The following is an 87530-nucleotide window of genomic DNA, read 5'->3' as shown; positions in this document are numbered from 1 at the left end:
GCCCGATGCACCGCATGCCCGAGCCCCAACGGGTCACCCTGCCGCACATAATGCATGTCCGCCAGATCAGTCGACTCGTTCACCTTCTGCAGCTTCGCGGTATCACCCTTCCGCTCCAGCGTCGCCTCCAACTCCGCGACCCGATCGAAGTGATTCTCCAACGCGTTCTTGTTCCGACCCGTGATCATCAACACATCAGTCAGACCAGCCGCAACCGCCTCCTCGACCACATACTGGATCGCCGGCTTGTCCACCACCGGCAGCATCTCCTTCGGCATCGCCTTCGTCGCCGGCAGGAACCGAGTCCCCAACCCCGCCGCAGGAATGACCGCCTTCGTGATCCGCCCCGTCATCGTCGTCTCCTCGTCATCGTCATCGTCATCGTCATCGTCGCTTCGTCGTCGCCGGGGATCTGCGCATCGTGCGCACCCGGCCGCCGGCTCACGCCGGCCGGAACCCGCTGGTCTCGGGCGGCGGCGCGTGCCGGATCATGAGGTGCCGTGTGACCGAATAGTCGAGCAGCGGCTCGATCGACATGTCCTTGCCGAAGCCCGAGCCCTTCACGCCGCCGTGCGGCGCCTCCGAGGCGATCGGCAGGTGGTCGTTCACCCAGGTGACGCCGACGTCGAGCGACTGGCTCACGCGCAGCGCGCGTCCGACGTCGCTCGTCCACACCGAGGAGGCGAGCCCGTAGGCGCTGTCGTTCGCGAGCGCGATGCCCTCGGCCTCGCCGTCGAAGGGCAGCACGACGAGCACCGGCCCGAAGACCTCGCCCTGCACGATCTCCGACGACTGGGCCGCGCCGACGAGCAGGGTCGGAGCGTAGTACGAGCCGATGCCGTCGAGCGACCGACCGCCGACGAGCGCCTCGGCCCCCTCGGCGACGGCCCGCGAGACGAAGCCCTCGACGCGTTCGCGGTGCGCCCGCGAGACGAGCGGGCCGATATGGGTCGCCGGGTCCATCGGGTCGCCCGCGACCACACCGGCGACCGCCTGCCGCAGCGCCGCGACCCCGTCGTCGTAGACCGAGCGCTCGAGATAGACGCGCGTGGCCGCGGTGCAGTCCTGCCCCGAGTTGTAGGTCGCTCCCATCGTCACGGCCTGGGCCATCGCGCCCAGGTCGGCGTCGGCGAAGACGATGACGGGCGCCTTGCCGCCCAGCTCGAGGTGCACGCGCTTCACGCCGTCGACCGCGCCGCGCATGACGGCCTTTCCCGTCTGGGTCGAGCCGGTGACGCTCACCATGTCGACTTCGCGGTGGGTGACGAGCGCCTGCCCGACCTCGGCGTCGCCCGTGACGACGTTGAAGATGCCGGCCGGAAGTCCCGCCTCGACGGCGAGCTCCGCGAAGCGCAGTGTCGTGCGCGGCGTGGCCGGCGCCGGCTTCACGATCACCGCGTTGCCGGCGGCGAGCGCGGGGCCGGCCTTCCAGATCGCCATGATGAGCGGGAAGTTCCACGGCGTGATGCCGGCGACGACGCCCACGGGGCGCCGCGTGAGGATCGAGGTGTAGCCGTTCGAGAACGACCCCGCGCCGGTGCCGTCGAGCGATCGCGCCGCACCCGCGAAGAAGCGGAGGTTGTCGATGCCGAAGGGCAGCTCGCCGTCGAAGGCGGTCGTCCAGGGCTTGCCCGAATCCTCGACCTCGAGCTTCGCGAGGTGTTCGGCGTCGGCCTCGATCGCGTCGGCGAGGCGCAGCAGCGCGAGCGAGCGCTCCCCCGGCGTCTTCGCCGCCCACGCGGGCTGCGCGGCGCGGGCCGCGGCCGCGGCCTCGTCGACGTCGGCGACGCCAGAGGCGGTGAACGCCGCGACCTGCTCTTCGGTGGCCGGGTTCGTGATGACGGCGTCGCCGCCGGTGCCGGGGCGGTACTCCCCGATGAAGGTGCCGGTCGTCATGAGGTGCTCCTTTCGAGAGCGGTCGAGCGGGCCGGAGGCCCGGTGGTCAGGAGTTGAACCCGAGGCCGAAGCGGTCGAGCGTGCGCAGCCACAGGTTGCGCCGCCCCTCGTGCGCGTCGGCCGCGAGGATCGAGCGCCGGGTGAACTGGACGATCGGGTTGCGCAGCGGCTCGGGCGGGATGGGGAACGGCCGCCGCCGCACGATGTCGTACCGAAGCCTCGAGGTCGGCTCCCCCGCCAGCAGGTCGAGCGCGACATCCGCCGAGAATCGCGATGCGCCCACGCCGAGGCCGGTGTGCCCGACCGCGTAGGCGACCCTGCCGCCGCGGGCCGTGCCGTATGCCGCCGTGAACCGGGTGGTCGAGTCGATCGGGCCGGCCCAGCGGTGCGTGAAGCGCAGCCCGCCCAGCTGCGGGAACGTCTCGAAGAAGTGCCGTGCGAGCAGTTCGTGCGAGGCCTCGCGCTGTTCGAGCCGCGCGTCGACCTTGCCGCCGAAGTAGTAGACCGCGTCCCAGCCGCCGAACAGGATCCGCCCGTCAGCGGTGGGGCGGTAGTAGTGGAACTGGTTGCCCGCATCGGTGAGTCCCTGCCCCTCGGCCCAGCCGACTGCGGCGCGCTGCGCCTCGTCGAGCGGCTCGGTCATGAGCACGTGGTCGTAGAGCGGCATGATGTAGTTGCCGAGTCGCCGGAGCGGCGACGGATAGGCGGCGGTCGCGACGACCGCGTTCCGCGCATCGACGTGACCGAGGGCGGTGCGCACGCGCACCCCCTCGCCCTGCCGGTCGATGCCGGTGGCCGCGGATGCCTCGAAGATGCGCACCCCGCGGCGTTCGAGCTCGGCGGCCATGCCCCAGGCGAGCCGCGCGGGGTCGATGAGCACCGTGCCCGTGCGGTCGCGCAGGCCGCCGAGATAGCTCGGCGAGTGCACGTCGGCCTGCACCTCGTCGCGATCCTGCAGCTCGAGCTCGACGCCGTGCCGCGCCCCCAGCTCGTGCGCCTCGCGAAGCCCGTCGAGCTGCCACGGCTCGATCGCGAGCGTCGTCTTGCCGGCTCGGCTCAGCGCGCAGTCGATGCCCGCCCGCTCGATCGTGGTCACGAGCTCGTCGAGGTTGCGTTCGCCCTCTTCGTGCAGGGCGCCGACCTGCTCGGGCCAGATCGCCGTGCCGTGCGTGAGCCCGTGCGTGAGCGAACTCGACACGAACCCGCCGTTGCGACCGGTCGCGCCGTGCGCGACGCGCTCGGCCTCGAGCACGACGACGGATGCCCCGGGGTCGCGTTCGAGCGCCCGCCAGGCCGTCCACAGGCCGGTGAATCCGGCGCCGATGACGACGAGGTCGGCGTCGGCCGGGGCGGTGAGCGCAGGCCTGGCAGCGGCAGCACCGTCGCCGGCGCGATCGGTCCAGTAGGGTCGCGGCGCCGCGTCGGCGAGGGCCGCCTGCACCTGCGCCTGCGCCTCGACCGCGCTCACACCCGTTCCCGCGAGCCGACGCGCTCGATCACGTCGGCCGCGGCCGATAGCCCGTCGCGCGACCGGATGTCGGCGCCGGCGGCCGCGACGCGCTCGCGCAGTGCGACGTCGTCGAGCAGGGAGCGCACGGCTCCCGCGAGCTCCTCGGGCGTGAAGCGGTACGGGTCGAGCCGGAGGCCGTAGCCCTGCTCGTGCACGCGCTGGGCGTTGTCGTACTGGTCCCAGAAGAGCGGCAGCAGCACCATCGGCTTGCCGAAATGCAGTGCCTCGGTCGTCGTGTTGTTGCCGCCGTGGGTGATGACGAGGTCGACGAGCGGAAGGATCGTGGTCTGCGGCAGGAACTCGGCGCCCCACATGTTGTCGGCGAGCTCGAACTCCCCGTGCAGCGGCCCCTTCGACACGATCACGTTGACCGGCTGGTCGGCGAGCGCGGCGATGACCCGTTGCATGAGCTCGACGTCGGCCGAGCCGAGCGAGCCGAGGCTGAAGTAGACGAGCGGGCGGCTGCCGTCGGTGAACGAGGCGGGCAGGTCGGCGGGCGCCTGCTCGGTCTGGCGCACCGAGGAGTCGAGGCGGTGCCAGGTCTCGTCGAGCGGCCGCTCGCCGTGGTAGTCGAGCACCTCGGGGTAGACGTAGAGGTTCTCGTCGCCGTGGTGGATGAACTCGAGCTCGGGCAGCGCGGGCGCCCCCTGCTCCTGCACCCAGGCGTCGAACTCTTGCCAGAGCTGCCGATGGGTGCGCTCGTACTCGGCGCGGAACGCCGGCCACGCCGCCCGGTCTTCGGCCGCGAGGCCCGAGAACACCGGAGCGATCTCGTCGCCCGGCACCTCGAGCGGGTTGCACGACACGATCCGCACGAACGGCACGCCGGCGGTGACGAGGGCGGGGAACGCGATCACGTTGTCCTCGATGATGACGTCGGGGCGCACGCGGTCGATGATGGCGTGCAGCTGCGGCTCGCAGTACTTCGCGCCGTCGACGAGCGCCTGCCAGATCGGGAGGGTGACCGTCTCGAGCTGCTCGGCGGTCGTCTTGCGGAACTCGGGCGAGACCTCCCTGATGTAGTCCTTCCAGAACTGCCCGGCGTCCTGCTCGGCGGCGTCGTCGGCGTCGTCGGCGGGCGGCGCGAGGTCGACCAGGTCCTCCTCGAAGCCGAGTGCGGCGAGCTTGCCCTCCCACGAGCGCTCGGCGGCGAAGACGACGCGGTGGCCGCGCTCGAGCAGCGCGTGCCCGATGCCGATGCAGTTGTTCGTCGGCCCGTAGGCGCTCTCGGGCATGAACAGGATCGTCAGTCGTCCGTCAGTCATCATCGACCTCTCATACGAGTTTCTTGTATCGGAGTTTAGAGAATTCTGGCGCGTGTTTGCCAGACTTTTCAAGAGCTTTCGCCCTAATATTGAGCACCAGCACAGACAATTCGATTCGCACGAAGGAGTGCTCGATGGCCCGACCGAAGCGCCAGGAGGAGCGACGCAGCCAGCTCGTCGCCGCCGCGCAGCGCGCGATCGCCGCGCACGGCCCCGAAGGGGCTCGCCTGAACCGCGTCGCCGAGGAGGCCGGCCTCACCTCGAGCGCGGTGCTCTACTACTACCCCGACATCGACGAGCTCATGTTCGAGGCGAACCGCGCCGGCATGGAGCGCTTCTACGAGGAGCGCGTGCGCATGCTCGAGAGCCTTCCCGACGACCCGGTGGCCCGGCTCATCGCCCTCGTCGCCTCGGGGCTGCCGAGCGGCCCCGACGACGCCGAGGTGCGCCTGCTCTGCGAGCTCGGCGGCTCGGCCGGCCGCGACGGGCTGATGGCCTCGCTGCTCACGACGCTCTACGACCGACAGGTCGGCATGTACCAGGTCGTGCTCGAGCAGGGCGCCGCGCGCGGCCTGTTCGCACTCGCGCAGCCCTCGCTCGTCATCGCGCGCAACCTCGTCGCCCTCGAGGACGCGTACGGCTACCGGATCGTGGCGAAGCATCCCACCATCGATCACGACGGCGCCCGCGAACTGCTGCTCGCGTACGCGAGGCTCGCGACCGGTCACACGCTCGCCGACTGATCGGCGGGCACCGCCGGCATCGCGCTCGTCGGGATCGACGTGCCGACCGAGCCGGGCTCGGCCGGATCCCGCGAGACGAGCGAGGCCTCGCCGAAGCGGAGCTCGACACCCGCGCCGCGCGCGAACTCGGTCGTGCCCGGCACCGTCGCGAGCATCGGGGCCGGCAGCCCCGCCACCTCGATCGAGACCGTCGACGCACCGCCGAGGAAGTACGTGTCGACGACCTCGCCCCGGAGCACACCGGCCGACGACGCGCCCGCGACCGGCGCCAGCACCACGTGCTCGGGCCGCACGACGAGCGTCGCGTCCTCGCCTGCGGCGAGCGAGTGCGGCACGGGCACCTCACCGAGGCCCTCGACGGCGATGCCCGCCGCCGTCGCCCGGCCGTCGAGGAGGTTCGCCGTGCCGATGAACGACGCCACGAATCGGCTCGCCGGGGCGCGGTAGAGCTCCTGCGGTGTCGCGAGCTGCTCGAGGCGGCCGTCGCGCAGCACCGCGATGCGATCGGCCATCGACATGGCCTCCTCCTGGTCGTGGGTGACGACCACGAAGGTCATGCCGACCTCGTGCTGCAGGCGCTTGAGCTCGAGCTGCATCGAGGCGCGCACCTGCCGGTCGAGCGCCGAGAGCGGCTCGTCGAGCAGCAGCAGCTTCGGACGCTTCACGATGGCGCGGGCGAGCGCGACGCGCTGCCGCTGCCCGCCCGAGAGCTGGCCGGGGCGGCGCTTGGCGAGCGGCGCGAGGCGCACCGCCTCCATCACCTCGCCGACGCGGCGACGGATCTCGGCGGCGCCGACGCCTTCGGCCTCGAGACCGTACGCGACGTTGCGCTCGACGCTCAGGTGCGGGAAGAGCGCGTAGCTCTGGAACATCATGTTCACGGGCCGCCGGTGCGGCGGCATGCCCAGGAGGTCGGTGCCCTCGAGCTCGATACGGCCTGCGGCCGGCCGTTCGAAGCCCGCGATCGAGCGCAGCAGGGTGGTCTTGCCGCAGCCCGAGGGGCCGAGCAGCGCGAAGAACTCGTTGTGGGCGATGTCGAGCGAGACGCCGTGCAGGGCGACCGTGTCGCCGTAGACGGCGCGCACGCCGTCGACCCGGAGCAGAGGGGCAGTGGTCATTTCGAGGATCCAGTCAGTCGGGTCAGACGCTGCGCCGCGATCACGGTCACGACGCTCACGAAGAGGAGCAGGGTGGCGAGGGCGTTGACCTCGGGCGTCACCCCGAAGCGCACCATCGAGTAGATGACGATCGGCAACGTGGGCTGGGTCGGCGCCGTCGTGAAGAAGGCGATCACGAACTCGTCGAGCGAGAGCGTGAACGCGAGCAGCGCGCCGGCCACGATGCCCGGGGCGAGCTGCGGCAACGTCACCTTGAGGAAGGTGCGCACGGGACCGGCGCCGAGGTCGCGCGACGCCTCTTCGAGGCTCGGATCGATGCTCGCCATCCTGGCGAGCACGATCGCGGTGACGAAGGCCGTCGCGAACACTGCGTGCGCGAGGATCACCGAGTGCAGTCCGAGTGTGATGCCGAGCAGCGCGAACAGCGTGAGCAGGCCGATGCCGAGCAGCAGGTCGGGCAGGATCGCCGGGGCGATCGCGAACGCCCGCACGAAGCCGCCGCGCGTGTAGTGCTGGATCCCGTAGGCGAGCAGCGTGCCGAGCACCGTCGCGATCGCGGTCGCCCCGGTCGCGACGACGAGCGTGTTGCCGAGTCCCTGCATGAGGGCGCCGTCGGCGAACACCTCGGGGTACCAGCGCAGCGAGAAGCCGCGCCACACGAACAGGTTCTCGGAGTCGTTGAAGCTCATGATCACGACGACGAGGATCGGCAGGTAGAGGAACACGTAGCCGAGCCAGAGGGGCACGAGGATGCCGCGGAATCGACGCCGCGGTCGCGTGATCGGGTCAGCCACGGCGGCCCCCTTCGGTGACGCGGCGCGAGACCGCCGACTGCAGGACGATCACGAGCACGAGGATGATCGTGAGCAGGAGCGCGAGCGTCGCGCCGAAGGGCCAGTCGCGCGCCTCGAAGAACTGGTCGCGCACGAGGTTGCCGACCATGATCGTCTTGCCGCCGCCGATGAGCTCGGGGATGACGAAGTTCGACATGGCCGGCACGAAGACGAAGACGCAACCGGTGAGCGCCCCCGGCAGCGAGAGCGGCAGGGTGACGGTGCGGAAGGCCCGCCACGGGTTCGCGCCGAGGTTCGTCGCCGCCTCGCGCAGCGAGGGGTCGAGCTGCTGCAGCGACGCGTAGAGCGGCAGCACCATGAGCGGCAGGTACATGTACAGCAGCCCGATCGCGATCGCCTGCGGCGTGTACAGCATGCTGATCGGGTCGTCGATGATGCCGAGGCCCTGCAGCGCCTGGTTCACCAGTCCCGCGTTGTTCAGCAGCAGGATCCAGGCGTAGGTGCGCACGAGGAAGTTCGTCCAGAACGGCAGCACGACGGCGATGAGGGCGACCGTGCGCCACTTGGGCGAGAGGCCGGCGATGGCATAGGCCATCGGGTAGCCGAGCGCGAGCGCGAGCAGGGTGACGACGAGCGCCATGCCGATCGACTGGGCGATGACGCCGAGGTAGAGCGGTTCGGTGAGCTTCACCCAGTTGTCGAGGGTGAACTCGAAGACGAGCCCGCCGAAGCGGCCGCGCTTGAAGAAGGTGTAGAACGCGAGCAGGCCGACCGGGATCGCCATGAAGACGATCAGGAAGATCATTCCCGGCGCCAGGAACGGGACGGGGGCGAGCCCCCGACGCGCGCGGCTCGCGCGCACGCCGGGGGTCGCCTCGTGGGAGGTGGTGGTCACGGGGATCAGTTGGTCGCCAGGACCTCGGAGTTGAGGTCGACGTACTTCAGCGAGTCCTCGCCGAGGTCGACGATGACCTCCTGCTCGAAGAGCTCGTCGACGGTGATGCCGAGGGTCGGGTACGACTCGAGGAGGGCGGGGTCGAGCGCCTCCATGGCGGCCTGGTTGGGCACCTTGTAGAGGATGTTCTCGGCGACCCAGGTCTGCACCTCGGGGTCGAGGATGTAGTTGAGGAAGGCCATCGCGGCCTCCTTGTTCTGCGACGACTCGAGCACCGTCATGGTGTCGACCCACAGGTCGGCACCTTCGTCGGGCACGACGAACTCGATGGTCGGGTCTTCGGCGATGCCGTAGTTGCACCAGCCGTCCCAGGCTTCGACCATCGCGGCCTCGCCCGAGACGAGCTTCGAGTAGAACGTCGTGTCGTCGTAGGCGAGCAGCGTCGGCTTGGTCTCGATCAGCTGGGCCTGAGCCTCGGCGAGCTCGGCGTCGTCGGTGGTGTTGACCGAGTAGCCCAGCGCCTTCAGCGCGGGCATCGCGAGCCAGCGGTCGGTCGAGAGCATCGTCGTCTTGCCGACGAGTTCGGGCTTCGGGGCCAGCAGGTCGTTCCACGACGTCGGCGCGAAGCCCGTGAGATCGGGACGGTAGCAGAGGCCCGTGGTGCCCCACGCGTAGGGCTCGGAGTAGACGTTGCCCTCGTCGTAGGCGAGCTCGAGCGCCTCGGGGTAGAGGTTCTTCTCGTTCGGGATGAGCGCCTTGTCGAGTTCGGCGAGCAGGCCCTGCTCACCGAGGGCCTGGGCGTACTGGCCCGACACGAAGGCGACGTCGATGCCCGAGTCGGCGCTCGCGGTGAGCTTCGCGACGATGTCCTCGTTGGTGGTGTGGTTGACGATCGTGGTCTTCACGCCCGTCGCCTCCTCGAACTGGGCGGCGAGGTCTTCGGGGTAGTAGTCGGCCCAGATCGAGACCGTCAGCGTCTGCTCGCTGAGGTCGGCCTCGGGGTCGAGCGCTTCGCCGCCGCCGGCATCGGCCGACGAACAGGCGGTGAGGGCGAGCAGGCCGGCGGCCGCCCCGGCGAGGGCGAGACGGCGGAACGGGTACGACATCGTGACTCCTGAACTTCGACGGGCAGGTTGAGCGATTCTTGCAGCACGCGTCAAGAAACCGCAATGACTTCAGCTCAATGAATATCCGGGGGTTGCGGAATAGTTACAATCCGAATTCAATGAATTCGATGCTCAGTGGCGAACTCCTTCCGATCGGCGGCCGAACGCTCGCCGTCGACGCCGACGGGCTCGTGCGACTCGACGGTCGCCGGGTCGCGGCCGGCGACGGCGTCGCGCGCGCGCTCGCTGCGACGGTGGATGCCACGGTGTCGCCCGAGACCGCAGCAGAGCGCGCGATCACGGTCGACCAGACGAACGTCTCGGTCATCGTCGACGAGCGGATCATCGTCAAGCTCGTCGCGAACTGGGGGGCGGCCGAGCGCTCGGCCCGGCTGCTCGAACGACTCGACCTGGCCGGGGTCGGCGGGGTCGAGCGCCTCCGCGGCACCGTCCGCTGGCGCCACCCGGTGCACGGCACCGGCGTGCTCGCCGTCGTCACCGACTACCTGCCCGGCGCCGAGGACGGCTGGACCTGGGCGGTCGACGACGCCGTCGCCGTGACGATCGGCCAGCGCGACGACCCCGAGTGGCCGACGACGCTCGGCCGCCGCGTCGCCGAGATCCACGAGGCGCTCGCCGCCGAGGCATCCCCCGCGCCCGACGGTGCCCCCGACGCGCGCGTGCGCCGCGCCGCGGCGACGCTCGCGGGCGCCGTCGACGAGACGGGGGGCGCAGCCGGCGATCGTCTTCGCAACCGGCTGCCCTCGCTCGAAGCCGCCGTCGCGTCGCTCGCCGCGAGCGCGCCCGGCCTCGTCTTCCCGATCCACGGCGACCTCCACCTCGGGCAGGTGCTCCGCTCCCCCGGCGAGCACGGCGAGACCGATGATCGCTACACCGTGATCGACTTCGACGGCGACCCGCAGCACGACGAGACCGAGCGGGGCCGCCCCGACAGCGCGGCCCGCGATCTCGCCCACCTGCTCGTCTCCGTCGACCTCGTCGCGGCGGTCGCGCAGAAGCGGCTCGGCCGTGCCGACCCGGCGTCGTTCGCGTGGGCCGATCGAGCACGAGCGGCGCTCCTCGCGGGCTACCTCGACGCGCTCCGGCGTCCCGAGCTGTTCGACGCGACCCTGCTCGCGGGGTTCGAGGCCGAGCAGCTCGCCGCCGAGCTGCGCTACGCGGCCCGCTTCCTGCCGCGCTGGCAGTACGCCCCCGACGCCGCGCTCACCCACCGCCACCCCTCGACGAACGACCGCCAGGAGCTGCCATGGACACCGCCGCCTTCCGATCCGACCTCGAACTGATCCCCGAGACGCTCGAGCGCCTCGCCGGCACGCTGGATGCCGGCCTGCCGGGACTCGAGGAGGTCGCGGCCGTCGGCGCCGGGCTCGGTGAGCACCCGTCGGTGGTGGTGCTCGGCATGGGTTCGAGCCGCTACGCCGCCGACGTCGTCGCACGTCGGTTCCGTGCGGCCGGCGCGAATGCGACGGTCGAGCTGGCGAGCGTCGACGAGCTGCCGCCGCCGACCCCGGGGCGGGCCGTCGTCGCGGTGTCGGCGACGGGCGGCAGCGTCGAGGTGCTGCGTGCCATCGAGCGCTACCGCGGCGCGGCACCGCTGATCGCGGTCACCAATCGCCCCGACTCGGCGCTGGCCGCCCGGGCCGACGCGGTCGTCGGGCTCGGCGCCGGGGTCGAGGCCTCGGGGGTCGCGTGCCGCACGTTCCGGGCGACGTTCCCCGTGCTCGACGGGGTGCTCGGCGCGCTGACGGGTCTCGACCCCGCGGGCCGGTTCGACGCCGAGGTCGTGCGACGGGCGGCCACGGCGAACGCGGGGCTGCTCGAGTCATCCGCCGACTGGCTCGAGGCCGCGACCGAGCTCGTCGCCGGGCCCGACGGGGCATGGACCCTGGCTCCAGCCGAACGCCTCTCGAGCGCCCAGCAATCGGCGCTCATGCTGCGCGAGGTGCCGCGGCGCGGCGCCTTCGCCTCGGAGACGGGCGACTGGTCGCACGTCGACGTGTACCTCACGAAGACGCAGGACTACCGTGCGCTCGTCTTCGCCGGCTCGCACTGGGACGGGCAGGCGCTCGAGTGGATGCGCGAGCGCGGCTCGCGATGGGCGTCCGTCGGCGGCGAACTGCCCGGGTCGGAGTTCGCGATCCGCCACGCGCACGACGACGACGCCCGCGTCGCGGTGCTCACCGAACTCTTGGTCGGCGAACTCGTCGCGGAGCGCCTGCTGCACTGAGGCGGAAGCGAACGGGCCGCGTCGACGGCACCGCCCCACGAACTCAACATCGGCAACATCGGCACCACCGGCACCACCGGCACCACCGGCACCACCGCAACATCGGCAACACCACGTCAGGCAACACTCCACCGATACGGACAGTGAGGTTCTCCATGATGGTCTTCCGACGCGGCACCACGCCGCAGACCGCCCGACTCGGGCGGATCCTCCGAGCGCACGGCGAGGCCGAGCGCACCGGGGTCCCCGTCGACGAGGTGCTCGAGCGCGCAGCATCCGCCTCGGCCGACGCCGCCGAACGCTCGTCGCTCAGCCGCCGCGACGCGCTGCGGGTCGCCGGCGTCGCCGGCGCGGGTGCCGCGCTCGCGATGGCCGGGCCGGCGCCCGCCTTCGCCGCCGCCCCGACCGCCAAGCCGCCCGCCCCGAGCGTCGCGATCGTCGGTGCCGGCCTCGCCGGAACGCGTGCCGCCCATTGGCTCTGGCGGACCAAGGGCATCGCGAGCACGATCTACGAGGGCAGCGCCCGCCCGGGCGGCCGCTGCTACAGCCTGCGCGGCCACTTCGACGAGGGCATCGTCGTCGAGCACGGCGGTGCCCTCATCAACACCGACCACAACGCGATCCGCAACCTCGCCTCGAATCTCGGTCTGTCCATCGACGTCGTCGACGGCGGCAGCTACAACGGCTGGGAGGACAAGTACTGGATCGACGGCGCCGACTACTCCTACGACGACGCCAACGCCGACTGGGGTCAGGTCTACAGCGCCATGAAGGCCGATCTCGCCGCGGCCCCGTACTGCCAGACCTTCGACGCCCACACCGCCGCCGGGGTCGCCCTCGACAACATGAGCGTCGACGACTGGCTCGCCCAGAAAGTGCCCGGCGGCCTCTCGAGCCGATTCGCGAAGCTCATGCGCTCGAACGTCATGGCGGAGTACGGACTGGAGTCGCACGAGCAGTCGGCGCTGAACCTCGTGTACCTGCTCGGCTGGAACGGGCAGAACAGCCTCTCGCCCGTCAACGGCGCCGACGAGAAGTACGTGGTGCGCGGCGGAAACGACCAGATCGTCACCCGCATGATCGCCGAACTGCCGGCGAACGCGGTGCGCTACGGGCACGAGCTCATCGCCGTGAAGCGCAACGTCGACGGCACGGTGCGGCTGAGCTTCGCGGTCGGCAACTCGACGGTCGACAAGACGGTCGACCGGGTGATCCTCGCGCTGCCCTTCACCACCCTCAAAGACTGCGATCTCAGCCAGTCGGGCTTCTCGCCACTCACCCGGCGCGCGATCGACGAGCTGGGGCTCGGCGCGAATGCGAAGGTGCACGTGCAGCTCGACCACCGCCCCTGGGTCGAGAACGGCTACGGCGGCTCGACGTACACGAACCCGTCGGGCTTCCAGTGCGGCTGGGACGACACCGCCTCGCACCCGCTGCCGACCGGCATCTTCAACTTCTTCCCGTCGGGCGACCAGGTGAAGGCCTGGTCGGGGCCGGCCTTCGGCGTGCCGAGCACGCAGCAGGTCGCGGGACTGCTCGCGCAGCTCGAACCGATCCACCCCGGCGTGACCGCCGCGTACTCGGGCAAGGCGTACCGCGACTTCTGGTGGGCGAACCGCTGGTCGAAGGGTGCGTACACCTGCCAGCGACCCGGCCAGTACACCGAGCTGTTCGGCGTCGGACAGACGCCGGAGGGTAACGTGCACTTCGCGGGCGAGCACACGAGCGTCGAGTACTACGGGTTCTTGAACGGCGCCGTCACCTCGGGCGAGCGCGCGGCGAAGGCGGTCGCGCTGTCGTGAGGTTGCGGGGTGCGCGGCCGAGCGGCCGCGCACCCCGTTGGATCGCGCTGTGCGCGCCTGACGGGTGACAGCGGACGGCCCACGCCCGGCCGCACGCAGGCGCCTTCGCGAGCGAGGTGGACTGAGAATCGAACGAGGTTGGTTAGGCTAAGCTAACTCCCGCTCGAATTCGACGCCGACCCCCACCCCGAAAGCCCAGCACCATGCCCTCGACCTCACTCGCCGTCGGGCTGTCCCTGCTCGGCGGGCGCCCCGACGCGCCTGCCCTCATCGCGCAGGGTCGGACCGTCGACTACGCCGAGCTCGGCGAGCGGGTCGCCCAGCGTCGGCACGAGCTCGGCACCACGCGCAGGCTCGTGATGATCGAGGCCGCGAACGCGCTCGAGCCGATCGTCACCTACCTCGCCGCAGTCGAGAGCGGCCATCCCGTGCTCTTCATCGCCGGCGAGACCGGCGACGAAGCGGCACAGCGCAATCTCGCCTCGCTCGTCGAGCGCTTCGACCCCGACGTGATCGCGGCCGCGAGCGGCGACGCGCGACCCGGCACCGAGGCGAGCAGATGGAACCTCATCGAACGCCGAACGGGCAGCCGCCACGAGTTCCACCCCGATCTCGCCCTGCTCGCGAGCACCTCGGGCTCGACGGGATCACCGAAGCTCGTGCGCCTCTCCGCCGAGAACCTCCGGTCGAACGCCGCCGCGATCGGCGAGTACCTGCGCCTCTCCCCCACCGACCGTGCCGCCACGACGCTGCCGCTGCAGTACTGCTACGGGCTCTCCGTCGTGAACAGCCACCTGCTCGCCGGCGCCAGCCTGCTGCTGACCGATCGCTCGGTGACCGACGAGACCTTCTGGCGCGAGGCGAGCGACCACCGCATCACCTCGTTCGCGGGCGTGCCGTACACCTTCGAACTGCTCGAAGCGGGCGGCTTCGCCGAACGCGAGCTGCCGAGCCTGCGCTACCTCACCCAGGCCGGCGGGCGCCTCGCGCCCGACGCGGTGCGCCGGTTCGCCGAGCTCGGTGAGCGCCGCGGCTTCGAGCTGTTCGTCATGTACGGCCAGACCGAGGCGACGGCACGCATGGCGTACCTGCCGCCCGCGCTCGCGGCGAGCGCCGCCGGGGCGATCGGCCTGCCGATCCCCGGCGGTCGGCTGCGCATCGACGCGCTCGGCGACGTCGAATCGGATGCTCCGAGCGGCCCCCCGCAGCCCGGTGACGCGTCGTTCGGCGACGGCGTCGGCGAACTCGTGTACGAGGGCCCGAACGTGATGCTCGGCTACGCCGAACGGCCGGCCGACTTCGCGCTCGGTCGCACGGTGCACGAACTCCGTACGGGCGACCTCGCACGACGACGCGACGACGGGCTGTTCGAGGTCGTCGGGCGGGCGAACCGCTTCGCGAAGGTGTTCGGTCTGCGCCTCGACCTCGACCGCGTCGAACGGCTCCTCGCCGAGGAGGGGATCGCCGCGCGCCTCGCGAGCGACGACGAGCGGCTGCTCGTCTTCGCGACCGCCGAACGACTCGTCGCCGCCGCTCGCGAGCGCGTCGCTGCGCTCACGGGGCTCCCGCCCCACGCGGTCGTGGGCTACGCGGTCGCCGAGTTCCCGCGCACGGCGAGCGGCAAGCCCGACACCGCGGCCCTGCTGCGCTTCGCCGCCGACCACGAACGCGTGCTCGGCCCCGCGGCCGCCACAGGCGGCACGAATCCGACGACGGCGGCCTCCGATGACCTCCCCGAACGCGTGCGCGAACTCCTCGCGACCCTGCTCGGCGTGCCGAACGCCTCGCCCGACGACTCCTTCGCCGGGCTCGGCGGCGACTCGCTCAGCTACATCGAGGTGTCGCTGCGACTCGAACAACTGCTCGGTGCGCTGCCCCGCGAGTGGCCGACGCTCAGTGCGCGAGAGCTCGGCGAACTCGGTGCGCGGCGAGCCGGGGGCGACGAGGGCGGCGGGGTCGAGGGCAGCACGACGACCGTGGCATGCGAACCGCGCTCCGCGCCCCGGAACCGCACCGTCGGGCGTCGCCGCCCCTGGGCGGTGCGCCTCGAAACGCCCGCGGTGCTGCGCGCCGCGGCCATCGTGCTGATCGTCGGCACCCACGCCGACCTGTTCATGCTCAAGGGCGGCGCGCACGTGCTGCTCGCGGTCGCCGGCTACAACCTCGCCAGGTTCCAGCTCGCCGCGGTGCCGGGGTCGACCAGAGTGCGTCGACTCGCGCGCAGCGCGGTGCAGATCGCGGTGCCCGCGGTGCTCTGGATCGGCGCCGTCGCACTCGTCACCGGGCAGTACCGGCCGACGACGGCGCTGCTCGTGAACAACCTCGTGCCGAGCGACGGCCGCTGGAACGAGCAGTGGCAGTTCTGGTTCCTCGAAGCGGCGATCTGGACCATCGTCGGGCTGGCCCTGCTCTTCGCGGTGCGAGCCGTCGACCGGCTCGAACGCCGAGCCCCCTTCGGCTTCGCGCTCGGCGCACTCGCGGTCGCGCTCGCGGCGCGGTTCGCGATCGCCGGCCCGCAGGCCGAGTTCGTCGAGCGGTACAGCGCGGCCGTGGTGGTCTGGCTCATCGCCCTCGGCTGGCTCGTCGCACGCGCCGACACGACCGCGCGCAGGCTGCTCGTCTCGGCGATCGCCGTCGCGACCTCATTCGGCTTCTTCGGCGAGCCCGGCCGCGAGGCGATCGTCGCGGGCGGGATCCTCGCCCTCATCTGGGTTCGCGCGGTGCCGTTGCCGCGGGTGATCGTGCCGATCGTCGCGACGCTCGCGAGCGCCTCGATGTTCATCTATCTCACCCACTGGCAGGTCTATCCGCCGTTCGAGCAGAGCGCGCCGTGGCTCGGAACGCTCCTCTCGCTCATGGTCGGCGTGCTCGCGTGGCGCGTCTACCTCGTCGTGAGCGTTCGCGCATCGCGGATCGCGGGTCGCGCGCGGACGGCCCTCGCAGCGCGCTCGACGGCGCGCCGATCAGGAGCGCGCCGAGCCGGCTCACGCCGACCGTGCCACACCGCCGACGGCGGGGCCGCCGTTCAGGCGACCGGTGCGGTCGCCGCAGTCGGGGGCTGATCGCCCTCGGGGTAGAGCACCACGCCGCCGTCGACGGCGACTCGCACCGGGCAGCCGGGCTCGAACCGGCCCGCCTCGTGCAGCGGCACGCGGTGCGTCACCTCGACCGGGAACTCTGCGGCGCCGAGCCGCAGGCGCAGCTCGGCCGAGGCGCCCGTGCGGCGCACCGCGACGACGGTCGCATTGCCCTCGCCCCCGCTCGGATCGAGTCGCAGCTGCTCGGGCCGAAGCATCGCGCAGACACGTTCGGCACCGCCGCTGCGATCGTGGCGCACCGCGAGGCATCCGAATGCGCAGTCGGCGAGGTCGGTGCCCGCCGAACGCGCCGGCACCACCACGACGTCGCCGAGGAACTCGGCGACACCCGCATCGATCGGCGCGTCGAAGACGGCAGCCGGATCGCCCGCCTGTACGAGCCGACCGCCTGCGAGCACCCCGACCTGCTGGCCGAACGAGAGCGCCTCGTCCTGATCGTGGGTGACGAGCACCGCAGTCACCCCGCTGCGCTCGAGCACGTCGATGACGGCGCTGCGCGTCTGCGACCGCAGCCCCGTGTCGAGCGCGCTGAACGGCTCGTCGAGCAGGATCACGCCGGGGCGCAGCGCGAGCGCCCGCGCCAGCGCGACGCGCTGCTGCTGCCCGCCCGAGAGCTCGTGCGGCATGCGGTCGGCGAGGGCGGGGTCGAGCGAGGCGAGCTCCATGAGTTCGCGCACCCGTGCCGCTCGCCCGGCGCCCCGCGGCAGTGCGAAAGCGATGTTGCGCGCCACCGAGAGATGGGGGAAGAGCGCGCCGTCCTGGGCGACGTAGCCGATGCCGCGACGGTGCGCGGGCATCACCGACGACGGGCTCGCGAGTTCGCGTCCGTCGAGCGAGATCGTGCCGGCATCGGGGCGCTCGAAGCCCGCGATGAGCCGCAGCAGCGTGCTCTTGCCGCTGCCCGAGGAACCGACGAGCGCGAGCCGGGTGCCGTCGGGCACCTCGAGCGAGACCTCGTGCAGCACCTCGGTGCTGCCGAACGACTTCGTGACGCGGTCGAGACGCAGGGTCATCAGAGGCTCCGTCGGGTGGCGTGGGCGAACATGAGGGCGACCGCAGGCACCGAGAGCAGTACGAGCAGTACCGCGTACGGTGCGGCAGCCGGGTAGTCGAGCGAGGATGCCGCGGACCAGAAGCCGGTCGCGACGGTGCGCGTGCCCGTCGGGGCCAGCAGGAGCGTCGCGGTGAGCTCGTTCGCGGCACCGAGCGCGACGAGGGCGCCGCCCGCGGCGACTGCCGGAACCAGCAGCGGGGCGGTGACCCGCAGGCGGGCCGTCCAGGGCGCGAGGCCGAGCGAGCGCGCCGCCTCCTCGAGCGATTCGGGTACCTGCGCGAGCCCCGCCCGCAACGGCACGAGCGCCCGAGGCAGGAAGATCACGACGTAGGCGACGATCACGGTGAACGCGGTCTGGTACAGCCCGGGCGCGAAGGCGAGCGTCGTGGCGACGAGGGCGAGGGCGACGATGATCGCCGGCAGGCTGCTCGCGAGATAGGCGGCCCCCTCGAGGAGACGCGAGAGCCGCCCCGGGTAGCGCACCGAGAGCCACGCGAAGGGCAGCGCGACGAGGATCGCGCCGACGGCGCCGCCGATCGCGAGGCCGAGGGTCTGCAGGGTCGCCGGCACGAGCGCGGCGAACTCGAATGCGTCGGCCGCGAAGAGCCAGCGCACGACGCTCGCAAGCGGCACGACGGTCGCCGCGACGACGACGGCCGTGGACGCGGCGACCGCGAGCGGGGCGAGCCTGCCGAGCGGGAGTCGCGCGGGCGGGTGGGACGAACCGCTGCCGACCCGCGCGTATCGGGCGCGGCCGCTGCCGCGCGCGAGCGACTCGAGCGCGAGCAGGGCGAGGCAGAGCACCGCGAGCACGAGCCCGAGCGCCGCGGCGTTCGGGCCGGCGAAGGTCGCCTGGTACGCGACGACGATGGCGGTCGTGAAGGTGTCGAATCGCAGAAAGGCGAAGGCGCCGTACTCGGCGAGCAGGTGCAGCGCGACGACGAGGGCACCGCCGAGCACCGCGAGCCGCAACTGCGGCAGCACGACCCGGGCGAACACACCCCACGAGCCCATGCCGAGCGCTCTCGCCGACTCTTCGAGCGCCGGGTCGAGGCCGCGGATCGCCGCGAGCGCGGGCAGGTAGACGAGCGGGAAGTAGGCGAGCACGGCGACGAGCACGCCGCCCCAGAGTCCGCTGATCGAGGGGATCGCGCTCGCCCAGCCGTAGCTCGCGACGAACGCCGGAATGGTGAGCGGTGCGACGAAGCCGACGGCGAAGAGGCGCCGCGCCGGCAGGGCCGTGCGCTCGACGAGCCAGGCCGAACCGACGCCGAGCACGACGCTCGCCGGCACGCCGATGACGACGAGCAGCACGGTGTTGACGAGCAGCTCGCCGACCTTCGGGCGGAACACGAGCGCCGAGAGCTCGGCCCAGCCCATCGCGAATGCGGCCTGCACGACGTAGGCGATCGGCACGAGCGCGCCCGCGGCGAGCACCGCGACGATCACGACCAGGCCGACGGGCGCCCGACGCCGATGCGTCGCGACCGTCGGCGGCGCGGTCTCGGTCGTGGTCAGAGCAGACCGGCTTCCGTCATGAGTTCGATGACCTTCGGGCCGTTGAGCGACGACGGGTCGATCACCGGCGCGTCGAGGGTCTCGAGCGGAGGCAGCTCGGCCTTGGCGGGCACGCCCGAGGCGACCGGGTACTCGAAGCTGTAGCCCTCGCCGAGGATCTGCTGGCCCTGCTCGCCCGCGATGAACGCGAGGAACTGTTGGGCCTCATCGGGGTGCTGCGCGTTCTTCAGCACGCCGCCGCCCGAGATGCTGACGAACGCACCGGGATCCTGCTTGCCGAAGTAGTGCAGCTTCGTGTTGCCGCTGTCTTCGGCCGCGGCATCCTGATCGCGGTACCAGTAGTAGTGGTAGATGATGCCGACCGGCACCTCGCCGGCGTTGACCGCCTTCATGGTGACGATGTTGTTGCGGTACTCGACCGCGTTTTCGGCCATGCCCTCGAGCCAGGCGCGCGCGCCGTCTTCACCCTGCGTCTCGAGCACCGCCGAGACGATCGCCTGGAAGTCGGCCTTCGCCGGCGCTGCGCCCCAGCGGTCCTTCCACTCGGGCTGCTGCAGGTCGAGGAGCGAGGCCGGAAGCTCGGACTCGTCGATGAGCTCGGGGTTGTAGACGAGCACGGTCGAGCGAGCGGCGATGCCCGTCCACGCGCCCGATGCCGGACGGTACTGCTCGGGCACGAGGGCGAGGGTCGCCTCGTCGACGGGGGCGAAGAGGCCGGCCTCCTCGACGAGCGACATCGCGGGCGAGTTCTCGGTGAGGAAGACGTCCGCCTTCGACGCGGCCCCCTCCTGCACGAGCTGGTTGCCGAGTTCGCTGTCGTCGCCGTTGCGCAGCACGACCTCGATGCCGGTCTCGTCCGTGAAGGCGTCGGCCCACTCCTGGGTCAGCTCCTCGTGCTGGGCGTTGTAGACGACGAGGGCATCGCCGTCGGCGGCGGGCTCGCCCTCACCGGTGCCGCTCGTCTCGCCGGCAGCGCAACCGGTGAGCAGGAGGGTGACGGCGATCGCGGGCACGACGGCACGGCGAAGAATCTGACGCATTGGGGGTGGACCTTTCGGGCCGAAGCAGGCAGGTAAGGCTATCCTAAAGCACTGCCCGGCTCGCCCTCGAACAGGTCGTTCGTGCGGCCGGATGTCTCACGCTCACGTCGACCCGGACGCTCGGGTGAGCGCCGACTCACTGCGGGTACGGCGTCTCGCCCCGTTCGAGGCCGCCGACGAGCTTCGCGAGTCGGTTCGCCCGGCTCGTCGCGCTCGGTGCCGTGATGATGCGGTGGAGCACGGCGTAGCGGTTCGTGGCGTTCAGGCGGTCGAAGAGCTCGGTTGCCGCGGGTGACGCGGCGAGCGCGGCCGCGAGATCGTCGGGCACCTGTGCTGCGGCCGCACCGGCGTAGGCGCGCTCCCAGCGTCCGTCGGCCTTGGCGCGGTCGATCTCGGCCTGCCCCCGCGCGCGCATGCGGCCCTCGCCGACGAGCTGCTCGACGAGCCCGATGTTGCGCTGCGACCACAGCGAGGCGCGCCGCCGCGGCGTGAACCGCTGCAGAAAGCAGGCGTCGTCGTGGCTGCGCTTCTGCCCGTCGATCCACCCGCTGCAGAGCGCCTCGTCGAGGGCCTCGGCGTAGTTCAGCGTCGTCGGCTCGGTGGTGCCCTTCTTCGCGAGCAGCAGCCAGACCCCGTCGGAGGCGTCTTCGTTCGCATCGAGCCAGGCGCGCCAGGCGGCGCGGTCGGCCACGACGAAGGGGGTGATCTCTGCGCTCACTGCGGTCTCCCTGCTCGGTGGAGGCGCTCGGCATCAGCCTCCACCGAGGACCCTACCGGCGCCCGCCGACGCTGCTGGCGCAGACCGTCCGCCCGGTTCGCAGCTACTGCGCGCCCTCCCCGCGGGTGGTTCGGTAGCGCTCCACCGCGTGCAGGCCCGAGGAGATCGCCGCGAAGAGCACGGCCGCGATCGGCCAGATGATCCACGAGCGACCCCAGTCGCCGCCGATGAAGCTCCAGGCGAGGAAGGCGACGACGACGAGCGGCCAGTAGAACGCCGAGATCACCCCGACGATGCTGCGGCGGCCGTCGGCACCGACGCCGGCCTCGGTGCCCTCGGCCTGGGTGAGCGTCTCGGCGACCGACGTCGCCCAGTTGCTCGGGAGGAAGATGAGCAGGCCGGTGGCGACGATGCCGAGCATCGCGGCGACCGCGACCCCGATCCAGCTGTTCGTGACCTCGCTCGGGGCCAGCAGGCTCATGGCGAGCACCGGGGTCACCGCGAGGATCCAGAGGCCGATCGAGATCTGCAGGGCGGTCGTGCGCCTGGGCGACGCCTCGGCCGCGAGGTTCCTCGCCCACCGATCGACGCCGGGCGATCTCGTGAACGCCCCCGTGGTGAGCCGCACGAACGGCTCGAGCTGCTGACCTCGCTGTACCGTCATCATGACGGCGACCGCCACGATCACGAGCAGACAGGCGAGGCCGATCATCACGCCCACCTGAGGGTCGAGGGCGATCGCGCCGCCGCCGGTGAGCGTCGCGAGTGCGATGAGCGGCGCGGGCGAGACGACGAACATCGCCACCGCGAGCGCGAGGCGCGGCTCGCCCGTGCGGCGCGCCTCGGCGTAGCGCTCTGCCTCCTCCTGCGTGACCGGCGCGGGCCGGGCGACTGCGGGGCGCACGGCGGCCGCCGCGGGCACCGTCGCCGGAGGCGCGATCTCGGCGCTGATGCCGAGCTGCGGCGCGAGCTCGTCGAGGTTGCCGAACTCGGTGATGACCCGGCCGACGGCCTCGTTCTCGGACAGGCCCTGGGCGAGGTACCCGTGGTAGGCGTCCTCCATCATCGTGTGCAGCTCGGCCTTCGCCTCGAGCAGCTTCGCGGTCGGCGCGTAGGCGCCGAACATCGTCTCGAGGTAGGCGGTGATGACGTTCATGCTTCGACTCCTTCGATGAATCGGTCGACGACCGACTTCGTGTCGCGCCACTCGGCGACCTTCAGCTCGAGGTGGGCGAGACCCTCGTCGGTGATGCGGTAGTAGGTGCGCGGTTTGCCCGACTCGGATGCCCCGGCGTACGAGGTGACGAGCCCCGCCCCTTCGAGGCGCTTGACCGCGGAGTACAGCGTGGTCTGCTTGATCGTGTACTCGGCGCCGGTCACGGAGTGGATCTGCTGTGCGAGCTCGTACGCGTACGACGGCCGCTGCCGCAACAGCGACAGGACCATGAGGTCGACGTACCCGCGGATCGCGTCGGCACTGATCATCACGACCTCCATTCGGCTCTTCGGGTGATGCACCCCCGAACGTACTATGTGTGACGTAGTACGTCAAGCGTGAACGGAACAGGTTGCGCTCAGCGCTCCTCCGCGATCGCAGCCGTGCCGCGCGGGAGGTCGCGCCGGCGGAGCCAGGGCTGCAGCCACGAAGCGGCGTTCGCGGCGAGCGCCACGACGCCCATGACGAAGATCACCGGCGCCGGCCCCCACTGCTCGGCGAGCACCCCGGCCAGCACACCCGCGATCGGCATGCCCGCGAAGTTCACGAGCTGCGCGCTCGTGCTCTGCCGCGCGAGCATGTGCTCGGGCACGTACGACTGCACCCAGGTGCGACGCAGCACGTTCGCGGCGACGATGCCCGCAACGGCGACGGCGTTCGCCGAGACCACGATCCAGAGCACCGGGCCGGGCTGCGCGAAGGCGAGCAGGGGCAGCATGAGCCCCGCGACGGTCAGCGTGATGCTGACACCCCGGGCGTCGCCGAGCAGGCGCCCGAGCGCGGGCGCGGCCAGCGCACCGACGATGCCGCCGACCGAGGAGACGGCGAAGACGATGCCGATCACGGCGGAGTCGAGCTGCAGTTCGCGACTCAGCCACAGCACGAGGACGGCCTGCTGACCGATGAGTCCGAAGTTCGCGACCGCCCCCTGGAGGGCGAAGAACCGCAGCCGCCGGTCGCCGAACACGAGCCGGAGCCCCGATCGCACCGACGCCCGGAGCGGCTCGCGACGCGGCGTCGACGCCGCGAGGTGCGGCCGCATCAGCACGAGGCAGACGAGCGAGATCGCGAGTCCGAGCGCCTCGCCGAGCATGCCCTTCACCGGGCCCACGAGCTGGCCGACGAGGCCGCCGAGCCCGGGCCCCACCGTGTTGGCGGCATTCTCGGTGCCGAACAGCAGGCTGTTGGCGACCGGCCGATCGTGCTCGGGCACGATGCGCACGAGCAGTTTCGTGTACGCGGACCTGAACGCGATCGTGCCCGTGCCGACGACGAGCGCGACCACGACCAGTTGCCAGAGGTTCAGCACGCCGATGATCGCGGCGAGGGGCACCGAGGCGTACGCCAGCATCGAGACCGTGTTCGCGCCGATCATCACGCCGCGCGGCGACCGGCCGTCGACCCATGCGCCGATGGGCAGCCCCACGACGAGCCACGGCAGCCAGGTGGCCGCGGCGATGACACCCATCCACGTCGCCGAGGCGTCGAGGAGGTCGACGGCGACGAGCGGCAGCAGCACGCTGGTCATCCCGGCGCCGGTGACCGACGCCGCCTCCCCCGCCCAGAGCAGCAGGAAGTCTCGGTTGCGCCGAAGGCCCCCGCCGCCCGCGCCCCGTGCAGGGGCCGCCGGGGCCCGCAGCACCACCTCCGCGACCTCCGAACCCGAAGCCCCCTCGGGGCGCCGGGCCTGCTCGACGCTCACGGCCGGTTCGGGAACGCGCGCGCCCACATGAGCACCGCCTCCCGCCCGTCGTGGTCGCGCCCGGAGTACGAGCGGACCAGGGCCACGATCGCCTCGTCGAGCTCGGCGAGCTCTGCGGGGCTGAGCCAGAGGCGCGACTGGTGCGCGAACGCGACCTCGGACCACTCGGGCCGCGCGTCGCGCTCGTCGAGCCACTGCCGGGCCCGGTCGTGCTGCTCCTGGAGCATCTGCGCCTCGAGCGAGTCGGCGATCGTGCGCGCCGCCGGGTCGGCGAGGCGCGACGACGACCAGCGGATGCCGCGCTGCGCACGCTGCCACCAGTGCTCGCGGGCGTCGCGGGCGAGTTCGGGCGCCTCGACGACGAGCCCCGCCCTGGCCAGGATGCCGAGGTGGTGGCTCACGCTGCCGATCGCGACGCCCGCCCGCTCGGCGAGCATCGAGACGGTCGCCGGCCCGTCGACGGCGAGCAGGTCGTACAGGCGGTTGCGCAGCGGATGCGTGAACGCCTTCAGCACATCGGCGTCGACGATGTCGCGGATGCCATCGGGGTCGGGGGTCGTCTCCATGCGCACCACGATAGATGCACAAGGCTTTTTGTACAAGTCTTCTTGTGCATAGTCGGGGCGGAGGCGTCGCGATGTCAACGGGGCTGACGCCCGACCGCCGGGATGCGAAGCTGACGGAGCACCGCAATGCGACGGAAGGAATGCACTCGTGACCGCCACCGCTTCCCGCTCATCGATCCACGATGCCGCCGGTCCGCGCGACGCCGCCAGGCAGGTCGTCGTCCTCGTCAGTTCGGTGCTCGCGATCGTCGCGGCGTTCATCGGCTCCGGTGTCGTCGTCGGCACGCCGATCCAGGACGCGGCCGGCGGTGCGCTCGACGCCGATTCGACGCTGATCGCCCCCGGCACCGGCGCGTTCCGCATCTGGAGCGTGATCTACGCCGGGATGCTCGCCTACGCGATCTGGCAGGCGCTTCCCGCCCAGCGCCACGACGAGCGCCAGCGCCGGCTCGGGTGGTGGGTGACCGCATCGCTGGTGCTCAACGCCGTCTGGATCTCGAGCGTGCAGCTCGACCTCCTCGTCCTCAGCCTGCCGATCATCGTCGTCCTCCTCGCCGTGCTCTGCCGACTCTTCGTCGTGCTGCGCAGCGCGCCCCCGAAGAACCGGGTCGAGGCGGTCGTCGCCGACGGATCGATCGGTTTGTACCTCGGATGGGTCGTCATCGCGACCGCGGCCAACGCCACCGCGGTGCTCGTCGCCGTCGGCTTCGACGGTTTCGGCCTCGACCCCGAGATCTGGGCGGTGCTCGTGCTGGCCGTCGCGGCCGCAGCCGGAGTCGCACTCGCGCTCTGGGGCGGCGGGCGCATCGCCCCCGCCCTGTCGCTGTGCTGGGGCCTCGGCTGGGTCGCCGTCGCCCGACTCGCCGACGAGCCGCATTCGGTGACGACCGGCATCGCAGCACTGATCGCAACGGCCGTCGTGATCGCCGCGACGGCAGTTGCGCGGGTGCGATCCGAGCGCCGCGCTCGCGCCGCCCAGGGCGATGAACGACCCGAGGGCGCCTCGTGACCCCAGCCGAGAAACACGAAAACCCCCGGCGAACCGGGGGTTTCTCTCTGCTGGGGTACCTGGACTCGAACCAAGAACAACTGAACCAGAATCAGCCGTGTTGCCAATTACACCATACCCCAATGGCGTGAAACCGGAGCCCCGCGCCGAGAGTCAACTGTAGCCGATTATCGGGAGACTCCCAAACTGAGCTGAACTCGGCGGGTCGCGGCGGCCGCACGGGTCTCGATGCACGAGCTTCGCTCGCTCCTCGACCGACGGTCGGGCGAACCCGGCACCGACGACGGATGCCCCGGGGCGAACCCCGGGGCATCCGTCACGTGCAGCGATGCTGCGGCAGACCGTGGAGGTCAGCCGATGAGCGCCGCGAGCCGGTCGACGCGCGCGAGCGAGTCGACCTTGCCGAGGATCTGCATCGACTCGAACAGCGGCGGCGAGACGCGGCGGCCCGACACTGCGGTGCGCACGGGGCCGAAGGCCACGCGGGGCTTGAGGCCCAGTCCGTCGATGAGCGCGGCGCGCAGCGCCTCCTCGATCTCGGCGGTGCCCCACGCCTCGGCGGGCAGCGCGTCGAGGGCGTTGCGGGCTGCGGCGAGCACCGCGGCCGTGTCGGCCGGCAGCGCGCCGACGGCGGCCTCGTCGTACTCGAGCGAGTCGGCGTCGGTGAAGAGGAAGCCGAGCATGCCGGGCGCCTCGCCGAGCAGGTTGATGCGCTCCTGCACGAGGGGGGCGGCCTCGGCGAGGATCGCCTCCTCACCGGGCGCGATCGGCGTCGAGACGGCACCCGCGGACTGCAGGTACGGCACGGTGCGCGCGGCGAAGTCGGCGACGTCGAGCTGGCGGATGTGGTCGCCGTTGATCGCCTCGGCCTTCTTCAGGTCGAAGCGGGCCGGGTTCGGGTTGACGTTCTCGACGTCGAACGCGGCGACGAGCTCGTCGCGGCTGAACACATCGCGGTCGGCCGAGAAGCCCCAGCCGAGGAGCGCGAGGTAGTTGAGCAACCCCTCGGGGATGAAGCCGCGGTCGCGGTGGTGGAACAGGTTCGACTCGGGGTCGCGCTTCGAGAGCTTCTTGTTGCCCTCGCCCATGACGTAGGGCAGGTGGCCGAAGCGCGGCACGAAGGTGGTCACGCCGATGTCGATGAGCGCGTGGTACAGCGCGATCTGGCGCGGCGTCGACGAGAGCAGGTCTTCACCGCGCAGCACGTGCGTGATGCCCATGAGGGCGTCGTCGACAGGGTTCACGAGCGTGTAGAGCGGGGCGCCGTTCGGGCGCACCACGACGAAGTCGATCGTGTTGCCCACGGGGAAGCTGATCTCGCCGCGCACGAGGTCGTCGAAGCCGAGGTCGACCTCCGGCACGCGCAGGCGCAGTGCGGGCTCGCGACCCTCGGCGCGGAACGCGGCCTTCTGCTCGTCGGTGAGATCGCGGTCGAAGTTGTCGTAGCCGAGCTGCTTCGGCCGGCCCGCGGCCTCGTTGCGGGCATCGATCTCTTCAGCGGTCGAGTAGCTCTCGTACACGTGGCCCGAGGCCTTCAGCTTCTCGATGACCTCGGCGTAGATGCCGGCGCGCTGCGACTGCCGGTACGGCTCGTGGGGGCCGCCGACGCCGACGCCCTCGTCCCAGTCGAGGCCGAGCCAGGTGAGCGCGTCGAGCAGTTGCTCGTAGCTCTCTTCGCTGTCGCGGGCGGCGTCGGTGTCTTCGATGCGGAACACGAAGGTGCCGCCGGTGTGACGCGCGTAGGCCCAGTTGAACAGGGCGGTGCGCACGAGGCCGACGTGCGGCGTGCCGGTCGGTGAGGGGCAGAAGCGCACACGGACATCGCTGCCGGTGGCCTGGGTGAAGGGGTGAGCTGACTCGGACATCGCCTCAATGCTACCGAGCGGCGCGCGCGGCGCGCTCGCCGGTGAGGCCATCGAGCGCGGCGAGGGTGGCCGCGACGGCGGGCACCCGCCCGGCGCCCTGGGCGGTCACGAGATGCAGGGAGCGCACGTCGGCGCGCGCGGTCGGCCGGGCCACGACGTCGGGATGCCTCGGGGACGCCGCGAGCGCGAGCGCCGGCAGCAGCGCCACCCCGAGGCCCTGCGCGACCATGCCCTCGACGGCGACGAAGTTGTCGGTCTCGAATGCGATGCGCGGCGTGAACCCCGCGGCATCCGCGAGTTCGAGCAGGTGCCCGCGGCAGCGCGGGCAGCCGGCGATCCAGGCCTCGTCGCCGAGGGCGGCCAGTTCGATGCGGTCGGATGCCGCGGCCGGATGCCCCGCCGGGAGCACGAGCTGCATCGGCTCCTCGCCGTAGCCGCGCACGTCGAGTCCGCGAGCGCTCGCGCGGTGCGGGTCGTCGCGGTCGCCCGGATAGCTGAAGGTGATCGCGACATCGGCGCGGTCGGCGCGCACGGCCGCGACCGCCTCGGGCGGCTCGGCCTCGACGTAGGTGACGGTGACGCCCGGATGCTCCGCCGCGAGCGCGGCGATGAGCCGGGGCACGAGGGTCGCCGACGCCGAGGGGAAGGCGACGAGGCGCACCCGCCCCGCGCGGAGCCCGCGGAGCTCGGCGAGTTCGCCGGCGGCCGCCTCGAGGGCGGTCGCTACGGCGTTGGCATGACGGGCGAGCACACGCCCCGATTCGGTGAGCCGGATGCCGCGGCCGACGCGTTCGACGAGGGCGATGCCCGTGCGCTCCTCGAAGCGGCGCAGCTGCTGGCTCACCGCGGGCTGGCTGTAGCCGAGCGAGGTCGCGGCCGCGGTGAGCGATCCGTGCTCGGCGATGCGGCGAACGACCCGCACCGTCTGCAGGTCGAGTGCGGCCGCGAGGGCTTCGATCGAGGCATCCGACATGGCAGCATCATAAGCGTTGGTTATGCATGTCATCGAACACTGGTACTTGTCGAATGAGTCGAACGGGTCGACGCTGGAGGCATGCACCCGCTTCGAGACCGATTCGCCGCCGGCCGCGGCTACCTCGCCGCCTGCACCCTCGGCCTGCCCGCCGACGTCACCCGCGACGCCGTGCGCCGCGACCTCGAGCGCTGGTCGCTCGGCGCGGCGAGCGCCGCCGACTACTCGGCCGCCCTCGAGCGCGCCCGCGGGCACGCCGCGAGCCTGCTCGGCACCTCCCCCGCACGCATCGCGACCGGCTCGCAGGTCTCGGTGTTCGCGGGGCTCGCGGCCGCCGCGGCCCCGGCCGGCGCAGAGATCCTGTGCGTCGACGGCGACTTCTCATCGGTCGTCGCACCCTTTCTCGCGCGCGGCGACCTCGAGGTGCGCCACGTGCCGCTCGACGCCCTCGCCGACGCCGTCACCCCGTCGACCTGGCTCGTCTCGTACTCGCTCGTGCAGTCGGCGACCGGCGAGGTCGCCGACGAGGCATCCATCACCGCCGCAGCCCGCGACGCCGGCGCGCTGACGCTCGTCGACACCACCCAGGCGACCGGCTGGATGCCGACCGACCACGTCACGGGCGACCTCGTCGTCTGCCACGCCTACAAGTGGCTCGGCGCACCGCGCGGGGCCGCCTTCGCCGCGTTCTCCGACCGGGCGGTCGAGTCGTTCACCCCGCACACGGCCGGCTGGTACTCGGGCGACGACCCCTGGGCGTCGTGCTACGGACCCGAACTGCACCTCGCCGACGGCGCCCGCCGCTTCGAGGTCTCCCCCGCGTGGCACGCCTGGGCCGGTGCCGAAGCCGCACTCGGCTTCGCCGCCTCGCTCGACCTGGCGGCTGTCCAGCGGTACGACGTGGGGATGGCGAACGCGTTCCGCGAGCGGATCGGCCTCGCCGCCTCGAACTCGGCGATCGTCACGTGGCCCGACGAGACGGGCTGCGACCTCGCGGCGCTGACGGCCGCCGGGCTCGTGGCGTCGGGTCGGGCAGGTCGGGCACGCGTCGCGTTCCATCTCTGGAACGACGACGAGGATGTCTCGCGCGCCGCCGATGCCGTGACCGGCAGCGCGGCGCACCTGAACCTGCGGCACTGAGCGGCGGCGCAGCCGGCGGTGCCGTGGCTCAGCCGTCGGCGCGCGGCCCGTCGATCGTGCCGTCGGCCTCGAGCCGCTCGCGGGTGGTGATCGTCTCGAACGCCGACCCGGTGCCTCCGGCGAGGCGGCGTCGGATCGACGCGGCGATGCGCTCGGCCTGCACCTTCGCACGGTCGGCGACCTCGCCGGTGAACCCGTCGTCGACGGTCTGCCGCCAGAGCACCAGCCAGCGGTCGAAGTGCGTCTCGGTGAGCGGGTGCTTCGCGTCGAGCGCGACATGCAGGGCGAGCGCGTCGCGCCGGTAGGTGCCGGCGTCGAAGAGCACCGACTCCCAGAAGTCGCACATGATCGGCAAGTGGTGGGCGAGGTCCATCTTCGCGACGTCGGTGAAGATCGGCCCGATGAACGGGTCGGCGAACGCCCGCAGGTAGAACGCCTCGATGAGCGCGGTGAGGTCGTCGCGATCGCGGAGGTCGTGGTGCCCGTCACCCGGCGCGGGCTCGATCGTCAGGGGGTCGGCGGCGCCGCCGGCGGCATCCGGGCCCTGCCCTGCGAGCTGCTCGCCCATGTCGACCCGCTACCCCGCGGAACGCACCGGGTTGGAGAGCACCCCGAGGCCCGAGATCGTGACCTCGACCGTGTCGCCGTCGACGATCGGGCCGACGCCCGCCGGCGTGCCGGTGAGGATGACGTCGCCCGGCAGCAGCGTGAAGACGCTCGAGGCGTGGGCGACGATCGCGGGCACCGAATGCACGAGGTCGGCGAGACGCCCCTCCTGCTTGCGCACGCCGTTGACGCTCGTCTCGATGGTGCCGTTCACGAAGTCGACGTCGGTCGAGATCACCGGCCCGAGCGGGCAGAACGAGTCGAAGCCCTTCGCGCGGGTCCACTGGCCGTCGCGCTGCTGCAGGTCGCGGGCGGTCACGTCGTTGGCGATCGTATAGCCGAAGATCACCTTGTCGGCATCGGCTTCGCTCACGTTCTTCGCGATGCGGCCGATCACGACGGCGAGCTCGCCCTCGTGCTCGACCCGCTCGCTCTGGGGCGGCAGCACGATCGCGTCGTCGGGGCCGATCACCGAGGTGTTCGGCTTCAGGAAGAGCAGCGGCTCTGCCGGGGCCTCGCCGCCCATCTCGGCGGCGTGGTCGTGGTAGTTCTTGCCGACCGCGACGACCTTCGACCGCGGAATCACCGGCGCGAGGAGCTTCGCCTCGGCGAGCGGCACCCGCTCGCCGGTCGGCTCGTAGCCCGCGAACATCGGGTCGGCCTTCAGCACGACGAGCTCGTGCTCCTCCTCGTCGATGATGCCGAACGAGATGGTCTCACCATGGCTGAACCGCGCGATCTTCATGACCGCAAGCCTATCGGCGGGTGGCGTGGGCGGGCCCGCGAAGCCGCCCGGCCTCCCGGCCGCTCACCCGGCCGCCCACGCCATCGAGTCGCCGAAAAGCGCTGTCGGTGGACCCAGGATGCACGGTTTTCGGCGACTCGATGGATGTGGACGCGGGCGTGCGGGGCGCGGCGCAGCGCGTGCGCGGCGCGTCAGCGCGGCGCGTCGGGGATGAGCCGCTTGCCGAGGCTCACCGCATCGTCGATCACGTACCCGAGCCGCTCGTAGAACGCGATCACCTCGGTGTTCGAGGTGCGCACCTGCAGGTTGAGCTTGGGGCATCCCCGCTCGACGAGCAGGCGCTCGGCCTCGGCCATGAGCCGGCGGCCGAGTCCGGTGCCGCGCGCGGGATCTGCGACGGCGAGGTAGTTCACCCAGCCGCGATGCCCGTCGTACCCGACCATCGCCGTGCCGACGAGCTCGCGCCCGCCATCTGCCGACACCGTCTCGGCCACCAGGAACAGCTCGGGCTGCACCGTCAGCTTGCGCTCGATGTCGAGATGCGGGTCGTTCCACGGCTTCACGAGGCCCGCGGCGCGCCACAGGGCGACGACGCCATCGGTGTCGGCGACGACGAACGGCCGGATCGAGGTCGATCCGGCCGTCGCGTCGTCGTGGTGGGATTCGCTCACGCGTCGAGGCGGAGCAGCCAGCCGTGCCGGTCCTCCACGCGCCCGTACTGGATGCCCGTGAGCTCCTCGCGGAGCGAGAGGGCCAGCTCGGCGGCCGCATCGCCCTCGTGCACGATCTCGAAGTCCTCGGCGAGGAGGCGCCCGATGGGCGTGACCACCGCGGCGGTGCCGCAGGCGAAGGCGCCCACGATGTCGCCGGATGCCGCGCCCTCGCGCCACTCGTCGATCGTCACCTTGCGGCTCTCGACCGTGTGGCCGCGGTCCTTCGCGAGCTGCAGCACCGAGTCGCGCGTGATGCCCTCGAGGATCGAGTCGGACTCGGGGGTCACGAGCGTGCCGTCCTTGTAGACGAGCACGACGTTCATGCCGCCGAGCTCCTCGAGGTACTTGCCCTCGTCGAGGAAGAGCACCTGCTGGCAGCCGTGCTCGGCCGCCTCGGCCTGGGGCAGCAGGCTCGACGCGTAATTGCCGCCGGTCTTCGCCGCGCCGGTGCCGCCCTTTCCGGCCCGCGCGTAGTTCGTCGACAGCCAGATCGACACCGGCTGCACGCCGCCGTGGAAGTAGGCGCCGGCGGGGCTCGCGATCACGTAGAACGCGACCTTCTTCGCCGGGCGCACCCCGAGGAACGCCTCCTTCGCGAACATGAACGGCCGCAGGTACAGGCTCGTCTCGGGGGCCGAGGGCACCCAGTCGCCGTCGACCGCGATGAGCTTCTTCAGCGACTCGATGAAGATGTCGCTCGGCAGCTCGGGCAGCGCGAGGCGCTTGGCCGAACGCTGCATGCGCGCCGCGTTCTGCTCGGGGCGGAAGGTCCAGATCGAGCCGTCGGCGTGCCGGTAGGCCTTCATGCCCTCGAAGATCTCCTGCGCGTAGTGCAGCACGGCGGCCGCCGGGTCGAGCTGGATCGGGCCGTAGGGCGTGACGCGGGGACGGTGCCAGCCGCCCTTCTCCGACCAGCACACGTCGACCATGTGGTCGGTGAAGTGGTTGCCGAAGCCCGGGTCGGCGAGGACCGCCTCGCGTTCTTCGGGCGACTTGGCGTTCTCGTTGCGGACCGTCTGCCAGATGAGTCCGGCTGCGGAGGGGGCCTGGAGCGGGAGGTTGATCGTCATGAGGTGTCCTTCGATGCGAGTGCGCGTGATCAGTCGAGTGCGCCGATACGGGCGGCGATCGCGTCGCCGACCTCGGAGGTCGTGCGCGTCGCCCCGCCGCGTTCGGCGATGTCGGCGGCGACCGCCCGCGAGACCTTCGCCGAGGCCTCCGCGAGACCGAGGTGGTCGAGCAGGAGGGCGACGGAGAGGATGGCCGCGGTCGGGTCGGCGATGCCCTTCCCGGCGATGTCGGGTGCGGAACCGTGGACCGGCTCGAACATGCTGGGGAATCGGCCGTCGGGGTTGATGTTGCCCGAGGCTGCGAGGCCGATGCCGCCGCTGATCGCGCCGGCCAGATCGGTGAGGATGTCGCCGAAGAGGTTGTCTGTGACGATGACGTCGAATCTAGCAGGATCGGTGACGAGGAAGATCGTCGCGGCGTCGACGTGCAGGTAGTCGACGGTCACGTCGGAGTACTCGGATGCCACGGCGTCGACCGTGCGCTTCCACAACGAGCCGGCGAAGACGAGCACGTTGGTCTTGTGCACGAGGGTGAGCTTCTTGCGCGGGCGCGCGTTCGCGGCGGCGAAGGCGTAGCGCACGACCCGCTCGACGCCGTAGGCGGTGTTCACCGAGACCTCGTTGGCGACCTCGGCCGGGGTGCCGACGCGGATCGCACCGCCGTTGCCGACGTACGGACCCTCGGTGCCCTCGCGCACGACGATGAAGTCGACCTCGCCGGGGTTCGCGAGCGGGCTCACGACGCCGGGGTGGAGCACCGACGGGCGCAGGTTCACGTAGTGGTCGAGCTCGAAGCGGAGCTTCAGCAGGAGCCCGCGCTCGATGTTCGCACCCGCGAGGCGCGGGTCGCCCGGCACTCCCCCGACGGCGCCGAGGAGGATCGCGTCGTGCTCCTTGATCGCGTCGAGGTCGCCGTCGGTGAGCACGTCGCCCGTCTCGAGGTAGCGGGCCGCACCGAGCGAGAACGGCGTCTGCTCGAAGACGGTGTCGCCCCCGGCCGTGACCGCGCCCAGCACCTTCAGCGCCTCGCCGACGACCTCGGGGCCGATCCCGTCACCGGGAATGACCGCGAGCTTGACCGTTCCACCCATGAATACTCCTTCGTGCGACAAGCCCCTCAAGCGTACTGCCGTCGCCCGGCGTGCCCCGATTCATGACAGGACGTCACCCGGCGCTCAGTCGTGGTGCGAGGGGTTGCGCAGGGTGAGGGCCGCGATGGTCGCCGCCGCGACCATCAGGCCGACGCCGATGAGCGAGGTCACCAGCACGCCGCCGTCGAACGCGATCGCGGCCGCGCGCATGAGTTCCTCGGCCTGTGCCGCGGGCAGTTCGGATGCCACGACCGCCGCGCCGGCGAGGGTCTCGCGCGAGGCATCCATCTGCGCTGCGGTGAGCGAATCGGGCAATCGGATGGCGCTCGCGTAGTGCGCCGCGATGATGCTGCCGAGGCCCGCGGTGCCGAGCACCGCGCCGAGCTCGTACGCCGTCTCGGAGACCGCTGAGGCCGCGCCCGCCTTCGACGGCGGTGCGCTCGAGAGGATGAGCTCGTTCGAGACCGTCTCGGCCATGCCGATGCCGATACCGAGCATCGTGAAGGCGAGCACGACCGCGCCGAGCGACCCCTCCGAGGCGCCGAAGGCGACGACGAGGTAGCCGCCCGCCGAGAGCGTCAGCGCCGCGGGCACGAGCAGCCGCGGGGCCACCCGCCGGGAGATCGGCACCACGGCGAGGCCGGCGATGATCATCGCGACGAGCCCGGGCAGGAGCGCGAGCCCGGCCTCGACCGGCGAGAGGCCCGCGATGATCTGCAGGTGCTGCGACACGAAGAACAGGAAGCCCACCAGCGAGACGACGCTCAACAGGTTCACGAGCACGGCGCCGCCGAACGGTCCGACGGTGAACAGGCGCACGTCGAGCATCGGCGCCTCGCTCGCGAGCTGCCGGCGCACGAACAGCCACCCGGCCACGAGGCCCGCGACGATGAAGAGCGGCCCGAGTGCGTCGAAGCCCTCGGTGGCGAGGTGCTTGATGCCGAAGACGATCGGCGCCATCGTCGCGAGCGAGAGCAGGATGCTCCAGACGTCGATGCGGCCGGGGTTCGGGTCGCGGCTCTCGGTGATGAGCAGGGGTACGAGCACGAGCATCGGCACGAGCACCGGCACTGCGAGCAGGAACACCGAGCCCCAGGCGAAATGCTCGAGCAGGAGGCCGCCGACGAGCGGGCCGAGGGCGCTGCCCGCGGCGAACGCCGAGGCCCAGATCGCGATCGCAAGACGACGCTGCTCGCGATCGGTGAAGATCGAGCGCAGGAGCGACAGCGTCGAGGGCATGAGCATCGCGCCGAAGAAGCCGAGCGCGGCGCGCGCGGCGATGAGGAGCTCGGCGGTCGGGGCGAACGCCGCACCGACCGAGACGACGGCGAAGCCGATCGACCCGATCATGAGCATGCGGCGACGGCCCCAGCGGTCGCCGGCGCTGCCCATCGCGACGAGCAGGGCGGCGAGCACGAGCGGGTAGGCGTCGATGATCCAGAGCTGCTGGGCCGCGGTGGGTGCGAGGTCGCGCGAGATCTCGGGCAGCGCGAAGCTCAGCACCGTGTTGTCGATCGACACGAGGAGCGCGGGCAGCATGAGCACGGCGAGCGCGAACCAGGCGCGGCGCGGGGCGCGGCCCGTGGCGGCGGGGGTCGCCGGGCGGGTGCGCTTCGCGGCGACGCGACGCGACGCGTCGGTCGTGGGGGTGGGCGACGAATCGGTCGTCGGGGTCGTGGTGGCCGTGTGATCGGTCATGTTCTCACTCAGTTTCTATACCGTCCGGCTGGTATAGTAACAGATACCAGCCGAGTTTCGTCAGTGCGGTCGACCTGCACGCGACCGCCGCACCTCTGGGAGAATCACGCCATGCCCCGCCCACCCGCCGCCCGCGAAGCCGTGCTCGACGCCTTCGAGCGGCTCATCATCGCCGACGGCGAGCGCACCGCCACGCTCGACGCGACCGCTCGCGCCGCAGGCGTCTCGAAGGGCGGGCTGCTCTACCACTTCGGCTCGAAGCAGGCGCTCGTCGCGGGCCTCGTCGAGCGGCTGCTGCGGCTCGTCGACGACGACCTCGTGCGCATCGACGAGGCACCCGACGGGGCGATCGCGTACTTCCTTCGCTCATCGCTCGACATCCAGACCCCGCTCGACCACACCTTCGTGGCGATCCTCCGGCTGGCGCAGGGCGGCGACCGCGAGGCGGGTCGGGCGCTCGACGAGGCCGAGACCCGCTGGCTCGCCGCACTCACCGGACACGTCGGCGACCCGACGCTCGCCCTCGCCGTCACCCTCATGGGCGACGGGCTCTACCACCGCGCGGCGCTGCGCGCCGAAGCCGTCGACGGCGACCTCGCCGACTCGACCGCGGCTGCCGTCGGCGTCGGCGTCTCGTCTGAGCAGTTGACCGCGCTCGTCGCCCTGCTCGAGCGCCTCGCCGCGCGCTGAGCGGGCACGGCTCCCGCTCCCGCTCCCGCTCCCGGGGCTGGCTCCCGCTCCCGCTCCCGCTCCCGCTCCCGGGGTCACTTTCAGCCAGTTCTCTCGGGCATGCCCCAACGAGATGGCGGAAAATGACCCCCGGAACGGTTTGCAGCACGCGCGCAGAACGACGGATGCCCCGGCGCGCACCCGCGAAGGGCGTCGCGCCGGGGCATCCGACTGAACGAGAACCGCTAATCGGTGATGTCGATCTCGACGAAGACCTTCGCGTCGATCGCCTGGCGAACCCGCTCGAGCACCTCGGCGGGCACCGGCGAGTCGACCGTGAGCACGCTGAGCGCCGTGCCGCCGGCCTCGCGTCGGGCGATCTGCATGCCGGCGATGTTGATGCCGGCCTCGCCGAACTCCTGGCCGTAGACCGCGACGATGCCGGGGCGGTCGGTGTAGCTCATGACGATGTGGTGCTTCGCGATCGGCACCTCGAGGTCGTAGCCGTCGATGCCGACGAGCTTCTCGGTCTGCTTCGGACCGGTCAGGGTGCCCGACACCGACACCTGGGTGCCGTCGGCGAGGGCACCGCGGAGGGTGATGACGTTGCGGTACTCGGGGCTGTCGGCCTCGGTGATGAGCCGCACCTGCACGCCGCGCTGCTCGGCCAGGAGCGGCGCGTTGACGTACGACACCGACTCGGAGACGACATTCGTGAACACGCCCTTCAACGCGGCGAGCTTCAGCACGCTGACGTCGTAGTCGACGAGCTCGCCGCGCACCTCGACGTCGAGGCTCGTGAGGCCGCCGTGCTCGCCGTGCGCGAGGCCCGAGAACAGCTGGCCGAGCTTCTCGACGAGCGGGATGCCGGGGCGGACGTACGGGTCGATGACGCCGCCGGCGACGTTCACCGCGTCGGGCACGAGCTCGCCGGCGAGCGCGAGACGCACCGACTTGGCGACCGAGATGCCCGCCTTCTCCTGCGCGTCGTCGGTCGAGGCGCCGAGGTGCGGGGTGACGATGAGGTTCGGCAGGCCGATGAGGGGCGACTCCTGGGGCGGCTCCTGCACGAAGACGTCGAGGGCGGCGCCCGCGATCTCGCCGGCGACGAGCGCGTCGTGGAGCGCCTGCTCGTCGATGAGGCCGCCGCGGGCGACGTTCACGACGTAGGCGGTCTTCTTCATCTTCTGCAGCTGCTCGGTGCCGATCATGCCGAGCGTCTCGGGCGTGCGCGGCATGTGGATCGTCACGAAGTCGCTGCGCTCGAGCAGTTCGTCGAGCGAGACCGTCTGCACGCCGAGCTGCTGCGCGCGGGCCGCCGTGATGTACGGGTCGTAGGCGATTACCTCCATGCCGAACGCCTGCAGGCGTGCGGTGATGAGTGCGCCGATGCGGCCGAGGCCGATGATGCCGACGGTCTTCTCGTAGAGCTCGGTGCCCGTGTACGACGAGCGCTTCCACTGGCCGGCCGAGAGCGAGACGTGCCCGGCCGGGATGTGGCGGGCGAGGCTCAGGATGTGCCCGATCGTGAGCTCGGCGGCCGAGATGATGTTCGACGTCGGCGCGTTCACGACCATGACGCCGGCCGTCGTCGCGCTCTTCACGTCGACGTTGTCGAGGCCGACGCCCGCGCGGGCGACGACCTTGAGCTTGGGGGCCGCGGCGATCGCCTCGGCGTCGACCTGGGTCGCCGAGCGGATGAGGATGGCGTCGGCATCGGCGAGCGACGACAGGAGCGCCGGTCGATCGGTGCCGTCGACCTGACGGATCTCGAAGTCGGGCCCGAGGGCGTCGACGGTGGCGGGCGAGAGTTCTTCGGCGATCAGCACGACCGGCTTTGACACGAACGGTTCCTTCGGAGCGATGCGCGCGGGAAGACGCGCGGAGAGGAGCGCCTACGCCAGTGGGGGCGCCGTTACCCCGCCAACCCTACTGGAGTGTTGCGCGCCATCACGTACTGTGACGGCTCGCGACGTCGCCGAGCGGGCGAACGGCTCAGACGACGACGCCGCCGACCTGGCCGAGCAGCACCGTGAGGCTCAGGAACAGCGCGGCCGAGACGCAGAGGCCCGCGAAGTACAGCGCGATGCGCGCGAGGATGCCTCGGCGGCGCCCGAGCGCGAACGCCGCCGCGAAGCACGCGAGCGGGGCGAGCAGCGCGACGATCATGACGGCCCAGCCAGCGGCCGAGAACGAGAGGCCGATGCCGAGCAGTTGCACGATGCTCTCGACCACCTCCCACACGTCGTAGGCGTAGAAGAGCCCGAACACGACGGCGAGGGCCGCGTCGAGCCAGAGCGGCAGGTTCGGCGCGGGGGCGGATGCCTCGGGCTCGGCCCCTGCGGGCGCTGGGGATGCGGCGGTCATGCGGTCACTCCGAGGATGAAGGGCAGCGGGGCCAGCACGACGACCCCGACGGCGAGCCAGACGAGCCGCGAGCGGGCGGTGCGAGCGCCGCGCAGGGCGAGCACGAACCAGAGCGGCGCGGCGAGCACCGCGAGCCAGAGGCCGAGCCCGTACATGAAGTCGCCGACGACGCTCGTGCCCGGTGTCGCCGTGCGGAGCGCCGTGATGATCCAGCCGATCGTGTAGAGCAGGTAGACCCCGCCGAGCACGCCGAGGACGACGAGTTCGACCGAGCCGGTCTGTACGGCGCCGGCCGGCGCTGCGCCGTCGTCGTCGACCTCGGCGCCGTCACCGGCATCGACGTCGGCGCCGGTGCGGTCGTCGCCCGCGGCGGGCGCCGAAGTCGCGCCGCGCTTCAGCGGAGCCGGATTGCCGACGGCCTTCCAGCCGGGGGCGAGGGTCGCGTCGTCGTCGCCCTCCCAGCGCAGAGCGTCGTCGTCGGCATCGGGGTCGGGGCGCATGCCCCCAGCCTAGCCAAGCGGGATGCCACGGGCGCGGACGGGCGCACGCCCGGGTCGTCACGTGAGCGAGCACGCTCAACCCCGCGGCAGCCATCCCCGACGGGCCGCGGTCGACCCGAGTTGGAAGCGGGTCGTCACGCCGGCCTCGGCCATCAGCTGGTGAACGCGTCGCTGGACGGTCCGGAGCGACATGCCGAGCTGGCCGACGATCGCCTGATCGGTGAGTCCTGCTTGGAGCAGCGTCAGCAAGTGGCGGTCGATCTCCTCGAGGCCGGCGCCGGGGCGCGTCGCCGAGTCATCCGGCCCGAGGTGGATCGGATTCGCCTGCTGCCAGACCAGGTCGAACAGGGCGAGCAGCGCGTCGAGCAGGCCGCTCGGCCGCACGAGCAGCGCGCCGACCTCGCTGCCGCCCGTCTCGTCGGGCACGAGCGGCAGGAGCGCGAGTTCGCGGTCGGTCACGAGCAGGCGCAGCGGCACCGACTCGGCCACGCGGATCTGCTCGCCGGCCGCCGCCGACTCCGCGGCCATCTCCGAGAAGCCGGGCTGCTCGAAGGCGCGCTTCTCGACGACGACCTTGTAGGTCACTCCGCGATCGAGCGCGACCTTCTCGTCGACGTTCTCCTCGGCGGTCACGACCGCGACCTCGGGTTTGACGAGCGCGCACACCTCGCGCCGCGCGCCGCGCTGCAACTGGGCGAAGTGCTGGGCGACCGCCTGCCGCCCGCGCACCACGTCGATCACGTCGGTGTGCACGCGCTCGGACGCCGCGCCGCGGAAGAGTTCGGTGAGTGCGTGCAGTTCGAGCTCGGCGCGCCTGATGTCCTGCTGGCGCTCGACGATCAAAGAGCCGAGCGCCAACTCGGGCGGGGAGGCGGTGAAGTGCTCGGGGCTCGCGACCGACCGCGCGGCGAGCCCCATCGACTCGAGCGACTCGAGCGCGGCGACGACGTCGGGCAGGTCGACCCGCAGGTGCTCGGCGACCTCCGTCGCCGAGCCCGAGGGCAGCTGCACCAGACGTCGGTAGGCGCGCTCCTGCAATTCGTCGAGACCCAGCACGCTCAGCATGGTTGCACCTTTCTGCCACCGGTCCCGCGTCAATGCATGGCGGAGAAGTGTCATGACACTTTTCCGTCATTGCGCATGCTACTCAGCTCTGACACGTTCGTGTCATCTCCCGGCAAATCACCCCCGGAAAGGTCACAAATGTCCAGATTCACGGGTCCGGTCGCAGGAGGGTTGGCCGCCGTCATGGCGGTCGGCTTCCTCGCAGCGGGACAGATCCCAGCAACGGCGCTCGCGGGCGAGGAGCCCGACGAGCTCATCGGCGCGGCATCCGCCTCGGCCGCCGCTCAGGCGGTGACGCTCATCAACGGCGACCGGGTCCTGGTCTCCACCGCGGCCGATGGCACGCCCTCGGCGGTGCTCCCGCCGGGACGCGACTACTACTCGCGCCTGATCGAGGGCGAGCTCTACGTGTTCCCCGCCGACGCGCAGCCCGCGCTCGCCGCCGACCGCCTCGACCCCGAGCTCTTCAACGTGACCGGCCTGATCGCGCAGGGCTACGACGACGCGCACAGCGAGACGCTGCCGCTCATCGTCGACGGCACGGTCGCACAGGCTCGCGGCGCAAGCGGTCTCACCGTCGAGACCGAGCTCGAGTCGATCGGCGCTACCGCCGTCTCGCTCGACAAGACCGGCGCCGCGGCCGCCTACGCGCAGCTCATCGGTGCGAACGCGCGCTCGGCCGGCGAGGTGAAGAAGATCTGGCTCGACGCGAAGGTGCAGGCCACCGCGCTCGAGCTCGATCCGGCGACCGGCGTCGAGCAGTCGGGAGCGCAGGCGGCGTGGAATCTCGGCTTCGACGGGACGGGCACCTCGGTGGCCGTGCTGGACACCGGCTACGACTCGTCGCACCCCGACCTCGAGGGACGCGTCGTCGCCACCGAGGACTTCACCGGCGAGGGCGTCGAGGACCGTGCCGGGCACGGTACGCACGTCGCCTCGACGGTCGGCGGCTCGGGTGCAGCCGACGCGTCGAAGACGGGCATGGCACCGGGCGCCGACCTGCTCGTCGGCAAGGTCCTCGGACGCAGCGGCGGGCTCGCCTCGTGGATCATCGACGGCATGGAATGGGCGGTCGACCAGGGTGCCGACGTCGTGAACATGAGCCTCGGCTCCGTCACCGCGACGGACTGCACGGATCCGATCTCGGCAGCGACCGAAGCACTCAGCCGGCAGTCGAACACCCTGTTCGTGATCGCCGCCGGCAACAACGGGCTCCGCGAGACCGTCAGTTCACCGGGATGTGCGGAGGGCGCGCTCACGGTCGGCGCGATCGACGCCGACGGAGCCACCGCCGACTTCTCGAGTCGCGGCGCGACGTACGAGAACCACCGCATCAAGCCCGACATCGCCGCCCCCGGGGTCGCGATCATCGGCGCCCAGAACAACAGCCCGGGCGGCGTCGACTACGTCGCGATGTCGGGGACCTCGATGGCCTCGCCGCACGTGGCGGGAGCCGCGGCGCTCGTACGACAGGCGCACCCCGACTGGACCGCCCAGCAGGTCAAGGCGGCGCTCGTCGGCGCCGTGAAGTCCGATGCGGACGGCACCGTCTACGAGCAGGGCACCGGCGAGCTGTGGGCCCCAGGGGCGATCGGCGCGACGATCACGAGCGATGTGAGCGTGGAGCTCGGCAGCTTCGACTGGCCGCACGGGCGTGACGAGCGAGCAACCGAGCAGGTGACGTACACGAACACCTCCGACCACGCGGTGAAGCTGCAGCTCAAGCTCGAGGATCTGACCGGCGCCGACGGCGAGTCGGTACCCTCGAACCTGGTCGAACTCGGCTCGCGCATCGTGGACGTGCCGGCGGGCGGGTCCGCGACGGTCGACGTGACCGCCAACGCCAACGCCGGCAAGCTGCGCGACGGCGCCTACGGCGAGATCGGCGGGCGCATCGTGGCGACCGGCCTCGGAAGCAGCAAGGGCGTCGAGGTCGTGACGGCCGTCGGCTTCTGGCTCGAGCCGAAGACCGTGACCGTCACCGTGAAGGCCATCGACCGCAGCGGCGCCGCGGCGACGTCGGGATACCTCGACCTCACCGACATGCATCAGCCGAGTCGCGCCGTGCACTACTTCACGGGCGCCGACCTCGAGTTGCGCGTTCGCGCGGGCAGCCACTTCCTCACGTCGTTCATCCGCACGGCGAACGACGACGGCAGCTTCGCCTACGCGTACGTCGGCGACCCGGATGCCACGTTCGACGAGGACACCACGGTGACGCTCGATGCCCGCGACGCCGAGCCGGTGACGGTGAGCGGCGACCGGCCGGCGGTGATCCGCTCGGGATCGCTCGGCGTCCAGCGCAGCTGGGACGACCGGTGGCTGGTCGGCGCCTCGGTGTTCGCGAGCGGCGACCCGACACTGTTCGCCGCCCCGACCGACCGCGTCAGGAACGGCACCTTCACGTTCGGCACCACGGCGCGGGCGTACGACCCGGCGGTCGCCACCGAGGCGAGCGCGTACGTGTACAACCTCGCGTTCACCGAGGAGGACCGGGTGTCGGACGACCAGTCGCACGACATCGGCGACGATCGCCTGGCGAGCGTGACCGAGCACTGGTACGCGCAGGGCAAGGCCTGGGCCGCCGAGGAATGGAGCCGGATCATCCCGAGCGACGGCACCGGGCCGTTCTACTCGTCGAGCGGGGACCGGGTGGCCGCACCCGGCACACGCACGGCCTACTACTCGCCCGACATGCCGTGGCAGCAGCTCGCGCAGAGCGGCGGGTTCCGCACCCGCCCCGAGGTCTGGTTCGACCCGATCCGCACGTACGACCGGGGGGAGGAGACCGAGACCGAGTGGTTCAAGCTGGCGACCAACACCGCGATGGCCGTGAAGCCCGACGGTTCGCCGGCGCGGATCGCGGAGCGGCAGGGCTCGATCGTCGGCTTCTCCTTCCCGCAGTGGCAGGACACGGTCGAGGGCCGCGTCGGCGTACCGGGCTTCTTCGACGTCGGAAACCTGGAGCTGTTCAAGAACGGGACTTCGCTCTCGCAGTCGGCGTTCCCGTCCGGCCAGTACGACGTCGGCACCGATGACGCCGAACTGCAGCTCGTTGTGAACCAGCTCCGGCTCCGCCGCAACGAGTCGTGGGCGTTCGGGCTGGGCACGCTCAGCACGTTCACCTTCGAGACGAGCCGCCCCGAAGGCGACTCGATCCAGGCCCTGCCGATCGCGCTGCCGAGGTACGACGCCCCGGTGAACGAGCTGAACCTCGCGCCCGCCACGGCGGAGTTCCCGGTCGGCGTCACCCTGCACGGGCAGGACGGCTACGACCCCGGTGCGATCGTCGAGTTCAGCGCGCAGGTGTCGTACGACCGGATCGCCCCGAACGGCGCGACCGCGATCGAGGACCACGAGTGGACCGACGTCCCCGTCGTCCAGCGCGACGGCGAATGGGTCGCCCTGGTCGACAACACTGCGGCGGCCGACAAGCTCGTCTCGCTGCGGATCAACTCGGAGGATTCGCACGGCACGAAGACCGAGCAGTATGTGCTGCACCTCTACGGGGTGGAGTAGAGCGACGCACGGGCCCCGGCGGATCGAGTGATCCGCCGGGGCCCGTGGCGTCTCCGTGGTGCTGACTGCGCGGCCGGCTGCGGCGGGCTCAGCGCTCGACGGTTCGGGCCGCTCCCACCGCTGCGGCGACGAGCGCCGCATCCGTCTCGTCGAAGCCGTCGACTCCGCCGCCGGGGCCGCTCGCGCCGCCCCGCAGCGCGCGGCCGCGCGCCGAGAGGTGCACCGCGTCGACGCCGGCCGCGGCGAGCGCCGGGATGTCGGCGAGCTGCACGCCGCCGCCCGCCATGATCTCGAGACGGCCGGACACGGCGGCCGCCATCTCGACGAGGACGCCGAGCCCGGCACGGCAGTCGGGCGCACCGCCCGAGGTGAGCACGCGCCGCACGCCGTGACCGGCGAGCGCGGCGACCGAGCCGAGGGGGTCTACCGAGGCATCCACCGCCCGATGCACCGTGACGTCGGCGACGCCCGCAGCCTCGGCGAAGCGGGCGATCGCGTCGAGATCGAGCTCACCCCGTTCGGTGAGCGCACCGACGACGACGCCGTCCGCGCCGGCCGCGACCGCCGCCCTGATCTCGCGGAGGATGGTCTCCTGCTCGTCGGCGTCGTAGACGAAGCCGCCGCCGCGAGGGCGCACGAGCACGTGCACGAAGCCGGTCGCACCGAAGTCGCGGGCCGACTCGACCGCGGCTTCGACGAGCCCAGCCGAGGGAGTCAGCCCGCCGAGCCCGAGCGCCTGGCAGAGCTCGATGCGCGCGGCCCCCTGCTCGAGGGCGATGCGCGTGCCCGCGGCATCCTGGACGGCGATCTCGACGGGGAATGCGGGGGCGACCATTCTCGACAGCGTAGCGGGCGCACGACGGCCCGACGCCCGGTCCGCCGCGGAGCTCGCGCCGGGCGGCCACCGCGGGACCGGCGGTAATTCGCCAGTAAGGGCGCGCCGATAGCGTGCCGCCATCCCGCGTTCGACGACGTCGTCGCCCGTTCGCGGGACCGGAGCCGTCAACCGTCCTGAAGGAATTCGACATGCACAAGCACAGAACCGCCCGAGCGTGGCTGGCCTCGCTGGCGGCCGCCGCCGCGGCGGCCGCGTTCGTCATCGCAGCGCCGCCGGCGCTCGCCGCACCCGCCGACGCCGGCGCCGACAAGATCGACCGGTCCGTACTCGATGCGGCGCGGAACGGCGACGAGAGCGCCTTCTACATCGTGCTCGCCGAGAAGGCCGACCTCTCGGGCGCTCGCACGGCGAAGGGCCACGAGAAGAAGGCGACGCTCGCCTACGAGGAGCTGACCGCCACCGCGGCGAGCACGCAGCGGCCGCTCCGCAACTTCCTCGACAAGCACGACGTGTCGTACGAGCCGTACTGGATCGCGAACACGATCCGCGCCACCTCGTCGGACGTCGACCTCATCGAAGAGCTCGCCAGCCGCAAGGACGTCGCGCAGATCGTTCCCGAGCAGAGCTATGAACTCGACGCCACCGTGGTCGAGGGGTCGACCGAAGCGGCCGTCGACGCCGTGTCCGTCACCGCCGAGACGCCCGTCGAATGGGGCATCGCCGACATCAAGGCCGAGCAGGTCTGGTCGCAGTACGGTGTCGACGGCGAGGGCATCGTCATCGCGAACATCGACAGCGGCGTGCAGTACGACCACCCCGCGCTCGTCGCGAACTACCGCGGCAACCTCGGAGACGGCACGTTCTCGCACGACTACAACTGGTTCGATCCGACCGGGGTCTGCACCACCGCCGCACCGTGCGACAACAACAACCACGGCACCCACACCATGGGAACGATGGTCGGCGCCGGCGGCATCGGCGTCGCACCGGGCGCGACCTGGATCGCCGCGAAGGGCTGCGAGGGCCGTTCCTGCACCGACGCGTACCTGCTGCTCGCCGGCCAGTGGATGCTCGCGCCCACCGATCACAACGGGCAGAACCCCCGTCCCGACCTCTCCCCCGACATCATCAACAACTCGTGGGGCGGCAGCGACGACCAGTGGTTCTACCTCGACCTCATCAAGGCGTGGAACTCGGCCGGCATCTTCGAGGCGTTCGCCGCCGGCAACGACGGCGACGGCGTGACCTGCTCGACGACGGCCGCACCCGGCGGTCGTGGCGACGTCTACGGCGTCGGCGCGTACGACGCGAACGGCAACATCGCCTCGTTCTCGGGCTTCGGGCCCTCGCCCGTCGACGGATCGCTCCGTCCCGACATCACCGCCCCCGGCGTGAACGTGCGCTCCGCCATCCCCGGCAATCGCTACCAGGCGCTCAACGGCACCTCGATGGCGACACCGCACCTCGCCGGAGCGGTGGGTCTGCTCTGGGCCGAGGCCCCGAGCCTCATCGGCGACATCGAGGCCACGCAGGCACTGATGAACGACGCCGCGCGCGACGTCGACGACACCCACTGCGGCGGCACCCCTGCACGGAACAACGTCTGGGGCGACGGCAAGCTCGACGTGCTCGCCGCAGTCGACGCCGCACCGCACACGCGCGCGATCATCACCGGGACCGCGACCGACTCCGCCACCGGCGCCGTGCTGCCGAACCTCACCGTGCACGTCACCGGCGACGGGTTCGACCGCACGACGACGACCAACGCGAGCGGCGCCTATCGCGCGGTGCTGCCGGCCGGCACGTACACCTTCGAACTGAGCGGCTACGGCTACGCGCCCCTCGTCGATGCGGGTTACGTGGTGACCGCCGGCTCCGATGCCACGCACGACCTCGCGCTCGACACCGTCGCGCACCACGCGGTGACGGGCATCGTGCGCGACGTGGTCGGCGCTCCGCTCGCCGGCGTCACCGTCGCGCTCGAGAACACCCCGGTACCCGCCGTGACCACCGACCTGCAGGGCCGTTACACGCTGCCCGACGTCGCCGAAGGCACGTTCTCGCTCGCGGCCGCGCCTGCCGCTCCGGTGCTCTGCAACGGCGTCTCGCGCGCGGAACTCATCGTCGGGGCCGACACCGCGAACGACATCGATCTGCCCGCGCGCACCGATGCGGCGGGGACGTCGTGCCGCCCGGCGAGCTACTCGTGGATCAAGGGCGTGTCGAAGGTCGCGATCTCGGGCGACGAGGACGCGAAGACCATCGCGCTGCCGTTCCCGGTCTCGTTCTCGGGAACCACGTTCACCTCGACCTCCGTGACCACGAACGGCCTCGTGAACTTCGCCGCTCCCCGCATCGGCGACTACGCCAACGGCGCCCTGCCGACGGCGACCGCGCCGAACGGCATCATCGCCGCGTACTGGGACGACCTCGTGATCGACAAGAAGTCGAGCGTGCAGACCGCGACCACCGGCACCGCCGGTGCGCGTCGCTTCGCGATCGTCTGGAACAACGCCGCGATCGCCGATGACCCGGGCGTCCGGCTCTCGTTCGAAGTCGTCTTCGACGAGAAGACCGGCGACATCACCCTGCAGTACAAGGATGTCGCGGGCTCCCCGCTCGAACGCGGGTCGTCGGCGACGATCGGCATCGAGAACCTCACCGGCACCGACGCCCTGCAGTACTCCTTCAACGAGCCGGTCGTCACGGACGGCTCGGCCATCACCTTCATCGGAAAGGCAGCATGATGTTCACCCGCAGACAACGCCGAGGAGTCGGCATCGCCGCCGCGTGCGCGGCGGTCACGATGACCCTCGGCATGGTCTCGCCCGCGTTCGCGGCCGACGGCACGGATGAGTTGCTCGTGCTCACGCCCGAGCAGGTCGACGAGCTCACCGCTCGCGCCCAGGCCGACCTCTACCGCGACGACACGACGGGCACCGACGCGCCGTCGCCGTCGGAGACCGAGACCGAGACCGAGACGGTCGCCGACCCCGAGGCATCCGGCGGCAACGAACTCGATGCCGCGACGCCTGCCTCGTGGAAGCTCACCGCTCGCGCGGCGTTCGAAGGCGACTACGGAATGGTGCAGACGGTGCCGATCGGCGGTGCCGGCGACGACTACCTCGCGATCGACTCGCTCGGAATCGTGCAGCGGCTGACGGCCGAGGGCACCGAGGTCTGGCGTCGCGACAATACGTCGTGGTACGCGGATTGGGGCGTGAAGCCCGCGCGCCCGTGGCAGATCGAGCCGTACCCGGCCCGGATCGTGGTCGGCTACAACGCGGTGTCGCCGTTCACGCCCGCCTCCGAAGACGGCTTCGCCACCGGCGACCTCACCGGCGACGGCGTGGCCGACCTCGCGTTCACGGCGAGCGTCGGCGCGACCCCCTACCGGCCGATGGTCGGAACGCCGTCGACCGGCACGTTCGTGACGATCGTCGACGGCGCCGACGGCCGCACCCTGTGGTCGAAGCTCTACGCGGCCGTGTACTCGCTCGAACTCGTCGACGGCACGCTCGTCGTCGCCGATTCGCCGGTCTTCAACGTCAACGCGCCGGCCGGCTCGAAGATGACCATGAGCGGTCTCACGTTCGACGTGGCGGGCGACGCGCTCGAGGTCGCTTCGACGTGGACCTACGACCCGAACGCTCCGAGGGTGTCGGGCTGGGCGGACCTCGAGCCGATCGGCGACGGCCTGCTGGCAGCGTCATGGGACCGCCGCAAGGATGCCCTCGCGGCGGTTCCGAGCGGCAACACGATCGTGATCGACAGCCGCGACGGCGGCGTGAAGTGGGCGGCGACCGACCGCCTGTACTCCCGCCAGCTGCGTCTGGATGCCTCGCGCGAGCGCCTCATCGCGCTCGAGCAGTCCGACGCGAACGAGGGCGTGCAGTACCAGGTCGTGTCGTACGCCCTCGCCGACGGCGAGCGTGCCGTGCTCGACACACGGGTGAACGCGATGCCCCTCGCCTCGGCGATCGGCGACCTCGGCGACGGCGGCGCATCCGAGATCGTGGTCAGCGAGGCCACCCTCGACGGGTCGATGGCCTTCAACGCCTCCACGATCCGGGCACTCGACGGCGACACGGCAGCGCAGCGATGGACCCGTACCGTCAAGCGCGACGCGTCGAACGACAGCGACGGCCCGCTCGCGTGGGGCGTCGCCATCGCCGACGGGCGGGTCGTCGTCAATGCTCGCGACGACGCGAAGTCCGACACCGGTGAGAACCGCGGCAGCGGCTGGTTCGGCCGCATCACCGCCCTCGCGGGCAACAATGGTGCCGTCAAGTGGGAGCACACCGGCACCGCGGCGTCGCAGCTGTGGTCGCAGCTGCTCGTGAACGGCAAGGAGGTCCGCGTACGGACGGTGGATGCGCTGCAGAACATCCGCACGTACAACCTCGGCTCCGGCAAGCAGTCCGGGGTGACCCCGCTCCAGGCGAACTCCTCGTCGGCGGTCGCGACCGACCTCAACGGCGACGGTGCCGACGACCTCATCGTCGGCGGCAACTCCCAGGGTCTGTTCGCCTACGACGGCCGAGCCCTCGTCGCCGGGGAGCGCGTGCCGCTGTGGACGGCCGTCGTCCCGGGTTCGGTGCAGCAGCTCGTACTCGCCGACACGACCGGCGACGGCCGCGACGAGATCGTCGTCGCGGCCGACAGCGCCGCCGCGGTGGTCGATGCGAACAGCGGCAAGGTCATCCGCACGATCGACGGCGCGGGGCAGTTCGTCCGCACCGTCGCCGCAGCCGACCTCGACGGCGATCACAAGGCCGAGCTCGTGCTGTCGACCGACTCGGTCCGGGTCTTCCACGGCGACGGCAAGCTCGCGTGGCAGTACCGGCCGGCCGATGACGTCGTGTTCGGCGATGTCTCGCTCGGCAGCGGCCGGGTCTACGCCGAGTACTCCTCGCGCGGCTCGCTCGAGCTCGCGCCCGAGGACGTGACGCTCGGGGCGACCGCCCTCGACGCGGTCGACGGTTCCGTCGTCTGGAACCAGACCCCCTCCGTGCCCGCCGATCTCGGTCTCGACGGCACGATCTACGGTGCCACGCAGCGGGCGGCGACGTTCGCCTCACCCGAAATCCCGTACGCCGACGGGCACGCGGTCGTGTACACGTGGCTCAGCCGCCCCTCGCCGACCCTCCCGGTGGCGATGTTCATGGAGGTCCGCGACGGACGGACCGGCGAGGTGCTGCACGCCGCTCGCCTCGGCGGCCCCCACAACCTCGGCGGCTGGTTCACCGGCCCCGAAGGCCTGATGGCGGTGACGACCGGCACGATCACGACGTTCGGCGCCGACGGGAACGACAACGTCATGCGCACCGTCGCGACCATGCGGGACGCCGGCTTCGCGACGACTCCCGATGGCGAGCGGATCGTGGTGGCCGGTTCGGAGGGCGGGCTCACCTCCTACCGGGCGTCGTCGCTCACCGAGCCGTCGACCGGGTTCCTGGCTCCGCTGGCCGAGATCGACGTGCTCGCCGGTAACGAGCTCGCGCTCGCCGACCTCGACGGCGACGGACGCGTCGAGGCGGTGTCGCTCAACTTCGACCTGCGCAGCACCGACCGGGCGGCGGGCCTCTTCGGCTCGGCCTACTCGACGCCGTTCACGGCGATGCGGCAGTTCGTGCTCGCCACGATCGACGCCCCCTGAGGCTCGCCTCCACGAGCGTGTCGGCCCCTCCTCCCGTTCGGGAGGAGGGGCCGACGCCGGTCTGCGGCCGACTACCCTCGGAGGCATGGCGAGTGCGACGGATGCCACGGCGGATGCGGGCGATGCGTCGGCCGCACCACGCTTGCGTCTGCACCTGCTCGGGGGCTTCCGTGCGACGCGCGACGGCGGCGTCCAGCCGCCGGACCAATGGGCCCGACCGAGCGCCCGCACGCTGGTGAAGCTGCTGGCCGTCGTCCCCGACCACCGGATGCATCGCGATGAGCTCATCGCCGTGTGCTGGCCGGATGCCTCGCCCGAGGCCGCTGCGCGCAGCCTCGGCGTCGCGCTCCACGCCGCGCGTCGCGCCCTCGAACCCGAGCTCGCGGCGCGGCGACCGTCTAGCTACCTCACGAGCGACGGCACCCTCCTTCGATTGGACCCCGGCGCCGTGTGGATCGACGCCGAGGCGGCCGACCGGCTCGCCGCGTCCGCGCTCGACGCCGGCGGAATCCCCGAGCTGGCCGCGGCCGCCGAGGCGCTCGCCGACGAGCTGCTCCCCGAAGACCGCTACGCGACCTGGGCGGAGCCGCTGCGCAACCGGCTCGCGCAGGCGCGTCTGCGCATCCTGCTGCAGCTCGGCGACGCGCTGTTCGACGCCGAGCGAGCCGAGGACGCCATCGCCGTGGCGCGCGAGGTGCTCGTCGAGCACCCGGCCGAGGAGCGCGCCCACCGCGCGATCATGCGGGCGTACCTGTCGCTCGGGCTGCGGCGTCAGGCGATCCACCAGTACCACGCCTGTCGCGAAGCGCTCGACGAAGAACTGGGGGTGCGCCCCGGTCCGCAGACCGAACAGCTCCATCAGCGGGCGCTCGAGGCCCCCGGCAGCGCGGTACGGGCGGCCGACGACACGGTGCTTCCGCCACCGGCGCTGCGAATCGCCCCCACCACGCCGGTGCGGGGTCGAGCCGATGCGATCGCGCGGCTCGGCGCCTCGGGCGCGCCGGGCGTGCTGCTCGTGGCGGGCGAGGCCGGCATCGGCAAGACCCGCATCGTCGCCGAGGCCGCCCGCGCGGCGCTCGAGAACGGGGCGATCGTGCTCTGGGGAGCCGGGCACGACACCGAGGGGCAGGCGCCGTACGGCGCAGTGGTCGAAGCGCTCGACGGCTGGCTCTCGGGCCGCTCCGCGGTCGAGCGCGCCCGGGTCGGCGGTGAGTACCCCGAACTCGCCGGGCTCCTCCCGAGCCTCGGCACGACCTCGCCCGAGCTGCAGCGCAGCCCCGACGACGAACGCCGGCGCCTCTTCCAGGCGGTCGCCGCACTGCTGGAGGATCTCGCCGGGTCGGCACCGGTGCTGCTCGTGCTCGACGACCTGCATGCTGCAGATCTCGGCACCCTCCAGCTGCTGGTCAGCCTCGCCCGCCGAGCGACGACCTCACGGTCGCCGTGGCGTGCGATCGCCACGCTGCGCGACGACGAGCTCGCCTCGGGCGATCCGCGGCGCGCGGTGCTCGACGCGCTCGAACGCGACGGGCTCGCGACGACGCTGACGGTGCCGCGGCTCGACCGGGCGGACTGCCTTGCGCTCGCCACCGATATCGCCGGCGCCGATGCGTCCGAACGGGTGTGGGAGCTGTCCCTCGGACATCCCCTGTTCGCGATCGAACTGGCCCGGGAGTCCGAGGCGTCGTTCGGCGACCGCCCGCAGACGTCGACCGGGGTCCGTCAACTCGTCGCCGCACGCCTCGCGCGGCTGCCCATGGCCGCGCGCCGCGTAGCCGAGGTCGTGGCGACGGCCGGCGGCGAAGCCGCGATCGCCGAAGTCGTCGATGTCGCGACGACGGTGCTGCACCCCCCGCTGTCGACGGGCGAGACCGCGGAGGCGGTCGATGCGGCCCTCGGTTCAGCCGTGCTCTTCGAGCGCGACGTCGTCATCGACGGTCGACCGGTCCCCGGGCTCGTGTTCCAGCACCCGCTCGTCCGCCTGACCACCTATGACGAACTCTCCGCCGTCCGCCGTCAGGTGCTGCACAGCGCGTATGCCGATGTGGTGCTGCGTCGTCGACCGCACGCCGTCGATGCGCTCGCGACGCACCTCGTCCGCGCCGACGACCCTCGTGCGACCACCTACCTCCGCCGCGCCGCCGAGCGTGCGGCGAGCTTGAGCGCCAATGACACCGCCGACCTCTACTACACCGAACTCATCAGCCGACTCGACGCGGTGAGCGCCGAAGCGGCGTGGGTGCGCCTCGACCGCAGCATCGTGCTGCAGCGCACCGGACGGTTCGACGAGGCGCGCGCGGTGCTCGGAGACGCGCTCGGCGAGCTGCGGCGACGCGGCGATCAAGACGGCGTGATCCTCGCGACCGCCCGCATCGCGGAGGTGGTCATCAGCACTGCGGCCCCGCAGGAGGCGTTGTCGGTGCTCGATGCGGATCCGGTCACGAACGACACGGGGGCGCTCGCCGCGACGAGCCACCATCTGGCCCACACCAGGGCCCTGCTCGTGACCGGGCGGTACGCCGACGCGGTCGAGTTCGCGCGTCGGGCCCTGGACGTCGCCCAGCGGACGACGGAGCCCGCGCGGCGCGGCCTGTTCGCACGTGCGCTGCAGTACCAGGCGGTCTCGCTCGCGCTCGACGGGCGCATCGCCGAGGCGGGTCCGGTCGCGGACGAGGCGCTTCCGCACGCCGAAGCGTACGGTGATCCGCAGATCCTCGCGTCCGTGCTGTCGGTCCAGCGCGAGCAGGCCCGCAGGTCGGGTCGGCTGTCCGAGGCGTTCGCGACGGGGCGCCGTGCGCTCGAGCTCGCCGCACGATCCGGTGAACGGCTGTCATTGGCCTTCGAGCAGGCGAACCTCGCCGAGCTCCACCTGCTCGTCGATGAGATCGACGAGGCCGAGGCTCTGGCGGAAGCGGCCGTCGCCGCGCCCGCCGACGAGGCCGGCCTGTCGACGCCGTACGCGCTCGTCGCCCTCGCGCGAGTGCGCATGCGACGACACGAAGATCCGCTGCCCCTGCTCGATCGGGCCCAGGGTGTCGCTGAGGAGTCATCCGACCGTCAGGCCCTCGACGAAGTCGGTCAGACGCGTGCCGAGTGGCTCGTCGACATCGGCGAGCACGACGAGGCCCTGCGAGTGCTCGCAGCGCTGCCTCACCACTCGGCGACGACCGTCGCGCAGGCACATCTCGGCCTCGGCGACGCGGTCACCGCCGAGCGGATCGCCGCCGGCGAGTCCACGAGGGCGGCAGCGCACGGCGAGCGCCTCGCCGAGGTCGAGGCCCGGATCGTCCACGCCGCCGCGCTCGCAATGCTCGGCGAGGACCGCCTCGCAGAGAACGGGTTCACCGCGGCCGAGGGTCTCGCCGCGGAGTTGCCCTATCCCGCCGGCCTGACCCGACTCGCCCTGACCCGCGCGTCCCTCAGCCGCGCCTCGGACGGCTGAACAGGGCCGTTCGGCTCTCCGGCCCACGAGCGCGACACCCACTATCCCCGGGTGCGCGCCGTCCAATATGCTCATCGCGGCACACAATCATGAGGGGACGACGTGGCAGAGCAGCGCAAGAAGAAGGTCGTACGGGTCGAGACGCCCGCGGGGCAGGCGGAGGCGGGATCGACGACGACGACGGCGGCGCCCGCTTGGACGCCGACGCCCGAGGCGAAGCAGAAGGCGACGCGGTTCCGCCTGATCGCCGGCGGCCTCTGGCTGCTCGCCATCGCCGGTGAGGCGTTCACGATCTTCTGGGTGCTCCGGCAGGTTCCGGTGGTCATGTGGCTGCTGATCACCCTCATCGTCGTGATCGGCGCGCTCGCGATCGGCGGCTCGCTGCTCTGGAAGCAGGCGAACCGCCTCGACCCGGCCTCGAAGGAGGACAAGGTCCGCTTCTTCGTGCAGAACCAGCTCGGCGCGATCATCGCGGTCATCGCGTTCCTGCCGCTGATCATCCTGATCTTCACGAACAAGGACATGGACGGCAAGCAGAAGGCGCTCGCCGGCATCATCGCGATCGTGATCGGCGGCGGCGCCATCGCGCTCGGCGTCGACTACGCCCCGCCCTCGGTCGAGCAGTACACCGAGGAGTCGAACATCGTCGCGCAGCTCACCGGCGAGGACCTCGTCTACTGGACGAAGTCGGGCAAGGTGTTCCACGTCTGCGAGGACGTGCCCGACGTCAACAAGGAATCGCAGGACGGCACCATCTACAAGGGCACGGTCGCGCAGGCGCACGCCGCCGGCAAGGACCGCCTCGTCAGCTACTGGGAGCGCGAGGCCGTCAACTACTGCGGCTACACGCAGGAGCAGGTCGACGCCGTGAAGGCCGACGTCGACGCCCCCGCCAATGAGGCGCCGGCCGAGGGCGACGAGCCCTCCGACGAGGATGCCACGGAGGAGACGCCGGCCGCGGAGTAGCACGCCCCGACCGCGAACGACGGCCCGCCCCTTCCGGGGCGGGCCGTCGTTCATCCGAGATGCCGTCGGCCGGGTACCGGCACTCAGAACACCGGCACGCCGTTCCGCACGAGCTTCCAGTTCTCGACGTGGAAGCTCGGCGGGTCGATCGTTCCGGCCGCCGAGGCGTACGCCACGATCGCCTCGCGGATCGCGACCTGCGCGTTGTACACGACCGGCGCCGTGGCGATGTGCGGGAATCCTCCGCCGCCCGACTGCCGGTAGTTGTTGACGGCCACGAGGAACCGCTGGTCGTCGGCCACCGGCGCGCCGTCGTAGCTGAGCGGCGAGATGCGCTGCCCGATCGGCTTCGAGAGGTCGATCGTGTACTCGACGCCCGAGAACTGGTCGTAGTTGTAGTCGGGCGTGAATGCCGCCCTCGGGGTCGGGGCGTTCGTCCACGCGGCGGGGTCCACCGGAGCGTCGGGGGCGACGAGCGTGAAGTACTCGGCCGAGAACTCGAGGTATTCCCTGATCTGCTTGCCGGTCAGCACCGAGGCCATGAGCGTGTTGTCGTAGATGTACAGGCCCGCGACATCCTTGATGGTGACCGGCCCGGCCGGGAAGCTCGCGGCGCGGTTGAAGGGCGCGGCGATCGAGACGATCGGCAGGGATGCCTCGGGGGTGCCCGCGACCGCGGCGCGCACCGTCTCGGTCTGCACCACGTTGACGTAGTCGAGGATCGCCGTGTCCTTCCAGCAGGCCTCGGCCGCCGACATCGCCTCGGTCGAGTTCGCGACCGCGGTGTTCATGTAGGTGACCACCGCGTCGTGCTGCCCGCGCACGAGCGCCACGAACTCGGGGTCGTCGACGACGGTGTTGGTGTTGACCGTCATCGCCGTGCTCGTCGCGACGCGCCACCGCCCCCGCTCGAACTCGAGCCCGAGGTCGAAGACGCTCACGCGCTGCCCCCAGTTCTTCGGCTCGCTCATGATGACCTGCTTGCCCGTCGCGAGGTTCGTGACGAAGCGCTCGGGTACCTCGCGGTGCGCGTGGCCGAACAGGATGGCGTCGATGCCGGCGACCTGTTCGGCGACGAGCGCAGCCGCGTTCTCGACCGGGAGGTCTCCCGAATACGACGAGGTGCCGCTGTCGCCGGAGTGCGCGCTCACGATGACGATGTCGGCACCCTCCGAGCGCATCACGGGCACCCAGCGCGCCGCGGCCTCGACGAGCCCCTGCACCTCGACGCGGCCGTCGACGTTCGCCTTGTCCCAGATCACGACGCCCGGGTTCGTGAGCCCGAGCACCCCCACCCGGATCGGCGGCCGGCCCTTCACCTTCAGCGTGGTGATCGTGTACGGGGTGTACCGCGGCACCTTCGTCCCGGCGTGCACGGCGTTCGCTGCGAGCACCGGAGCGTCCATCTGCGAGATCCAGTGGTCGAGGAAGTCGAGGCCGTAGTTGAACTCGTGATTGCCGAGGGCGACGGCGTCGTAGCCGAGGGCGTTCATCTGCGCGGCCATCGGGTGGGTCGCGCCGGTCTCGGTGACCGGCTCGACCGTCGCGTAGTAGAAGCCGAGCGGAGTGCCCTGGATCGTGTCGCCCGCGTCGAACAGCAGCGTGCGGTCGGCGCCGCGGTCGGCGCGGATCTGCTTCACGACGCTCGCGACCCGTGCGAGGCCGACGGCGTTGCCCGCGCTGTCGCTGTACGTTGCGTCCTTGTAGTAGTCCCAGTTGACGACGTTGGTGTGCAGGTCGGAGGTGCCCATGACGGTGATGGTCACCGACTTGTCGCCGGGCGCGGCGTTCGCGACCCCCGGCCACCCGGCGGCCGCGAGGGCGCCGGCGGCCGACATGCCGATGAGGACGTTGCGTCGTGAGAGGCCGGAGGACGACGGGGCCGCGGCGTCCCCGTCGGGGACGGCGCACGAGCACCAGCGGGGGGCGGGTTCGGGGTGACGGTGTGAGAGTTCGCTCATGCCACCCCATGCGACCACATGCGAGGCCGCCACGACAAGGGGTGGACGGTGAATTCGCCGTGCTCATTCGCGCACGACGGCGAACGGCCCGCCCCGGAGGAACCGGGGCGGGCCGTCGTGGTCTCGATAGGGCGCTGCGCGCCTACTCGACCGACGAGTGCGTCAGCGAGCGACCTCGCCGTCGGGCCGCGCCGACGCAGTCGGTGCGCCATGGGCGCAGTGTCGCGCGACTGCGTCGACGCGTGAGGACGCGAGCGTCAGCGAGCGACCTCGCCGTCGACGTAGTCGTCGTCGTCCGACGAGTTCCACGCGAAGAGCTTGCGCAGGTCGCGGCCGGTGGTCTCGATCGGGTGCTGCTCGCCCTTGGCACGGAGCTCCAGGAACTCCTTCTGGCCGTTGTCCTGGTCGGCGATGAATCGCTTCGCGAAGGTGCCGTCCTGGATGTCGGAGAGCACCGCCTTCATGTTCTCCTTGACCGACGGGTCGATGACGCGCGGGCCCGACACGTAGTCGCCGTACTCGGCCGTGTCGGAGACCGACCAGCGCTGCTTGGCGATGCCGCCCTCCCACATGAGGTCGACGATGAGCTTCAGCTCGTGGAGCACCTCGAAGTAGGCGATCTCGGGCTGGTAGCCGGCCTCGACGAGGGTCTCGAAGCCGTACTGCACGAGCTGCGAGGTGCCGCCGCAGAGCACGGCCTGCTCGCCGAACAGGTCGGTCTCGGTCTCTTCGGTGAAGGTCGTCTTGATGACGCCGGCACGGGTGCCGCCGATGCCCTTGGCGTACGACTTCGCGAGGTCCCAGGCGGTGCCGGTCGCGTCCTGCTCGACGGCGATGATGTCGGGGATGCCACGGCCGGCGACGAACTCGCGACGCACCGTGTGGCCGGGTGCCTTCGGCGCGACGAGGATGACGTCGACGCCGGCGGGCGCCTCGATGTAGCCGAACCGGATGTTGAAGCCGTGGCCGAAGACGAGCGCGTTGCCCTCGACGAGGTTGTCGCGCACCGACTCGGCGTAGATGTGGCGCTGGTACTGGTCGGGCGCGAGGATGACGACGACGTCGGCCCATGCGGCCGCGTCGGCGACGTTCTTGACCTCGAAGCCGGCCTCTTCGGCCTTCTGGATCGACTTCGAGCCCTCCTTGAGGCCGATGACGACCTCGACGCCCGAGTCGCGCAGGTTCTGCGCGTGGGCGTGGCCCTGCGAGCCGTAGCCGATGACGGCGACCTTCTTGCCCTGGACGATCGAGAGGTCGGCGTCCTGGTCGTAATACATCTCAGCCATTGCTGTTTCTCCTTGGTGTGGGTTGCGTTGCGGGACGCCGCGGCGCGCGCCGCGGCATCCGTTTCAGTTCTTGAAGACGCGCTCGGTGATGGACTTGCCGCCGCGACCGATCGCGAGGAGGCCGGACTGGGCGATCTCCTTGATGCCGTAGGGCTCGAGCACCTTGAGCAGGGCCTGGGTCTTGCCCGAGTCGCCCGTGACCTCGATCACGAGCGCGTCGGTCGACACGTCGACGACGCGGGCACGGAAGAGGTTGACGGCCTCGAGCACTTGCGAACGGGTCGTGTTGTCGACCCGCACCTTGATCAGCAGGTGCTCGCGCTGCACCGACTGGGCGGGATCGAGTTCGACGATCTTGATGACGTTGATGAGCTTGTTGAGCTGCTTCGTCACCTGCTCGAGCGGCAGCTCCTCGACGTCGACGACGACCGTGATGCGGCTGAGACCCTCGATCTCGGAGTGGCCCACCGCGAGTGACTCGATGTTGAAGCCGCGCCGGGCGAAGAGGCCCGCGACGCGGGTGAGCAGGCCGGGCTTGTTCTCGACGAGAAGCGAGAGCACGTGGGTCGACATGGTCAGTCCTCCTCGCTGAAGGCCGGCGAGTGGTCGCGGGCGTACTGGATGTAGCTGTTCGACACGCCCTGCGGCACCATCGGCCACACCATCGCGTCGGCCGAGACGACGAAGTCGATCACGACGGGGCGATCGTTCGTCTCGAGCGCGAGCTTGATCGCGGCGTCGACCTCCTCTTTCTTCGTCACCCGGATGCCGAGGGCGCCGTACGCCTCGGCGAGGGTGACGAAGTCGGGGATGCGCACCGTGTCGTGACCGGTGTTCAGGTCGGTGTTCGAGTACCGGCCGTCGTAGAACAGGGTCTGCCACTGGCGCACCATGCCGAGGGAGGAGTTGTTGATGACCGCGACCTTGATCGGGATGTCGTTCAGCCGGCAGGTCGCGAGCTCCTGGTTGGTCATCTGGAAGCAGCCGTCGCCGTCGATCGCCCAGACCACGCGGTCGGGCTCGGCGACCTTCGCGCCCATGGCCGCGGGGACCGCGTAGCCCATGGTGCCCGCACCGCCCGAGTTCAGCCACGAGTTCGGACGCTCGTACTTGATGAACTGCGCCGCCCACATCTGGTGCTGGCCGACGCCCGCGGCGTAGACGCCCTCGGGGCCGGTGAGCTGGCCGATGCGCTCGATCACGTACTGCGGTGCGAGCAGGCCGTCGCGCGGCTCGGTGAAGCCGAGCGGGAACTCGCTGCGGAGGCCGTCGAGCGTCGCCCACCATTCGTCGAGCTCGGGGGCCGTGCCGCCGGTGACGGTGCGGTAGGCCGCGGTGAGGTCGACGAGCACCTCTTTCGCGTCGCCCACGATCGGCACGTCGGCCGTGCGGATCTTCGAGATCTCGGCCGGGTCGATGTCGACGTGCACGACCTTCGCGTTCGGCGCGAACAGCGCCGCCTTGCCGGTCACCCGGTCGTCGAAGCGGGCGCCGAGCGCGACGATGAGGTCGGACTCCTGGAGCGCGAGCACCGCAGGCACCGTGCCGTGCATGCCGGGCATGCCGAGGTGCTGCGGGTGCGAGTCGGGGAACGCGCCGCGGGCCATGAGCGTCGTCACGACCGGGGCCTTCGTCGTCTCGGCGAGCGTGAGCAGCTCGTCGGAGGCGCGAGCCCGGATCACGCCGCCGCCGACGTACAGCACGGGGCGCTTCGCCTCGGCGATCAGCTGGGCCGCGGCCGTGACCTGCTTGCCGTGCGCCTTCGTGATCGGACGGTAGCCGGGCAGCTCGACCTTCGGGGGCCAGCGGAACGAGAACTTCGCCTGCTGGGCGTCTTTCGTGATGTCGACGAGCACGGGGCCCGGCCGACCCGTCGTCGCGATGTGCACCGCGGCGGCGATCGTCGCGGGGATCTCCGCGGGGTCTTTCACGAGGAAGGAGTGCTTCGTGATCGGCATCGTGATGCCGACGATGTCGGCCTCCTGGAAGGCGTCGGTGCCCATGAGCGTCGAGAACACCTGGCCGGTGATCGCGAGCATCGGCACCGAGTCCATGTGCGCGTCGGCGATGGCGGTGACGAGGTTCGTCGCGCCGGGGCCCGAGGTCGCGATGGTGACGCCGAGCTTGCCGCTCGATGCGGCGTAGCCGGTCGCGGCGTGACCGCCGCCCTGCTCGTGGCGCACGAGGATGTGCCGGAGCTTCTTGCTCTCGAAGAGCGGGTCGTAGACGGGGAGGATGGCGCCGCCCGGGAGTCCGAACACGTCGGTGATGCCGAGCATCTCGAGCGAACGGACGACCGCCTCGGCGCCCGTGATCTCCACGGGTGCGCCTGACGGCACTGCAGCGGGCGACGGCACGGGGGTCGATTCCGTGGTCATTCGATTCCTGTTCTGGTGGGCGATGGGTGCGGGAAGCGCAGCGCTCAGCCCGTCGTGGCGCCTTCAGCGGCGGAACGCACGAGCTTGGAGTACTTCGCGAGAACGCCTCGGGTGTAGCGCGGGGGAAGCGGAGCCCAGCCTTCACGGCGGGCGGCCAGCTCGGCCTCGTCGACAAGTAGGTCGATGGACCGGGCTGCGATATCGACCCGAATAAGATCACCATCGCGCACGAGAGCAATAGGACCTGCGTCTACTGCTTCGGGTGCCAGATGGCCGATGCACAGGCCGGTTGTGCCGCCTGAGAATCGACCGTCCGTCAAGAGTAGTACATCTTTTCCGAGCCCGGCGCCCTTGATGGCCGCGGTGATGGCCAGCATCTCGCGCATGCCGGGGCCGCCCTTCGGGCCTTCGTAGCGGATCACGACGACATCGCCGTGCTTGATCTCGCCGTTCGTCAGCGCGTCCATCGCGCCTCGCTCGCGCTCGAAGACCCGTGCGGGGCCCTCGAACACGGCCGCGTCGAAGCCGGCCGTCTTCACGACCGCGCCCTCGGGTGCGAGCGTGCCGTGCAGGATCGTGAGCCCGCCAGTCTCGTGGATCGGGTCGTCGAGGGTGTGCAGCACCTCGCCGTCGAGCGGGGGGAGGTTCATCTCGGCGAGGTTCTCTGCCATGGTCTTGCCGGTGACGGTGAGCACGTCGCCGTGCAGGAGGCCCGCGTCGAGCAGCGCCTTCATGAGCACCGGCACCCCGCCGCGACGGTCGACGTCGTTCATGACGTACTTGCCGAAGGGCTTGAGGTCGCCGATGTGCGGCACCTTCGAGCCGATGCGATTGAAGTCGTCGAGGGTGAGGTCGACCTCGGCCTCGCGGGCGATCGCGAGCAGGTGCAGCACGATGTTGGTCGAGCCGCCGAGCGCCATGCCCACGGCGATCGCGTTCTCGAAGGCCTGCTTCGTGAGGATCTGCCGCGCGGTGATGCCCTTGTTCAGCAGGTTCACGACGGCCTCGCCCGAACGGTGCGCGTAGTAGTCGCGGCGGCGGTCGGCCGAGGCGGGCGACGCCGATCCCGGCAGCGAGAGGCCGAGGGCCTCGGCGACGGAGGCCATGGTGTTCGCGGTGTACATGCCGCCGCAGGCGCCCTCGCCGGGGGCGAAGGCGCACTCGATGCGCTTGGCGTCCTCCTCCGACATCGTGCCGGCCTTCACCGCGCCCACCGCCTCGAAGGAGTCGATGATCGTGATGTCCTTCTCGGTGCCGTCGGAGAGGCGCACCCAGCCGGGGGCGATCGAGCCGGCGTAGAGGAACACGCTCGCGAGATCGAGTCGTGCCGCCGCCATGAGCATGCCGGGGATGGACTTGTCGCAGCCGGCGAGCAGCACCGAGCCGTCGAGGCGCTCGGCCTGCATGACGACCTCGACCGAGTCGGCGATGACCTCGCGCGAGACGAGCGAGAAGTGCATGCCCTCGTGGCCCATCGAGATGCCGTCGGAGACCGAGACGGTGCCGAACTGCAGCGGGTACCCGCCGCCGCCGTGCACGCCCTCCTTCGCGGCCTGCGCGAGGCGGCCGAGCGAGAGGTTGCACGGCGTGATCTCGTTCCACGAGCTCGCGATGCCGATCTGGGGCTTGTCCCAATCGGCATCGCCCATGCCGACGGCGCGGAGCATGCCCCGGCTCGTCATGGCCTCGATGCCATCGGTGACAGTACGACTACGCGGTTTGGGATCGAACTCCGACATGGATCGAGTCTATGGCCAGCGCGAGGGGCCCCCGCGCTGTGTGTCACGTTCCTCGGCCAGGCGCTCGAGCAGCTCGGCGACGTCGTCGGGGCTGCGCACCCGGTGCGTCGCGAGCGACTTGCCCTGCCCGACCTTGACGCCGACGTCGTCTCCCTCGAGCGTGGCGAAGGCGTCCTCGTCGGTGACGTCGTCGCCGATGTAGACCACGGCGCTCGCGCCGGCGTGCTGGCGCAGCCGGGTGAGCGCCTCCCCCTTGTCGCTCGAGCGCACCGAGAACTCGACGACGCCCTTGCCGCCGCGCATGGTGAGCTCGGGCAGCTCCTGCTCGACCTGCTCGCGCGCCTCGCGCTGCAGCTCGCTGCCGCGGGCGGCCTGCGACACCTTGCGGGTGTGCAGCGCGAAGCCCGCGGGCTTCCGCTCGACCCAGGCGCCGTCGGCCCGCGCGGCGACCTCTTCGAGGATGGCGTCGAGCCGACGCAGCTCGCCCAGCTCGCTGTCGCGCAGCTCGATCATGACCTCGCCGCCGTCGAGCTGCAGCTCGACGCCGTGCGAGCCGCTGAGCAGCGCCCCGCGTGGCGGATCGGCGACCTCGCGCAGGCTCCCGAGCGCTCGCCCGGAGACGATCGCGACGCGGGTGTCGTCTGAGGCGGCGAGCCGCTCGACGGCGGCCCGGGCCCGAGCGGTCGCCCGTGCGTCCTCGGGGCGATCGACGAGCGGCGCGAGCGTGCCGTCGAAGTCGAGGGCGATCAGCAGCCGCTCGGTGCCGGCGATGCGCCGCAGGGCGGCGGCGAGCGTCTCGGGCACGCCCGGTTCGATGATCCCGGCACCGGTCAGCGTCTTCAGGAAGCTCGCCGACCAGTTCGCCACGTCGTTCTCGCGCACGCGTCGGCGAAGTGCCCGCATGCGGCGCGTGCGCTCGCGCTTCGGCATCGACGCGGCTTCGACCATCGCGTCCTTCAGGCCCTCGATGTCGTGGGGATTCACGAGCACCGCCTGACGCAGCTCGTCGCTGGCGCCCGTGAACTCGCTGAGCAGCAGCACCCCGTCCTCGTCGAAACGGCAGGCGACGTACTCCTTCGCGACGAGGTTCATGCCGTCGCGCAGGGCCGTGACGAGCATGACGTCCGCGGCGAGGTAGAGCGCCACCATCTCCTCGCGGGGGTAGCCGTGGTGCAGGTAGGCGATCGCCGCGTGCCCGAGCGTCGAGTGGTCGCCGTTCAGGCGCCCCACCATGAGCTCGATCTCGTCGCGCAGTTGCCGGTACGTCTCGACGCGTTCGCGCGACGGGCTCGCGACCTGCACGAGCGTCGCCTGCTCGACCGTGAGACGTCCGTCGCGCAACAGCTCGCCGAAGGCCTTCAGCCGGTGCCGGATGCCCTTCGTGTAGTCGAGCCGGTCGACGCCGAGCATGACCGTCTCGGGGTCGCCGAGGCTCGCGCGGATCTCGCGCGCCCGCGCCTGCACCTCGGGGCGCCTGGCCATCTCCTCGAAGCCCGCGACGTCGATCGAGATCGGGAAGTGCCGCGCGACGACGTGCCGCACCTCCCCCGTGGCATCCGGCACGTCGATGACGCTGCCCCGCGTCGCGTAGCCGAACAGGCGACGCACCGCACGGGTGAAGTTGCCCGCGTCGGCCGCGCGCTGGAAGCCGATGACGTCGGCGCCGAGCAGACCGTCGATGACCTGGCGACGCCACGGCAGCTGCGAGTAGATGCCGTATGCGGGAAAGGGAATGTGGTTGAAGAAGCCGATGACGAGGTCGGGGCGGCTCTCCCGGAGCATCCGCGGCACGAGCTGCAGCTGGTAGTCCTGCACCCAGACGACGGCGCCGGGCGACGCCGCGCGCGCGGCGGCCTCGGCGAAGCGGCGGTTGACGCGCACGTAGGCGTCCCACCATTCGCGGTGGAACGAGGGCGGGGCGATCACGTCGTGGTAGAGCGGCCAGAGCGTGTCGTTCGAGAAGCCCTCGTAGTACTCCTCGAGCTCGGAGGCGCTGAGCGGAACCGGGATGATCGAGATGCCGTCGTGCTCGAACGGGTCGAACTCGCGGTCGGCGACGCCGGCCCAGCCGATCCAGGCGCCGTCGGCGGCGCGCATGACGGGTTCGAGTGCGGTGACGAGCCCGCCGGGCGAGCTCTTCCACTGCGTCTCGCCGTCGGGCCCGGCCTGGTAGTCGACGGGCAGGCGGTTCGAGACCACGATCATGTCGTAGGCGGCATCGACGTACAGGTCGTCGCGTGATGGTTCGGGGGCGTTCATAGAGCGGATGTCCCTCCTCGCGCTGTCCTCAGGCTAACAGTGCGGTGTCGGCGGTCGGTGCGATCGTCGAGACATGGAGATCACACGCTTGCAACCCGCAGGGCTCGTCGTGAGCCCCGCATTCAGCCACGTCGCCGTCGTGCCGCCCGGCGCGACGACGATCTACCTCGGCGGCCAGAACGGCGTCGACGAGACGGGGGCCGTCGTCTCCGTCGACGTCGCCGCGCAGTCGGTCCGGGCGATCGACAACGCGAGCATTGCGCTCGAGGCGGCCGGCGCGAGCCTCGCCGACGTCGTGCAGTGGACGGTGCTCATCGCCGAGGGCGCCGATCTCGGGGCGGCGTACGGCGCGATCGCGCCGCGCCTGGCCGGCCCAGGCGCCCCTCCGCTCGTGACCGCCGCGGTGGTGCGCGCGCTCGGGGTGCCGGGCGCACTCATCGAGGTGAGCGCGATCGCGGCGCTGCCGCCGGCCCCGTCGGTCGAGTAGCGAAGCGTATCGAGACCACCTGCCGTGGTCTCGATACGCTCCTTCGTCGTTGCTCGACCGACTCCGGCGTCAGCCGAGCGCGGTCGCCGCGAATCCGATCGAGCGGATGCCTCGGCGCCGGCCCACGACGAACGCGGTGCCGACCACTCCGAGGAGCCCGAAGAGCGCGAGCACTCCGGCCGCGCCGGCGACGACTCCGCCGCCCGCCGCGCCCGCGATGATCGACTGCATGCCCTGCACCGCCCAGGTGAGCGGCAGGAACGGGCTGATCGCCTGATAGGGGCCCGCGAGCACCTCGATCGGAACGAGCCCGCCGGCTGCGGTGAGCTGCAGCGCCACGAGCACGAGCGAGACGAGCAGACCCGCGCGCCCGAGCCACACCGTCAAGAAGGCGTGCAGCGCGGTGAACACGAGTGCGAGCAGCGCGGCGAATGCGAGCGTCTGCGGCAGCAGGTTCCACGCGACGCCCATCGTGCCGTGCAGCAGCAGCACGACGGCCACGGCCTGCGCGAGTGCGAGCAGTCCGGCACGGGCGAGCGCCCGCCAGACGAGGCCGCCGGTCGAGGCGGTGCTCCGCAGTGCCTCGCGCCCGAACGGGCGGAACACGAGGAACATCGCCATCGCGCCGAGCCAGAGGCCGATCGGCACGAACAGCATGCCGATCACTCCCCCGGTCGAGGCGATCTCGTTGTCGCGGGTGGCGTCGACCGTGACGGGTTCGGCGACGACGTCGGCGGTCTGCTCGGCATCGATGTCGCCGAGCTGCTGCGCCTCCTTCGCGCCGGAGGCGAGGCCGTCGGCGAGATCATCTGCGCCCGAGGCGAGCTTCGTGGCGCCGTCGGTCGCTCCGTCGGCACCGGCCTGCAGTTCGCCGAGGCCGCCGGCGAGTTCGCCGATGCCCGAGGCGAGCCCCGTCGCGCCGTCGCTGAGGCCGGCCGAACCGGCCGACAGCTGCTGCGCGCCCGAGGCGAGCCCCGAGGCGCCGTCGCGGAGGCCGGCCGAGCCGGCCGAGAGCTGCGAGGCGCCGGACGAGAGCTGCGCGATGCCGCCCTGGAGCGGGGCGAGCCCGGCCGCACCGGCCGCGAGCTCCGTGCCCGAAGCAGAGAGAGCCGATGCGCCGTCGCCGATGCCGACGACGCCGTCGCGCATGGCGCACAGCTCGGCGAGCTGCGCCGGCAAAGGCTCAGTCGAGCAGTCGGCGAGTCCGCCGGTCGCGCCGGAGACCGTCTGGTCGATGAGGGCGAGCAGCCCGGGCTCGAGCGCGTCGTAGTTCGTCGAGAGCGAGGTCACGCCCGCCGTGTAGTCGACGACACCGGTGCCGAGCCGCCCGAGGTCCTTCGTCTGCGTCGAGAGCTCGGCAAGCCCGCCGGCGATCCCGTCGACCCCCTGCGTGTACTTCGTCACGCCGGCCGAGTACGAGCCGAGCCCGCTCGCGATGCCGTCGACGCCGTCGGTGTACTGCGCCACCCCGTCGGCGTACGCCGACGCGCCGCTCGCGGCATCCGATGCGCCCGAGGCCGCCTGCCCGACGCCGTCGGAGAGCTTGCCCAGCCCGCCCGACAGCGTGCCGATGCCGCTCGAGAGCTGCGTCGCCCCGTCGGCCGCCTCGCCGAGCGAGCCGCCCATCTGGGCGAGGTTCGTGTAGAAGCCCTCGAGGTACTGGGCGGTCAGCTCGCGGCCGAACGCGGTCGACATCGCGTCGCCGACCGACTGCGCGACCGAACCGGCGAGGTAGCCGTGCGCGTCGTCGGTGCGGATGTCGAGGTTCGCCTGCGTCGGCGCCTGGCCCGAGATCGAGGTGACCGACTCCGAGAAGTCGGACGGGATCGTCAGCACGGCGTACGCGTCGCCCGATGCGAGGAGCTCGGAGGCCTCCTCGTCGTTCGAGATCGTCCAGGCGAAACCGGCGGAGTCGGCGCCGGTGAGCTCGGTGACGAGCTGGCGACCGGCCAGCACCGGCTGCTCGGTGCCGTCGGGCAGCGTCATGGTGACCATCTCGTCGTTGTTCACGACGACCGCCGGAATCTCGGCGAGGTTGTCGGTCGCGCCGCCGAGGGCGCCCGAGACGAGGCCGGCTACGGCGAGCGGAACGGCGACGACCGCGGCGACGAGCACGCCGAAGCGCGTGCGGCGCTGCGCCGGGGTCGAGCCGAACAGGCGGGAGAGTCGGGTGCTCATCGGTGTGCCTCCAGGCTGCGCGAGACGGGTTCGAGGGTGCGGATGCCACGGGCGGCGAGCGCGACCGAGGCATCGGGTGCCGGCGCATCGGCGCCGAGGCCGACGATCAGGGTGACCGTCGCGGGCACGAGGGCGTCGAGCGCCGCCCAGAGCGCGGGGCTCGCCCCGCTGGGCTCGTCGTCGAGGTCGAGCACGACGAGCTTCGGCCGCTCGGCGAGCGCGGCGGCGACGGCCACGACCGTGCGGGCCTCCGCGCCGAGCGAGGAGAGCGGGGTGTCGGCGTCGAAACGAGCGGCGGCTGCGACGGGCGCGCCGTCACCCGAGGCGAGCGGCGCGGAGCCGGCGAGCGCACGGGCCGCGCGCTCCGTCCAGTCGCGCACCTGCGAGCCGGAGACGCCGAGGCGGTACCAGGGCCTCGTCGCATCGAGTCGTGCGGCGATGAGCTCTCCGACCGTGGTGCCCGTCGGGGCATCCGAGGCGACCTCGGCCATCGCGACGTGGCGCATGACGCGACCCTGCCCGGTCGGCAACGGCGTGCCCTGCACGGCGACGCGTCCCGAGACGGGCGCGAGGCGGCCGGCGAGGGTCGCGGCGACGACGCGGCGGTCGACGGGTTCGCCGCGCACGACGAGCACGCCGCCGGCGGGCACCTCGGTCGAGAGCGGGCCGATGGGGCGCTCGGCGAGCCCGAACACGGCCTCGTCGACGTTGATCGCGGCGGGCCGCGCGGCGGCCCACTCCTCCTGCTCGAGGTGGGCGCGCAGCCCCTCGCCCTCGATGTCGACGTCGGGCAGGATCCGCGCGAGCCACTTCGGCAGCCACCAGGCGGCGCGGCCTGCGAGCGCCATGGCCGCGGGCACGAGCGTCATGCGCACGAGGAAGGCATCGAAGGCGACGCCGATCGCGAGCGCGAACGCGATGCCCTTGATGACCCCCGATCCCTCGGGCACGAAGGCGAAGAAGACGAAGAACATGATGAGCGCGGCGGCCGTGACCACGCGGGCGGCGTGCTGGAAGCCGTGCACGATCGAGGTCCGCGGCTCCTTCGTCTTCACGTACTCCTCGCGCATGCCCGACACGAGGAACACCTCGTAGTCCATGGCGAGCCCGAAGAGCACCGCCATGAGCAGGATCGGCAGGAAGCTCAGGATCGGCCCCGGCTCGACGTGCAGCAGTTCGGCGAACCATCCCCACTGGAAGATCGCCACGGTGACGCCGATCGCGCCGAACGCCGACAACAGGAAGCCGAGGGCCGCCTTGATCGGCACGAACACCGAGCGGAACACCATGAGCAGCAGCACGATCGAGAGCCCGACGACGATGAGCGCGAACGGGATGAGCGCGTCGGCGAGCCGGTTCGAGATGTCGATCGCGACGGCGGTGTAGCCGGTGACGGCGATGGCGGTGCCGAACTCCGCCTCGATCGAGGGCGCGAGCTCGCGGATCTCCTCGACGAGCGCCTTCGTCTCGGGGGTATCGGGGGCGCTCTCGGGCACCACCTGGATGATGGCGGTGTCGACGGTCTCGTTCGGCAGCCCCTCGCCGACGTAGGCGACGTCGTCGAGCTCGGCGAGCTGCGCGCCGATCGCGTCGAGGTCGTCGAAGATGTCGGTCGTCTGCGTGATGTCGACGGTCACGATGAGCGGGCCGTTGTAGCCCGGGCCGAAGCCGCTCTCGATCATCTCGTAGGCCTCGCGCTGGGTGGAGCCCGGCGAGCCCGCGTTGTTCGGCAGGTTGAGGTCGAGGCTCGCGGCGGGGATCGCGGCGGCGCCGAGGAAGCCCACGACGAGCACGACGAAGACGACCGGGGCCTTCAGCACGAGGTCGACCCAGCGTCGACCCATCGTCGGCTTGCCGCCGTCGTCGGCCGCGTTCGCGCGGCGGTGCGCGCGGCTGCCGGGCTTCGGCGCGAGTCGCTTGCCGAAGACGCCGAGGAGCGCCGGCAGCAGGGTGACGGCGCCGATGACGGCGATGAGCACCGCGAAGGCGGCGCCGACGCCCATGACGCTGAGGAACGGGATGCCGACCACGAGGAGGCCGAGCAGGGCGATGATGACGGTGAGCCCGGCGAACACGACCGCACCGCCGGCGGTGGCCACCGCCTCGGCGGCGCTGTCCTCTGGATCTTGGCCGCGGGCGAGCTGATTGCGGTGCCGCGAGAGGATGAACAGCGCGTAGTCGATGCCGACCGCGAGTCCGATCATGACGGCGAGCATCGGGGCGGTCGACGACACCGTGCCGAAGGCCGCGACGATGAGGATGCCGCCCGAGGCGGCGCCCACGCCGACGAGGGCGGTGAGCAGCGGCATGCCCGCCGAGAGCAGCGAGCCGAAGGTGATGATGAGCACGACGGCGGCGAACAGCACGCCGAACACCTCGGTGACGGTGAGGCCGAAGCTCGTCTCCTGGAAGACGTCGCCGCCGAAGGCGACCTCGAGGCCCGCGTCGTGGCCGAGCTCGCCGGTCGCCGTGACCGCGTCGAGCATCTCGGGGGTCACGTCGGTGACCTGACCGTCGAAGGTGATCTGGATGTAGGCGGTGCGCTCGTCGCCCGAGATCTGGTCGCCCGCGTACTCGTCGAACGGGCCGAGCACGCTCGCGATGCCGTCGAGGTCCTCGAGTTCGGCCTCCATGTCCTCGATGGCGGCGCGGGCGTCGGGGGCGTCGACGGTGTCGCCCTCGGGCGCTTCGATCACGGCCTTCGCCGAGGCGCCCGCGGTCTGCGGGAAGACGGCGGCGAGCTGGTCGATCGCGGTCTGGGACTCGGTGCCGGGGATGGCGAACGAATCTTGCAGCTGCCCGCCGAGGCCGAGGCCGGCGCCGAGGAGGGCGCCGAGCGCGAGCACCCAGGTGACGATGACGAGCCAGGCGCGGCGGTACGCGAAGCGGCCGATGCGGTGCAGGAGGAGAGCCATGGGCGGGGCCTATCGGGTCTGGCGGCCGTCGGCCGGGAGGAGGAGTTCGGAGACGACCTCGACGAGCGCGGCGCGCATCTCGTCGTCGTCGTGGGAGTTCGTGAGTTCGCTCATCTCGACGTCGTCGAAGAACGTGGCGCCGGCGACGAGCGCGTACGTCGCGCCCGCGAGGGCGACGCCGAACCGCATCTGCTCGACGAGGGTGGCGCCCGAGCAGATCGCATCGGCGAGCACCCGGATCGCGGCGTTGCCGCGTTCGACGATCGGGATGCCGCCGAGGGAGTGCCCCTGGCTGACGAAGAGGTGCACGGCGAGGCGCTCGCCGAGCAGCAGGTCGACGAAGCGCGTGATGAAGACGCCGCGTGCGGCGTCGGAACGGCGCCCCTCGGCGAAGTCGTCGACGAGTGCCTCGAGGCGTTCGATGGCCGGCGTGATCGCGGCCTCGAGCAGCGCCTCCTTCGAGGCGTAGTGGTAGAGCACGCTCGACTTCGAGTACCCGGCATGGTCGGCGATCTGCTGCAGCGAGGTGCCGGCGAAGCCGACGGTCGCGAATTGCTCGAGCGCGGTGCGCAGCAGTTCGTCGCTGGCTCGGGCGCGCGAGGGGAGGGTCGCATCGGTGGGCATGCTTCGACGGTAATTGACCGATCGGTCAGATCCTGCACGATCGGTCAGATTCACGGATGACTCACAGCCGGTGTTCACCGCACGGTAGCGTGGCGGACATGCGCAAGTACCTCTTCAGCGGAGCCGTGATCAGCGCCGTCATCAGCGGGATCGGCGTGGCAAAGACCACGCTCGACGGTCCGCGCGACTGGCGCCTGCTGCTGATGTGGGTGTCGTGGGCCGCGAGCCTCGCGATCGCGATCGGCACGGTCGCCGAAGAGACGAAGCGCACCGAACTCGGCGAATAGCGCGCCGACGCCGCGCCCGCCCGGCGTGTCATTCGGAATCCGCGCCGCCGTGCCCGAGACTGGGACGAACGACCCGAGACGACGCAGTACCCGCTGCACCACGACCGAGAGGGGCCACCGATGTTCCGCCGCTGGCGCCGCGCACGGCTTGCCGCCCAGGCCTCCGCACACGCTGCCGCTCCTGCCGCGACTCCGCCGCGCCCGACCGCGGCCGACCTGCGTGGCGAGCACATCTTCGAACTCCTGAACGCCCGCCTCTCCGAGTTCATCGGCCAGGGCGGCGGATGGTCGCTGGTCCGTCGCTCCGACGGCGACACCGATCGCATCTTCCACGCGATGCTCACGCACCAGATCGCGGCCGAGCTCACCCGTGCGATCCTCGACGAGCGCGACTCGGTCGCCGTCGTCGTGCCCGCGGGTGAAGAGTCGATGGCCCTCGGCTGGGAGCCCGCACCGCTCATCGTCTGGGCCGACCCCGTCGCGAGCGACTCGGTCGAGACGGCCACCGAGTCCGTCGATGCCGAGGCGTCCGAACTCGCCGCAGTGCGCATGATCGGGCCGATGACCGAGCTCGAGACGCGCGCGGCCGCCTGAGCCGGGCGAGTCCGGGCCGTTCCAAAATCGGCCGTGCATTCTTGTACGGCTGAGCCGACGGGGCACTCCCCCGCCCTTCTAGCGTGAAATCACGGGCCGTCCGCCCGCCACGCCACCAGAGGGGAACCCGATGAGCACCGCACCGAGCAGCACCCCGTCCGCCGAGATCGCCGACGAGGCATCCGCCACCGAGCGAGCGCCGAAGCGACGCGGCACCGCGCGCGACCTCGCCCAGATCGCCGTGTTCACCGGGCTCATCGCCGCGCTCGGCCTGCCCGGCGCGCTCTACCTCGGCGGCACCGCCGTGCCGATCACCTTCCAGACGCTCGGCGTCATGCTCGCGGGCGCCGTCCTCGGCGCGCGCAAGGGCTTCCTCTCGGTGCTGCTGCTCCTCGCGCTCGTCGCGGCCGGGCTGCCCCTGCTCTCGGGCGGCCGCGGCGGCCTCGGGGTCTTCGTCGGCCCCTCGGTCGGCTACCTCGCGGGCTGGCTGCTCGGCGTCGTCGTGATCGGGTGGGCGACTGCGCGCCTGCTCCCCCGCTACCGGGTCGTTCCCGCGCTGCTCTGGACGGCCCTCGGCGGCATCGTCGCGATCTACCTCATCGGTGTTCCGGTCTTCGCCGCGATCACCGGCACCCCGCTCGGCGTGGCGATCGTCGGTGCGACCGTGTTCCTCCCGGGCGACGTGCTGAAGGTCGTCGTCACGGTGCTCGTCGCGAAGGGCGTGCACCGCGCCTGGCCCGGGCTCATCGAGCCCCGTGCCTGGCCGTGGGCCCGCCGCGGCGCCTCGGCACCGGCGGTCGACGCCGCATGAGCGAGTGGCTGCGGGGAGCGCCGGGCGCGCCCGCCCTCGCGTTCGGCGGCGACGTCGTGCGCGTGGGCGAGCTCGCCGCGGCGGTCGCCGCAGCCTCGCTTCCGCCTGGTGACGGGCCCATCGGATGCCCCGCCGGCATGCCGCCCGCCCGGCTGATCACGACCGTCCTGGCCGCACTCGAGCGCGGGCGGCCCGTGCTCGTCGGCGGCGGCCCCGAGGAGGCGGCCGGCCTCGAGGGCCGGCTTCCCGAGGGCACCGCGCTCGCGCTGCGCACCTCGGGTTCCTCGGGTGCCGCGCCGACCGTCGTCGCCCGCACCGAGGAGTCCTGGCTCGCCTCGGCTGCACCGCTCGCGGAGATCGCCGGCATCGGGGCATCCGACCGCATCGCGGTCACCGGCCCCCTGCACGTCTCGATGCACCTCTACGCGGCGCTGCACGCGCTGTGGGCCGGCGCGTCGGTGGGCGACGAGCTTCGCGGCGCGAGCGTCGTGCACGCGACGCCCACCCGGCTCGCGCGACTCCTCGACGACGCGCTCGACGTGCGCACCGCGGTCGTCGCCGGTGCCGCGATTGGCGCGTCGCTGCGCGAGGCCGCGGGCGCGCGGCTCCGCCTGGTCGAGTACTACGGCGCCGCCGAACTCTCGTTCGTCGCAGTCGGGCTGGGCGACGGGCTCGAACCGTTCCCGGGCGCCGAGCTCGAGCTGCGCGAGTCGGCGGCCGGGCGCGAACTCTGGGTGCGATCGCCTTATCTGGCGCTCGGCGCGATCGGCGGCGGGATGCTTCGCCGCGACTCCACCGGATTCGCCACCGTCGGCGACCTCGCCGAGACCGCGGCCGACGGCCGCCTGCGCGTGCTCGGGCGCGGCGACGCGGCGATCACGACCGCGGGCGCCACCGTGCTCGCCGAACACGTCGAGGCCGTGCTGACCTCGCTGCCCGGGGTCGCCGCGGCGGCGGTCGTCGGCGAGCCGCACGAACTGCTCGGCGAGCGGGTGGTCGCGGTCGTCGAACTCGACCCCGCCGATTCCGGCTCCGACGCGCCCGCGGCAGCCCGCCTCCGCGACGCCACACGGCAGGCAGTCGTCGATGCTGCGCGCGACCGTCTCGTGCCGGCCGAACTGCCGCGCAGGTGGTTCTTCGGCGCGGTCCCGCGCACCGACTCGGGCAAGGTCGCCCGGGGAGCCGTGCGGGCGGCGCTCGCGAGCGGTGCGCTCGGCACGTCCGCCGTCACCACTGCCTCCTCCCCCGTCTTCACCACCTCAGCGGAGGGCTCGACCGCATGAACACCTCGCCCGTGCTCGTCGCCGCGCGACGCACCCCGATCGGCACCGCCGGCCGCGGCTTCGCCGCGCACCCCGTCGATGCACTCGCCGCCCCCGTGCTCGCCGCGGTGGCCGCGGAGCTCGCTCCGGCCGGCCTGCCGATCGACGACGTCGTGCTCGGCAACTGCATGGGCCCGGGCGGCGACCTCGCCCGGGTGGCGGCGCTTCGTGCGGGGCTCGGTACTTCGGTACCTGGCGTCACCGTCGACCGGCAGTGCGGCTCGGGCCTCGACGCCGTCATGCAGGCCGCCGCGCGGGTGCGCGCGGGCGACGCCCGCCTCCTCGTCGCGGGCGGGGCCGAATCGGCGTCGACCGCACCGCACCGGCTCTGGCCGGGCAGCGGCGAGCGGTACACCCGGGCCCCGTTCGCGCCGCCCGGCTTCGCCGACCCCGACATGGGGCCCGCCGCCGATCACCTCGCGGCCGTGCAGGGCATCACACGCGCCCGCCAAGACGCATGGGCCGAGCGCTCGCACCGGCTCGCGCTCGAGGCGCAGGCCGTGGGGCGTTTCGACGCCGAACTGGTGCCGGTCGACGGCATCGCGCGCGACGACCGGCCGCGTGCGATGAGCGCGGCGACACTCGCTCGGGTCGCCCCGGCGTTCGTCGAGGCATCCATGACCCGTGCCGATGGCGCAGCGCACGAGGCGACCGTCACCGCCGGCAACTCGTGCGGCTTCTCCGACGGTGCCGCCGCGATGGCCGTGACCCTGCCCGAGCTCGCCCGCGAGCTGGGTCTGCCTGCCCTGCGCGTGCGCGCCGCCGCGGTCTCGGCCGGCGACCCCGCGCTGCCCGGGCTCGGCGCCGCCCCCGCGGCCGCGGCCGCGCTCGATCGCGCCGGCCTCACCGCCCGCGACCTCGGCTTCGTCGAGATCACCGAAGCCTTCGCTGCGCAGCTGCTCGCCGTGAGCGACGCGCTCTCGCTCGACGAGGGCGTCATCAACACCGACGGCGGCGCCATCGCGCTCGGACACCCGTGGGGGGCATCCGGCGCGGTGCTGCTCGTGCGCCTCGCCGCGCGCATGCTGGGCGCCGACGACGATCGACCGGGCCTCGCCGCCTGCTCGATCGGCGGCGGTCAGGGCATCGCCATGATCGTGGAGCGTGCAGCATGAGCCGCATCGAGTTCGACCGCGTCTCGCACGACTTCGGCGCCGAGCCGATCGTCGACGGCGTCTCGCTCTCGCTCACGGAGCACCGCGTCGGCATCGTCGGCGCGAACGGGTCGGGCAAGTCGACGCTCGCCCGCATGATCAACGGCCTCGTCACCCCGAAGTCGGGCCGGGTCGAGGTCGACGGGCTCGACGTCGCCCGCCGCGGCCGCGAGGTGCGCCGCCGCGTCGGCTTCGTGTTCACGAACGCCGACAACCAGATCGTCATGCCCACCGTCAGAGAGGACGTCGCGTTCACCCTGCGCCGGCACAAGCTGCCCGCCGAGGATGCCGCTGCGCGCGTCGAGGCGACGCTCGAGCGCTTCGGGCTGACGGCGCTCGCGGACCGGCCCGCCCACCGGCTCTCGGGCGGGCAGAAGCAGCTGCTCGCGCTCGCCTCGGTGCTCGTCGCCGATCCGGCGCTCGTGGTCGCCGACGAGCCGACGACGCTCCTCGACGCCCGCAACGCGAGGCTCGTGGCCGAGCACTTCGCCGCGCTCGAGCAGCAGCTCGTCGTGGTGAGCCACCAGCTCGAACTGCTCGACGACTTCGACCGCGTGATCGTGATGGAGTCGGGCCGCGTCGTCGCCGACGACGAACCCCTACCCGCCCTCGCCGCCTACCGGGCGCTGATCGGATGAGTGCGACCGGATGATCGGCGTCTTCCACCCCGGCGACTCGCTCGTGCACCGTGCCCCCGCGCTCGTGAAGCTCGGGCTGCTCGCGGTCGCCGTCACCGTCGTCGCGCTGCAGGGCTCGTTGCTCGCACTCGGTGTCGCCGCGGTGGCGACGGCGCTGCTGTTCCTGCCGGCCGGGCTGCCGGCGCGCGCCGTCTGGGGGCAGATCGCGCCGATCCTGTGGGTGCTCGCGTTCGCGGTGCCCGTGCAGTGGCTGTTCGCCGGGTGGGAGGCCGCGGCGACGATGGCATTGCGACTCGTGATCGCCGTCGCCCTCGCGGCGCTCTACACGCTCACGACCCCGGTGACCGCGACGCTCGACGCCATGCAGACCCTGTTGCGACCCTTCCGCCGCTGGATCGACGCCGACCGCGTCGGGCTCACCCTCGCCCTCGCGATCCGCTGCGTGCCCCTTCTCGCCGACATCGTGCGCGAGGTGCTCGAGGCCCGCCGGGCGCGCGGCGCCGAGGGCTCGATCGTCGCCCTCGCCGTGCCGGTCATCGTGCGTGCGCTGCAGACCGCCGACCACCTCGGCGAGGCGCTCATCGCCCGCGGCTTCGACGACTGAGGCACGGCGGCAGCGGCCGCGGCCGCATCCGTACCGCCGCGGCCTCCGTGCATTGGCTGTACACCCGGTTCCGCGGCACCCCTCGGCCCCGCCATCCGGCCGACGACGGCTCGAACGCGGCGAACTCGGCCGACGTCGAACGCGAGAAGTCGATGCGGCAGATGCGGGGAACCATGCTGCCGTGAGCCCGGCCTGACCGCGCGGCGAACGCTCGCGGAAGCCGCGCATGAAAAAAGCCCCGATCCTGGCGAGAGGATCGGGGCTTTCAGTGCACCCCCAGGGACTTGAACCCTGAACCCACTGATTAAGAGTCAGTTGCTCTGCCGATTGAGCTAGAGGTGCATGATCCGGATGTTTCGTTCACAACCCGAACCGAGGCACTACGTTATCAGGTGTTCGGGGCCGAACGCCAATCGAGCGCGACACGCCCCGTTCACCGCCGCCCGATACCCTGATCCGGTGACCGCCTACGCCGATGATCTCGCCCTCGCACTCGACCTCGCCGACCTCGCCGACACCGTCGCGCTGGCCCGATTCCGCGCCGCCGACCTCTCCGTATCGACGAAGCCCGACCGCAGCTTCGTGACCGAGGCCGACCTCGCCGTCGAGCGTGCGCTCCGCGAACGCCTCGCCGAGGCCCGCCCGGCCGACGGCATCCTCGGCGAGGAGTTCGGCACCGAGGGCGACTCCTCGCGCCAGTGGATCATCGATCCCATCGACGGCACCTCGAACTTCATGCGCGGCGTCCCCGTCTGGGGCGCGCTCATCTCGCTCGCGGTCGACGGCGTTCCCGTCGTCGGCGTCGCCTCCGCGCCGGCGATGGGCCGACGCTGGTGGGGCGCCGCAGGCGGCGGTGCGTTCACCACGGATGCCCCGGGCGCTGCCCCGCGGCCGATCTCCGTGTCATCCGTGGCCGAGCTCGGCGACGCATCGCTGAGCTTCCAGAGCATCGCGCAGTGGCGCGAGGCCGGCTACCTCGACCGACTGCTCAGCCTCGCCGAGCGAGTCTGGCGCGACCGGGCGTACGGCGACCTGTGGTCGTACATGCTGCTCGCCGAGGGCCTCATCGACATCACGGGCGAGTTCGACGTGAAGCCCTACGACCTCGCCGCCCTCGTGCCCATCGTCGAGGAGGCGGGCGGCCGGTTCACCTCGATCCCGGGCGAACCGGGGCCGTGGCACGGCAGTGCGCTCGCGACGAACGGGCTGCTGCACGACGCCGTGCTCGACGCGCTCGGCGACCGGGCCTGATCGCGGTGGAGCTCTGCATCTTCACCGAGCCCCAGCAGGGCGCGAGCTACGACGAGCAGCTCGCCCAGGCGCAGGCGGCCGAGCGGCTCGGGTTCGACGGCTGGTTCCGCTCCGACCACCTGCTGCGCATGGGCCCGGGCGACGCCATGCCCGGCCCGAGCGATTCGTGGACCACGCTCGCCGGGCTCGCCCGCGAGACGAGCCGGATCCGACTCGGCACGCTCGTGTCGTCGGCGACGTTCCGCCACCCCTCGCTCCTCGCGATCCAGGTCGCACAGGTCGACGCGATGTCGGGCGGGCGGGTCGAGCTCGGCCTCGGCACCGGATGGTTCGCCGAGGAGCACGCGGCGTACGGGCTGCCGTTCCCGCCGAAGCGCTTCGACCTCCTCGAGGAGCAGCTCGAGGTGATCACGGGGCTCTGGTCGACCCCCGTCGGCGAGCACTTCGACTTCGCCGGCGAGCACTACGCCCTGAGCGGCTCCCCGGCGCTGCCGAAGCCCGTGCAGCAGCGCGTTCCCGTCATCATCGGCGGCGCCGGCCCGCGACGCACGCCCCAGCTCGCGGCGCGGTTCGCGACGGAGTTCAACCTCGGCTTCCGATCTGAGGACGAGATCGCCCGCGCCTTCGACGGGGTGCGTCGCGCATGCGAGCAGGTCGACCGCGACCCGGCCACCCTTTCGACCTCGGTCGCGTTGCCGACGGTCGTCGCCGCCGACGACCGGGACTACCTGCGCCGGCTCGCCGCGATCGACGAGCACCCCGCCGAGTTCGCCGAGGTGAACATCGCGGGCTCCCCCGAGGCCGCGGTCGAGAAGCTCCTGCGGCTGCACGAGCTCGGCGCCGATCGGGTGTATCTGCAGCTCGTCGACCTCCGCGACCTCGAGCACCTCGAACTGATCGCGACCGAGGTGGTTCCGGCGCTCCGCGCGGCGCTGTGACGGTGCGGCGAGCCGGGACACCGCGTGTCGGTGCCGCTCGATAGGCTGACCGCGATCCCTCGTCGACCGCGGCCCGCCCGCACTCGATCGTCGCTGCCCGCCCGCGCGCTCCCGAGCCCCGATGGCCCAGCCGGATCATCCTCGAATCGACCCGAACGACCGAAAGGCCACCACGTGAACTCCTCCGCGCGCCGCGCGCTCACCCGCATCGCCGTCGCCGTCACCGCGATCGCCGTCGCCGTCCCCCTGACGGGCTGCAGCATCGTCCGCGACGTGCTGGGCGCGCCCGCCCCGCAGCCCGAGCGCGACGAGACCACGCAGGAGATCGTCGAAGAAGGCGACGCCGACATCTTCGCCATCCGCGTCGGCGACTGCCTGAACGAGGCGACCGCCGAAACCGTGAGCGAGGTGCCGGTGGTGCCGTGCGACACGGCGCACGACGAAGAGGTCTTCTACGACTTCACCCTCACCGGCACCGAGTACCCGGGCGACGACGCGGTGCAGACCCAGGCCGACGAGGGCTGCTACGCCCAGTTCGGCGAGTTCGTCGGGCTCGCCTACGAGGAGTCGACGCTCGAGTTCTACGCCTACCGGCCGACCGAAGAGGGCTGGACCCAGCTCGACGACCGCGTCGTCTCGTGCATGATCTACGACCCCGCCGGGCAGACCACGGGCACGCTCGAGGGCGCAGCCCGCTGATCGACGCGAGGATGCCGCGTGGTCGATCCGTGATCGGCCACGCGGCATCCTCGTCTCATCGCTGCGCGCCGGTCACGACCGCCGCGGCCGCGACGCGCGACGGCTCAGCGCGACGCCGATGAGGCACAGCGCGCCGCCCACCATACCGAGCACGGTCGGCAGCTCGCCGAGCAGCGCCCAGCTGAGCAGCACGACGATCGCCGGCACCGCGAGGGTCGCCGAGGCGGTGACGCCGGCCGGACTCCGCTTCAGCACGTACGCCCACAGGAGGAACGCGACCGCCGACGGGAAGATGCCGAGGTAGACCATCGCCCAGACGGCCGGGGCGGGCGCCGCGCCCACCTCGACGACCGTCTGCGGCAGGAACGGCAGCAGTACGGCCGCACCGATCGCACAGCCCACCCAGGTGGCGCTCAGCGCGTCGGCCTCGCGGAGCGCCACCTTCTGCACGAGCACCCCGAGCGCGTAGAGCACTGCGGCGAGCACGCCGAGGGCGATCCCGAGCATGTCGACGTGCGCGCCCACCCCGCCCGTCGCGATGATCACGACGCCGGCGAAGGCGACGAGCAGTCCGACGACGAGCGAACGCGGGAACCCCTCCTTGAGGAACACCCCCGCGGCGACGGCGACGAGCAGCGGCGCGATGTTCACGAGCATCGCCGCCGTGCCCGCGTCGAGGTGGCGTTCGGCGAGGTTCAGCACGAGGGTGTAGCCGGCGAACCAGAGCACGCCGTAGACGGCGACGAGAACGAGCGTTCGCCCGCGCGGCAGCGGCGGTCGTCGGATGAGTGCGACGGCGACGAGCGCGACCGTGCCGACGAGCTGGCGGCCGAGCGCGAGCGGCCCCGGTGAGATCGCGTCGCCGACGAAGCGGATCGCGATGAAGGCCGAGGCCCACAGCACGAGCACCACGAGCATCGCGACGAGCACCTTCCAGCGGGCGGCGTCGCTCGCACCGGCGGGCGGAGCCGCGGGGACGGCGGGCGGGGTCGCCGCCGGAGTCGGAGTCCGGGTCGGATTCGGAGTCGGAGTCGGAGTCGACATCGTGTCGGCGGGTTCGGGGGTGGTGCGTGGCATCCCTCAAGCCTGTCGAGAGAATCACGACAGCACAAGTGAACGATGCTTGGCTTCAATTCAGCATGACTGTACGATCGAGCCATGGTCGACCCGCACCGACTCCAGATCTTCCGCGCCGTCGTGCAGACCGGCTCGATCAACCGAGCCGCCGAGCGACTCGGCTACACCGCTTCTGCGGTGAGCCAGCACGTCAGTGCGCTGCAGCGCGAGACCGGTCTCACGCTCGTCGAACGGCGCGGGCGCGGGATCGTGCCGACCTCGGCCGGCGTCGCCGTCGCCGACCGGGCGGCCCGCGTGCTCAACCACCTGGCCGACTTCGACGGCGCGCTCGACGACCTGCGCGCGGGGCGCAGCGGCACGCTCCGCCTCAGCTCGTTCATGTCGGCCAACCGCGCCTGGCTGCCGCCGATCGTGGCCGAACTCAGCCGGGAGTTCCCGCTGCTGCGGCTCGAGCTCAGCATGATCGAGCGACCGGGGCGTGCGGCGGGCGAGCCCGACCTCGAGCTGTACGTGGCCGAGTCGGTGCGCGGCGACCGCGACCCGACGGTCGCCGACGGTTCGCCCGACGGCTACGACCTCGAAGAGCTGCGCACCGAGGGCTACGTCGTCGTCATGCCCGCAGGCCATCGGCTCGCCGAACGCCGATCGGTCGACCTCGCCGAGCTCGACGGTGAGCAGTGGATCGACAACGACGACAGCCACGGCACCTGCCGCGAGATCATCGTCTCCGCCTGCGCGGGGCTCGGCTTCGCGCCGAGGTTCCGCCTGCATGCGCCCGACTACACGAGCGCCTTCGACTACGTCGCCAACGGCGTCGGCATCACGGTGCTGCCGCGCCTCGGGGCGATCGACCTGCCCCCGGGCGTCGTGATGCGGCCGATCGCCGACGAGGGTGCGCGACGGCGCATCATGCTGCGGGTGAAGCGGTCGATGCGCACGCACCCCGCCGTCGAGCTCGCGACCGCGCGACTGCGGGCCGTCGCCGCAGGCGACTGACGACGCGACGACGCCGCATCGGGTGACACTGCGCTCCAGAACTCGCGAGCGCTCCCGGCCGGCTCCTCCGATGCGCCCGAACTGCTCCCCCGGCCGCTCAGGGCCGCAGCGTCGGCAGCGGGCCGCCCCCACGGGCATCCGCCCAGAGGTCGACGCCGGCGTCGCCCGCGAAGCGATCGATGTCCGCGAGCTCGTCAGCGGTGAACTCGAGCCCGTCGAGCGCCGCGACGTTCTCCTCGAGCTGGGCGACGCTCGAGGCGCCGATCACGAGGCTCGTGACCCGCTCGTCGCGCAGCGCCCACGCGAGCGCGAGCTGCGCGAGCGACTGGCCGCGCCGTTCGGCGATCGCAGCCAGGCCGCGGAGGCGCTCGAGCGTCGCGTCGGAGAGCATGCCGCGGTCGAGCGAACCGTCGCTCGCGGCGCGCGAGCCCTCGGGGATGCCGCCGAGGTACTTGCCCGTCAGCAGACCCTGGGCGAGCGCGGTGAAGCCGATCACGCCGAAGCCGTCGTCGGCGGCCGCGTCGAGCAGCCCCTCGGTCTCGATCCACCGGTTGAGCATCGAATAGGAGGGCTGGTGGATCGTGAGGGGCGTGCCGCGCTCGGCGAGCAGGCGGGCGAGCTCGCGCGAGGGCTCTGCGGCGTACGACGAGATGCCCACGTAGAGCGCCTTGCCCGAGCGAACGATGTGGTCGAGCGCCGCCGCGGTCTCGTCGAGCGGGGTGCCCGGGTCGGGGCGGTGCGAGTAGAAGATGTCGACGTACTCGAGGCCGAGACGATCGAGCGACCGGTCGAGGCTCGAGATCAGGTACTTGCGGCTCGCGCCGACCCCGTACGGGCCCGGCCACATGTCCCAGCCCGCCTTCGTCGAGACCACGATCTCGTCGCGGTAGGGGGCGAGGTCGCTTGCCAGCAGGCGCCCGAAGTTCGCCTCGGCGGCGCCGTACGGCGGGCCGTAGTTGTTGGCGAGGTCGAAGTGGGTGATGCCGAGGTCGAACGCGCGGCGCACGATCGCCCGCTGCGTGTCGAGGGCGCGATCGTCGCCGAAGTTCTGCCAGAGCCCGAGCGAGAGCAGGGGCAGCCTGAGGCCGGAGCGCCCGGTGCGGCGGTAGGGCATGCGGTCGTAGCGAGCTGGGTCGGCGAGGTACGGCATGCGCCAATGCTAACCAGCCGGGCCGCGACGGACGGGCGGGCGGGCGAGCGGGCGAGCGCATCCGAGCCCTGACGGGCGCGACCGGTCATTGCGTCGCGGCGGCCGACTCGACGCGGTGGCGAATCGCCGGCGCGAACTTCTCCACCTCGGCCATTCCGGTGCCGCGCGTGGGCTGGCAGGATCTTCAACCATCGCGACGCGACCCCCGCCCGACGCGAAGGCCCGACGAAGGATCCGATGATGGACGAGCTCCAGCCCACCCCGTGGTACTGCCCCGATGGCGACTGCGACTACTGCGGAGGCGCGTTCACCGACTGACACGGCCGGCACCACCGACCGGCGAGGAATCGAACGACGTCTCCGCAAGGGGCGAGCACGCGGCCGCACACGGTGCACTGAGCGACGGTGACGAACCCACAACGTGCGACAACGACTCGACCGCCGGAGGCGGTGCCTCGACGGTGCTGTGTGGAGATGGGGGGAATTGAACCCCCGTCCATCGCTGAGTTTCCACGCCTTCTCCGGGCGCAGCCTGTGAAAGCGTTCTGCTCGGCCCCGACCTTTGCCACAGGCACCTAGGTCGACGGGCCCAGCCTGAAAGAGTCCCGCACGTCGCTCAGGCGACGACGCGCAGCAAGTTCCCTAGATGACGCCAGCAACCGGGGCGGGAACAGACCCGGACTGACGGACTATCGGACTCGCTTAGGCAGCGAGGGCGAAGTCGGACTGCTTCTTATTGGCAGTTATTGTTTCGCAGAGATCGTTTACGAGATAACCCTGCATCCTCGGCCCGCTTCTCGTGGGTACGCAGACGATGTCGAAACCGATCATCCCCATGTGACGTCGAAGAATTCGACGGGCCGTTGTCGCACGCTGTGGAGTTCTCAAGATCGGGCGAGCCCGATTCACGGCGAGCATTCACCTCTCGATGACTGCCCGGCCTTACAGTCTAGAACAGGCGCGTCCGCTCCGCCATTCCCGAGCGGGCATCAGGAGGATTCTGTGGCAACCGTCATCGCCGTGCGCGGCACCGCCGAAGAACGCATCGACCCCGAACTCGGCGCCGTGGCGCTCACGGTCGGCGTCTCCGAACCCGACCGCGACACCGCGCTCGCCCGCACCACCGAGGCGCGCGAGCGCCTCATCGCCGAGGTCCGCGAGATCGAGGCCGCCGGCGCCCTCGACACCTGGTCGGCCGGCCAGCTGCGGGTCTGGTCGCACCGCCCGTGGAACAACGAGGGCAAGCAGCTGCCGCTCGTGCACCAGACGAGCGCCGAGGTCGAGATCGTCTTCACCGATCTCGAACGGCTCGGCGAATGGGTGAGCGGCGCCGGCGTCGGCGAGACCGTCGCGATCGGAGGCATCGACTGGCGGTTGACGGATGCCTCTCGCCGACGTGTGCAGGAGCTCGCCCAGCGGGCCGCGGTCGCCGACGCGCTCGAGAAGGCCCGCGTGTACGCGTCGGCGCTGGGGCTCGGCTCCCCCGTGCCGGTCGAGCTGGCCGACACCGGCCTGCTCACCGCGCATCCGGCGCCGCAGCCGCGCAGCGAGCGGATGTTCGCGATGGCGGCCTCGGCCGACCTGGCGGGCGGCTCGGGCGCCGAGTTCGCGCCCGCGAAGCTCGTGATCGAGGCCTCGGTCGAAGCGCGCTTCGAGGCCGCGGCGGTCTGACCCTCGGGGTCAGCGCACCTCGACGAGCAGGGTCTCCAGCGCGGCGAGCTCGCCGAGCTGGAGGCCCGCGGCGAGCAGGTACTCGCGGGTCGAGCCGTGCGCCCGCTCGACGGTGTCGAGCACGCCCTCGATGGCCTCGCGCGGGCTACCGCCCATGAGGGTGCGCAGCTCGGGGGTGTCGGGCACGCCGTACCGGCCGATCATCTCGACCATCTCTTCGAGCCACTCGCCCGCGAGGTTCGCCTCGGTGCGGGAGTAGTCGTCGATGACCGACTCGCGGTCGACGCCGATGGCCATGAGCGTGAGCGCGACGACGATGCCGGTGCGGTCCTTTCCGGCGGTGCAGTGCACGACCACCGCGCGGTCGCCCGCGCTCGCGATCTCGCGCATGGCGGAGACGACGACGCTCGCATGCTGAGTGACGATGCGCTCGTAGAGCGCCTCGAGCGAGATGCCCCCCGCGCCCTGCGACGCCCCCGACCCCTCGAAGACGGGCAGCCGCAGCACCTCGACCTCGAGCCCGTCGAGGTCGTCGGGCATCATCTTCGCCTCGTTGTCGTCGCGCAGGTCGATCACGATGCCGACCCCGAGCTGGCGGAGCTCGGACTTGCCCGCCTCGCCGAGCCGGTACAGCCCGTCGGATCGGTAGAGCACGCCGTCGCGCACCACGCCGCCGCGCGCAGGCAGCCCGCCGACGTCGCGGAAGTTGAACGTACCGGGAACGGGGATGCGGCCTTGCGTCTTCATCGAGCCGAGCCTATCGCGCACCGCCGTCGCCGAAGCTGAGCGGTCGCCGCGAGGGAGGGCCTAGTCGCCGAGGTTCTTGCGGCTCGACATCGCCCGGTCGGCCTCGCGCTTGTCCTGGCGCTCGCGCAGCGCCTGACGCTTGTCGTACTCGCGCTTGCCCTTCGCGATCGCGAGTTCGACCTTCGCGCGGCCGTCTTTGAAGTACAGCGACAGCGGCACGAGCGTGTAGCCGCCCTCTTTCGTCTTGTGGCTGATCTTCACGATCTCCTGCTTGTGCAGCAGCAGCTTGCGCTTGCGTCGCGGGGCGTGGTTGTTCCACGTGCCCTCGGTGTACTCGGGGATGTGCACCGCGTCGAGCCAGAGCTCGCCGCCGTCGATGAAGGCGTAGCCGTCGACGAGCGATGCACGCCCCTGCCGCAGCGACTTCACCTCGGTGCCAGAGAGCACGATGCCGGCCTCGTAGGTGTCCTCGATCGTGTAGTCGTGGCGGGCCTTGCGGTTGGTCGCCACCACCTTCTGACCGCTTTCCCTGGGCACGGCTGACTCCTTCGATTCGAATCTCGGATGCCCCGGGCATCCGAGGCAGCCGTTCAGTCTAGCCGGTTCCGTCAGACCTTCAGGTAGCGGGTGATCGCGATGCCCGCGGAGGCCGCGGCGAGCAGCACGCCGACGATCACGAGCAGCGGCACCACGAGCAGGGCGTCACCGAGGCTCACGAAGGTGAACGAGAGGTTCTCGGCGAGGTAGCCCTGCACGAAGACCTGCACGATCGCCACGACCGCGCCGCCCGCGAGGAGCGAGCCGATGAGTCCGGCGAAGACGCCCTCGAGCACGAACGGCGTCTGGATGAACCGGTTGGACGCCCCGACGAGTCGCATGATGCCGAGTTCGCGGCGTCGCGAGAACGCCGAGAGCCTGATCGTCGTCGCGATGAGCAGGGCCGCGGCGACGAGCATCACGACCGCGACCGCGATCGCGGTGTAGCTCGCGGTGTTCAGCGCGTCGAAGATCGGGTCGAGGTAGCGGCGTTGGTCGACGACCTGCTCGACCCCCTCCTTGCCCGCGAGGCTCTCGATGATGACGTCGGACTGCGAGGGGTCGACGAGGTTCACCCAGAAGGCCTCGGGCAGCACCTCGGGCGTCACGTAGTCGGCCGACGGCGTGCCCTCGAACTGCTCCTGGAAGTTCGCGTAGGCCTGCTCGTGGTCCTCGAAGTAGAACTCGTCGATGAACGGGGCGAGCGTGTCGCTCCGGAGCTGCTCCTCGACGGCGGCCTTCTGCTCCTCGCTCGCCTCGCCGTCGATGCAGCCCTCGGCAGTCGACAGTTCGGTGCAGAGGTAGACGGCGACCTGGGCGCGGTCGTACCAGAAGCCCTTCATCTGGGCGATCTGCAGCTGCAGGAGCGCAGCAGTGCCGACGAAGGTGAGCGAGATGAAGGTGACGAGCACGACCGACACCACCATCGAGGCGTTGCGACGCAGGCCGTTGGCCGCCTCGCCGAGCACGAGACCGATCCTCATTTCGTCGGCCCCACTTCCTGGTCGTCGTCGCCTTCCCGGGGGCCTCCCGGAGCCCTGAGCCCGAGGCGTTCGGCGAGGGTCAGATGTTCGGATGCCGCGGGCTTGCCGCCGCCCTTCGGCACGAGCTTCTCGGGGTCGACCACGATCGCCCCGGTCGCGGCCTTCGTGATCTCGGCGGCCGCCTCGGTGACCTCGTCGGTCGCCTCGGGCTCGACGTAGAGCGGCTCGGCATCGCGCATGATCTCGGGGGTCACCTTCGGGGCCGCGTGGCCCATCGTGCTCATCGTGCCCGCGGTCGCAGCGGCGCCCGCTGCCGCGGCCTCGTCGCGCCCCGTGGCATCCGTCTCGTCGACCTCGGCGCCGGGATCGCCGGAGCCGTCGCCGGTCTCGGGAACGTAGTCGACGTCGCGCACGGTCTGGCCGTCGTAGCCGGCGCTGCGCTCGTCGCGCACGATGTCGCCCGCCGAGAGCTCGATGACGCGGCGGCGCATCTGGTCGACGATGCCGGCCTCGTGCGTGGCCATGACGACCGTCGTGCCGCCCGCGTTGATGCGCTCGAGGAGGGTCATGATGCCCGCGCTCGTCACCGGGTCGAGGTTGCCGGTCGGCTCGTCGGCGAGCAGGATCTGCGGCTTGTTGACGATCGCCCGGGCGATCGCGACGCGCTGCTGCTCACCGCCCGAGAGCTCGTGCGGCATGCGCTTGGCCTTGCCGTCGAGACCGACGAGCTTCAGCGTCTCGGGCACCGCCGACTGGATGAAGCCGCGCGACTTGCCGATGACCCGCAGGGTGAACGCGACGTTCTCGAAGACCGACTTGTTCGGCAGCAGCCGGAAGTCCTGGAAGACGACGCCGAGGTCGCGCCGGAAGTACGGCACCTTGCGCGTCGAGATCTTGCCGAGGTCCTGCCCGAGCACGTGGATCTGCCCCTTCGTGGGCTTCTCCTCCTTGAGGATCAGCCGGAGGAAGCTGGACTTGCCCGAACCCGACGCGCCCACGAGGAAGACGAACTCGCCACGCAGGATCTCGACCCCGATGTCGTTCAGGGCTGGCCTCGATTGGCCGGAGTAGGACTTGGTGACGGAGTCGAAGCGGATCATCGTGTTCGAGCCTAGGCAGGCCGAACGCAAAAGTGGGCAGCGACACCGGATTTCGGTGTCGCCGCCCACCCGATCGGGACGAGCGGCCCGCTCGGCGGCCCGCTCGACCGGCCGCTCAGTCTTCCTTGCGCTTGCGCCACTTGATGCCGGCCGCGATGAGGCCGTCGAGGTCGCCGTCGAACACGATGGCCGGGTTGCCGACCTCGTAGCCGGTGCGCAGGTCCTTCACGAGCTGCTGGCCGTAGAGGAAGTAGGACCGCATCTGGTCGCCCCAGCTCGCGGTGATGGTGCCCGCGAGCTCCTTCTTCTGCGCCGCCTCCTCTTCGCGCTTCTGCAGGAGGAGTCGGGTCTGGAGGACCCGCATCGCCGCGGCGCGGTTCTGGATCTGCGACTTCTCGTTCTGCATCGACACGACGAGGCCGGTCGGGATGTGGGTGATGCGCACGGCGGAGTCGGTCGTGTTGACCGACTGGCCACCGGGGCCCGAGGAGCGGAAGACGTCGACGCGGATGTCGTTCTCGGGGATCTCGACCTCCTTCGCCTCCTCCATGATCGGGATGACCTCGACCGCGGCGAAGCTCGTCTGCCGCTTGTCGGCGCCGCCGAAGGGGCTGATGCGCGCGAGGCGGTGCGTGCCGGCCTCGACCGAGAGCGTGCCGTAGATGTACGGCGCGTCGATCTCGAAGGTCGCCGACTTGATGCCCGCGCCCTCGGCGTAGGAGGTGTCGAGCACCTTCACGGGGTAGTTGTGACGCTCGGCCCAGCGCAGGTACATGCGCATGAGCATCTCGGCGAAGTCGGTGGCGTCGTCGCCGCCTGCGCCCGAGCGGATCGTGACGACCGCGCCGCGCTCGTCGTACTCGCCGTCGAGCAGGGTCTGCACTTCGAGGTCGCCGACCGTCTTCTGCAGGGCCGCGAGC

Annotated in this window: 71 protein-coding genes, 2 tRNA genes, 1 other RNA gene and 1 pseudogene (1 of these 75 running past the window's edge); 27 read left to right on the top strand and 48 right to left on the bottom strand. The window is 71.6% G+C overall.

The window, feature by feature from the left end:
- From GQQ93_RS14470 to GQQ93_RS14455, 4 genes are all read right to left on the bottom strand, one after another.
- Positions 1–353: sugar phosphate nucleotidyltransferase (locus GQQ93_RS14470; protein WP_157424920.1), on the bottom strand; the 353-nt coding region annotated here is incomplete at its 3' end.
- 88 nt (positions 354–441) lie between these two features.
- Positions 442–1896 (bottom strand): aminobutyraldehyde dehydrogenase, encoded by a 1455-nt coding sequence (locus tag GQQ93_RS14465; RefSeq protein WP_157424919.1) that lies wholly within the window; start codon positions 1894–1896, stop codon positions 442–444.
- A 46-nt stretch (positions 1897–1942) separates the two neighbouring features.
- Entirely contained in the window at positions 1943–3364 is a 1422-nt protein-coding gene (locus tag GQQ93_RS14460; RefSeq protein WP_212277351.1) for an NAD(P)/FAD-dependent oxidoreductase, read from the bottom strand.
- Positions 3361–4671 carry a glycosyltransferase gene (locus GQQ93_RS14455; RefSeq protein WP_157424918.1) on the bottom strand — a complete coding sequence of 437 codons (1311 nt, stop codon included), beginning with the start codon at positions 4669–4671 and terminating at the stop codon, positions 3361–3363. Before GQQ93_RS14455 ends, GQQ93_RS14460 begins: the two co-directional genes overlap by 4 nt.
- 134 nt (positions 4672–4805) lie before the next feature.
- Between GQQ93_RS14455 and GQQ93_RS14450 the strand changes: the two genes are divergently transcribed.
- Entirely contained in the window at positions 4806–5414 is a 609-nt protein-coding gene (locus GQQ93_RS14450) for a TetR/AcrR family transcriptional regulator (protein WP_157424917.1), read from the top strand.
- On the opposite strand, the gene GQQ93_RS14445 is transcribed toward GQQ93_RS14450, so the two are convergent.
- From GQQ93_RS14445 to GQQ93_RS14430, 4 genes are read right to left on the bottom strand one after another with little or no spacing between them, the layout of a single operon-like run.
- On the bottom strand, positions 5396–6532 hold the full coding sequence (locus tag GQQ93_RS14445; RefSeq protein WP_157424916.1) for an ABC transporter ATP-binding protein: 1137 nt from the start codon (positions 6530–6532) through the stop codon (positions 5396–5398). The two genes, GQQ93_RS14450 and GQQ93_RS14445, sit on opposite strands and share 19 nt — an antisense overlap.
- A complete protein-coding gene (locus GQQ93_RS14440) occupies positions 6529–7326 on the bottom strand; it encodes an ABC transporter permease (RefSeq protein WP_212277349.1) in 798 nt (265 codons plus the stop codon). Before GQQ93_RS14440 ends, GQQ93_RS14445 begins: the two co-directional genes overlap by 4 nt.
- The gene (locus tag GQQ93_RS14435) at positions 7319–8221 is read right to left on the bottom strand and encodes an ABC transporter permease (protein ID WP_212277348.1); all 903 of its coding nucleotides are present in this window, start codon (positions 8219–8221) and stop codon (positions 7319–7321) included. Before GQQ93_RS14435 ends, GQQ93_RS14440 begins: the two co-directional genes overlap by 8 nt.
- 5 nt (positions 8222–8226) lie before the next feature.
- Positions 8227–9327, bottom strand: a complete 1101-nt coding sequence (locus GQQ93_RS14430) for a polyamine ABC transporter substrate-binding protein (RefSeq protein WP_157424915.1) — start codon at positions 9325–9327, stop codon at positions 8227–8229.
- Between the two features lie 119 nt (positions 9328–9446).
- Between GQQ93_RS14430 and GQQ93_RS14425 the strand changes: the two genes are divergently transcribed.
- From GQQ93_RS14425 to GQQ93_RS14410, 4 genes are all read left to right on the top strand, one after another.
- Positions 9447–10631: a hypothetical protein gene (locus GQQ93_RS14425; RefSeq protein WP_157424914.1), complete on the top strand. Its 1185-nt coding sequence runs from the start codon at positions 9447–9449 to the stop codon at positions 10629–10631.
- Positions 10595–11575 (top strand): SIS domain-containing protein, encoded by a 981-nt coding sequence (locus GQQ93_RS14420; protein WP_157424913.1) that lies wholly within the window; start codon positions 10595–10597, stop codon positions 11573–11575. The genes GQQ93_RS14425 and GQQ93_RS14420 overlap by 37 nt, the downstream gene beginning before the upstream one ends.
- A gap of 155 nt (positions 11576–11730) precedes the next feature.
- Entirely contained in the window at positions 11731–13377 is a 1647-nt protein-coding gene (locus GQQ93_RS14415; protein WP_170296210.1) for a flavin monoamine oxidase family protein, read from the top strand.
- 203 nt (positions 13378–13580) lie between these two features.
- A complete protein-coding gene (locus GQQ93_RS14410; RefSeq protein WP_157424911.1) occupies positions 13581–16439 on the top strand; it encodes an AMP-binding protein in 2859 nt (952 codons plus the stop codon).
- Here GQQ93_RS14410 and GQQ93_RS14405 read toward each other — a convergent pair.
- The 8 genes from GQQ93_RS14405 to GQQ93_RS14370 form a co-directional block, all read right to left on the bottom strand.
- Positions 16403–17488, bottom strand: a complete 1086-nt coding sequence (locus tag GQQ93_RS14405) for an ABC transporter ATP-binding protein (protein WP_157424910.1) — start codon at positions 17486–17488, stop codon at positions 16403–16405. The two genes, GQQ93_RS14410 and GQQ93_RS14405, sit on opposite strands and share 37 nt — an antisense overlap.
- Positions 17488–18978, bottom strand: coding sequence for an ABC transporter permease (locus tag GQQ93_RS14400; RefSeq protein ID WP_246192338.1), 1491 nt, complete (start codon positions 18976–18978; stop codon positions 17488–17490). The genes GQQ93_RS14405 and GQQ93_RS14400 overlap by 1 nt, the downstream gene beginning before the upstream one ends.
- A gap of 65 nt (positions 18979–19043) precedes the next feature.
- Positions 19044–20087, bottom strand: a complete 1044-nt coding sequence (locus tag GQQ93_RS14395; RefSeq protein WP_157424909.1) for an iron ABC transporter substrate-binding protein — start codon at positions 20085–20087, stop codon at positions 19044–19046.
- A gap of 136 nt (positions 20088–20223) precedes the next feature.
- Complete coding sequence (locus GQQ93_RS14390) at positions 20224–20805, bottom strand: YdeI/OmpD-associated family protein (protein ID WP_157424908.1); 582 nt, start codon at positions 20803–20805, stop codon at positions 20224–20226.
- A gap of 103 nt (positions 20806–20908) precedes the next feature.
- Positions 20909–21961 carry a permease prefix domain 1-containing protein gene (locus tag GQQ93_RS14385; protein ID WP_157424907.1) on the bottom strand — a complete coding sequence of 351 codons (1053 nt, stop codon included), beginning with the start codon at positions 21959–21961 and terminating at the stop codon, positions 20909–20911.
- A complete protein-coding gene (locus tag GQQ93_RS14380; protein ID WP_157424906.1) occupies positions 21958–22290 on the bottom strand; it encodes a PadR family transcriptional regulator in 333 nt (110 codons plus the stop codon). The genes GQQ93_RS14385 and GQQ93_RS14380 overlap by 4 nt, the downstream gene beginning before the upstream one ends.
- Before the next feature lie 89 nt (positions 22291–22379).
- Positions 22380–23723, bottom strand: a complete 1344-nt coding sequence (locus GQQ93_RS14375) for an MFS transporter (protein WP_170296209.1) — start codon at positions 23721–23723, stop codon at positions 22380–22382.
- The gene (locus GQQ93_RS14370) at positions 23720–24289 is read right to left on the bottom strand and encodes an ArsR/SmtB family transcription factor (RefSeq protein WP_157424904.1); all 570 of its coding nucleotides are present in this window, start codon (positions 24287–24289) and stop codon (positions 23720–23722) included. Before GQQ93_RS14370 ends, GQQ93_RS14375 begins: the two co-directional genes overlap by 4 nt.
- A gap of 148 nt (positions 24290–24437) precedes the next feature.
- Here GQQ93_RS14370 and GQQ93_RS14365 point away from each other — a divergent pair, with 148 nt between their 5' ends.
- Positions 24438–25298, top strand: a complete 861-nt coding sequence (locus tag GQQ93_RS14365; protein WP_246192337.1) for a TspO/MBR family protein — start codon at positions 24438–24440, stop codon at positions 25296–25298.
- Positions 25299–25348: 50 nt separating this feature from the next.
- On the opposite strand, the gene GQQ93_RS14360 is transcribed toward GQQ93_RS14365, so the two are convergent.
- The 3 genes from GQQ93_RS14360 to GQQ93_RS14350 all read right to left on the bottom strand — a co-directional run bounded on the left by GQQ93_RS14360 (position 25349) and on the right by GQQ93_RS14350 (position 28136).
- Positions 25349–25420 (bottom strand) — tRNA-Gln (locus GQQ93_RS14360).
- A 228-nt stretch (positions 25421–25648) separates the two neighbouring features.
- Positions 25649–27163, bottom strand: a complete 1515-nt coding sequence (gltX, locus tag GQQ93_RS14355; protein ID WP_157424903.1) for a glutamate--tRNA ligase — start codon at positions 27161–27163, stop codon at positions 25649–25651.
- Between the two features lie 10 nt (positions 27164–27173).
- On the bottom strand, positions 27174–28136 hold the full coding sequence (locus GQQ93_RS14350; RefSeq protein ID WP_157424902.1) for a LysR family transcriptional regulator: 963 nt from the start codon (positions 28134–28136) through the stop codon (positions 27174–27176).
- A gap of 81 nt (positions 28137–28217) precedes the next feature.
- Between GQQ93_RS14350 and GQQ93_RS14345 the strand changes: the two genes are divergently transcribed.
- Positions 28218–29276, top strand: coding sequence for an aminotransferase class V-fold PLP-dependent enzyme (locus tag GQQ93_RS14345; RefSeq protein ID WP_157424901.1), 1059 nt, complete (start codon positions 28218–28220; stop codon positions 29274–29276).
- A 28-nt stretch (positions 29277–29304) separates the two neighbouring features.
- Here GQQ93_RS14345 and GQQ93_RS14340 read toward each other — a convergent pair whose 3' ends face one another.
- From GQQ93_RS14340 to GQQ93_RS14315, 6 genes are all read right to left on the bottom strand, one after another.
- Positions 29305–29844, bottom strand: coding sequence for a group III truncated hemoglobin (locus tag GQQ93_RS14340; RefSeq protein ID WP_212277347.1), 540 nt, complete (start codon positions 29842–29844; stop codon positions 29305–29307).
- A 9-nt stretch (positions 29845–29853) separates the two neighbouring features.
- Positions 29854–30627, bottom strand: a complete 774-nt coding sequence (locus GQQ93_RS14335; protein WP_157424900.1) for a fumarylacetoacetate hydrolase family protein — start codon at positions 30625–30627, stop codon at positions 29854–29856.
- A 191-nt stretch (positions 30628–30818) separates the two neighbouring features.
- Positions 30819–31298: a GNAT family acetyltransferase gene (locus tag GQQ93_RS14330; protein ID WP_246192336.1), complete on the bottom strand. Its 480-nt coding sequence runs from the start codon at positions 31296–31298 to the stop codon at positions 30819–30821.
- Positions 31295–32410, bottom strand: coding sequence for a branched-chain amino acid aminotransferase (locus GQQ93_RS14325; RefSeq protein WP_157424899.1), 1116 nt, complete (start codon positions 32408–32410; stop codon positions 31295–31297). The genes GQQ93_RS14330 and GQQ93_RS14325 overlap by 4 nt, the downstream gene beginning before the upstream one ends.
- A gap of 29 nt (positions 32411–32439) precedes the next feature.
- Complete coding sequence (locus GQQ93_RS14320) at positions 32440–33501, bottom strand: 3-isopropylmalate dehydrogenase (RefSeq protein ID WP_157424898.1); 1062 nt, start codon at positions 33499–33501, stop codon at positions 32440–32442.
- Between the two features lie 84 nt (positions 33502–33585).
- The gene (locus tag GQQ93_RS14315) at positions 33586–35199 is read right to left on the bottom strand and encodes an MFS transporter (RefSeq protein WP_157424897.1); all 1614 of its coding nucleotides are present in this window, start codon (positions 35197–35199) and stop codon (positions 33586–33588) included.
- 111 nt (positions 35200–35310) lie between these two features.
- Here GQQ93_RS14315 and GQQ93_RS14310 point away from each other — a divergent pair, with 111 nt between their 5' ends.
- Complete coding sequence (locus tag GQQ93_RS14310; RefSeq protein WP_157424896.1) at positions 35311–35889, top strand: TetR/AcrR family transcriptional regulator; 579 nt, start codon at positions 35311–35313, stop codon at positions 35887–35889.
- Positions 35890–36113: 224 nt separating this feature from the next.
- On the opposite strand, the gene serA is transcribed toward GQQ93_RS14310, so the two are convergent.
- From serA to GQQ93_RS14290, 4 genes are all read right to left on the bottom strand, one after another.
- Positions 36114–37712, bottom strand: a complete 1599-nt coding sequence (serA, locus tag GQQ93_RS14305) for a phosphoglycerate dehydrogenase (RefSeq protein WP_157424895.1) — start codon at positions 37710–37712, stop codon at positions 36114–36116.
- A 151-nt stretch (positions 37713–37863) separates the two neighbouring features.
- Positions 37864–38235 (bottom strand): hypothetical protein, encoded by a 372-nt coding sequence (locus GQQ93_RS14300; RefSeq protein WP_157424894.1) that lies wholly within the window; start codon positions 38233–38235, stop codon positions 37864–37866.
- Positions 38232–38735 (bottom strand): DNA polymerase III subunit gamma/tau, encoded by a 504-nt coding sequence (locus GQQ93_RS14295; RefSeq protein ID WP_157424893.1) that lies wholly within the window; start codon positions 38733–38735, stop codon positions 38232–38234. The genes GQQ93_RS14300 and GQQ93_RS14295 overlap by 4 nt, the downstream gene beginning before the upstream one ends.
- A gap of 75 nt (positions 38736–38810) precedes the next feature.
- Positions 38811–39800: a helix-turn-helix domain-containing protein gene (locus tag GQQ93_RS14290; RefSeq protein ID WP_157424892.1), complete on the bottom strand. Its 990-nt coding sequence runs from the start codon at positions 39798–39800 to the stop codon at positions 38811–38813.
- 138 nt (positions 39801–39938) lie between these two features.
- Between GQQ93_RS14290 and GQQ93_RS14285 the strand changes: the two genes are divergently transcribed.
- A complete protein-coding gene (locus GQQ93_RS14285) occupies positions 39939–43319 on the top strand; it encodes a S8 family peptidase (protein ID WP_157424891.1) in 3381 nt (1126 codons plus the stop codon).
- Positions 43320–43407: 88 nt separating this feature from the next.
- Here GQQ93_RS14285 and GQQ93_RS14280 read toward each other — a convergent pair whose 3' ends face one another.
- On the bottom strand, positions 43408–44154 hold the full coding sequence (locus tag GQQ93_RS14280; protein WP_157424890.1) for a copper homeostasis protein CutC: 747 nt from the start codon (positions 44152–44154) through the stop codon (positions 43408–43410).
- 191 nt (positions 44155–44345) lie between these two features.
- Between GQQ93_RS14280 and GQQ93_RS14275 the strand changes: the two genes are divergently transcribed.
- The 4 genes from GQQ93_RS14275 to GQQ93_RS14260 all read left to right on the top strand — a co-directional run bounded on the left by GQQ93_RS14275 (position 44346) and on the right by GQQ93_RS14260 (position 54224).
- Entirely contained in the window at positions 44346–46904 is a 2559-nt protein-coding gene (locus tag GQQ93_RS14275; RefSeq protein ID WP_157424889.1) for a S8 family serine peptidase, read from the top strand.
- Positions 46901–49816: an FG-GAP-like repeat-containing protein gene (locus tag GQQ93_RS14270; RefSeq protein WP_157424888.1), complete on the top strand. Its 2916-nt coding sequence runs from the start codon at positions 46901–46903 to the stop codon at positions 49814–49816. Before GQQ93_RS14275 ends, GQQ93_RS14270 begins: the two co-directional genes overlap by 4 nt.
- 85 nt (positions 49817–49901) lie before the next feature.
- A complete protein-coding gene (locus tag GQQ93_RS14265; protein ID WP_157424887.1) occupies positions 49902–53258 on the top strand; it encodes an ATP-binding protein in 3357 nt (1118 codons plus the stop codon).
- A gap of 102 nt (positions 53259–53360) precedes the next feature.
- Complete coding sequence (locus GQQ93_RS14260) at positions 53361–54224, top strand: hypothetical protein (RefSeq protein WP_157424886.1); 864 nt, start codon at positions 53361–53363, stop codon at positions 54222–54224.
- Positions 54225–54307: 83 nt separating this feature from the next.
- On the opposite strand, the gene GQQ93_RS14255 is transcribed toward GQQ93_RS14260, so the two are convergent.
- From GQQ93_RS14255 to GQQ93_RS14230, 6 genes and pseudogenes are all read right to left on the bottom strand, one after another.
- On the bottom strand, positions 54308–56185 hold the full coding sequence (locus tag GQQ93_RS14255) for a 5'-nucleotidase C-terminal domain-containing protein (protein WP_157424885.1): 1878 nt from the start codon (positions 56183–56185) through the stop codon (positions 54308–54310).
- 257 nt (positions 56186–56442) lie between these two features.
- A pseudogene (ilvC, locus tag GQQ93_RS14250) lies at positions 56443–57486 on the bottom strand (ketol-acid reductoisomerase); the annotation flags it as partial.
- Positions 57487–57534: 48 nt separating this feature from the next.
- Entirely contained in the window at positions 57535–58044 is a 510-nt protein-coding gene (ilvN, locus tag GQQ93_RS14245) for an acetolactate synthase small subunit (RefSeq protein ID WP_157424883.1), read from the bottom strand.
- Between the two features lie 2 nt (positions 58045–58046).
- Positions 58047–59849 (bottom strand): acetolactate synthase large subunit, encoded by a 1803-nt coding sequence (locus GQQ93_RS14240; RefSeq protein WP_157424882.1) that lies wholly within the window; start codon positions 59847–59849, stop codon positions 58047–58049.
- Between the two features lie 44 nt (positions 59850–59893).
- Complete coding sequence (gene ilvD / locus GQQ93_RS14235) at positions 59894–61588, bottom strand: dihydroxy-acid dehydratase (RefSeq protein ID WP_157424881.1); 1695 nt, start codon at positions 61586–61588, stop codon at positions 59894–59896.
- A gap of 9 nt (positions 61589–61597) precedes the next feature.
- On the bottom strand, positions 61598–63847 hold the full coding sequence (locus GQQ93_RS14230; RefSeq protein ID WP_157424880.1) for a bifunctional alpha,alpha-trehalose-phosphate synthase (UDP-forming)/trehalose-phosphatase: 2250 nt from the start codon (positions 63845–63847) through the stop codon (positions 61598–61600).
- A 73-nt stretch (positions 63848–63920) separates the two neighbouring features.
- Between GQQ93_RS14230 and GQQ93_RS14225 the strand changes: the two genes are divergently transcribed.
- Positions 63921–64334 (top strand): RidA family protein, encoded by a 414-nt coding sequence (locus GQQ93_RS14225; protein WP_157424879.1) that lies wholly within the window; start codon positions 63921–63923, stop codon positions 64332–64334.
- A 69-nt stretch (positions 64335–64403) separates the two neighbouring features.
- Here GQQ93_RS14225 and GQQ93_RS14220 read toward each other — a convergent pair whose 3' ends face one another.
- From GQQ93_RS14220 to GQQ93_RS14210, 3 genes are read right to left on the bottom strand one after another with little or no spacing between them, the layout of a single operon-like run.
- Entirely contained in the window at positions 64404–66512 is a 2109-nt protein-coding gene (locus GQQ93_RS14220; protein WP_157424878.1) for a YhgE/Pip family protein, read from the bottom strand.
- Positions 66509–69427 (bottom strand): MMPL family transporter, encoded by a 2919-nt coding sequence (locus GQQ93_RS14215; RefSeq protein WP_157424877.1) that lies wholly within the window; start codon positions 69425–69427, stop codon positions 66509–66511. Before GQQ93_RS14215 ends, GQQ93_RS14220 begins: the two co-directional genes overlap by 4 nt.
- A 9-nt stretch (positions 69428–69436) precedes the next feature.
- Positions 69437–70051 carry a TetR/AcrR family transcriptional regulator gene (locus GQQ93_RS14210; RefSeq protein ID WP_157424876.1) on the bottom strand — a complete coding sequence of 205 codons (615 nt, stop codon included), beginning with the start codon at positions 70049–70051 and terminating at the stop codon, positions 69437–69439.
- A gap of 98 nt (positions 70052–70149) precedes the next feature.
- Here GQQ93_RS14210 and GQQ93_RS14205 point away from each other — a divergent pair, with 98 nt between their 5' ends.
- The 8 genes from GQQ93_RS14205 to GQQ93_RS14170 all read left to right on the top strand — a co-directional run bounded on the left by GQQ93_RS14205 (position 70150) and on the right by GQQ93_RS14170 (position 75646).
- Entirely contained in the window at positions 70150–70338 is a 189-nt protein-coding gene (locus GQQ93_RS14205; RefSeq protein WP_157424875.1) for a hypothetical protein, read from the top strand.
- A gap of 120 nt (positions 70339–70458) precedes the next feature.
- Entirely contained in the window at positions 70459–70932 is a 474-nt protein-coding gene (locus tag GQQ93_RS14200) for a hypothetical protein (protein WP_157424874.1), read from the top strand.
- A 130-nt stretch (positions 70933–71062) separates the two neighbouring features.
- On the top strand, positions 71063–71743 hold the full coding sequence (locus tag GQQ93_RS14195) for a biotin transporter BioY (RefSeq protein ID WP_157424873.1): 681 nt from the start codon (positions 71063–71065) through the stop codon (positions 71741–71743).
- Positions 71740–73026 carry an AMP-binding enzyme gene (locus tag GQQ93_RS14190; protein WP_157424872.1) on the top strand — a complete coding sequence of 429 codons (1287 nt, stop codon included), beginning with the start codon at positions 71740–71742 and terminating at the stop codon, positions 73024–73026. Before GQQ93_RS14195 ends, GQQ93_RS14190 begins: the two co-directional genes overlap by 4 nt.
- Complete coding sequence (locus GQQ93_RS14185) at positions 73023–74180, top strand: thiolase family protein (RefSeq protein WP_157424871.1); 1158 nt, start codon at positions 73023–73025, stop codon at positions 74178–74180. Before GQQ93_RS14190 ends, GQQ93_RS14185 begins: the two co-directional genes overlap by 4 nt.
- Entirely contained in the window at positions 74177–74857 is a 681-nt protein-coding gene (locus GQQ93_RS14180) for an energy-coupling factor ABC transporter ATP-binding protein (RefSeq protein ID WP_157424870.1), read from the top strand. Before GQQ93_RS14185 ends, GQQ93_RS14180 begins: the two co-directional genes overlap by 4 nt.
- A gap of 10 nt (positions 74858–74867) precedes the next feature.
- Positions 74868–75461, top strand: a complete 594-nt coding sequence (locus tag GQQ93_RS14175; RefSeq protein WP_157424869.1) for an energy-coupling factor transporter transmembrane component T family protein — start codon at positions 74868–74870, stop codon at positions 75459–75461.
- Positions 75462–75508: 47 nt separating this feature from the next.
- Positions 75509–75646, top strand: a complete 138-nt coding sequence (locus tag GQQ93_RS14170; protein ID WP_157424868.1) for a hypothetical protein — start codon at positions 75509–75511, stop codon at positions 75644–75646.
- Between the two features lie 84 nt (positions 75647–75730).
- Here GQQ93_RS14170 and GQQ93_RS14165 read toward each other — a convergent pair.
- Positions 75731–75803: transfer RNA gene (locus GQQ93_RS14165), tRNA-Lys, on the bottom strand.
- A 117-nt stretch (positions 75804–75920) separates the two neighbouring features.
- On the opposite strand from GQQ93_RS14165, the gene GQQ93_RS14160 reads away from it, so the two are divergent.
- The 3 genes from GQQ93_RS14160 (at position 75921) to GQQ93_RS14150 (ending at position 78349) form a co-directional block, all read left to right on the top strand.
- Positions 75921–76712 carry an inositol monophosphatase family protein gene (locus tag GQQ93_RS14160; RefSeq protein WP_246192335.1) on the top strand — a complete coding sequence of 264 codons (792 nt, stop codon included), beginning with the start codon at positions 75921–75923 and terminating at the stop codon, positions 76710–76712.
- A gap of 5 nt (positions 76713–76717) precedes the next feature.
- On the top strand, positions 76718–77650 hold the full coding sequence (locus GQQ93_RS14155) for an LLM class F420-dependent oxidoreductase (protein WP_157424866.1): 933 nt from the start codon (positions 76718–76720) through the stop codon (positions 77648–77650).
- A 174-nt stretch (positions 77651–77824) separates the two neighbouring features.
- Positions 77825–78349: a septum formation family protein gene (locus GQQ93_RS14150; protein ID WP_170296208.1), complete on the top strand. Its 525-nt coding sequence runs from the start codon at positions 77825–77827 to the stop codon at positions 78347–78349.
- Positions 78350–78421: 72 nt separating this feature from the next.
- Here the strand turns inward: GQQ93_RS14150 and GQQ93_RS14145 are convergent, their stop codons facing one another.
- A complete protein-coding gene (locus GQQ93_RS14145; RefSeq protein WP_246192334.1) occupies positions 78422–79426 on the bottom strand; it encodes a DMT family transporter in 1005 nt (334 codons plus the stop codon).
- Positions 79427–79507: 81 nt separating this feature from the next.
- Between GQQ93_RS14145 and GQQ93_RS14140 the strand changes: the two genes are divergently transcribed.
- Positions 79508–80422 carry a LysR family transcriptional regulator gene (locus tag GQQ93_RS14140; RefSeq protein ID WP_157424864.1) on the top strand — a complete coding sequence of 305 codons (915 nt, stop codon included), beginning with the start codon at positions 79508–79510 and terminating at the stop codon, positions 80420–80422.
- A gap of 97 nt (positions 80423–80519) precedes the next feature.
- Here the strand turns inward: GQQ93_RS14140 and mgrA are convergent, their stop codons facing one another.
- Positions 80520–81572, bottom strand: coding sequence for an L-glyceraldehyde 3-phosphate reductase (gene mgrA, locus GQQ93_RS14135; protein WP_157424863.1), 1053 nt, complete (start codon positions 81570–81572; stop codon positions 80520–80522).
- A gap of 466 nt (positions 81573–82038) precedes the next feature.
- Positions 82039–82407, bottom strand: a transfer-messenger RNA (tmRNA) gene (gene ssrA, locus GQQ93_RS14130).
- Between the two features lie 167 nt (positions 82408–82574).
- On the opposite strand from ssrA, the gene GQQ93_RS14125 reads away from it, so the two are divergent.
- Complete coding sequence (locus GQQ93_RS14125) at positions 82575–83243, top strand: SIMPL domain-containing protein (RefSeq protein ID WP_170296207.1); 669 nt, start codon at positions 82575–82577, stop codon at positions 83241–83243.
- Positions 83244–83252: 9 nt separating this feature from the next.
- Here the strand turns inward: GQQ93_RS14125 and GQQ93_RS14120 are convergent, their stop codons facing one another.
- From GQQ93_RS14120 to prfB, 5 genes are all read right to left on the bottom strand, one after another.
- Positions 83253–83990, bottom strand: coding sequence for a tyrosine-protein phosphatase (locus tag GQQ93_RS14120; protein ID WP_157424861.1), 738 nt, complete (start codon positions 83988–83990; stop codon positions 83253–83255).
- A 60-nt stretch (positions 83991–84050) separates the two neighbouring features.
- Complete coding sequence (gene smpB, locus GQQ93_RS14115) at positions 84051–84527, bottom strand: SsrA-binding protein SmpB (RefSeq protein WP_157424860.1); 477 nt, start codon at positions 84525–84527, stop codon at positions 84051–84053.
- Between the two features lie 71 nt (positions 84528–84598).
- Positions 84599–85510 carry a permease-like cell division protein FtsX gene (ftsX, locus tag GQQ93_RS14110; protein WP_157424859.1) on the bottom strand — a complete coding sequence of 304 codons (912 nt, stop codon included), beginning with the start codon at positions 85508–85510 and terminating at the stop codon, positions 84599–84601.
- On the bottom strand, positions 85507–86610 hold the full coding sequence (gene ftsE, locus GQQ93_RS14105) for a cell division ATP-binding protein FtsE (protein ID WP_157424858.1): 1104 nt from the start codon (positions 86608–86610) through the stop codon (positions 85507–85509). The genes ftsX and ftsE overlap by 4 nt, the downstream gene beginning before the upstream one ends.
- A 115-nt stretch (positions 86611–86725) precedes the next feature.
- Positions 86726–87530 carry the 3' portion of a peptide chain release factor 2 gene (gene prfB, locus GQQ93_RS14100; protein ID WP_157424857.1) on the bottom strand. It continues 302 nt past the right edge of the window, so 805 of the gene's 1107 nt are visible here — the last part of the coding sequence; its start codon lies off the right edge, out of view — the gene reads right to left on this strand; its stop codon occupies positions 86726–86728.

It is taken from the genome of Agromyces lapidis, assembly GCF_009749405.1.
Taxonomy (GTDB): domain Bacteria; phylum Actinomycetota; class Actinomycetes; order Actinomycetales; family Microbacteriaceae; genus Agromyces; species Agromyces lapidis.
Note: the sequence above shows the minus strand (reverse complement) of the source record. Positions and strands in the feature narration are given on the sequence as shown.

Excerpts from the sequence above, each read along its gene's own strand:
- ftsX (WP_157424859.1), bottom strand. The coding sequence starts at position 85,510 with ATGAGGATCGGTCTCGTGCTCGGCGAGGCGGCCAACGGCCTGCGTCGC.
- GQQ93_RS14370 (WP_157424904.1), bottom strand. The coding sequence starts at position 24,289 with ATGGAGACGACCCCCGACCCCGATGGCATCCGCGACATCGTCGACGCC.
- GQQ93_RS14320 (WP_157424898.1), bottom strand. The coding sequence starts at position 33,501 with ATGGGTGGAACGGTCAAGCTCGCGGTCATTCCCGGTGACGGGATCGGC.
- GQQ93_RS14190 (WP_157424872.1), top strand. The coding sequence starts at position 71,740 with ATGAGCGAGTGGCTGCGGGGAGCGCCGGGCGCGCCCGCCCTCGCGTTC.
- GQQ93_RS14175 (WP_157424869.1), top strand. The coding sequence starts at position 74,868 with ATGATCGGCGTCTTCCACCCCGGCGACTCGCTCGTGCACCGTGCCCCC.
- GQQ93_RS14315 (WP_157424897.1), bottom strand. The coding sequence starts at position 35,199 with ATGACCGATCACACGGCCACCACGACCCCGACGACCGATTCGTCGCCC.
- GQQ93_RS14395 (WP_157424909.1), bottom strand. The coding sequence starts at position 20,087 with ATGCGTCAGATTCTTCGCCGTGCCGTCGTGCCCGCGATCGCCGTCACC.
- GQQ93_RS14225 (WP_157424879.1), top strand. The coding sequence starts at position 63,921 with ATGGAGATCACACGCTTGCAACCCGCAGGGCTCGTCGTGAGCCCCGCA.
- GQQ93_RS14255 (WP_157424885.1), bottom strand. The coding sequence starts at position 56,185 with ATGAGCGAACTCTCACACCGTCACCCCGAACCCGCCCCCCGCTGGTGC.
- GQQ93_RS14140 (WP_157424864.1), top strand. The coding sequence starts at position 79,508 with ATGGTCGACCCGCACCGACTCCAGATCTTCCGCGCCGTCGTGCAGACC.
- GQQ93_RS14185 (WP_157424871.1), top strand. The coding sequence starts at position 73,023 with ATGAACACCTCGCCCGTGCTCGTCGCCGCGCGACGCACCCCGATCGGC.
- GQQ93_RS14205 (WP_157424875.1), top strand. The coding sequence starts at position 70,150 with ATGCGCAAGTACCTCTTCAGCGGAGCCGTGATCAGCGCCGTCATCAGC.
- gltX (WP_157424903.1), bottom strand. The coding sequence starts at position 27,163 with ATGTCCGAGTCAGCTCACCCCTTCACCCAGGCCACCGGCAGCGATGTC.
- GQQ93_RS14420 (WP_157424913.1), top strand. The coding sequence starts at position 10,595 with ATGGACACCGCCGCCTTCCGATCCGACCTCGAACTGATCCCCGAGACG.
- GQQ93_RS14325 (WP_157424899.1), bottom strand. The coding sequence starts at position 32,410 with ATGACGATCAACCTCCCGCTCCAGGCCCCCTCCGCAGCCGGACTCATC.
- GQQ93_RS14455 (WP_157424918.1), bottom strand. The coding sequence starts at position 4,671 with ATGACTGACGGACGACTGACGATCCTGTTCATGCCCGAGAGCGCCTAC.
- GQQ93_RS14240 (WP_157424882.1), bottom strand. The coding sequence starts at position 59,849 with ATGACCACGGAATCGACCCCCGTGCCGTCGCCCGCTGCAGTGCCGTCA.
- GQQ93_RS14335 (WP_157424900.1), bottom strand. The coding sequence starts at position 30,627 with ATGAAGATCGCGCGGTTCAGCCATGGTGAGACCATCTCGTTCGGCATC.
- GQQ93_RS14415 (WP_170296210.1), top strand. The coding sequence starts at position 11,731 with ATGATGGTCTTCCGACGCGGCACCACGCCGCAGACCGCCCGACTCGGG.
- GQQ93_RS14350 (WP_157424902.1), bottom strand. The coding sequence starts at position 28,136 with ATGTCGGATGCCTCGATCGAAGCCCTCGCGGCCGCACTCGACCTGCAG.
- GQQ93_RS14280 (WP_157424890.1), bottom strand. The coding sequence starts at position 44,154 with ATGGTCGCCCCCGCATTCCCCGTCGAGATCGCCGTCCAGGATGCCGCG.
- GQQ93_RS14445 (WP_157424916.1), bottom strand. The coding sequence starts at position 6,532 with ATGACCACTGCCCCTCTGCTCCGGGTCGACGGCGTGCGCGCCGTCTAC.
- ftsE (WP_157424858.1), bottom strand. The coding sequence starts at position 86,610 with ATGATCCGCTTCGACTCCGTCACCAAGTCCTACTCCGGCCAATCGAGG.
- GQQ93_RS14295 (WP_157424893.1), bottom strand. The coding sequence starts at position 38,735 with ATGCGCCCCGACCCCGATGCCGACGACGACGCTCTGCGCTGGGAGGGC.
- GQQ93_RS14450 (WP_157424917.1), top strand. The coding sequence starts at position 4,806 with ATGGCCCGACCGAAGCGCCAGGAGGAGCGACGCAGCCAGCTCGTCGCC.
- GQQ93_RS14210 (WP_157424876.1), bottom strand. The coding sequence starts at position 70,051 with ATGCCCACCGATGCGACCCTCCCCTCGCGCGCCCGAGCCAGCGACGAA.
- GQQ93_RS14180 (WP_157424870.1), top strand. The coding sequence starts at position 74,177 with ATGAGCCGCATCGAGTTCGACCGCGTCTCGCACGACTTCGGCGCCGAG.
- GQQ93_RS14230 (WP_157424880.1), bottom strand. The coding sequence starts at position 63,847 with ATGAACGCCCCCGAACCATCACGCGACGACCTGTACGTCGATGCCGCC.
- GQQ93_RS14195 (WP_157424873.1), top strand. The coding sequence starts at position 71,063 with ATGAGCACCGCACCGAGCAGCACCCCGTCCGCCGAGATCGCCGACGAG.
- GQQ93_RS14275 (WP_157424889.1), top strand. The coding sequence starts at position 44,346 with ATGCACAAGCACAGAACCGCCCGAGCGTGGCTGGCCTCGCTGGCGGCC.
- GQQ93_RS14385 (WP_157424907.1), bottom strand. The coding sequence starts at position 21,961 with ATGAACGTCATCACCGCCTACCTCGAGACGATGTTCGGCGCCTACGCG.
- GQQ93_RS14270 (WP_157424888.1), top strand. The coding sequence starts at position 46,901 with ATGATGTTCACCCGCAGACAACGCCGAGGAGTCGGCATCGCCGCCGCG.
- GQQ93_RS14145 (WP_246192334.1), bottom strand. The coding sequence starts at position 79,426 with ATGCCACGCACCACCCCCGAACCCGCCGACACGATGTCGACTCCGACT.
- GQQ93_RS14410 (WP_157424911.1), top strand. The coding sequence starts at position 13,581 with ATGCCCTCGACCTCACTCGCCGTCGGGCTGTCCCTGCTCGGCGGGCGC.
- ilvN (WP_157424883.1), bottom strand. The coding sequence starts at position 58,044 with ATGTCGACCCACGTGCTCTCGCTTCTCGTCGAGAACAAGCCCGGCCTG.
- GQQ93_RS14200 (WP_157424874.1), top strand. The coding sequence starts at position 70,459 with ATGTTCCGCCGCTGGCGCCGCGCACGGCTTGCCGCCCAGGCCTCCGCA.
- GQQ93_RS14405 (WP_157424910.1), bottom strand. The coding sequence starts at position 17,488 with ATGACCCTGCGTCTCGACCGCGTCACGAAGTCGTTCGGCAGCACCGAG.
- GQQ93_RS14300 (WP_157424894.1), bottom strand. The coding sequence starts at position 38,235 with ATGACCGCCGCATCCCCAGCGCCCGCAGGGGCCGAGCCCGAGGCATCC.
- GQQ93_RS14285 (WP_157424891.1), top strand. The coding sequence starts at position 39,939 with ATGTCCAGATTCACGGGTCCGGTCGCAGGAGGGTTGGCCGCCGTCATG.
- GQQ93_RS14310 (WP_157424896.1), top strand. The coding sequence starts at position 35,311 with ATGCCCCGCCCACCCGCCGCCCGCGAAGCCGTGCTCGACGCCTTCGAG.
- GQQ93_RS14425 (WP_157424914.1), top strand. The coding sequence starts at position 9,447 with ATGAATTCGATGCTCAGTGGCGAACTCCTTCCGATCGGCGGCCGAACG.
- mgrA (WP_157424863.1), bottom strand. The coding sequence starts at position 81,572 with ATGCCGTACCTCGCCGACCCAGCTCGCTACGACCGCATGCCCTACCGC.
- ilvD (WP_157424881.1), bottom strand. The coding sequence starts at position 61,588 with ATGTCGGAGTTCGATCCCAAACCGCGTAGTCGTACTGTCACCGATGGC.
- GQQ93_RS14380 (WP_157424906.1), bottom strand. The coding sequence starts at position 22,290 with ATGATCAGTGCCGACGCGATCCGCGGGTACGTCGACCTCATGGTCCTG.
- GQQ93_RS14340 (WP_212277347.1), bottom strand. The coding sequence starts at position 29,844 with ATGGGCGAGCAGCTCGCAGGGCAGGGCCCGGATGCCGCCGGCGGCGCC.
- GQQ93_RS14120 (WP_157424861.1), bottom strand. The coding sequence starts at position 83,990 with ATGAAGACGCAAGGCCGCATCCCCGTTCCCGGTACGTTCAACTTCCGC.
- GQQ93_RS14265 (WP_157424887.1), top strand. The coding sequence starts at position 49,902 with ATGGCGAGTGCGACGGATGCCACGGCGGATGCGGGCGATGCGTCGGCC.
- GQQ93_RS14220 (WP_157424878.1), bottom strand. The coding sequence starts at position 66,512 with ATGAGCACCCGACTCTCCCGCCTGTTCGGCTCGACCCCGGCGCAGCGC.
- GQQ93_RS14215 (WP_157424877.1), bottom strand. The coding sequence starts at position 69,427 with ATGGCTCTCCTCCTGCACCGCATCGGCCGCTTCGCGTACCGCCGCGCC.
- GQQ93_RS14290 (WP_157424892.1), bottom strand. The coding sequence starts at position 39,800 with ATGCTGAGCGTGCTGGGTCTCGACGAATTGCAGGAGCGCGCCTACCGA.
- GQQ93_RS14465 (WP_157424919.1), bottom strand. The coding sequence starts at position 1,896 with ATGACGACCGGCACCTTCATCGGGGAGTACCGCCCCGGCACCGGCGGC.
- GQQ93_RS14345 (WP_157424901.1), top strand. The coding sequence starts at position 28,218 with ATGCACCCGCTTCGAGACCGATTCGCCGCCGGCCGCGGCTACCTCGCC.
- GQQ93_RS14430 (WP_157424915.1), bottom strand. The coding sequence starts at position 9,327 with ATGTCGTACCCGTTCCGCCGTCTCGCCCTCGCCGGGGCGGCCGCCGGC.